We start from the raw sequence: 115,343 nt of genomic DNA, 5'->3' as shown, positions 1-115,343 counted from the left end.
AGGTCCGTTTACCAGCGTAAAGGCAAAAAAACGGACATTCCTTTTCGCTGTGATTTCATTGTTTAACTGACGCACAGAACCGCTGCACAGGTTTCGTGGATTCTTATACTTTGCATCCACATCTTCTATTTCTTCGTTAATCTTTTTAAAATCCTGATATCCAATAACGGCCTCGCCCCTCAGAACCAGCTCCCCCTTGTATGGTATATGAAACGGCAGATTTTTGAATACTCTGGCATTATTTGTGATGACCTCTCCTACTTCACCGCTTCCTCTGGTGACTGCCTTTTGCAGTTTTCCTTCCCTGTAAGTCAGTACAATTGTAAGTCCATCCAGCTTCCAGGAGATTACCGCCTTCTGCCTCCCAAGAAATTCTTTGAGCCGCTCCACATCTTTCGTTTTATCCAGGGAAAGCATAGGACGCTCATGACGCTCTTTCGGCAGCTCGCTTAGCACCTCATACCCCACATGAATGGTAGGACTGGAGGCAAGAGTTGTTCCCAATTCCTGTTCCAGTCCCAAAAGTTCATCATATAATTTATCATATTCGTAATTACTCATAATCTCCGTGTCTTCCTGCTCGTAAGCGCGGCGTGCACGGTTCAGGAGTTCCACCAGCTCCTGCATTCTTTTTTTCTTATCTGCCATATATACTCCCCTGCCTGTCCTTGATTTGTTCATAGAGGCCGTCCAGTTCCCTGTCTGTCAGTTTTCTGTATTCCCCTTCTTTTATTCTTCCCAATTCGATATTCATAATTCTAGTTCTAACCAAATCTTTTACCTGATATCCCAGTGCCTCACACATTCTGCGTATCTGCCGGTTCAGCCCCTGGGTCAATATAATAGAAAAAGTATATTTTCCAAGCTTCTTCACATCGCAAGGTCTTGTTACTGTGTCCAGTATTGGAACCCCTGAAGACATTTTCTCCAGAAAATCTGGTGTTATCGCTTTATCAACCGTCACTTTATACTCTTTTTCATGCTGGTTCCTTGCACGCATCATTTTATTGATGATATCCCCATTATTCGTCATAAGAAGCAGCCCCCTGGAATCTTTATCCAGGCGGCCTGCATAAGTAACTCTGATGGGATAGTTTAAAAAACGTACAATACTGTTACGTTCCCTTCGTTCCTCCGTACAGACAATTCCGGCAGGCTTATTTACTGCCAGCACCACCATTTCATCACCCCGGGACACGCGTTTGTTCCCTACTTTCACGACCTGTCCCGGAGATACTCTCATCCCTGTCATAGCCTGTCTGCCGTCAACTGTCACTTTTCCGCTTTCAATCAGGCGGTCAGCTTCCCGCCGGGAGCATATCCCTGATTCACTTAAAAACTTATTCAGCCTGACAGGCTCCTTTTTTTGCTCAAATTCCCGTTTTATACGATTACTCACTGCTCAATACTCCATTTATATTATTATCTTGAAAAAACGAGTTGCCACTATATAAAAACAAAACATCCGTAATCTGATATGTCTCCATGATGTCCTGAACCGTTCCTGAATAATACCTTGGATCAACCAGAACAATTTCCTGAAAATAAGGTGTCAGAAAAGGTACAAAACAATTGGCATAAGAATCTCTCACTATCAACAGTTTTTTCCGGCTCTCGGCCATTGTCTTAATATCAACCACAGACGTATTTCCACTGAGAAAGACACCATACTTGTCCCGGGTGTGAAGCATTTCCAAGTCGTACAGGGAAGTAGTCTTTTTCTGCTCATCTACATAGTTGACAACAACATCATTGTCTGTGTCCTTTGGGACATAAATAGAAATTTCCTCTTTTACATTCATCTCACATCCGCTTCTTGAAGCCAATGCCCCATTAAAATCTGTTGTGATAGGATAAGATGCATAACCGCTAGAAAAATCTGTTGTGATTCCCAGGATGCCGGCTGCCTCCTCAAAAACATAAAATGCCCCCAGCGATGTCCAGTGAGGATCTGTCTTATAGTATATCCTCTCATTTTTATGCTCATTCAGCGCCTGAACCCCATCTATCCACTGCACAGAATTTCCCAGTTCCTTTTTAAGCTGGGCGATACTCACATTTTGGTCCGCCACCTCAGCCAGAGAAGGGAGGCTGCTGCGGATTACATTTGCTGCATCAGGCACTAAAAGAACACTGACAGGTATATCAGAATAATTTTCAGCAAATTCTTTCATTGCTGTCACGCTGCTTTCCAGCGCCTCACGGTCAGGAACTGCAATATCTTCCAGAAGCTGCCCCTTTTTCCCGATGAATACGCCGTTCTCCTCCCGGCTTCCTCCCAAACGGTTCAGAGTCACCTTCAGCTTCCTCCATCCGCCTCTTCCCAGGAACTGGTCGGACTGATACCTTTCGAATTGCTGCATATAACTCCCTGATATCAAACTACTAAATGTCAGTTTCGGTTTAGGCGCAAGCATTCGGTTTTCTTCTTCAGATTTTTTCTGATTAGGGACCAAAAAATTCCCTATAGTAAACACCAGCAGGCAGATGATAAAAACCTTACCAATAAAACTTTCTACCCACCGCTTTTTTCTATTCTTTCTCATATCTCCACCTAATATCTAAAGTATAAAAACGGATGAAAGGATTCTGTTACCAGATAGGCAATGGAAATTAAAAATATACCAATATATACGACTGCTGCCGCTGCCTTTCTTGCCCGAATATTATTAAAACCACCCGCAATGCGCCGGATTATCCTGTATCCTGCACAGGAAGTCCCCAGTACGGCAGCCAGATACAAAAGCCAATGTGTTGTGACATAGAAAATTGCCTGTTTATCCGCAAATGTACTGGCGCCCGGACCAAACATTGCTCCCAGATAATCCTGAGCATACCTGAGATTTGGACTGAAAAAGAATGTCCACCCAATCAAAACAAGTATCATTGTATAAATATGTCTCACTACTGCCGGAAGCTTCTCCAAAACTCTGCCCCATACAAATCTTTCCAATATAAGCAGAATTCCGTAATACAATCCCCAAATCAAAAAATTCCAGGAAGCGCCGTACCAAAGCCCGATCAGCACCCACATAATCAAAATATTCAGCATTTGCCTTGATTGTCCGCGGCGGCTTCCGCCCAGCGGAATATAAACATATTCTTTGAACCAGGTGCTCAAAGAAATAAACCATCTTCTCCAAAATTCAGTGATACTGGTGGATATGTAAGGATAGTCAAAGTTTTTCCCAAGTTCAAATCCAAACATCTTCCCCAGACCAATTGCCATATCTGAATAGCCGCTGAAATCAAAATAAATACGAAAAGCATAGGAAATACAGCCAACCCATGCGGTGAGCACTGAAAAACTCCCCATCTGCAGTCCCGATATCTGGTCAAAAATCTGTCCTGCCGAGCCCGCCAATATCACCTTTTTCCCCAGGCCAATTATGAAGTATTCAGCCCCCTGTCCAAACTTGCGCATAGACACCTTCCGGCCCTTCAATTGATCTTCAATATCAATATAGCGAACAATGGGACCAGCTATTAACTGAGGAAACATAGAAATGTATAATGCGAGATGCAGAAGATTCTCCTGAGGCTTTACCTGTTTTCTATAGACATCAATGATATAGGATATAGCCTGAAACATATAAAATGAGATTCCAATAGGCAGCGGAAGTTCCCTGTATGGAATATCCCCGGGAAGAACTGCATTCAGACTGTCCAGGAGAAAACCATAATATTTAAAAAATCCCAGCAGGCATACATTTGCTGCCACAGCAAAAATAAGGCTTCTTCTCGCCTTGCGGGGATTCTCCCGCTTCGATTCGATATCCAGTCCGCAGATATAATTCAAAAGAATAGAGAGAAGCATTAATACAACATAAAGCGGCTCTCCCCACGCATAAAAAATCAAACTGGCTGCCAGCATAACAATATTGCGGAACCTTTCCGGAACAATATAGTACAACGCCAATGTAACCGGCAGAAATATAAACAAAAATGTGACACTGCTAAATAACATCTTTTAGCTTCCTCTCACTGTAACATATTTTGTAACTGTTCATGGTTCTGAACAGATACCATATTTTTATAGACTTTTCATAAAAGCATCTTTATAACTTTCTGCCTTAGGAGCTACAGCCATGAACAGATACTTCCCGCGGACAGAAACCTGTGCCTGACTAAGCAACTGCACCTGTTCAGGGGCATAGCCTTCAAAATCGTTTTTCCTGCTCTCAATTCTCTCCTCGGCAGCTTCTTTTACCTGCTGCATCTGTCCGTCATCTTTTACCTTAATCAAAAGTATCTCTTCCGTAGATATGCTGCTTTCTGAAATATACAGCATCACGCCGTCATAATCTGCACTGTTCAGTCCGTAATATCGCTTCAGCCCCTGTACGTCTGCTTTCTTCACATTCTCCATATCCACCGAAGCCTCCACCGCTTTCTCAATCTCCTCAAAGGGTTTTGTACTTCCGCTGGTAAATACCATAAGAAAAGAAATGTAAGCAACCATAGCTGCTAAAATAAGATACTTCAAAACCTCCGCAAGTCCCGGCTTTCTTGTCCTTCCGGCCGGCCTTCTATAGTAACCGCCTCTGGAATCACTGCCTGCACCGGAATCATTTATACCAGAATTTCTATCCATCATAAAGACGCCACCTCCGCCATCCGGTCCATCCAGTGTGGATAGAATGCTGCTTTAAAATGCACACCATCCTCTTCATAATAACGGTCTGACACCAATTCCGTATTATCAATAAAGGCAATCTGCTTTTTGTCGCACAGGGTGCGCAGCGCCTCATTATAATCCTCCAATTTTTCATAAACAAGTTCTTTTTCTATCTTCTGCTCCTGTACCGGGAAAATAGAATTCACAAAAATCTTTGTATCAGGGAGCTCTTTCTGAATTTCCTGGATTAAAGCGTCATATTTCTTAACAAACAAATCCACATCTCCGTCTGTGGCAGCAATATCGCCTGTCCCATAAGCCAGAAAAATCACTTGTGGATTGATTTGCTTCACACTTGCCACCTGTTCACCCAGACTGTCAAGCTCTGCACCTATCTTTGCCACAACGCTGGACGCATTAAGAAGATCATATTTTATAAACGCCTCTGATATTGAATCCCCCATCACCACAGAATCTGCAAATATGGCTTTGTAATTCCTGCTTGTATCTGTCTTAGCATTCTTCTGCTCTTCCTGCGCCTTTTCCGCCAGCTTTTCCATCTTCTCTTCAATCTTCTTTATGTCCGCAGATTCAGCTTCTTTCAGAATCTTCACTCCTTCGGATGTATCCACTTTTTTGCTCGTCAGGGCACTCACAACTTCTGCCATCAAAATACCTGCAAGAAGTATAATAATTGCGGCACAACAATATATGATTAATCGTCGTTTTCTTTTTTTCATCATTCGTTTTTGCAGTCCTTTTTATTTATATCTCTGTATCCGAAGCAAATCGCTGTATGTATAACTTATAATACTTTTTTTATCTATAAAAGTCAATCTTCCAGGGAGATTCAGCTTGTTTGAATTTGATATTGAAATGTAAAGAGAAATTTTATAATTTGATGGCTATTTAGAAGGCACCGGAGCATGATATACTGTATTTCGGAACAACCGATACAGGGTGGCAGCCTCCCGGAACTTCACGGAAGAAGGGAGGCGGTGTATATGGATATATCAGATGCGATATCTTTGATGTTGACATTTGGGATTTTCCTTATTGCGCTGTTTACCTACATAGATAGGAATAATAAGCGAAAATAAAAATGCCTACCCTGTCTAGCACACAGGATAGGCGGCTACGTAAGTAGCTAAAACCCTTTATGAGGCTAACCACTTTGTGGGCGGTTGTTCTCTTTATGTCTACAATATAACATATCTTCTGAAATTATGCAATACTCAGCCCATGTACCAACCGGCTATTGATTAATCGTACTAGTAATATACTGTACTGTTTTACTCACATTTTCTACTGCATCCAAACTATGTTCAATCACACTTGCAACACCATTATTTTGAACATAAGCTTCTCCAAATGTGGCAACAAATGCCTTTCTTAAGTCAGAGCCATAATTTACCTTCAGCATACCATGCTGCTTTATTTCACGGATAATCTCGAAGGGGATACCGGACCCTCCGTGCATAACCAATGGTGCCGGGCTAAGAGGTGCCAGTTTTTTTAGCAGAGGAATGTCAATTCTCGGTTCAATGTCAAGTCCATGTACATTACCAATAGAAACTGCAAGAAGATCACAGCCTGTCCGGGTCACGAAATCATGTACAAGCTCCGGATCCGTTTTACAGTCCGCTTCATTTACGATGTCTTCTTCTTTTCCTTTTAAAGCGCCAAGTTCCGCTTCCACTGGTATTCCGTAAAAATGACAGTAATCCACTACTTTTTTTGTCGCTTCAATATTCTCTTCATAGGAAAGATGAGACGCATCAATCATAATAGATGTAAACCCTGCATCCACACATTTTTTTACATCTTCATAAGATTTACCATGATCCAGATGCAGTGCAATCGGCACATCCGAGTTCTTGATTGCCTCTTTCGTTATTGCAACAATCGTTTCCGGACTGGATAACCTCAGATTATTTGATGATATCTGTATGTAGCCGGGCAGCTTTACTTTATTAAGTCCTTTGGCAATGGCACAGGTCATTTCCAAATTCGTAGTATTAAATGCCGGCAGCAGATACTTATGCTTTTTCCCATATTCCATTAAATCATATCCATTTACAATTTTCATTTTTATATCTCCTCCAAAACCTGTTAATTTTCATTTTTAACCGCAAAGTTCCGAAGGATATCCTTTATCTCCTTAATGCTAGTATAACTAGGCGATAATGATATTCGCACCCATTTTTTTCATTTTCTTTATGATATCTTCTGAAAGTCCCGGGTCTGATATCACCCCATCAAAATCACTTAATTTTGCATAATGGAGAAATTGTGAACATCCAAATTTACTTGAGTCTACTAACAAATAATTCTCCTTTGCGATATTCATTACAGTATTCTTTATTCCAAGTTCCGTTGAATTTCCAATATATACATATCCATCATCACCAACTCCATTTGCACCCAAAAATGCAATATCCACCCTGAATTTGTTCAGTTGTTCTTCCGCCAGAGGTCCGCAGCTGGAAATTGTATTTCTCCGCAAGTCTCCGCCAATCATAATTACAGATACATTCTGGCGGTTCAGCAATTCCGGTGCAAGATTTACCCCTGTGGTTAAAATAGTGTTTCTCTTATCGTTTCCAATATTCTGAGCCATGTAATAAGTTGTTGAACCAGAGTCAAAGAACAACGTCTGTCTATGTTTAATCAAGGATAATGCCTTCATTGCGATTCGTTTCTTCTCGTCCCCCTGGGACCCAATTCTCCGCTCATAAGGGAGTTCTATACTCTGCTGGATATCTGAAAGCATTGCACCGCCATGGGTACGCACTATGTCATACGCAGCAGCCAAATTGTCCAAATCCCGCCTGATTGTCATTTCTGTTACATCAAACATCTTCCTCAGGACACTAATCTCTACCTGACCATCACGTTTTAACAACTCCAGAATTTGTTGTCTTCTTTTATCCTTCAGCATATACATACCCCACTTTATCATTTATTTTATGTACATCATATCATAAAACAAACCGGATTGCAGTCTTGTGTTAATGATTAAAAGTCCGGCCATCAGAAAATCTTTTGGATAGCATTATGTATTCTCAGATACTGTTCATATTTGCGCTGGTATCGTTCTACATTAAGCCGCCTTGGGTCAAAATGATTCCGGGTACTGACCTCCGTTCCTGTTCCAGGGCTTATTTCATGGTTCCCTTTCAGCGCATTTTTTGCCAAAACTGCTGCTCCGTAAGAAACCCCTTCGTTCCCATCCAGCTGAACTATCCGTACATTTAATACATCCGCCATAATCTGCATCCAAACCTTACTATTAGCTCCTCCTCCAGTAACCATCAACTCTTCCAAAGTTTCTGTGGACAGCCCCATTTCCTGAATTAATTGCTTTACAGCAAAGCAAACTCCTTCCATAACCGCAACCGCCAAATCTTCCTTTAAGTCATTCATCTCCAGTCCGATAAAGGCACCCCGCAGAGAGGAATCTGCATAAATGGTCTTATCCCCAGTCAAATGAGGATAAAACAAGAGTTGCTTATTTCCCAGTTCCGAAACATCCACATCTGCCATCAGGCTGTTAAAGTCGCTGATACCGAGAATCTTCCTTACATACCATTCATAGCTCCCTCCAGCAGACTGCACCACTCCCTGAGTCATGCAAATGATATCCTTTCCATCTAAGGAAAACAGGATTTCCTTCCCTTTTGAGTCCGCTTTTTCCTTCCCTCTTGGCAGGATTAAAACTCCCGAAGTACCAATTGACAGTACAGGATAACCATACTGCAAGCTCCCTGTAGATATAGCCGCGGCAGAATTGTCCCCTGTTCCGGCAATTACTTTTACATCCGGCGAAAGTCCAAGTTCTTCTTGTATTTCCTTTCGCAGATTCCCTACGATCTCCTGACTTCCTTTAATCGGCGGATACATTTCCTCTGAAAGTCCGATTAATTTCATCATTGTCTCAGACCAGGAGCAGTCTTCGGTATTATATAGAGAAGATGTGGACGCCTGACAGTAATCCGTACTGTAACACCCCGTTAAGTAATACACCAGATAATCAGGACCGATTAGAAACTTTCCAAGCTTTTTAAATGCCTCCTCTTCATGTTCTTTCAGCCAGAGCAGATTAACCGCAGGGCTTCCTGTAGAAATTATTTTAGAAATTGCTTTGGTATCTTCTTGCTTCAGAGCTGTTTTAAGTTCCGGGAAATATTCTTTTGTCCGAACATCATTCCACATGATAGCCGGCCGTATGGGAATTCCTGAATAATCCAGAAATACTGTGGTATGCATTTGCCCTGACACTCCAATCGCCTTAACATGACTTCGCTCGATACCTGAGAGCAGCTCTGCCATACCTGCTTTCACCGCTTTTACCCATACCTCCGGCCATATTTCCTTCCAGCCGTGTTTTGGCTGAGAATATTGGTATTCCTGTTCACAGCAATTCACCACTATTCCCTCTTCATTAATGACTATTATCTTTGCTGTCGAAGTTCCAATATCTATACCCAAATAATATTCCATTGCGCCTCTCCAAATATAACTGTTTTATTTTCATTTCTCCTATATAAAATCGTGCATTTTGTGATATAGCCTTTTATATCTTTCATATTTTAACTGGTAGTATTCCTTCCATTCTTCTCTGGGTCTGTAGGTCCGCAAAATCTTTACCGTACGTTTCACCCCCTCTTCAAATCTGGAATAATGCCCCATTGCCGTCGCGGCCGCAATCATACACCCCAGTGTTCCAGCCTCTTTATTTTTCAGTGAAACTGTTTTCACCCCAAATACATCAGAGCGGATTTGCATAGTAAGTTCGGAAACCGCTCCACCGCCTGTTATTGTAATTTGCTTCACATCTATATTTAAGAAACCCGCATATTCATAAGCCATCTTCATTTGAAAGGCCAGAGATTCTTTCACCGCCAGATATATTTCTTCGGGCTTTGTGTGAATGGTCAATCCCCATACCATCCCTTTCATGTCGTAATTAATATCCGGGTGGCCTGATGAGCCAAACTGCGGTAATACCAAAAGTCCGGTTTTTAGTTCTGTAGCTTTCCGGTCCATATATGCAAAAAAATCCTCACCTTTTTCCCTGCATCTTCTGTGAATTCCCTCAAAGATGCAGTCCCGGCTCCAATTCATCAGTATTCCACAAGTGGTAATTTCCAGATTTGTCATATAGGTTCCTGGTATCATTCCCGGTATACAAGCCAGGTCTGTTTCCATCATAGAACTGTTTCTTAAGGGCTCGTTCAGCATTAGGTTCAGCACCTCGCAAGTGCCATGTCCGTCCTCTCCGATTCCTGGTGTAACCACTCCTGCCCCCAGTGCCGCACATTCCTGGTCATGTCCCCCTGCAACAACCTGCATCCCCGCAGATAATCCCAGTTCCTCTGCAACCTCAGGAAGTACCCTCCCCACAATCGTCCCTGCACTGACCGGAAGAGACATCTGTTTTTCCGAGATCCCTGCTAACTCCAATAATTTGGAAGACCATACTTTTTTTTCAATATCAAGGGCCATTGTACGGGATGCCGATGAGTAACTGATTTTTCTGTTTCCGGTAAGATAGAACCCGATATAATCCTCGTAGGTAAAAATGTATTTGGCTTTCCTAAGTATATTAGTATGCTTGTTCATCCACAGCAGCTTGGGCAATGAATACATTTCACTTGCAGGGATTCCTGTTATTGCCATGATCTCTTCCTTACCGACTTTTTGCAGAATTTCTTCCACCTCGGGAATCCCCCGCTTATCACCAGTCACCATGGATTTCCCCAGAGCCATCCCATCTCCGTCAACGCAGACAACCGACTCTCCCAGCGTACCTACAGCCAACGCCTCTATAGGCTCATCCAGTTGTTTGGAAACATTCTTTATACACGCTTTCACCCCTGAAAGAACTGTTGCCGGATCTATTTCTCTATAGCCGTCAGTCCCCTCTTCTTTATACCCATGGCTGCAGGCTGCTTTCACATTTCCTTCTAAATCATAAACTACAATTTTACATCCGCTGGTACCAATATCCAATCCTGCAACTGACATGGTTCTCCTCTATCCTTTCAACATTCTCTTCTTCTTAATAATATCAATATAAACTGCGATTAACACAATGATTCCCTTCACAATATTAGATACAAAGGAATTCACATTCAACAGATTCAGGCCATTGCTGATGACTCCTATAATCAGTGCCCCAATCATAGTACCGCCTACTTTTCCCATTCCTCCGGTCATAGATACACCTCCCAGTACGCAGGCTGCGATGGCATCCATTTCTGCTCCCTGCTGTACAGATGGCTGTCCTGAAAACATCCTTGCGGCCAGAACCACCCCTGCAAATCCTGACAGAAACCCAGATAGGGTATACACAATTATCTCAATTTTTACCGTTGGAATTCCAGAAAACTTTGCTGCCTCACGATTCCCGCCCAAAGCATATACATATGTACCAAATTTTGCTCTTGATAAAAGCAGCCATACAATAAGTATCAGCGCAGCCAGATATATAATGGGCAGCGGGACAGGTCCTAAATATCCGGTTCCCAATACGGCAAAATCGTCCCGGGTACAGCGCAGGGGAAGACCGCCGCTGTACAAATATGCAATTCCCCGGCCAATATTCATAGTCGACATTGTTACGATAAATGGGGCCATCCCTGTTTTTGCAATGATCACTCCATTCAGAAACCCAACAAGCACGCCAATCCCCACACAGAGTATAACTGAAACAGGCACCGGCATTCCCTGGTTGATAAAACCAACGCACAGAGTACCTGTCAGGGCTACAACTGCACCAACTGAAAGGTCAATGCCACCTGTAATAATCACCATTGCCATCCCCAGCGTTAAGACAGCATTTGTAGATATCTGCCTGCCTACACTTAACGCATTATCCACACTTAAAAAGACAGGGGACATAATCGCCACAATAACAGAGATTACAATCAATGCGGCTATAATACCAAGATTTTCACTGAAAAATTTCAAAACCGGATTATTTGTTCTTTCAGCTATTTTAACACGATTTTCTTTAGACATTCCTTATTTTCCTCCTGTTGCATGATACATGATTTTCTCTTGATCGAACTCTTCCCGCTGCAGTTCACCGGTAACCTGCCCCTGAGATACTACATAAATCCGGTCACACATATTAATTATTTCTTGTAATTCCGAAGAAATTAAAATCACTGCCATTCCATCCCGTGCCAACTGGTCAATAATTGTATAAATCTCTGATTTTGCTCCAACATCAACACCTCTTGTCGGCTCATCCAGAATTAACACCTTTGGATTTGTGGCCAGCCATTTGGACAACACAATTTTCTGCTGATTCCCCCCTGACAGATTGTTTACCAGCTGTTCCGGTGATGGTGTCTTTATGGAAAAAGCCTTAATGTATCTGTCAATAATTCCATCCCGCTTTTTCCGGTTAATATGAACAAATTTCTTATACTGGTCCTGTACTGTCAAGGTGATATTGTATCCAACTGTATTTTTCAGAACAAGGCCCTGCTTCTTTCTGTCTTCCGGTATCAAGGCTATCCCATGTTCAATGGCATCCTGGACACTTTTAAACTGCACCTTTTTCCCGTCAATAAATATCTCGCCGGAATCAATTGAGGATACTCCGAATATAGCCTGCATAATTTCACTTCTTCCGGCTCCCACCAGTCCTGCAAATCCTACAATTTCTCCCTTCTTAATATGAAAAGATACATTGTCAAACACTCCTTTTTGTGCCAGTTCTTTTACCTCAAAAGCAACCCCGCCAATAGAATGTTCACCTCTGGAATAATATTCTGTAAGATTCCGGCCCACCATCATTTTAATCAGCTCATCTATTGTTGTAGATTTCGTTTCTTTCGTGTCCACATATTTCCCATCTCTCAAAACGGTAATCCGGTCTGTAATTGTAAACAACTCATTTAGCTTGTGAGAAATATAAATAATACTTACTCCCTGTTGTTTTAATTTGTTGATGACCCCAAATAAATACTCTACTTCCCGTTCTGCAAGAGAGGATGTTGGTTCATCCATTACAATAATTTTGGAGTTAAAAGATACCGCCTTAACAATCTCCACTAACTGCTGCTGTGCAATGGTAAGATGATAGACATCTCTTTTTACATCAATATCCAGGCCTAATTGTTTTACCAGTTCTCCTGCTTCCCTAAACATCTTCCTCTTATCCTTAAGCCCCGCTTTGGTCACAGGCTCTCTTCCGAGAAAAATATTTTCCGCAACACTAATATGGGGGACAAGTACAATTTCCTGATGTACAATATTGATTCCATAAGCCTGTGCATCTTTGACAGATTGAATCGCAGCCTCTTTTCCCTCTATCATAATCTGCCCTGCATCTGCCTTATATATCCCGCCTAATACCTTAATTAATGTGGACTTACCTGCCCCATTTTCTCCGAGAAGCGCATGCACCTCTCCTTTTTCCAGCTGCAGATGAACCCCTTCCAGTGCATATACGTTTGCAAATTTTTTCTCTATGCCTTTCATTTCTAAAACATAATTACGCACGTTTTTCCTCACTTCCTATTGAAAAAGAATGGAGGGCAGCTCCCTCCACTCAGCATTTCACCTGTTATGTAGAATTAGAAATATATTAATTTACTGCCATCCATCTACTCCATATTCACTAACATTATCCTTATCAATTTTAAATGTCTCTACTTTAATATCCTTCTCAATCGTTCCTCCGTCCAAAACCTTCAGCATATTATCATATGAAGTCTTAGCAATACCAACTGGTGACTGTGCTGCAGTTACTTGTAATGTTCCATTTTCAATCGCTGATTTTCCGTCCGGTGAACCATCAACCCCATAAATTTTAATACCTTCTAATTTATCCGCCGCCTGCAAAGCTGCAATGATTCCAAGGGCAGTAGGGTCATTAATTCCGTAAAATGCTTCAATGTCCGGATTTGCCTGAATCATATTATCAGCTATCGGCATTGCCTTTTCCAAAGATGCCTGAGCGTCCTGCTGGGCACATATCTCAAATTTGTCAGTCATACCGGCTTCTTCAAGTGCTGCCTTAAACCCTTCGAACCTGTCCACGCAAGCTACCATAGTAGGGGAATCAATGACTGCTATCTTTGCGCCATCCGGGAAATCTTTTATCATTGCCTCACCTACGATATGGCCTGCATTAAAATTATCAGATGCTACATTTGCTGCAACTAAACCTACATCTGTTACCGGATTATCAAGAGCAATTACCGGAATATCTTTGTCTTTCGCTGTCTGCAGTACATTCTTTACACCATCGGAATCCACAGGCAGCAGGAAAATTCCATCTACGCCCTGTGTAATAGCATCTTCAATCTGTGAGATCTGCTTCGCCTGGTCATATTGAGGATCATAAATTACCAGTTCATCACCATTTGCTTCACACGCTTCTTTCAATGCATCTCCAATCGTTGTCATAAATGGGTTATTCAGTGTCGATGTGCAGTACGCAAATTTCTTACCGCTTCCTTCTTTTTCAGTGCCAGCTGAATCTTCCTGCTTTGGTGCCGTCTCTGATTTTTCCTCTTTTGCTCCGCAGCCGGTTAATGCAGCTGTAGAAAATACTAATGACATACTAATTGCAAGTGCGAACCATTTGTTTCTCTTTTTCATGTTATCTCTCCTTTTAAAATTTTAGTTTTTGTTGCTTTATATGTGTTATATTATAACATTATCTAACTTTTTGCAACATTACATAATTGCTAAAAATGGACATCTTCAATTGTGCATTTCTAACAATTACAGCAAGTGAGGTTTTCTTTATATGTATTTTTGTCTGAGTAATCTTAAAAACTCAAACAAAATTACTTTCCAAAATACAGTTGTTTATAAATATTTTATTTTTTTCATACTTTTATTAGCACTCTCCCTAAAAGAGTGCTAACTTTTAGGTTGACTTTTCATTAGCAGTATATTAGAATAATTTTTAGACGGTAAAATGACCACCGTGACAGGTATTATTAATGAAAAGGAGTGTTATACATGGGAACAAAAAGAGGTAATTTATCCATTGACAGCGAGAATATATTTCCAATTATTAAGAAATGGGTATATTCTGACCACGATATCTTTTTCCGTGAGCTTGTATCCAATGGGTGTGATGCAATTACAAAGCTGAAAAAGCTGGATATGATGGGAGAATATGATTTACCGGATGGCTACAAAGCGAAAATTCAAGTGATTCTAAATCCGGAAGAAAAGACTCTGAAGTTTATTGATAATGGTGTCGGAATGACGGCGGAGGAAGTAGAGGAATACATTACACAGATTGCATTTTCTGGCGCTACACAGTTCCTCGAAAAATATAAAGACAAAACAAGTGAAGATGATATGATCGGGCATTTCGGGCTTGGCTTCTATTCTGCATTTATGGTTGCAGACGAGGTACACATAGATTCCTTGTCTTATCAGGAAGGGGCTGTCCCTGTGCATTGGGTAAGCGAAGGCGGTACCGAATATGAAATGCAGGACGGAAACAGGACAGAAGTTGGTACGGAAATCACATTGTATCTGAATGAAAACAGCCTTGAGTTTGCGAATGAGTACAGGGCAAAAGAAGTGCTGGAGAAATACTGCTCTTTCATGCCTGTTGAGATTTTCCTTTCCAAGGCAAATGCAGAGCCTGTTTATGAGACAATTGATGAAGAAGAGGTTCTGGATACGGATGAAGTAGTGGAACATATTACAGAGGAGCCAAAAAAAGGAGAAGACGGTGAACCGGAAGAACCAAAGAAGAAAGTAAAGATTGTAAAACGTCCGGTTTCCATCAGTGATATTCATCCCCTCTGGGCAAAGAATCCAAGCGAATGTACCAAGGAAGAATATTTAGATTTCTACCGCAGGGTATTTATGGATTATAAGGAACCATTGTTCTGGATTCACCTGAATATGGACTATCCATTCAACCTCAAAGGCATTTTGTACTTCCCTAAAATTAATACGGAATATGATTCCATCGATGGAACAATCAAGCTGTATAACAATCAGGTTTTCATCGCAGATAATATTAAAGAGGTAATTCCTGAGTTTCTGATGGTATTAAAGGGAATCATTGACTGCCCTGACCTGCCGCTGAATGTGTCCAGAAGTGCGCTGCAAAATGACGGTTTTGTAAATAAGGTTGCAGACTACATTTCCAAAAAGGTTGCAGATAAACTGAACGGAATGTTTAAGACAGATAAAGAAAACTATGAGAAGTATTGGGATGACATCAGTCCATTCATTAAGTTTGGCTGTCTGAAAGACGAAAAGTTTGGTGAGAAGGTCAAAGGTTCCATCCTTTTCAAGAACTTAGACCACAAATACCTGACATTGGAAGAGTGTATTGAGAAAAACGGTGGTTCTGTCGTAACACCGAAAGAGGAGAAACCTGAGGATACTGCTGAAAACAATGCAGAAAATGAAGTAGAAGAAATTAAAACAAATATCTACTATGTAACCAATGAACAGCAGCAAAGCCAATACATCAATATGTTCAAGGAGCAGGGACAGGATGCAATCCTGCTGACCCACAATATCGATACCTCTTTTATTACTTATCTGGAGCAGCGGAATCCAAAGGTAAGGTTCCAAAGGATTGATGCAGAGGTCCATGATTCTCTGAAAGATGAAGTATCAGAGGAAGAAAAGGAAAATTTCAAAAAGACTTCAGACAGTCTCATTGATATTTTCCGCAAGGAATTAAACAATGATAAGCTGGATGTGAAAGTTGAAAAATTAAAGGATGATAACGTTGCCTCCATGGCAGTTCTCCCAGAGCAGTCCAGACGTATGGAAGAAATGATGAAAATGTATGGAATGGGCGGAATGGATGCAAGTATGTTCGGAAGCCAGGCTACATTAATCCTGAATTCCAACCATCCACTGGTGCAGTTCATCGTAGAACATAAGCGCAGCAAAAGCGTACCGGTTATCTGCAGACAATTGTTCGACTTGGCAATGCTGGCACATAAACCGTTAAGTCCGGCAGAGATGACAGCATTTGTACAGAGAAGCAATGAAATCATGATGCTTCTGACAAAATAAAAATTATAAAATAAAGAAGCCTGGCCCTCTCACAAAAATATTTCTTGTGAGAGGGCCAGGTTATTCATTTAAGATATTTCTATTTCATAGGCAATTTCTTTCTGTGTAAAGAATTTCTGCACCATCTTATCCCACGCCTGTTCCAAAGATTTATCCATGGTGAAAGTTTTTAGTGAAGTTCCGGTCACACACTGGAGCTTACTGCCGTCATACCGGATGTTCAGGTACAATCCCTGTACTTGGTCCATCTGAAAATCCAGATGATTCTGCTCAATAAGGCGTTCTATATTTGCAGGGGCCAGGCTAAACACGAACTTGAAGCTTAAAGGTGTTTTTTTCCCTTTAATCAGTGACAGGCAATAGTCTCTAAGATTTTTCCAGGAAGAATATTCCGAAATGCTCTCCTCTTCCGAAAAAAATGCTTTCTGTATAAAACCGTCTATGGTAAAGGTATTGAAAGTGACAATCTGACCTTCGATGAAGAGAAAGTTATCAAATGTTTCTGATAATAATAAATGTGCCATATAGTCCTTGACACTGGTGAGATGCAGTGAAATCATGTCCATAACCTCCGCGATGAGAATCAACCCAAGTATGTCAGATATTGTACCACATCCAGCTGAACATGCATAGTTCAATCTTGATGATTTTGCCGGACAGAGGTATAATACCTTTATCTGTAAAGAGTTCCGGCAGGAACTGAAAAAAAATAACAAAGGAAGAGGCACATTATTATGACTGATATATTTCACACAGTTAGAGTAGAAACCGAGCAGCAAATAAATGAGGTTGCCCATTTGGCAGAAGCTATCTGGCATGAGCATTTTACCCCCATCATCGGAACCAGCCAGGTAAATTATATGATAGACAAATTTCAGTCCGTACCTGCATTGAAATTACAGTTAAAAGACGGTTATGAATACTATCAGATTTTTGACAGCGGAAATTTCTGCGGGTATTGCGGTGTTCACCCTGAAAATGAAAAGCTCTTCCTAAGCAAACTTTACATAAAAAGAGAATTCCGAGGGCGTCATCTGGCATCAAAGGCCTTTGATTTCTTAACAAATCTCTGTAAAGAGCGGGGTCTTGTTTCTATCTGGCTGACCTGCAATAAAGAGAACCATGGCAGTCTTGCTGTGTACCGTCATCTTGGTTTTAAAACTGTGGATACGCAGGTTGCAGATATTGGTAACGGATATGTAATGGATGATTACATCATGGAATATGCCATACTGCCTGAACATAAATAGTTCAAGTAATATGGCATAAAGCAAAATTCTATGTGCGCTGCTTTATTATCATTCCAAAAAGCAAAGCAATTCCTTATTAAATTTTTTCTGCTGATCATAGAAGAGGAAATGTCCGCAGGATTCAAAAGGAATCAGTTTTGCATCTGGAATACTTTCTTTTTGCGCTGTTGCCAAAGGATAAAGGCACACCAGGTCATTCAGACCATGAAGAATCAGGGTTGGAACACGAATTGTTTTTAAGTCTCTAAAAAGCCCCTCTTCCTCCAGCCAGGTATTAGCAATTGCTGCGGTAGCCCAGCTGGCAGCCTGAAGTCCCATGTCAAAAATCCAGTCTGAAAGAGCAGGCGTCACGTAATTGTGAAAAATCATATTGCCAAAGCCTCTCAGCATATCAGGCCTGTCTGTGTAAGTGTTTTGTATGATATCCAGAACCTCCTGTCTGGATAATCCATAAGGAAAATAAGAACGCTCAATTAAACTGGGTGCCGCGGCTGCAAATAAAGCAAGCTTGGAAACACCAAAAGCCTGATGTCTTGCCATATAGCGCACAGCAATCGCTCCTCCCGTGGAATGTCCCCCCAGAACAAAATTTTTCAGCCCCAGTGCTTCTACTACAGCCCGGACATCATCAGACAGACGGTTATAGTCGTATCCTCTCCATGGTCTGGCGGAGCGTCCAAATCCCCGCATGTCCAGCCCAACACACCGGTAGCCGTATTTGGGCAATTGATTATACTGATATTCAAACAAATTAAGGTTCCCAGGCCATCCATGAAGAAAAAGTATCGTCTTTCTGCCCCGTGGATTGATATCTTCCACATAAATGTACACATCTGGCTCTACGTTGATATAATACCCCATATGTTCCCTTACTTTATAAAATCCTCATTATAGAATATTCAAAGCAAACAAAAAAAATCACCGGACAATTGTCATTGACATCCTTTTGCAGATATCTTAGAATTTGTTCAGTGAATGAGTTACGGAGGCTGATTATGGAAAACAGAATATATTTTGACAACGGAAGTACTTCCTGGCCGAAAGCTCCGGGAGTTGCAGAGGCCATGTCGGAACTTCTGATGAGCGGTGCCTTTAACATCAACAGAGGAAATTACGAAGGAGCTTATGCAGTAGAAAGCTTGGTGCTGGATACACGGGAGCAGTTGGGAAGGCTCTTTCACATGCCTGATTCTAAACATGTAATTTTCACCCCGGGGATTACCTATTCTCTGAATTATTTTATCAAAGGATTTTTGAAATCCAGGGATCATGTAATTGTAACCGGGATGGAACATAATGCAGTGATGCGCCCGCTGAACCAGATGGTACAGGAGGGAATCACTTACGATACCGCACCCACAGATGCAGAGGGGAATGTGAGCCAAGAGGGATTAGAAGCATTGATCAGACCTCATACAAAGGCTGTGATTGTATCCCATGCCTCCAATGTATGCGGGACCATCACGCCTATTCAGGAGATTGGGGATATCTGTAAACGCAGACACCTGCTTTTTGCTGTAGATACAGCCCAGAGTGCAGGTACATTAGATATTGATATGGAAGCCTGGGGCATTGATTTCCTCGCATTTACTGGACATAAGGGACTTCTTGGCCCTCAGGGTATTGGAGGTTTTCTCATATCAGAAGCACTAAAAGAACGGTTAGATCCCTATATATCAGGAGGGACCGGAAGCCAGTCAGATTCTTTTGAAATGCCGGAGAATCTTCCGGACAAGTATGAAAGCGGGACCATGAATCTTCCAGGCATTATCGGACTTCATGCAGCACTCTCACACATAGAAAGACTGGGCCTTGCCCATATCCATGCTAAAAAAATGGATTTAACCCGGCATTTTCTGGAGGGAGTTAAAGAACTTCCCAACGTACGTATTGCGGGCCGTCAAGATCTTCAGAACCGTTTGGCGGTTGTATCACTGGATTTTCTGGCCCTGGATAATGCCATCGCAGCATTTGAGCTGGAACAGCGGTATGGCATTATGACAAGGGTGGGGCTTCACTGCTCTCCTCTTGCGCACAAATCTCTCGGCACATTTCCTCAGGGGACTGTAAGATTTTCCTTCAGTGCAAGTAATACGGCAGAAGAAATTGAACTTTGTATCTCAGGGTTGAAAGCTTTGTTATACTAAAAATCTTGTATAGGTTTTATCAATAACTAACCCTAATCATGGAAAAAATCAATAAGCCGTCCTGCTCCGTTTTATTGTTCTTAATGCCTCGAAATGATATGATAAATATTGTCGATTACTGAACGAAAAAACTAAGGAGGAAAAATTAAGATGGCTGATAATCAGAAGATGTGGGATGAATTGGGGATGAATCTGGAGCTTCACGATCAATTGTGTGAGGTTCTCCCCCAGGCATTTGGGGATGTCTTTTTATCTCAGGAAAACCGTCCGGAGAGTATGGATTACTACAACATGGTGGTAGCAGATATCCATGGTATCCGTCCGGCAGAATTAATTGACCACCAGAAAAAAGGCGGTAAAGTTTTTGGTACATTCTGTGTATTTGTTCCGGACGAAATCATATTTGCAGCAGATGCAATTGCAACAGGACTTTGCGGTGGCTCCCAGTTCTGGGTACCAGGAGGGGAGAAAGTACTTCCAACCAATACATGTCCACTCATCAAGGCATCTGTAGGGGCAAGACTTGACCGCACATGTCCATTTTTCAGAATCGCAGACATGTATATTGGGGAAACAACCTGCGACGGTAAAAAGAAGGCATGGGAAATATTAAGTGAAGATGTTCCGGTTCATGTGATGAATCTTCCGCAGATGAAACGTGCAAAAGATATCAAAGCATGGGCAGAGGAAATCGAGACATTCAAAGATGTGATTGAAGAATTTACCGGAAATAAAGTGACCGGAGAGAAACTTGGGGAAAGCATTCAATTAATCAATAACAAGAGAAAAGCACTGGAAAGATTATATAATTACCGTAAAAATGAGAAGCTCCCGATCAGCGGTACGGACGCACTGGTCATTTCCCAAATTGCATTTTATGATGACCCTGCAAGGTTTACACAAATGACGAATAAATTGTGTGATGAACTGGAACAGCGTGTGCAGGATGGCGTCAGTGTAGTCCCAGAAGGCACAAAACGAATTATGCTGACAGGAACTCCTCTTGCAATTCCGAACTGGAAATTACATAATATTATTGAAACCAGCGGCGCCGCTGTTGTCTGTGAAGAAATGTGTACAGGAACCCGCTATTTCGAAAATCAGGTGGATGAGACGAAAGAGACTGTAGAAGAACAAATCGAGGCACTGGCAGAGAGATACATGAAAATTAACTGTGCCTGTTTTACCCCAAATGAGGGAAGAATTGATGATATTCTCCGGCTTGCAAAGGAATATAAAGTTGATGGCATCATCGATGTAAACCTGAAATTCTGCAACCTTTATGATACTGAAGGATATTTTGTAGAACGGGCAATGAAGGACGCAGGTATTCCGGTTCTTGGAATAGAAACAGATTATACAGACAGTGATGCGCAGCAGCTCCGCACAAGAATCAGTGCGTTTGTGGAAATGTTAAATAACTAAGCGGCGTACTGCAAAAATGATGTAGAGAGGTAAGTATCATATGCAGATTGTACAGCATTATGTATTATTTCCCAATCACGATAACGGCATGCGTCTTTACAAAGAATTAAAGGCTCTGGGGGTTCGGGCAACCATAGCTCCTACCCCCAGAGTTGCAAGTAAATGCTGTGGGATTTCTTTAATGGTTGAAGCGGAGGATATTGATACAATCAATCAGTGCAGCAAGGAACACGGTATTGAAATTCTGAAGATAGCTTCTGTTGAAAGGGATGTAAATCCTCACAGGGATAAATATTGTTAAATGAGGTAAATTATTTTGAATTATGTAGGAATTGATATTGGCTCCACTGCGTCCAAGGTGGTAGCAAGAGGCAAAGATACTTTTCAGTTTGTGCTCCCTACGGGCTGGAGCAGTAAGGAAGCAACAACAATCATAAAGGAAAAACTTTTGGAAAATGGGATTGATGTGCTGTCAGACGAAACAAAGGTCGTAGCCACAGGATATGGACGGGCCGCAGTGGATTTTGCAGATTACACAATCACGGAAATCACCTGCCACGCACGTGGGGGACGGGAACTGGCCGGAGGAGACTGTTCTATTATTGATGTAGGAGGACAGGATACCAAGGTCATTCTACTGTCAAACGGTACGGTGCAGGATTTCCAGATGAATGACAAGTGTTCTGCGGGGACCGGTAAATTCCTTGAAATTATGGCAAACCGGCTTGGAGTTACCTTACAGGAATTATTTGAACTGGCGGAAAAAGGAACGGTGCTTCCAATCAGCTCTCTTTGTACGGTATTTGCAGAATCCGAGGTTATCAACTATATTGGTGAAGGCAGAAACCGGGAAGATATTGCAGCGGGAGTTGTAGATTCCGTGGCAGCAAAGGTGGCTCAGTTAGGCCAGAGAAAAAGGCTTTCCGAAAATTTAATTCTGACAGGTGGTTTAAGCCATAATGAATATTTCACGGAAATACTGTCAAAAAAAGTAGGGCAGAAAGTGGCTTCTGTAGAAAATGGGCGATATGCCGGAGCACTGGGCGCTGCGCTGCTGGCAGAAGAGAAGACAGTTGGAGCTGCCGGGAAAAAGAACTCCTAAAGAAGAGGGAAACCATATCCTAATAGTTAAACACAGTTTCTTTTTTGCGTTTTACTATTAGCGTATGTTTTCCCCTTTTAGATGTTTTCATTAATCTGAATTTCACATTATAACTTGTGAATTAAAATATTGCTCTTGAAAATGTGTTTGTTTTTCAATCTCCTCTTTAGAAAACATTTTACCTTCTGGTGCCACTACCCATTTTTCCTCAATATCTTCATTCCTGTGAATAATTGCAATCACTTTTCCGGTAAATTCTTTAACGGGTTCATTGATACCTAGAATATAGGCATCTTGTTCTTCTCCATCCGGTGCCATAATTCCCTTTATATGGCCATAATTAATTGGATAATACATATCTGGATATTCAGGGTGATATGTTCCCACTGCCCTATCAACAGTTACAGATACAATTTTCCCAATCATAGCATACCTCCACAAATTCTAATCTTCTAACTATACACAGTACAGTGAATTATTTCAGTGCCTCTTTCAGCATCTGATTCACCATTCCAGGATTCGCTTTTCCTTTCATGGCTTTCATTGACTGCCCTACAAGAAATGCAATGGCTTTTTCTTTCCCGCCTTTGTAATCTTCCACTGACTTGGGATTCTCTGCTATTACTTTTTCAATCACTGCTTTCAGGGCACTTTCATCATTTACGGTTTTTAGTCCATTCTCTTCTACATATTTTTCCGGGTCTATATCCTGGGAAAATATTTTTTCAAAGACTTCTTTTGCCACGGAACTGTTAATTGTTCCTGCTTCCGCCAGATTCACCAGTTTTGCAAGGTTTTCAGGAGAGAAACGAATATCCTCCGGCTCCATACTGTTCTCCTTGAGAAGACGGAGTGTCTCCACCATAAGCCAGTTGGATACTTTTTTGGGTTTTCCGCAGATTGCAGTGGCTGCCTCAAAGATATCCGCCATTTTTTTAGATCCTGTAAGAATCTCGGCATCATACTGTGGAATATCAAATTCCTTTTTATAACGTTCCAGCTTCTCAGACCGCAGCTCCGGCTGTCTGGATTTTATCTGGGTAATCCATTCATCACTGATGACAATGGGCACCAAATCCGGTTCTGGAAAATATCTGTAATCCTGTGCATCCTCTTTTGAACGCATAGCATAGGAACTTTCTTTATTGTCATCCCAGCGTCTTGTCTCCTGAATTACTGGTTTTCCTTCCTCCAGCAATTCTATCTGCCGCTCCCGCTCTGCTTCAATTGCTCTTGCTATGGCCTTGAAGGAGTTCAGATTTTTCATTTCTGTTCTCGTTCCTAACGTTTCGCTCCCCGCTTCCCGCACAGACAGGTTCACGTCCGCCCTCATGGAGCCTTCCTGCAGTTTGCAATCTGAGGCTCCCAAATACTGAATTATCAGGCGGAGCTTTTCCAGATAGCTGATAACCTCTTCTGCAGAACACATGTCCGGCTCTGATACGATTTCTACCAGAGGAACCCCGCTTCGGTTATAATCAACCAAAGTGGTATCGTCCCACTCATCATGAACCAGTTTTCCAGCATCTTCTTCCATGTGCATCTCGTGGATACGCACCTTTTTCTTTATTCTGCCGCTCTCTATCTCTACATACCCATCCCTCGCAATGGGCAGATAAAGCTGGGATATCTGATAATTCTGAGGATTATCGGGATAAAAGTAATTCTTACGGTCAAACTTACACGTCTGCGTTATCCTGCAGTTTGCAGCCAGTCCAATCGCCATTGCATATTCCACAACCTGCTTATTCAGCACCGGGAGGGAACCAGGCATCCCAGTACAAACCGGGCAGGTATGGGTATTGGGTGCTCCGCCAAATTCTGTACTGCACCCGCAGAAAATTTTTGTTTTTGTTGCTAACTCTACATGGACTTCCAGCCCAATGACCATCTCGTATTGTCTTGCCATTCCCTTATACCCCCTCTCCTATATTTGCCGGAACTACATACTGCTTGTTTGTGGCACATTCATAGGTGTAAGCAGTGCGGATTAAAGTTTTCTCCTGAAAACTGTTTCCAATGAGCTGCATTCCAATAGGCAAGCCTTTGCTGTCCCTGCCTGCCGGAACAGACATACCGGGCAGCCCTGCCAGATTTACCGCAACTGTATAGATATCTCCCAAATACATTTTCATGGGGTCAGTTAAACTTTTCCCAAGCTCAGGTGCCGTAGCTGGTGCGGCGGGACCAAGAATGACATCATATTTTTCAAACGCCCTGTCAAACGCCTGCTTAATCAATGCCTTAGTCCGCAGTGCTTTCAGGTAATACGCATCATAATAACCGGAACTTAGTACAAACGAGCCCAGCATAATTCTCCGCTTCACCTCCGCTCCAAAGCCTTCCGAACGGGTTTTTTTATACATATTGTGAAGCCCTTCGTAGTCTGGTGTACGATAACCATATTTTACACCGTCAAAACGCTCCAGGTTTGAACTGGCTTCGGCAGAAGCTATGACATAATATGCAGGGATTGCGTACTGTACAAGGCTGAGGTCGAACTCCTCCACCACAGCACCTCTTTCTTCCAGCACTTTGGCAGCTTTCCTGATTGCCTTCCTGATGTCTTCATCTAGTCCTTCTCCCAAATAATCTCTTGGAATACCGATTTTCAATCCTTTTACATTGTCAGTAAGCGCACTGGTAAAGTCATAGTCCTTTCTTTTTACCGAGGTACTGTCTTTCGTATCGTGGGAAGCAATGGTTTCCAGTATTGCCGCGCAGTCTGATACGTCTTTTGCCACAGGCCCAATCTGATCCAGAGATGAACCATATGCTATGAGTCCATAGCGAGATACAGTTCCATATGTGGGTTTCAGCCCGACTACACCGCAGAAAGCGCTGGGCTGCCGGATAGAGCCGCCAGTATCTGACCCCAGCGAATAATAGCATTCTTGGGCTGCTACAGCAGCACAGGAGCCTCCCGAAGAACCGCCTGGCACATGAGCCGTATTGTGGGGATTTTTCGTGGGACCATAATAAGAAGTCTCTGTAGTACTGCCCATGGCAAACTCATCCATATTCGTTTTTCCAATAATGACAGCCCCCGCCTTTTTCAGGTTCAGCACCGCTTCTGCCGTGTATACAGGCTTAAACCCAGACAGAATTTTGGAACTGCATGTGGTAAGCTGTCCCTCAATGCACAGGTTATCCTTCACTGCTGCAGGTACACCCGCCAAAGGCCCGGTGAGTGTCTTGTTATCTATTAGCTTCTGTATTTCCTCTGCCTGCTTTAGTGCCCCCTCCTCGTCCAGAGTTACATAACTGTTTATCTCCGGTTCTACTGCTTTTGCACGCTCAATAACTGCTTTCACGGCATCTAACACAGAAATCTTTTTTTCCTTTATCATTTTTCCCAGCTCAAGGGCTGTGAAGCTTAATATATCCATGTAAATTCCTCCTACGCTATCGTTTTTGGTACTTCAAATCTGTCATCTTTCCTGAGAGGTGCATTTGCCAGAATTTCTTCTTTCTTATCACCATTTGTAACAATATCCTCCCGGAATACATTGTTTACCGGAAATACATGGGACATAGGCTCAATTCCTTCTGTATCAAGCTCATTTAATGTGTCAATATAATCCAGCATCTTTTCCATATCTGTTTTTGCTGCTTCTTTTTCCTCTGCTGGTAATTCCAGCTTAGCAAGAATGCCCACATAATCAATTGTTTCATCTGATATTTTATGTTTCATAGTAACCACCTTCCTTGTCTTCTGATATACAAAAGGGGTGAACTTTTTTGCGCACTTCACCAAAAAAGCCACTCCCCATTGAGTCATACCTTTTAATCATTATTACTTTCCATTAATATCCTTGTTAATATCTGTAAATATCATAATAAGAATCATAATCTTCTGTTTCTATTATCTGGCTGGGAATCAGCATACCGTCTGCATCCTGGGCACATACGGCTGTTCCCGCAGGAAGGACAACGTTGCGGTATACAGAATCCAGGTCATTAGAAGATACCCATCCGGTTTGGTTCAGAAAGTTTAATTCCTCATCTTCATAATCCGTATAAAGAGGAATCCGGTATGAAATACTGGTCCAATCAGATATGGCCTGAAAATCATACACTCCCTCCGGGAAGTCTTCACCTGCAATAACAGTTTCACCTTTTCTGAGCAAAACTTCTTCTGTCAGCGGATTTTCAATGGTTGCCTGCATCCCGCTCTGAGCATTTTCTGTATAGAGACGAAGACGCACATCTCCTGATATTTCGAAGATGGAGCCCTGATAAAGCCTTACATCCCCCCATTCCAGAACTTCATCATATTCTTCCTCATCACCAAAGGACTGCCACATATAAATGGAATTTTCGTAGTCATCTACGGATGCACTTCCCACTCCTTCTTCCAAATAAACTACATATCTGCCTTCCGGGATATGAACACCGGTTTTATATTGTCCCGGTTCCAGTATAATCTCAAAAGTTTCTCCTTCATCCGATAATTCACGTGGCGCATATTCGTAAGGAACATAAGCCTCAGACTCTGTTGTTACCGTCTCATGTTTCTCTTTTGTGTAACTGCCAATAGCACCTAAAACTACCAAAATGATACTAATAATAAAACCCAGGGTGCCAAACCGTCTTTTGCCTCTCTTGGCAGGCACAGGAGTTTTTATTTGCGGAACCCTGACTTTTTCCTCTTTTTTAGGCTTTTGAACCTTCTGCACTTCCTTTTTGTCCTGCAAACTTTCAACTCTTGCACGATTCTTTATTCTTTTTTCCGTAGCGCTGTAGTTCAGACGGTAAGTTTTTTTATCAGTTTTTTTATCTCTTAACCCACAGTCTACGCACCGTCCGTCCGATACCTTACCTCCGCATAAATAACATCTCTTTTTAAACATTGGTCCCTCTCATTCTGCCCGGATGGCTCAATCACTATTTATACTTATTGAAATTGAACATTCATCCATCAATAAGTATGGCTTCTTATGGCTCCAGCCTGCTCAAATCTCTTGGGAATAACGTTGCCTCCCGCACATTATCTTCCCCTATTAACTTCATGGCCAGCCTCTCCAGCCCGATTCCCAGACCTCCGTGAGGCGGCATGCCATGCTTGAATGCACTCAGATACTGCTCCATGCCCTCTTCCGTCATTCCTCTTGTTTCCATCTTCTCCATCAACTTGTTATAATCGTGGATACGCTGGCCTCCCGTTGTAATTTCCATCCCTTGAAACAACAAGTCAAAGCTTAATGTATAAGTTGTATCTTCCGGATCATCCATTGCATAAAATGGACGTTTTTTTGATGGATAGTGGGTGACAAAAACAAAATCTGCATCCCATTCTTCTTTTGCATACTGGCCGATTAACAGTTCTTCCTCCGGCTCTAAATCAAATGGATTTTTAATTTTCCGTCCATATTTTTCAGATACCATTTTTTTAACCTCATCAAATCTCACAGCAGGTATCTCCTCTGCCTTAGGAAGTTCGATTCCAAGAATTTTCAGCTCTCTTGCGTAATCCTTTTGAAGAATTTTCATTGTATACTGGAGGAGTCCGGCTTCCATAGCCATAATATCCTCAAAACCGTCAATGTAACCCATCTCAAAGTCAAGGCTTGTATATTCATTCAAATGACGTTTTGTATTATGCTTCTCGGCCCGGAAAACCGGTGCTGTCTCAAACACCCGGTCAAATACTCCCACCATCATCTGTTTATAAAACTGAGGACTCTGCTGCAGGATTGCGGGTTTATGAAAATAATCCAGCTTGAACACATTCGCTCCGCCCTCCGCACTTTTTGCACCTATTTTCGGGGTATGAATCTCTGTAAAACCTTGTTCATACAAGAAATCCCTAAAGCCCCGGACAATGCCTTCCTGTATTTTAAACTTTGCCCTCTCCCTGATGTTGCGCAGTGAGATGGGACGATAATTCAGCCTTGCTTCCAGAGAAGTATCCAATTTCCATTTTGCAACGGGAAGAGGCAGGGGCTTTGCCGGCTCACTCAAAATCTGTATTTCTTCAATTCTGATTTCAACGCCTCCCGGTGCTTTTTCTGATGCTGCAAAAATTCCTGTTACTTCGACTGTATCAGCTTCCTTCAAATCTTTCAAGTCAAACTTTGAAACACCTTCCTCAAAAACGCACTGTACCAGACCCTCTCTTTTTCTTAGAATGATAAAAGCCACCGTCCCCATATCACGGATAGTATGAATTGCACCATTCACTTTCACACGGTTTCCAGCCACACCCTCTTCAAATAACTGACTTAATTCTAATGTGTCTTTTTGTTTTACTCCTGTTACATACTCCATGTTTTTTCTCCTTTCTGCTCCTTATCCGTGCATCCCGGATCTTAAAAACCAGAGGCTGTACAAAAGTTTCTGTAAACAGGAAAGAATCTTGCCTGCAAGATTCTCCGCCTGGGTTGGGTTGTGATAGCAACACCTTCTTTGCCAACCCAGTGCGATCCTCCGGAGGATTTTTGTATGATAGGAAACTACGTTTCCTATCATACAAAAAGTCCCGGGATGCATTTGCATCCCGGGACGGATTCAACATTCATAATCCGCGGTACCACCCGCATTGAACAAGCTATTCAGCACACTTGCTCCACTCTATGTGTGTAACGTACACAGCACGTACCGGCCTACTAAAATTCGACCTGTCAGCTCCCAAGTGTTCCCTTAATCTTCTCCCCTGTCCGGCGCTCTCAGTCGGTGACGCCTACTTCCTGTCAGTTTCTGAAAATCAGAGTCTTGTTCACAGCCTTTATCTTTTTAACATTTTATTTTGTTAAAACTGGTTACAATCATAGCACATGATTTTTCTCTTTGCAAGGTATTTTTGCAAGATTTCCATGGCAAAATTTCACTTTTATACAATCCTGCCCTATTTATTGCAATTCTTCTCCTATAATTTCCAGCGCCTTTTCCAACTGATTATCCGCTTTTTCGTCATCAGGATTGGCCTCATATTTCACTTCTACATCCGGTGAAACGCCCTTTTTGTGTATGCTTCTCCCGCTGGGCAGAAAATACTCTGCAATCGTTACTTTCAGGCAGGTTCCATCTCCCAGACTCACCAATTGCTGAACGATTCCCTTGCCATAAGTGGTAGTGCCCACAATATCACCCACCTTATAATCCTGAATGGCACCGGAAAATATTTCCGCCGCACTTGCACTGTACTGGTTCACCAACACAGTTAAAGGTTTTGTAAATTCATGGTCTTCCTGATTTTTGTATTCTTCTCTTCCGCCATTTTTATCCTCTGTATATACCACCATTCCTTTGGGAAGCAAGAGCTCCAGCATATCCACAACTGTATCAAGATCTCCTCCGGGATTAGACCTTAAATCAATCACAAGGCCCTTCATTCCCTGGTTCTCAAGGTCAGCCAGCGCAGTCTTAAACTGAGTATAGGTCACCCGGTCAAACTCTGTAATATGAATATAACCAACCTGATCCTCTTTCATTTCATAATTCACAGTCTGCACTTCAATATTCCGCCGGGTTACTGTGCAGGTAATCTGCTTCATATCCTCACCCCTGTACACATGCAGTGTGACCTCGGTTCCCTCTTCGCCTTTGATCCACGATACAATCTGGGTCAAATCCTCATCCCCGATAACATGTTCATCTACCTGATACAAAATATCTTCTGCCTTCAGGCCAGCTTCTTCAGCAGGGGAACCTTCATAGACATTTCCTATAACTACCGCATTTGTCTCTTTATCTTTCAATAATCCTGCACCGATACCGGAATATTCCCCGGAGGTCGTCTCAAGCAGTTCTTTCGTCTGCTCTTCGTTATAATAGACGGTGTATGGATCCCCGAGACCACTGACATATCCGGCATAAATACCGTCCTGCAGCGCCTGTTTATCCATATCCTCCGTATAGAGATAATAATGGTCTATCAGGCTGCCCAGAGATTTTAATTTTTTATCTGTCTTCTGCTGTGTGGTGACCTGGGCAGCGGCAGCACCGTCTCCCAGAATATTCTTTGAAACAACTCCCCACAATCCCAGACCTGCAATGGTAAGCAGTAGCATAACGAGGGCGCCATACAGCGCCCCCCGGATAAAACTTTTTTTATCGTTCATATTTGTTCCAACCTTTGAGATTATTCTCATCAACGTTCAATAAGATATGACTTACCTTATTTTCCCGACAGTAACAGATTTATAAATATCCCTGTGGGTCCACGGCTGCACCATTGATTTCTACCTGGAAATGCAGATGTGCGCCAAAAGAATTTCCTGTATTTCCCACATATCCAATCTGCTGCCCTTTCGCTACCACCTGTCCTTCACTGACACACAGGGCAGAATGGTGCATGTATTTTGTAGTCAGGCCATTGCCGTGATTGATTACAACCCAGTTACCTGCACTGTCACTCCATCCTGCGGTAATGACTGTACCGCCAGCCGCCGCGTATGTAGGTGTACCTTCTGCCGCCGCTAAATCCAGACCTTTATGGAAGGATGCATCAAAATCCCTGTATCCGAATGTACTGGATACGTATCCTCCCGGGCAGGGATTCGTAAACTGGCCGTTTCCGCTGACAACCGGAGTAGAATCCGGTTCCGCATAACTGCCCCCTCCGCCGGAAGCTGACCCATTATTCGCTGCTTGCTGCTGTGCGGCTTGTATTGCCGCCTGCTGCTGAAGCTGCTTCTGACGCTCTGCCTCCGCCTCTTTAACCAGCTTTTCCAGTGTGGCTGCATTATCTCCAATCTGATTTTCCAAATCTGCAATCTGAATCTTCTTACTGTCCAGTAATGACTGTACTTCATCTTGCTTTTTTATCAGTTCATCCTGCAGTCCTGAAAGCTCTGCATATTCCTTTTCCAGTGTGGCTTCTTTCTCTTCTACTTCTTTCACCACATTCTGGAACTCGGTAAGCATATTTCTATCATATGTAGAAATCTGGGAAAAATACTCCGCTTTATTCAAAAAGTCGCTGATGCTCTCACATTCTAGTAAAATTTCAAGGAATTGTGAGTTTCCGTTCTCATACATGAACCGGATACGCTTCTTCATACTTTCATACTGGTTGTTCTCATCTATCTTAGCTTCAACCAGTTCATTTTCTGCCGTCTGGATCTCTGTCTGCTTTTTTTCTAACTTTTCTTTTATAGTATTCATATCCGAGACAATAGTACTTAACTGTGATGCCAGGGAATTCTTCTCCTCTTCAGCAGACTTTTTCTTAGACTCCAGCTCATCCGCCTTTCTCTGCGCTTCTTCAACCGTTGTGGCATTTACATTCAGATTCAGGGCTGTACACAAAACCATTATCAAAACTGCACTTATAATGCTTTTCTTTCGTCTATTCATAAGTGCCACCTATACTTTCAGATGCTTGCGCACAGTGAAGTAACTTCCGATAAAACCGATTCCCACACCAAGCAGCAGCCCTACAGGGAGCAGATACTGATACACCTCTGCCACAGGCAGAAAGTCAATAATATTATTCAAAATCTTGAACTTGGTCAGCACATAATCCACTGCTTTTCCATAAAGCCCATACAGCAAAAGTAACGGTATAACCGCACCCAGAAGTCCCATAATCAGCCCTTCTATGACAAAGGGCGAACGGACCACAAAATCCTTGGCGCCGATATATTTCATAATGGCAATCTCTTCTTTACGGACGGTAATTCCCATCGTAACCGTATTGCTGATCAGGAAGATGGACACTGCAAACAAAATTGCAATAATTGCTACGGAAACATAACCAACCAGCACATTTATACTGGAAAGTGTATTTGCCACCACATCTGACTTATTCACTTTGCGGACTCCATCCAGACTCTTCGCAAACTTAACCAAATCCTGCTGCGTAGCTGCCAGTGACTTACTTCTGGCAGTCAGGCTTGCTCCGTCATTGTCCAGTGTCTTCATATACACTTCATAGTTGTCGGCTCCTGCCAGAGGATTGTCATTTTTAAATCCATCCGCCATATCCGCATTTTCCCCGAAGTAATCATCCTTAAACTTGTCCCACGCCTCATCTGCCGAAACGAAAACCACATCTGAGACATCCTCTCTGCTCTTGAGTTCATTCCCAATATTACTAATCTGGCTCTGGGTAGCATCCTCATCAAAAAAGACTGTAATTGCCACGCCTTCTTCCGCGGACTTCACTATGTACTGAAAATTCAGCAAGATAGAAAAGAACAGTCCAAACAGGAAAATACAAGCTGACATTGTTGCGATAGACGCAAGCGAAAACATCTTGTTTCTCCCAATATTCTTAATACCTTGTTTTCCTACGTATCCTAATGTACTAATTCTCATCGAAATACCTACCTTTTTGTTCATCACTGACGATAACGCCTTGTTTCATCGTTATAACGCGCTCGTTCATCTCATTTACGATTTCCTGGTTGTGAGTAACAACCAGCACTGTTGTCCCTCTCTCATTCGCTTCTTTCAACAGACTCATGATCTCCCATGAGTTGGTTGGATCCAGGTTACCAGTCGGCTCATCGGCCAACAAAATGGCAGGCTCATTCACAATTGCCCTGGCAATTGCAACACGCTGCTGTTCTCCCCCTGACAGCTCCTTTGGAAATGACTTATATTTCTGTGCCAATCCCACAAGGGAAAGTGCCGCAGGCACTTTCTTCTTGAGAACACGAAGTGGTGTCTCAGTTACACGCAGTGCAAAAGCAATATTTTCATAAATATTTCTGTCTTTTAAAAGACGGAAGTCCTGAAAAACAACTCCCAAGCCCCTTCTGTACTTCGCAATATGACGATGTCTCATTCTGTTCAGATTCTGGCCGTTGACAATGATGGTTCCATCTGTCGGTTCCAGCTCCTTCATAATCAGACGAATCAAAGTGGATTTTCCTGAACCGCTGTCCCCTACGATGAACACGAATTCTCCCTGTTCAATCTTTACGGATACACCGTTGAGAGCAGCATTCCTCTTTGAATACTCCTTCGTTACATTCTTTAGTTCAATCATATGCTCCTCCTAATTATTCATACTCCTTAGTATTCTAATGATTCCATATACTTCATGTATTTTACTACCATCAGAGCAATCTTGAATGTAATCGCATCTTCAAAGACACGCAAATCAAGTCCTGTGCTCTTCTGCAGCTTATCCAGCCGGTATACCAGAGTATTTCTGTGAATATATAACTGTCTGGACGTTTCTGATACATTCAGACTATTCTCAAAGAATTTGTTGATAGTCGTCAATGTCTCCTCATCAAAATCGTCCGGAGATTTCCCCTCAAATATCTCCTTAATAAACATCTTGCAAAGTGGAATCGGCAGCTGGTAAATCAAACGTCCGATACCAAGCGTACTGTATGCCACAATGTCTTTCTCGTCAAAGAAAATCTTACCTACATCCAATGCAAGCTTCGCCTCTTTGTAAGACTTGGAAACTTCTTTAATGTCATTTACCACAGTTCCATATGCAATATGGACATGTTCTTCTCCGCATTCTGACTTCAGTATATCCAGCATGTCCCTCGCCATTTTTTCGAGTTCTTTGCTGCCGTCCCGGTCAGAAAGTTCTTTGACTACAATGATATTCTTCTCATCAACGGCCGTAATAAAGTCCTTGGACTTCCCTCCGAGAAGAGTCCTTACATTGTCCAGCGCCACGCTATCTTTTTCATGAGATGTTTCAATAATAAAGATAACACGTTTTAACTCTGTGTCAATATGTAATTTCTTGGCTCTGTTATAAATATCCACCAACAGGAGGTTATCCAGCAGAAGATTTTTGATAAAATTATCTTTATCAAACCTCTCTTTATACGCTACCAGAAGGCTCTGAACCTGGAATGCGGCAATCTTTCCAACCATATAAACTTCTTCATTCTCGCCGCCGGCAAGCAGCACATACTCCAGCTGCTGCTCATCAAATATTTTAAAAAACTGGTATCCCTGAATTACCTGACTGTCAGCAGGAGACTCTACAAAGGACAAGACAGCACTTTCATAACCTTTCATATCATCAAATGTGGTTGCAAGTGCTTTTCCCTCTGTGTCCAGGACACAGAAATCAATTCTTGAAATGCCTTTCAGACCCTCAATTGTGTTTTGCAGTATCTGATTTGAAATCATACTTTATCTCCTCCGCTTCTCAGCTCATTTCCATGTGCATTTTTCACAAACATCTTTTTCAAAAAAATTGAAAATACACATCCACAAATTCTATATTAATGCATAAAGCCAAAAAAATAAAGAGGAAATACTGTTTTTTTATGCATTTCCTCATATATTTTACAAAAAATTCATATTTCCACATTTATACATAGTTCACAAAGACTATTCTACAGGGAAAAATCCTTCTCCCATAACCTCTCTGGCATCACTGACAATAATGAACGCATTCTCATCAATCTTACCAACCAATTCCTTTAAATGAACCAATTCTTTCTTTGTGACAACGCAGAAGAGCAGATAACGGTCTGTCCCTGTGTACATCCCCTTTGCATAAATCCCGGTCAGCCCCCTGTCCACCTTATGCATAATAGCATTCGACACCTCTTCGTACTTGTCAGTAATAATATAGGCAGCTTTTGCGAATTTAATACCTTCAATGATGGCATCCGCTATCCGGTTAACTACTACAATGGTAATAATTGCATAGAGCGCACGTTCTATACCAAACACATAGCCGCCGACAATCACAATGACGGCATCTATCACCATCATAATCCTAGCAACTGAAAATTGACGCAGGTAATTTTGTATGATCGCTCCAACCATGTCCGTACCGCCGGTAGTCGCTTTCGTTAAAAAAACCAGCCCCATACCCAGTCCCTGCAGTGCTCCGCCAAAAATAGCCGCCAGCAGGATATTATTTTCTATGAAGGAAACGGAGGGGATAATCCCCAGCCAGAAAGAGACCATAATAGTGGAAAATAAGGTCTTCCCTATAAAGTTTTTCCCCTTTACCTTCAATGCTGCCAGAAAAACCGGCAAGTTCAATGCAATGTTTGTAAACCACAGAGGAACTCCCCCTGGAACGATTCCTTCCGTAAGGCTTTTAATAATAATAGCCAGTCCTGAAAAACCACCCACAACCAAACTGTTTGGTTCATAAATACATTTAATCGCAAAGGAAACAATACCTGTTCCCACAACGATATATACGTACTTCATATATACCGGTCTTTCCCGATAACCACGCATGGCTTAATTCTCCTTCTTCTGTTTTTCTACCCGGTAACGGAACGCCTTTTTCATAAGAAACCTGCGCACACCGCCTCCGTTCTCCTCATTATAGTTCGCTGCCAGAACATTCCCGCATCCCAGCCAGACTCTGGCATTGAGCAAGGCACTGTTCCTGACAATGAAATCCTCCTGCTGAGGCGACGGCAGTACAGAAAGTATACAGTCTGTTTCAACTCCGTTTACATTGTTGATGACATCCTCTTCTGACTTACCTTCAGGATTTAATATACCATGTCCTGCTATGAAGATTCCCCTGTTGTATTTTCCCATGTCCTGTTCCAGACTGAGCAGTTCTTTTTCGGATGGGGCAATCAGAAATACCTTCTTCCGGTTTCTCCCTAAGTAACGCAGAAACATTCTCAGAAAAACCCTATTTGCCACATCCCGCAATAAGTTCCTGTCCTGTATTTCGGCAGCTTCTAATATCTCCCGCTCTCCCGGAAGTACCATATCAATTTCCTTCGTATTCTCTTTCCATACGGGATCATCTTTTCCCTGCATGAGCATATCCAGCGTGACAATCTCAATCGTATTAATTGATTCACTCTCCATGTACTGCACAACCGCCTGCATGGCCGCTTTTGCTGTGAGACCATCAATCTCCACATCAAAGATATTCATCTTTTCTTTCATCTTCACCACCTATGCTTCTTCTCCCCAGTCGTACAATTGTATCAAAAATCAGCGGATTTTTCAACTCTTTCGCTTTCTTTTTGTAATCAGACCTCCAATTCTTCCTGTTTCCTTGGATGAAAGGGAACGCCATCCCTCTGCCATCACTTTATCCAAAAGCCCCAGTTCCTCTGCAATCTCGTATTTTAGCTTTTCCTCAGGTTCCAGATTCTTTAAATCAATTGGTTTTAATTTTTTTTCAGCCATCTTGATATACCCTCCTTTTTTCTGAGAGTATTGCCGAAAAATCAGGAGGCATACAAAAAAGAAGACAAACATAAAGTGCCGGGGGACCTATGAGAACGGTCATCCCGCCTCTCTTCGAATCCCCCGGCACTTTTACAGTGAACCTTAATTTATGCCTCGTCAGGTATAATAATTGCAGCTATAAAATATGCCAGTATGCCTGTGCCTGTGCATGCTAAAAGAACTAACAGCAGGCGCACCAGCGTTGCATCTATGTTAAAATATTCTCCGATTCCTCCACATACGCCGCATATCATACGGTTGCTTTTTGAACGGTATAACTTTTTCGGTGTCATAATCATTCCTCCTTCCCTTAATTTATAAACCACTTTTTACATATCCTTTGCAAATGAAACCGCTACCCGGCCGATGCCACAATTGATGTCTATATCCTTTCCAGTGCCATTATCGATACTGCGGGTGCTGCCCAGACCTGCATAACTGTCATCTCCCACTACCAGTTCGCCAATTCCGCATTTCAGTTCATAATCATAGTCCTTCTGGCTGGCGTTCAGCACCATCTCTACATCACCTACACCACAGTCCACACTTGCCTCTTCCAGCACGGTTCCTGTCAGTGCTGCTTCACCGGCTCCACATTTTATATCCAGTTCTCCGGCTTCAAACTGTCTCACAACAGCCTGGCCTGCTCCCACGTCAATATCCAGTTCTTCTGCTCTAATATCTTCTATTTCCAGTCTGCCTGCACCTATTTTAAAAGAAGCTTCTTTCAGGCTGCTTCCCTGAGGAATCTGAATAACCAGATAACCAGTATCATTTCTTCCCACTCGTTTCCATATGCTATTGTTCTTCGTTTTAATTGTCAGACCATCTTCATCCGTCTCATAAAACAGGTTTTTTCTTAACTTGGAGCTTATCTGACTTGTATCTACTGTAATAGAATCCCCGTCGTACTGTCTGACTGCTACTTCCAGGTAAGACACTTCTACATGAAGTCCGTCTATATCGGTAAAACTTGATACATCCTCCTCATCTCCCTGAACATAATTATCACTGTCATAATAGTTAAAATCTTCTATAGAATCATCCCAGTCATACGGATTTAGTCTATAATATATTGAGTCTGTTCCATATAGTGTGCGGATTCCTGATATGGTAGCTCCCATCCCTGCTCCCACAATGCAAAATACTATTCCAATGCCTATAAGGCAGGCGCATACAACCCAAAAAACTTTCCATCTTGCTCTCATACTCTACTGCACCGCCTTTCTATGAAACGGCCAGCGGCAGATTGTTATAATTCCCCTGATCATTGCAGGATACATTACAATACAAAGCTTCACAGTTGCTACAGTGGCAATTAACCCCAGTACAAAGATAATCAATCCTGAACCACTGGTAAGAAGAGCAACAGGAAGTGCTGCCAGCAGCTTTGTCAGTCCTGCAATGAAAATAATGAGACCTGCTGCCATCAGGGCTACAGAACCAATTACCAGGCCTGCGAATAATCCAAATGCTGCGCATACAAGTCCTATAACCAGTGCCACACATCCAATCAGAAGTGGCCAGGCAAATGGAATTACGACCAGGGCAATTAAAATGACCAAAATAATCTTCAGCATCCGGCTTGTTCTCGGAGGTATGCTCCCTCTGTGATTGTCTCCATAGGATTGCTGTTGTTCTCCATCATAATAAGTATATCCACTATCCGTCTTTTTATATGCTCTTTCTCTGCGCGCCGGGCTTTCCTTTTTTTCAAATCTGGCATCACTGTAGCCATTTTCAGTAAACTCTCCTTCTTCCCGGCTTCCACTTTTCAAATCTTCCATAATTGTGGCAGCTACTTTTTCCGGGCTTCCCAGCTCACTGATTACCTGTGCTTCATTTTCCTCCCCGGCATCTTCAAAATAATTTTTATAATATTGCAGGGCTTCATCCCTTTCCTCTATTGAAATACGGGAAAGCAGCTTTTCAAGCCTTTCCATGAACTCCTTTTGATTCATACTGCTACACCTCCCTCAAATATCTCATGAATCTTTCTGGAATAATTCTTCCATTCAACTTTATATAGATTCAACTGTGCCATTCCTTTCTCTGTCACCTTATAATATCTCCTGTTCCTTCCATCAAACTGCCTGTCATATACTTCCAGACATTCATCCTTCTGCAGCCGCCTGAGTACAGGATACAGGGTTGATTCCGATACATCAATGACTCTGCGTACATCTTGGGTAATCTTGTAGCCATAAGTGCCTTCCTTATCCCGTGACACAACTGCCAGCACAATTGCGTCCAGCAATGCTGCTCCGGTGTTGAATACCATATTATCACTCCTTTAATATTATTTTCTTTTCTATATTATATTACGTATAATATAATCTGTCAATCATTATTATATATTTTTTTTACAGTAACAATTATTTTCCTTATGCATGTAATGTGTATGCCCCGGAGGGTTTTTATATAATCGGGAACATAGTTTCCGATTATATAAAAAAAAGTGGGTTTAACCCACTTTTTTATGAATTGTTTTATTATTTTAAACGAGAATCGCAAACATCCAGCAAAGCTGATATAAAATAAGATTTCTTAATGGGTTTGAATACAAAGGGAATTGAAGCTCCCAGAGACTTTACCATTTCAATTGTCTCATCATAAGCCAGTGAACTGATTATAATAAGCCCGGCCTTCGGGTAGCGTCTCAATAGCTGCCTGGAGGTTTCGATGCCATCCATTCCCGGCATAATGATATCCATAGTTATAATATCAGGTCTTTCTTTCCCATAGACTTCCAGGGCCTCTTCTCCACTCCGGTAGTGACTGATTACATTAAACTCCGTTCCTGCCAGCAGATTTTCGATTTCATTACGCGCCACAATAGAATCATCAACAATCATAACCCTCTTTTTCATAAGATATCTCTCCTTTTCTCTTAAGTTACCTCTCGGAGCCTACCTGCTTCCAATGATTATTTCGCCTTCACTGCTTCTGTAGATTCTGCCGCAGGAATGCTCTTCATTGACTAAAAGACTGGCATTACCTATCCGGATACGAACAACTGGGAGAAGCTGCCGGCACTGGATTAACCCAATCTGAGTTTTATCGTCTGTTCTTAATTCCTCTAAACGTATGTTTATTTCCTGTTCCCTCTTTTCCAGTGACTCTATTGCCTGCTTCAACTGCTCAAACATCTGCTCCTTATCTTCTCTGTGAGAAGTCTCAAGATAGAGGCTATTTTTCCTTAGCTCAGACACATTATGATGAAGTTGTTTTAATTCCTTCGTCAAAAGTTCCATTTCTTCCACACTTTTAGGGGTGTTGGCAATCGTCAGTTCTGTCATAAGCCTTCGTACTTTAGAACCGATCAGATTGGCATTAATGTTATTTGCAGCCAACAGAGTTCCTCCTATAATAGCACCTACACCAGAGGTCACTACAATATCCTGATCACTTTCTACCTTGGAATTAATAATACTTTCTGCGTATACATTTCCTTTGGCCGTTACAATACAATGCTCTAAATACCGGCATTTTATATGAGAATCGGAAGTCAGTACCCCCCGGCCGTTTCCTGACATGCCGCGGGCAATGCTGATAGGGCCGCCGGCCGTAATCCGGGCACCCTCTACAGAGCCGCGGATATCAACGCTTCCGCTGGCTTTCACTGAAAAACCATTTCTCACATCTCCGCCGATAAAAATGTCACCGTCATAGTTTAGATTTCCCGTGGTGTTGTCAACATTTCCGTTAACTTTCAAGATTGCTTCTATCTGGAATTTCCCGTTTGCAAATGTAACATGTCCTGTCTTTTGAGAAATCAATAATGTGCCGTCTTCATTTAACACAGTATTACGTCCGGCAGGAACAGTAGCTTCTGAACCCTTTTTCTCACATAGATATGGTTTCCCCATTACATTCGTACCATTGACTCCAGGCACTGCATGGGTAATTTCACAAATGACATCTCCTTTTTTTACAGATTGAATGTTATTCTGATGCTTATAATCAACTGAGCCTCTTTCATCTTCTTCAAACTCAAGTTGCAGAACCCTCTCAAAATTTTCCTTGACGAAGCCATCAATTCCATTGATAGCCAATATCCCTTTGGCAACCAAAACGGGCTGGTCGTAAATGTGCTCCCTGACGATTGTCTTGAGAGCATCCTCTAAAATCCCCGTTGTCACCCGGTTTTGCGAAAGAAAGGATATTAAATCCTCTTCACTTATATCTTTCCCATTATGAAAAGGGGGGATGACATAAATCCATGCAGCCATGCCATCCTTTGAAATATAAATCTGAGGCTTTGCAGCTACTGGCTCCGGCTCTTTCACATTGTCTTCCCGCGGGGCATCTGCCATACGTCTAAAAGCATCCGACAAGGATTGAGCTTTTAATGCAAACTGATCACGTTCAATATTTAATATGTCTTCATTAATACGGACAAGACGCGGGTCGTCAGATGGCTCCCATATAGGCGGAAGGGGAGGAATTTGTTCTGCTGACGGAGAAGATCCTTCCTGAGCTGCTGCATCAACTGCTTCATCTCCGGCGGTCTTTTCTGCTGTCTCCTCCAGTGAAACTGCAGAAGAATCCAAGGTTTCTTCCGGTGTATTACGGGAGTTCCTTGAATTTTGAAAAAAGCCGAACAATCCTTTTCTGTTTTTTTCTTTCATAAGTTTTCTCCTCTGAACATAATAAGGTATCTGCGTTTCTTTACTTTATGAACATATTCTATATTTATTATATCGACAGGATTCAGAAGAAATATAGACATTATTAAAATTGATTTCTTGTAACTATTCAAAAGGGCAGAAATATTTGCAAATTGACTGTTCACTTTAATGTACCCTAAAACTCCATCCCAAAACTATGACCTGGAAAATCAATATGCAGGGTACTCCTATTTTAAACAGCGCTTTCTGCGTTTTGTGATGAAAGACCCTCATCCCCAAAAGCGCTCCGGCACCTCCTCCCAGCAGCGCCAGAAGGAGCAAAGTTTTTTCAGGAATCCTCCACCCGCCTTTCCGTGCCCTTCTCTTGTCTTCTCCGTAAACGAAAAAGGTAATAAAATTCATAATCATTATGATGATATATAAATACCGCATTGCTCTTCCTTTCTGTGCCAACTATACCCCGGACTTCGCCGGAATCTGCCCCTATACCTGTATCTCCTCTCCCAAAGTAAAGGAGTAGATAATTTTTTCTTTTACCTTTTTCCCCAGAAGCTGTTCCAATGCCTTTGCATAATAGTCCAGCTGGGCATGATACTTTTCTTTCAGCTCCAGACCCGATTTCACTTTGTCTGTCTTATAATCCAGCACAACAAGTTCGCCGTTTTCCTCGAAATACGCATCAATGATTCCCTGCACCAAGATTATCTCTGTGCTTTCTTCCCCGGGATAAATTTCAGCCGCATCTACTCCAAGCACAAAGGGCTGTTCTTTTTTCAGAAGATTCTTTTGCGCCGCCTGATGCATGCGCCTTCCACCTGTACAATGTAAGAACTTAAGTATGTCCAGAACAGATATACTCTCCGCCATATCTTTCGAGAGCTTTCCCTGAGTTTCCAGCCGGACCGTCTCCTCTTCCAGTGTCTCCTCATTGTATTCCCGGGCAAAATCCAGAAGTTCTAACAGTTTATGATAAGCGCTTCCCCGGGATGCCCCGGTCAGTTTTGTTTCTTCCTTCAAAAATCTGGGCAAAAGCGGTATTACCTCTGGCTCTTCATATAATTCTTCTCCCGCTTCCTCCGACAAATAGGTGTGTTTTTTCAATTCGGATACGGTAAATTTCATCTTCAGTCTTCCTTCCTCTTCATAAGGATAGGAATACTCCAGCTGCTCCTTTAATTTGCTATGAAGCTGAGGATGATAAATGGCATCCGTATTCCAATGCTCCAGCACATCCCTGGCAAGACTCTCCGTCTGAGTTTCCACGCAGTCCGACACAGCCACATTCCAGCAGTCTGCTACATGCACCTGAAAGGGAACTTCCCCCGAGAGCTTTGGAATAACAGGCAAAATCCAGTCCAGATAGGAACGCGCACCTGCCAGCACATAATAAGGTAAAGGAGATCCTTTTTCTCCATGATTTTGTGTCTGGTACTGCTCAAGCACCTCAGCAGCATCAGACAGTTCACCTGTTATAATCAACTTCTCCTTCGCCCGCGTCAATGCCACATATAATACTCTCAGTTCTTCCCCCAGGCTTTCCCGCATAATTTCTTCCTGGATAACCTTTTTCAAAATGGTTGGGATTTTTGTTCTTTTTTCCAAATCAATAGCATCAATGCCCACGCCCCATTTCGGATGGATTACGATACTGCTCTTAACGTCCTGGGTGTTAAACTGTTTTCCCATACCACATACAAATACAATGGGAAATTCCAGTCCCTTACTCTTATGAATTGTCATTATACGGACCGTATCCGACTGCTCATCCGCAATATTCGCTTCTCCATAATCCACATCGTACTTTTTTAACTGTCCGATATATCGTACAAAATTAAACAGTCCTTTATAACTTGTTCCCTCGAACGCAGCCGCCTTTTCCACCAGCATTTCCACATTCGCCGTACGCTGTGCGCCTCCTGGCATTGCCGCAATAAACGTTCCATATCCGGTATCTTCAATGATATGCCATAATAAATCATGAATAGCAGTATAAGGAACCATTTCCCGAAAATGATTCAGAGTCTCCAAAAATTCTTTCAGAACGTCCTGCAAATGCCCTTCATATGACTCTCCAGAAGCATATTCCAGTACTGCCTCATGAAAGGCCATATCCGGATAAGCATTCCGGATAGCTGCAAGCTGTTCTGCCTCCAGCCCCACAAATGGAGAGGTTAAAATAGCCGTCAATGGCAGTTCCTGCATAAAGTTATCCAATATCTTCAAATAATCCAGCAGAACACTTACCTCATAGGTTTCAAAATATCCCTCCCGGCTGCCTGCATATGCAGGAATCCCTTCTTCACCTAATACTGCTGCGAACACATCCGCCCAGCCCTTTATACTTCTGGTTAGAATTACTATATCTCCATATTTAGGGGCACGGTATGCCCCGGATGCCTTGTCCAGCACCCTTCCACTTTGCAGAAGCTCCTTGATGCGGCGTGCCACAGCCCGTGCTTCCATCTCCCGGCGGATTCCCCCCTTCTGCTTTCTCTCTTCCGGTTCTGCATCTGCCGCCTCTTTGATTTCCGGTTCCGAAGTGTCAACCAAAAGGAGCTCCGTCTGGTAAATGCTTTCTCCCGCCCCGTCCGTCTGTGGCTCATAGGATGCACCGGGGCAAAGTGCGGCTTCCTCGTCGTAAAGGATTCCGCCTAACTCTTTTCGCATAATCTGCTCAAAAATAAAATTTACACTGGTTAAAACCTCTTCCCTGCTCCGGAAGTTTTTATGCAGGTCAATTCTCTGCCTGCTGCCCTCCTCCTGGCTGTATGTATCATATTTCTCCATAAACAGTTCAGGCCTGGAGAGACGAAAACGGTAGATACTCTGTTTTACGTCCCCCACCATAAATATATTATTTTCCCCTTTGCTGACCGTAGACACACTGGTTAAAATTGCTTCCTGAATCAGGTTGCTGTCCTGGTATTCATCAATCATGACCTCTACAAACCGCTCTTGATATTCTTTTGCTGCCGGTGATGGAACCAGTCCGTCTTCCCCCTCTTCAGTCAGGATTTGCATTGCAAACTGCTCCATATCACTGAAGTCAATCATATTTTTACTCTGCTTCTTTTCCGAAAATGCGGCTGCGAACTCTTTCACAAGTCCAGTGATAACCCGCATAGTATCCGCAGATTCTTCCATATCAAGGAAAATTTCTTCTGGTTCTTCGTAAAAATACGTTTCTGTAATATCCTTTGCCATCTTCTTAACTTTTTCACGCAGCGCCTTCACCCGTTCTCTTTTAGACCTATCCACCGTTTCGTCTTTCTTCGTGGAGAGCCGCTTCCAGCTAATTCCCTGAATCCTCTGGTACATAGCTTCAAAGTTTTCTGCCTTTAACAGATTGGAAAAAATCAGTTTATCAGATTCCAGCATCTCGCCATACATATAAGGACCGTCCGGCATGTCACATACCCGGAGCCCCTCATCCAAAATATACAGCATATCCTCCGACTTTTGCCTCACCAGTTCTTCTACACGCTCTATGCAGGAAGAGTTTTCAGCCTCCGTTTCGTAGCTTTTTGCACAGCTCTCCAGCCATACATCCGGCTGGGGATAACTTCTGGAATACTCATAAAGCTTTAAGATAACTTCTTCTATTTTCTTATCATTGCGCCCTGTACTGAATTTCTCCACAAACTCCAGAAAGTCTGTCCCGGCGTCTATATAGCGTTCTTCCAGTAATTCGTCCAGGACATCCTGTTTCAGCAGCTTTAATTCCCCTTCCTCTCCAATCCGGAAACCCGGGTCAATATCCAGCACATGAAAATGATCCCGTATTACAGAAAGACAGAAGCTATGTATCGTTGTAATTTGTGCGCTGTGTATCAGAGTAGCCTGCCGCTGCAGGTGGACATTCCCGGGGTGTTCTTCCAATTTCTTTTCAACTGCCTCCCGGATACGTTCCTTCATTTCTGCTGCTGCAGCCTCTGTAAATGTCACAATCAAAAGCTTATCCACATTTACTGGATTATCCTCATCTGTCAACATCTGAATAATCCGCTCTACAAGCACTGCAGTCTTCCCGGAACCGGCTGCCGCCGAAACCAAAATATTACGGTTTCTCAAGTCAATGACCTTCTGCTGTTCACTGGTCCATTTCACGCCCATCGTCCTGCTCCTCTCCCATTTGTTTCATTTTTTCCACAATCTCCTGCCTTCCAAGCTTCTCCATACTTTGATATTCATAGCCCGTAAGCCGGGGATCGAATCCGCAGATATCTCTGTATGCACAGTAATCACACCCCGTCTCAGTTCCCAGCTCATAAGGCTGGGCGGCAGTTTCCCCGCTTAGAATTCTATCCTTTAACGCCTGCTCTTTTCTCTTCGTGTAATCTAGAAGTATTCCAAATTCTTCTGGAGAAAGTACCTTGGAATAACGGCTCAGGCTGCCGTCTTTATTCTTCCCCACGGGTATCAGATTGGAATTTCCGCTCAGATCCCGTTCTAAATGTCTGATAACCGTATCATCCGCGTTCACAAGTCCATCCAGCTTCAGTTCTTTCAGCAGCTTTTCTTCCAAAAGGGATTCATTTTTCTCTTTTTCCACAATTGGGTCTTTCATTCTGTAATAGAAGACCCCTGCCGGAAGTATCTCTTGCTCCGGGTGCTTTTTCCGCTCCATATCCAAAGCCGCATTCAGATACACGGGAAGCTGCATCTGCAGGCCGTGGTAAAATGCAGTAATATCAAAATTCTTGGAGCCGGTCTTGTAATCTGTAACCTTTACATATATTTTATTTTCATCTTCGCAAGTGTCAATTCTGTCAATTTTACCACTGCCGAACTTCATTTCATAACCACTGGGAACAAAATCTCCTTTTTTCAACTGCTCGGTCAGAGCCCACACAGAACGGTGAATCAGCTTTTTAATCCGTGTTATCATATATTCGTTGCGTGCAGTGCTGTAAAGAACTGTATTCCCATAATCTGCAATACTTTCTTCCACACTTTCCTCAATCAATTGACTGCGCAGCTCTTCCTCCATCCCGGTCCATGCTGTCTGACTTGCATCTGCCTTTTTGGAAAAACGTTCCATAGACTGATGAGCAATATTCCCCAGGTCCATAGCCTCAAACTGATACTGCTCCCGGTCTGAAAGGCGCAGCCCATATGTAAGAAAATGGGCGTAAGCACAGGAAGCAAAACGCTCCAGCCGGGTCACACTAAACCGGGAAGCATCCCCATAGATCTGTTCTGCCACCCCTTGCCCCAGCCTGCCCGGCTCTTTTTTGAAAAATGCTGCATCCAGTATCCTATCTACAGAGTTCTTCTTCGCATACCAGGTATAAAGTTCCCTCCATTCTTCTGAAAGTCCCGCTCTTCTGTCACGAAGCCCCTGCACCAGGCAGGCCTCTGCAGTCTTCCATGTCAGCTCTGTCTCAGCCAGGCTTTTCTTATCCTCATCTATGATTTTCAGTGAGGGATAGAGCCTTAGAATATCCTGTATCAAATAGGCAGGGCGCAGGGTTTTTCCTTCCGCCGAAACCTTGGAAAAGGAAAGTGACAGGTATTCTGTAGGCTTCGTCAGATTCATATATAAATAAAACTTTTGTATGTAGGTCTTTTCCTTTGCTCCGGGAGAAAGACTGATTTTCTGTTCCGCAAAGTGCTCCCGGTCCCGCTCAGACAGCAGTCCCCCCTGTCCCAGGTTTCCCGGAAGCAGGGTATCATTTGCCCCAATAAAAAACAGCGCTTTCACATCCTTTAGACGTGTCCGCTCCACATCTCCAATAACCACCTGGTCCAGACTGGGAGGAATCACGCCAACTTTGGCTTCCGTAAGTCCTGCATCCAGCAGCTCACAATATTCTTTTAAAGAAATCCGCTCTTCCCCTAGAAGCTCCACAAACTTGTCAAACAATTCAATGGTAATCCGGTATATCTGTGCATATTCTTTTGCTAATGCCAGCTCCCCCTGCTCCTGAAACTTATTTTCCATCTCTTTTAACCGGACCTGGATCTGCTGCCCGGCTAAAAACTCATACACTGCCGCCGTAACATCCCCTACAGTTTTATTCCGCTGTTTCAGCACGTACACCAGTGAATCTATCTGTTCCACAAAACGGACCCGCAGCCCATTTAAGGCCGCCAGTACGTCTCCATCCATACCGGAAGTACGTCTCACCCATGCCGCCTGCCATTTTTTATATCCCTTCAATCCTAATGCCAGTACATAGTTTTCCATCATATCCACTTCCCGGCGGCTGAATCCGCTCATACCGGTACGCAGAAAGCGAAATACACTTTCATAGGAAAAATTCTGTTCTGCCATAGCAAGAAGGCTCCTCAAATATTCCACAAAGGCATTCAGTAGAATACTTTTTTTATGATCCATGAATACTGGGATTTCATAAATATCACAAGCCTTTTCCATATGTACGGCATAGGTATTCAAATCACCTGCTATGACCGCAATATCCCTGTAGCGTAAACTCTCCGCTCTCACCAGACGCCGGATCTGGGATGCTACATATTCCGCCTCCTGCCTGGGATTTCTTGCCGCATGGACTGTGAGGGCATCCTGCTTCTTTTCGTATTGCTTTTTTGAGTACCGGAACAGCTCAGATTCCAGGAACCCCAATGTCTCATTATTCCGAAAACGGTACACCGGTTTGTGATACAGGCGGACTTCCTCCTCTATCTCAACCCGGCGTTCCCTTGCAATCTGCACCAACCCTGTCACCATTTGTTTACTCAGTGCAAATAACTGGTAAGGGTGCCGGTACATATACGGATCTTCACGTCCATCCATCAGTACCGTGACCATGACTTTCTCACAAGTTTTCATCAGTTCCCCTAAAAGCTTATTCTGAACCGGCGTAAACCCGGTAAATCCATCCAGCACTATCACACTTTTCTGCAAAAGTGCAGACTTAGGCACCGCCTCACTGAGTACATCCAGCAATTCTTCTTTTGTAATATATTTATCAGCAAGGTAGTTTTCAAAACCTTCGTAGACCTTCCTGATATCCTCAAGCTTATAATAAAGATGGCTGTCTTGTCCCAGATCCTCTATAAATTCGTCCAGCTTTTCCGGCCCGATTCCATACTGGGTAAACTCCGAAATCACGGACTTCACCTCACTGATATATCCCTGCTTCTTCAGGTTTCCGCGCAAAACCCTCAGCTCATCCTCATAATCACCTGCAATTTTACGCAGAATTAAGTTTTTTCCCTCATCATCCAGAACTTGTTTCACATCCCCGCCAATCTCTTCAAAAACACGGTGGGCAAGCCTGCCGAAACTTAAAACATCGATATTCATAATCCCATGACGGGGATGCATCACACACAAATCTTTCTGGGTCTGCATCGTAAACTGCTCCGGCACCAAAACAAGATAATTCTTGTCCGGATTCTTCATAGATTCCTCAATAACTTTTTGATATAAATAATAGGATTTCCCTGCACCGGAATTTCCAAAAATAAACTGTAATGACATGCAGAACCTCCTCTAATAAAAATAATAAATAATTATTTTATTGTAACATATTTCTGCAAACCGGTGAGTATTATTGTTTTATTTTTAATTTCAATATATCCTGAGGCGCTATACAATAATCCGATGAATTTTTCCGTCATCCTCCAACAAAACTCTGTTCCCCTGAATCAACCTGTCATCCACAGTAACTGCTTCTGTTGTCAGCCTTCCCTTGCTTCTGCTTTCAACGCTAATCTCGTAGAGAGACCCCCCGTACTTATATTCAATGGAGAACTCTCCGAAACTTGCAGGAGTCGCCGGATCAATAATCAGCTCATTCCCCTCTTTCCGAATACCCAGAAACCAGCTTAACAGCCCCTGATACATCCAGCCTGCGGAACCCGTGTACCAGCTCCAGCCCCCTCTTCCGGTATAGGGCGGGCTGAGGGATATATCCGCTGTCATTACATATGGTTCTTTCTCGTATCTGAGCACATCTTTCCTGTCTTGCGTAACGTGAATAGGGTTCAGTATAGTGAACAGAGTTTGAGCCATCTGATAGTCCTGCTGCATGGATGCGGCAATGGCCAGCCAAGCCGCCGCATGGGTATACTGGCCTCCGTTTTCCCGTATGCCGGGGATATAATTTTTGATATAGCCTGGATTTTTGTTTGTCTTATTAAAGGGCGGCGCCAAAAGCAGGGAAAGGGCTTCCTCCTCCTTTACCAGATAGCGCCATGCCGACTGCATTGCTGTTTTCGCCCTCTCCTCTTTTGCCCCCTTTGATATCACGCTCCAGGACTGGCTGATGGAATCTATTCTGCACTCATCGTTTTCATTTGAACCGAGCTTTGTGCCGTCATCGTAAAAGGCACGGAGATACCACTCTCCATCCCAGGCGTGTTCTTCAATGTTTTGAAGCAGCGCTTCCCGTTTCTCCTCCAGTTCCCTGCCGTAGGCCCCATCGTCTTCCTGATTGCACAAAGGAATGAAGTCACCCAATACGGTATACAAAAACCAGGCTAGCCAGACACTCTCTCCCTTCCCCAGCATTCCCACCTCATTCATACCGTCATTCCAGTCCCCTCCACCCATAAGGGGAAGTCCATGTTCTCCGAAACAGGTCCGGTCGATAGCTTTTTTACAATGATTATAAACATTATCGGAACACTGAGATATCTCAGGGATAAACATAGCCTCCTGCTGTTCTTCCTTAAGCATTGGACCCTTAATGTAAGGTACCGTTTCTTTTAAAATTGTGGCATCTCCGGTGCTTCGGATATAGGCAGCGGTGCAATAAGGCAGCCATAGTAAGTCATCGGTTATTCTCGTTCTTACCCCGGTCCCCATTGGAGGATGCCACCAATGCTGGACATCCCCTTCCTCAAACTGCCTGCTGCAGGCAATTAAAATTTGCCTGCGCAGAAAACTTGAATCTGTAAAGAGAAGGGAAAGGGCATCCTGAAGCTGGTCACGGTACCCATAAGCTCCTCCGCATTGATAAAAGCCTGCCCTCGCCTGAATACGGCAGGACACCGTCTGATAGAGCAGCCAGCCGTTAACCAGGATATCCACTGTCCTGTCCTTCGTTTTTACCTGCACTGTCCCTAATAATCCGTCCCAATAGGCTCTCACCCGGTCAAGCTCCTTATCAGCGGCGGCTGCCTCCCTGTACTTGTCTTTCATTTTGTATATTTCGCCAAAACTGCTGCTCTGCCCCAGCCCAAATAATACCGTCTTACTCTCCTGGGGCTGTATCGCTATGGATACCTGAATTGCTCCGCAAGGATCATAGCATACCCCCGTATTGCAGGACAGCTTGACTTCCGCTCCCCGGGGTTCCCTGATGCTGCCCCTCCTCCCCAAAAACTCCTGTCTGTCGCCGGTATAACCGGCAATTGTTTCACTGGAAAACAGGTAGGAATAGTTGTTTTGAAAATTCATAGTATAAATGTTCTTGGCATATAAACATTCATGCTCATTGTCATAGGTGGTCAGAATATAGGGATTGGTGTGCTCCCTTTGGGTGCCTATAACCCATTCCACATAATAGGTCAGACTTAAATATTTCACTTTATCGGAACGATTCGTCAGCTTAAGGCTCCATAGCTTCAATGACTCATCCAAAGGGGTAAAAACCGTCAGCTCCTGGTCAATGAGTGCTTCCTCATGAAGGAACCTGCTATATCCAAAGCCATGTCTTACCCGGTAAATGCCCCTGTCAGACCTTCCCAGAGACATGGGAGTCATTACCTCACCGGTTATTTCATCCATAATATAGATTGCCTCGGAAGCGCTGTCACTTACCGGGTCGTTGGACCAGGGCGTAAGCTTATTTTCTCTGCTGTTTGTACTCCAGGTAAAGCCCCCGCCCGACTCCGATATCTGGAATCCAAAACTCTTGTTTGAGACAACATTAATCCAGGGTGCAGGCGGTCTGTTATCGCCCTCCAGCAAAATTTCATATTCCCTGCCCTCACAGGTAAATGCCCCGAAGCCATTAAAAAACTCATAATCTTCCGTTTCCTTCTCCTGTGTTGTTGGTGCATATGCTGTGTCCAAAGCCTCTTCCTCCTTAAAACTTAATATTCCTCGAGTAACTCATGCAGATTTTCTTTTCTATTGGTAAAATAAATCCCAGTCTTCTCTGAAAATACAACCCGAGCCACCGTATACAGCAAGTCAATCTCTGCCGGTTTCATCTCATACGTGTGCAGTGTAAAAAAGCTGGGTTTTTCTCTGCCGGAATCATAAATCCGAAGAGAGCTTGTCATATCCCTGATTAATTCATCCACAGCCTGAAGATAACCATGTTTTGAATCAATCAGGATAACCAGATCCACCATAACACGGTTGATTCTCAGATATTCGTAAGCCTTTAATACATCCTTCACAATTCTTTCCTCTCTTATGGACCGTACCATTAAAAGTAATATGGGATTATCGCCGGATATGCCAAACTTCCATAAGAAACTCTGATTCATAAAGTTCCGTCTTATATTTTCATCCGGCCCACGGTAAATGCCCGCAGGATAAAAGACCGGGCTGATTAAATCCTGAAATGCATTCAGCTGGGTTCTGGTAATCTCCAGATACTTTAACTCCAGGTTTGTTTGGAGCCTGAATTTCTCCAGAACATCATCAATACGGTAACTTACATCCAATTCCGCCGCGATTTTTATTGCTTCCTCTTTACTGCTGCACACTCCGGTAATGAAAGAAATGCAGGCAGTTTCACCTGCTTCTATGCACAGCTGTGCCCGCAGACTCATAATAGGATCATTACAAAAACCTGAATTATTGAAAAAAGAAATACTGTTAACTACAGAATCCGGATTTTCCAAGGTATTATTTCTTCCGATAAAGCGTTTTCGATCATTTTCGTATTCTAATTTTTTACACAGCTTCGCTCCTGTCTTTACCATATGCATTACATATGGATTATCAGTCTCCCTTTTCCTCCGCCTTTTTGAAAGGAAGATTTCCTGCTCTTCCAGATACTCACTTTCCAGAAATAACTTATTAAATGCAGGGTGGCTTAACTCTGCCAGATGGGTATCATCTACCACTTCCAGATAGCTGGTAACTTCCAGCTGCTTCTCCTCATTCCCGTGATTGGTAAATATAACCTTGCGTATCTCAAAGTTATGGTCCGCATCCAGGCTGACAATCATGTGTGTTGAAATATCCCCGTCCCTGCGTTTAAATTCCGCCTGGTGAGGGTAGAAGACTACATGGTAATCCTCGGGTGTCCTTCTTGTAGGATGATAAGTGGTACTCCAAAACTTCCCTTGCTTTATATCTTTGATATAGATATAATTGCCTGTATTTGCGTAAATATCCGATTTCCAGCGGTAAAGCATCCGGTCCTTATATTTACTGAGGCCATCCCCATCAGTCGTTATCATCAATGAATATTTGCCATTTGACAGATAATTTACAACCGGCGGATTCACGCCTGCACGATTGACATATCGGTTACTGTAAATGTTTTCCTTAAAAAGGGGCTTTCCGATTTTTATTGTATATCCCTGTTTGGCAATGGAAACCAAGTAGGAGTCGCGTTTCTCTTCCAGCAAGACTTCTGATGTTTTTATCATCATTTCCGCATGAAACCTCTCCCGAAGTATGCCCTCATTCAGATAATTATTAATGGCAGCCAGATTCATCCCCTGATGATGCGCCATGTATGATTTTACAATGCAATAAGGTGTTAGTTCCACAGAATTTGGCACGTTAAAATCAACAGACTCATAAAAACCATAAACTCCGAAAGCGCCTAATTCCTTCAGCTTTTTTAAATTTTGCATACATTCCTCTTCTGCGACATCCAGCGCCAGCATCGTTGCATAAGGAGCAACTACCAGGGAATCCTTACGGACCGGCTGGAGCCTGAGCTTTGGTACACCGAAGGCTTTGTACTGGTAATTGGAGTTTAAATCAAAACGATAATACTGAGATTCTGATATCCCCCAGGGTATTTCTGCCTCCTTTGCATACTTCATATGCTGGAGTACCGCTGCCCTGGAAGTCTCCGCGTAGACGGACCCTTCATATTCCTTAAATACAAGATTTGGCATCAGATATTCAAACATTGTACCGCTCCATGATACGAAGCACGGAATGCCCTTGACAACGGTCAGAGGTCTTCCCAGCTTGTACCAGTGTTTTAACGGCACTTCACCCAAGGCTATGGCAAGAAGACTTGTAAGTGCCGATTCCGATGCCATCAGGTCATAACAGCCGTCATCCAGCGTGTGGGAGGATACATGATATCCAATATGAAACAGCATTCTGTTTTCGTTAAATAAAAATTGGAAATCAACTTCTTCTAAAATACTGTCAATTTTATTACTGAGTGCTTTAATCCGGTCAATCATGCTGTTGGCAAATTTATTGACCTCCAGCCCAGTATGGCTGAGCGCAGGGTACGAAGAAAAGCTCTCTTCCTTCAGTTCCAGAGCCGCAGCCTCATGGACGATACTGTCAATGTGATTCATTAACTGTCTGGTCCAGGGGTAATCTACAGGCGGTTTAAGATCCCTCTCGTTTAAGTTTTCCCAGATATCCGCAAGATCTTCTATCAGGTCACCTATCCGTTGATATTCCTCCCTGAGCCCATCTGCGGCGGGCTTGCCTGTTCTTATCTGTAGTTCCTCATTGCAGTTTTCTACCGCAATCCTAAGCTCAGACAGAAACTTATCGGGGTAAACCGCTTTGTCAATCTGTTCTAAAAGTCCGTTTTTTAAGGCGACTAAATGTCCCAGGAAATTACCGCTGTCTACGGTTGATATATAGGCAGGGTCCAGCACCTCCAGCGTTTGAATATGATACCAGTTATAAAGATGTCCTTTCCATTTCGGCATTTTTTGAACCGTTTCCATCAGGTTTTCCACGGCTTCAACTGTAGAGCTGAGAGTTTCAAACCCCAAATCCCTGGCTGACAGAATTGCCAGAAACTGAAGTCCCACATTGGTGGGCGATGTTTTATCGCTGATCTTTTCAACCACTGAAATCTGGTAATTATCCGGACAGAGCCAGTTATTTTCCTTTGTGGACAGTTCTTTAAAAAACTGCCAGGTTCTGCGTGCAGTATCCAGGAGCAGCTCACTGTCCTGTTTTTTATCCCTCGAATGAAGCTTCTCCTCCGGCCGGCTAATCTGGTATGCAATCTCAAAGGCGAGGCTCCAGACGGCAATTAGGATTGCTGTCAGAACCATTCCTGCCGGGTTCAGATATCCCATAAATAAAATGATAATAAGCACAGCCGCCGGAAGAAGAGAACTCCACATGGTAAGAAAATACCCTTTTCTCGTATTAACAATAGAGGCATCTACCGCTTCTGCCGTATTCCAGTGAAGCAGATTTTTTTTGCTGATAAATATCCGGTACATAGTTCTGACAATTGCATCGGATGCTATATAAGCACGGTAGGGCGTGATGACAAACTCCAGGAATGCTCTTTCCAGCTTCGCAGCAAGTTCCTTTAAGAAACCTTTATAAACAAAGGCCAGCTGCGGCCGGGCGAGTTTCTGGGTAATCACTGTAAACAACAAAATCACCAGGGTAAATATATCATTAAAGAAAATAAAGGGCAGCCAAAGATAATATGCTTTGGGCATCCATGCCAGATTCAGCAATACAAACAGAGTCTTACTCAGGGGCACCAGGCTTCTTCTCATATTGTCAAAGATTTTCCATTTTGACAATGCACCTAACTTTCTTCCGTCCGAGGTCTTCAGAAACAGCCAGGGCAGCAGCTGCCAGTCCCCGCGCAGCCACCGGTGTTCCCTTTTAAGAAAGGATAAAACACTGTTTGGGAAATTATCCATAATCTTGGCTGTGCTGGAAAAAGCCGTCCGTGCATAGCAGCTCTCAAAAAGGTCATGGCTGAGAATCCGGTTTTCAGGTATTTTATTATGAAGCACCTTGTGAAAGGTTTTAATATCATAGATGCCTTTCCCAATATAGATTCCTTCGTCGAAAATATCCTGGTAGCTGTCTGATATTGCGGCTCCATAATGGGCAAGCCCGGATTCTCCTCCGAATATTTTCGTAAACCTGCTGCCGTCCTTATCTACAATATGATTTCTTACCGAAGGCTGAATGATGACATAACCCTCCGTTACTTTCTGACATGCAGTATCCAGAATTGGCCTATTTAAAGGATGATCGATCAGTCCCACCAGTTTTGAGGCGTTGTCACGGAGCAGATTTGTATCTGCATCCAGTGTAATCGCATACCGGAAGGTAGTAAGAAGTTTTTCGTCGCAATAAATAGAAGAAAAGGTGGTATTTTCCTTTCTTGTGCCATTTAAAAGACTATTAAATTCTTCCAGCTTTCCTCTCTTACGCTCCCATCCCATATAACAGTTCTCGGCTTCATTCCATTTCCGGCAGCGGAAGAACAAGGAAAAACGCTGGTGCTCCGACGGGTGGAGCTCATTGAGTTCCTTCATACGTGCAGCAAGAGTGTCTTCAATCACTTTGTCCTTCTCCATGAACTCGTCCGGGGAATCTTCAAAATCAAGGAGCAGCGCAAAGTAAAGGTTAGGCTGCCGGTTTGCCAGATAATGCTTGTGCAGACGTTCTATATACTCCATGCCCTGTTCCTTCGAGGAAACAATAACAGGCATGACCACAAAGGTTCTTGCGTCCGGGCCTATTTCTTCCAGATAGTTCAGGGAAGGAATCTTCTTAACCATAATTCTTTTGGTAAATATAAAATTTGTAATCTCTATAGAAATACCTATCAACAGCGGCATTGCTGCCAAAAGGGTGATGACCTGCCTGCTGGTATTCTGCATCCCTCCCAGGATTTGGAAAGCATAGAACAGGCAGGCACTCAGCCCTGAAATAATAAGGAAAAGAGCAATGAAATAAAGGAGGCCCTTTACGTTCATTCTTTTTTTAATGCTTTTGGGAATCGGTTTTCCTAATGCTTTTGCTTTCAGAATCGGATAACCCTTACCCAAAAGATAGGCTCCTACATGATGAGAACAATGCAGGTCCTCCCTGCCCTGAACTGCCAGCTCCAGGCAGTCCTTCGCTATCTTTTCCTCCATCAGCCGATAGCGGAGCGATAATTTAACAATGACCCCACGGTACATACCCCTGGATTCCACATCCATCTTTGAATAGACACCATCCGGGTCCTGTGATAAAATCTGCTCCAGACAAGAATATTCTTCAAAGAATTTTTCCTCATCCAATTCATTGATATCCCTCAGGCTGACAATTAAGGTCCTGATATTTGTCTCAAGAAATGATTCAATTTTTCCCTCCTCCTGGATTATGCCGGAGGACTTCACCTGTCTTTTCATAGAACCAAAATGATATCCCAGATATCTTTCAATGGCAGCCTCATCAAAAGACATATTTTTCAGAAGATATATTACATGGGCATGGAACGAGTAGTTCCGCCTTAAGTCCTCATCTATTTTGCAAAGCAGTGCTGATATATCGGCTGCTCCCTGCTCATCTGTCAGCTTTTCCTGAAGAAATTTTTCTGCTTTCGACTTTACATCAATTATGTGAAGAATTTCATCTGCAATTACAATGATTTCTTCAAGAAGGCAAAAGCCCAGTACTTCCGGCAAAGCCCAGATTTCCTTGTCTGTAAGCGATATCTTCTGTTGATAAGCTTTCAGCATCAGATCAATATTTTCTTCACTCAGGTGTCCGCCGGAAAGAGCCACCATCCTTTTTGCCACAATATAAATACGGGGAAAGTTACGGTATTCTTTTCCCTTCAGAACCGGTAATACGGCATAGCTGGTTCCCGAGGTACGTACTTTTTTAATTTCCCGGTACAGCATCTGGAAATTGTCAAAGAACCAGCGCGCTGCCGGAATCAGGGAAATGATATCGTTGGATACGGCAGAGATACTGTCTCCTATTTTATTCAGTTTCTTATAGGCTGCCTGATTATAATCATTAAGAACCAAACTATGTCCATTCAGTCTGATCTCACTGTGGCTTTCCGCTAAATCAAGCATCTCCTTTTCCCACTCGCTCGGACCCGGTTTATCTCCTTCTTCCGGGAAACAAGCAGGAAAATGCACTTTTTTCAAAAAGTGGTTAAACCGGTAATACAGCATTAATAGAACAAAACAGAACAATGCAATTAGTATCAAGAAAATAACCAGCAAAAGCGGTGAATTTATATAAAAGTTAATTCTTCCCAACAAGCTCTGCAATTGAAGCTCCTCCTTATTTAAGAAATCATTCAGACATAACAAAATTTTTTATAGATAGTTTGTCTGTTTTCCCATAAAATAGCGCAGTACTATATTATGGCAATTTTTATGTTTTTTATTAATTTCCTGTCATATTTATAAAATTTATATGAACCTTGTACTACAAGGGAGAGAGTATTATCGGCAGCACTTTGCCTTTCACACCCATAGTATTGATTTGCTTACACCGTCCTTCAGACTCACAGCCACCCGCCGCATGCAAAAAAAGAATTGCCACTATACTAATCACTTAGTATAGTGGCAATTTTTTAATGTGAATCTAATATTGGTTTTACTACATCAAGGGGCATCTTTTCTCCAGTCCAGATTTCAAAACTCCGCGCGCCCTGATACATCAGCATATTCTTACCGTTCATAATCTTACAACCATGTGCTTCGGCCGTTTCCAGCAATTTGGATTTCTCCGGATTATAAATAACATCCATAACCGCCAGATCTGCACGAAAAACACTTTCGTCCTTGATCGGGCTCATCCCAACCATCTTTCCCATTCCAACCGGAGTTGCATTTGCCAGAATTGAGCTTTCAAAAATATGCTGCCTCAGCGCTTCTTCTTCCGAAAGTTCAGTTACTGTTACTTTACAGTTCGTCTCACTGTTGATGCGCTCAGCCAGCTTTAACCCGCTTTCAAAGGTTGGATCCTTAATACCAAAGACAGTAATTTCTTTCATCCCGTCCAGAGCTGCCTGGGTACAGATCGAGGAGCTTGCTCCACCAGTTCCGATTAGTGTCATTTTAGCACCTTCAACCACTACCTGGTTTTCACGCAGAGTTTCCATGAAACCAAAACCATCGGTGTTATAACCAATCAGCTTTCCATCCTTATTCAACACGCAGTTGACCGCTCCGCACAGAGCAGCTTCCCGGCTTAATTCATCCAGATATTCGGAAACAACCTGCTTATTTGGCATTGTTACACTGAATCCCAGGGCACCAAGTGCTCTCATACCTTCAATCGCAGCTTTCAGTGTATCCTGAGCCACATCATATGCCAGATACACACAATCCAGTCCCAGTGCTTCAAAGGCAGCATTATGTATCGCAGGTGAGTTACTGTGTGAAATAGGACTCCCCAGTACAGCCAGCATTTTTGTTTTTCCCGTTATTTTACTCATAAATATTCCTCACCTTCTTTATTGTTAATAATAGATTACATTTCTTTTACGGTAAAATCAATAGAAGATCCTGAATATTTTTATGACATTTCAGCTATAAATCAATATCTTGGAATGAAAAGCAGGGATGCTGCCAATAGATTTCTCATCTATTTTGCAGCATCCCTATTCTTACTAAATTCTTTCGTTTATAAAAAGAGCATCAACGAAGCAGACTTTCCTGCTACCAATTAATTGTAACTACTGGCTTAATTAAATCTCTCGGCTTATCCTTCATAAGCATTAATGCTTCTTCCACTTTGTCAAATCCTTCAAACCGATGAGTAATGAGTCTGCTTGGATCAATACGGCCTGCCATTACCATAGCCGCCAATTTTTCCATACGCAGTCTTCCCCCTGGCATCAAACCACCGGCAATTGTCTTGTGGCCCATACCAACGCCCCATTCAGCACGTGGAATCTTAACAAATTCGCCCTCACCAAGATAGTTGATATTACCAATCACACCACCTGGTTTCAGCATTTTAATTGCCTCATCAAAGGTATCACAGTCGCCGCCGGCAATAATCACCCGGTCCACACCCTTGCCATTGGTCTTATCCATAACCTGTTCAAGAATGCTGCCATCCTTATAATTAATAATATCAGTAGCACCATACTCTTTCGCAATTTCAATGCAATTGGGGCGGGAGCCAACAGCATAGATATCTGCCGCGCCTCTCAGAACTGCTCCGCGTACTCCCATCAAACCTACAGGGCCAATACCGATGACACAAACCTTATCACCGTATTGTACATTTGCCAGCTCTGAACCGTGCAGACCGGTAGGTACCATGTCACTTAACATAGCAGCTGTCTCCGGGGCCAGTCCCTCGGGCAGCAGTGCAAGATTGCCATCTGCGTCATTTACATGGATAAATTCGCCAAATACACCATCTTTTACATTTGAAAACTTCCAACCTCCCAGCATGCCGCCGGAATGCATAGAAAAACCTGCCTGTGCCTCAAGTGAATTCCAGTCAGGAGTAATCGCCGGCATAATCACTTTATCACCTGGTTTAAAATCCTTCACCAGATTACCAACCTCTACAACTTCACCAACACCTTCGTGTCCTAAGATTAAGTTGTGCCGGTCTCCTACAGCACCTTCCCAAACAGTATGTACATCAGATGTACAAGGTGCCAGCGCTATAGGGCGCAAAATTGCATCCATAGGTCCACAAGCAGGTCTCTCTTTTTCAATCCAACCTGTATTCCCAATCCCTAACATTGCAAATGCTTTCATAGCTACCTCCTTCTTTCTGAATAATAGTGGTTAAATTGTTATTTTTTTAACAATATCTTGTTGATTTAGAGTTTATCATACACTTACAAAATAGTCAACTCTCTAAGAGAATAAAATATCTGCTGGGGTTGACTTTTCCTTATGTGTCTGCTACGATGGCAATAGTTTACAAAGACAGGAGATGAAAAAATGAAGATGTTTTCTTGCTAATTTTATTCGTAAATGCATACCAAAACAAGCCGGCAAAGAAATTTGTCTCTTTTTGTTATGCATCAGCAGGAAAGTTCATTCATTTTCTTCTTTGACATACCATCCGTATTTGAAAGCAGTGATTTTACCCTTACAAGCAAGTAAAATCCTAATGCTGGCAGTAAAAATTTTATGTCTGTTGAACAACTAACGTTCAATAAGATATGTTTCATCTTTGCTCCAGCATAAATGCTTTCGGAATCATTTTATATCAGGGTATAGAATCAAGAAGCTGCAGGAATTGACTTTTCTGCAGCTTCTTTTATATTCTAAACAAAATTGGAGGTATGTCTTATGTCAAGAATTCAAGTATCAAATTTAACCTTTGCTTATGACAGTAGTTACGATAATATATTTGAAAATGTATCTTTCCAGATCGATACTGACTGGAAATTAGGTTTTATCGGAAGGAACGGGCGCGGTAAGACCACATTTTTAAATCTTCTGCTTGGAAAATATGATTACAGCGGAACCATCTCAGCCAGTGTTGACTTTGATTATTTTCCTTATATTGTTGAAAATATGGATGATATGACTTTATCCATTGTGGAATCTATAAATCCATCAGCAGAAAGCTGGCAGATATTCAGAGAATTAAACCTGCTGGATGCAGACCCGGAAATTCTCTACCGGCCTTTTTCTACCCTCAGCAACGGAGAACGCACGAAGGTTTTACTGGCAGCACTGTTCCTAAAAGAGAATGCATTTTTGCTCATCGATGAACCCACCAACCATCTGGATAGCCAGGCCCGGGAAAAAGTTGCCCAGTATTTGAATTCCAAGAAAGGATTTATACTGGTTTCCCATGACCGCGTTTTTTTAGACCGCTGTATTAACCATGTACTTTCCATAAATAAAACTAATATTGAAGTACAAAAAGGAAACTTTTCATCCTGGTATGCAAACAAAGAGGCGCAGGATAGACTGGAACTGGAACAAAATGCCCGGCTCATGCAGGATATCCGCCGTTTGGAAGACTCAGCCAGACAAAGCAGCAGATGGTCAGAGAAAATTGAAAAAACGAAAACAGGAACCAGAGTTGGCGGACTGCGTCCTGACAGAGGATACATCGGCCATCAGGCAGCCAAGATGATGAAACGCTCTAAGTCCATACAAAACCGGCAGCAGAATGCTATTTCAGAGAAAGAAAAATTGCTGAAAAATATAGATACGGCCGATGATTTGAAGCTGAATCCCCTTGCCTACCATACAGATGTACTGCTGTCTATGGAGAACGTCAGTATTTCCTATGGGGATACGGATGTGTGCCATAATATCAGTTTTTCAATACGCCGGGGAAGCCGTACCTGCCTGAAAGGAAAAAACGGCTGCGGAAAGACCAGTCTGATTAAATTAATTCTGGGGGAACCCATTTCCTATACCGGCAGTTTCCAACTAGGCTCTGGGATAAAAATATCCTATATTTCCCAGGATACCTCCTGGCTCAGAGGGGGGCTTACCGAGTTTGCGCGGTCAAACCAGTTGGATGAAAGCATTTTCAAGGCACTATTAAGAAAACTAGGTTTTGATAGAATTCAGTTTGAGAAAAACATGGAACATTTCAGTGAAGGACAGAAGAAAAAGGTTCTTCTTGCAAAAAGCTTATGCGAACCGGCACATTTATTTATCTGGGATGAACCACTGAATTTTATTGATGTCCTCTCACGTATGCAAATAGAAGACTTGCTTATGGAATATGAACCGACAATGCTGTTTGTCGAGCATGATGAAGCATTTCAGAGGAAAGTATCTACACAAATCATAGATTTTGGGGAAGGATTCGGGGACTAAACTCCCCTGAATCTCTCCCGTCTATATCTCTTTAAGTGCAAGCTCCGTAAGAATAGACTGAATTCCTCCAAAGTCTAATTTTAATTCTCCATTATATATTCTGACAGGGACCAGCCTGTCATTCCATTTACATACTCTGTTTTAAAATAGCCTTAACATCCTGCTCTGTAAGCACTTTATACCCACCGTTCAGGATAAACGTGGCTTTTGCAATACCCGGAATCATCTCCTGGGTCACTCCAAGTTCTGACAGATTCATGGCAACACCAATTTCCTTCATATAGTCTTTCATTCTATCCAGACCTTCCTCAGCCACCTCTCTCACCGTCTTTCCTTCCGGATTCACCTTCCACACATTCATCGCAAATCTTCTGAATTTCTGTAATCCATCCTGCATAATGTAACGGTAATATGGCAGGGATACGGCTGATAGTGTCATCCCGTGGGTGGCATCGGTATACGCTCCCACAGCCTGCCCAATCATATGCACCATCCAGTCTGTAGATTTCCCTTTTGCCACCAGTGTATTCAATGCCCAGGTTGCAGTCCACATGATGTTGCTCCGCGCCTCATAATCATTGGGATTACTTACTGCAATCCTTGTGCTGTGAATCAATGATTGTAGCAATCCTTCCATAATATAGTCAGAAGTATTATCGTCCCCGCCCGAAAAATACTGTTCCAAAATATGGCTCATAATATCAAAGAAACCTGCAGTCATCTGATACTTGGGAAGTGTATAGGTAAACTTTGGATTTAGTATTGCAAATTTAGGGAAAACATTTTCTCCAAAGACATGTCCAATTTTTAATTTAGATTCCGGATTGGTGATAACTGCTCCTCCGTTCATTTCCGAACCGGTTCCTACCATAGTAAGAACCACCCCCACCGGGATTATCTGATTGTCTACATCCTCCATGCGGAGATAGTATTTCTCCCATGGGTCCTCTTCGCAATATGCGGAAACAGAAACGGCTTTTGCATAATCTGCTGTAGAACCTCCTCCTACAGCAAGAATCAGATTCACGTCATTTGACCTTGCAATTTTGCATCCTTCATACAGTTTTTCTACTGTAGGGTTTGGCATTACGCCCGGATCTTCAAACACATTCTTGCCATTTGCTCTCAAAATTTCTATGACCTGGTCATAAATGCCATTTTTTTTAATGGAGCCTCCCCCATAGGCAAGCATAACGTTCTTTCCATACTTTGGAAGCTCCTCATTTAAATAGTCCAATGAATTTTCGCCAAAATACAATTTTGTTGGGTTTGAATAACTAAAATTTCCTAACATGTTCTTAACCTCCTATTATAATGTTTACTTTAAGTTAACAATAAAAAATCCTCTAGTTTATCAAATAGTATCTTATTTAATTATATTCCTTAGTCAAAAGCATATAAAATACTTATATTTAATATTTAATTATGCTTGAAAGGCATTATTCTTTGTGATAAATTATACAAAACTAAATCATATATAAAAGGAAGGAAAAACTCATGAATATAAGAGTGTTACGTTATTTTCTATCGGTTGCCAGAGAGGAAAATATCTCAAATGCTGCGAAAACCCTTCATGTGACACAGCCAACGCTTTCGCGTCAGCTCATGGAATTGGAAGCAGATTTGGGAGTAAAGCTGTTTTTACGCAGCAGCGGGAATAGATCCATTACATTAACCGAAGAGGGAATGCTGCTCCGCAAACGGGCAGAAGAAATATTAGACTTGGTAGAAAAGACAGAATTGGAGCTTGCAGCGCCGGGAGAGCGCATCAGCGGCAACATACACATCGGCAGTGGCGAAACCCCTGTAATCGGCCTGCTGTCTAAGGAAATCAAACACATCCGTGATGAGCATCCCAATATACACTTTCACTTTTTCAGCGGAAATGCAGATAGCGTAACGGAGCGGCTGGACAACGGCCTGATTGATTTTGGTGTTTTAGCCGAGTCGCCTAACATTGCAAAATATGACTCAATTGCTCTGCCCGCCGCTGATACTTGGGGGCTTCTCATGCGTAAAGATCATCCTCTGTCCAAGAAGGATTTCATTCAGGCCGGCGATTTAACTAATATTCCTCTTATCAACTCAAGTCAGCGAATGACCAGCCATGCTTTTTCAAAATGGCTCAAAGATGACTACGAAAAATTAAACCTTGTAGCCACTTACACACTCCTTTATAACGCATCACTTTTGGTAAAAGACAATATCGGCTGTGCTCTGTGCCTGGATAAGATTATCAGCACCCCGGAAGACAGTGAGCTTTGTTTCCGGCCCCTGAAGCCAAAGCTAGAAGCCCGTTGGTATATCGTATGGAAAAAATATCAGGTCTTTTCAAAGGCAGCAGATATTTTTTTAAAGAGACTGCAGGAGAAATTTGCCGGATAGTTTAAGACCAAAAATGATGCCTTATAGGCATAAAATAATATTTAATATAAGTATTTTATATAATAATGTGAGTTCCATATAATAAAAGCATAGGAAATAGCACCTTGCTGTTGCCTAACATCGAAAAGTGAGGACAAATACCATGGAGTTAAAAGATTTTTTAGATCATCTGAATCGCGGACTTCCAGTCATTGGAGGCTCAGAAGTTCATCTTTTTATGCATAAGGTAAGTAATGAGGCTATGCGGCTTACGGCAGAATTAAATAACACTTATCATACACCGGAAGAAATCCGCAGCTTGATGTCAGAGCTGATTGGAAAACCTGTGGATGAGTCCTTCGCAATGTTTCCCCCTTTTAATACAGACTGCGGTAAAAATATCAACATAGGCAAAAATGTATTTATCAATGCGGGATGCAAGTTCCAGGACCAGGGAGGTATTACCATTGGTGACGGCTCCTTGATTGGACACAATGTGGTCATGGCTACGCTCAATCATGACCTTGCACCCGAAAAAAGAGGTACTATGCACCCGGCACCCATTATAGTTGGAGAAAATGTATGGGTTGGTTCTAATGCAACTATTCTGGCTGGTGTAACCATTGGAGACGGAGCCATCGTTGCCGCGGGCGCGGTAGTGACAAAGGATGTTCCGGCCAACACCATTGTGGGCGGTGTCCCAGCCAAATTCATTAAAGAAGTGGATAGCGGTAAGGAATTGGAAAAAACTCTTTAAGCTGGAAAAGAACAGATAAGAAAAATGAAGATTATTTCACTATTTTGTTTGATATCAGACATAACATCGTGAATGCTACAAAACTTTCCAATTTTAAACACTTTTCACCCATTTTCTGCATTAACCATTGAGTTTTCTAACAAACTCACTCATAGCCTCAGAAATTTAATCTGCTGAGGACAGATACTCTCACAGCTCTGACAGCCGATGCAGGCTCCGGGCTGTTTTTCAGAAGGGAGTGCCATTAGTGTCATCGGTGCAATAAATCCGTCTCCAGTAAAAGAATGCTTTCATCTGGACGAAGCTCCTTTAACTTTTCGGTGTTTTCCGCTGACAGAGCTGACAGCTTTCCGCCACGCAATGGCTCCTAAACCAAGGGCAGATAGTTTATGTCTTGAAACTCTTTATAAATCATATATTCATCCTCTTTATGTTTAACATGACGGTTAAAAGTCATCATACACGAATATAAACCAGCACAAATTGTTTTAACAGTTTTACAATGTTCATGCGAAGAAACTCATAATTTTATTTTTGAAATGTTACTTCAACGCTGCCGCTTCCAAGAGCATCCTGAAGTCCGGTGATATCTTCAATGTATCCAACCGGAACGTAGCTGTAAGAGTTTGAGAATGTGGTATAAAACAGCACCAGATTGTTGCCCGACCAAAGATACATATCTCCGGCGTTAATTGCCGCAGGGGTTTCCGTCACCGCGGAGGGTAAATCAAAGGTCAGCTCAGCCACCTTTTCCTGGGACGCATAATCATTCATCTCTAAGGTAAAGGGCATTTCTTGGAAAATCGCCTGTGCTGATTCATTGTCATACATAATTGCCGTAAAGTTCTTGTTGCCAACCTGAATGTTTACAGTTGACATAGTATCATCTTCTTGAAATTCCTCCGGCGCTTGCGATTCTGCCGGATCGGAAGAAGGGGTTGGAGTCGGTGGAGGAGTAGAGGACGTTTCACCGGTACTCACAGAAGACTCAGACGGGGAGGAATTACCCGAACAGCCAGCCAAAGCAATCACACATATTATAGAGATTAGCATAGATATTTTTTTTATTTTCATTTAAACACTCCTTTCCGGTTAAAGTGCCCTTCCTAATTCGCAGGCTTCCTGAAGGGCAGGATTCCCCTCAATATCTCCTGCATCTTTCAGGTTTTTCACCAGACATTCATTAGTTATTCCTAGTTTAATCATCATTCTGCCTCCTCCGTTAATTATTATATGTTGAAACAAATCCAATATCAAATACTTATAAAGAATACTCTCCTATAGTTTTCAGGAATACTAAGAAAAGCTATTATAAGCTGAAGCTAGCCGAAACTCGTTTCTACCCCCTCTGACTATAGTTATTTCGTTGTCAAGACAAATTAATATGTTGTATTTTTATGGAAAAAGATTATAGCTTATGGTATAAGTATAATAGATTCAAAATAAAAACAATTCTACTTATAAAAGAACGGGGAATATCAGAGAATTTCCTGGTAAAGTATATATTTTTAAAATGATAAGGAGATGAATTTATATGAAAAATAAGTTTAATAAAATAGTGGTTTTGGAACAGATTGTAATAACAAAAGAAGGCATGGAACAATTAAAGAATTATTGTAATGAGCTTATAATTTATTATAATACTCCAGCTGATGAAAATGAATATATAAAAAGAATTGGTGATGCCGACTGCATTTTAGTATCATACCCGGCCAGAATCACAAGGGAAATTATTGAAAGCAGCCCTAATTTAAAATACATAGGCATGGGTTGTTCCTTATATGATGAAAAGTATTCAAATATTGATTTACAGGCCTGCAGAGATAATAATGTAGTAGTTTTACCATTAAAAGACTATGGGGATGAAGGCACTATTGAATATGTTGTAGCTGAATTATTAAATTTATTACACGGATTAAAAGGCAACAGATGGAAAGAAAAAGTATATGAATTAAACAGCTTAAAAGTAGGAATCATTGGGCTTGGCACAATAGGAAGAATGACGGCCAGAGCTTTAAAATGTTTTGGTGCAGATATATATTATTATAGCAGAACCAGAAAGCCTGAACTTGAAAAAGAAAATATAAAATACCTTCCATTAAATGAATTGTTACAGAAGTCAGATGCAATTGCAATTAGTGTAAATAGAGATTCTTTAGTAATGGATAAACAGTCTTTTCAAGAGTTTGGAAATGGCAAAATCATAATTAACACTTCCCTTGGCACTTGTTATGATATCGAAGCTTTAGAAGAATGGATAAAGGATAAAAGCAATTATTATATTTGTGATAATTCAAGTACGACTGAAAAAACAAAACATATTATAAACAATGACAATGTAATCCATAATAATTTGCATGCAGGCCATTCCATGCAGACAGATATGCGGGCTGCTGAGCAAACAATAAATAATATAAAAAAATACTTAAATGGAGATGTATAAAATATATGGATGAGATTGTTGGTATGAAGATTTAGCCAGGTAGTTTAACAGCATTGAACAAGTACTATTCATGCTCATAATGTATTTACGTTATCATATGTTTATTGTAAAACCTGCGCCAATTTCACATATGGGAATACGGCGATTTATTTCCGCTTTAACTTTAAAAGAAACACAATGGCATGGATACAGATCACTAATATTGTTTTCAGCAAAGTATTGAATAGTACTTTTTAATCTTGTATCAACATCAAATAGATGAGATTTTTACTTATACAAGTGGGAGTTCTTGAATAGGACAAAGTACAAATCCCATTTACTATTTCTTCCGTTAAATTGGAGCCTATATATTCTTCAAATTGAATTACTGAAACAGCATCCATGGATTTTTGAGTTTGACAAACTTTCTATTGTGACAAACTCTGCTGAGGTCAATAAAGCACTTGAAAATAGATCCCACAAAAAGCAATTATCATGCGGCCATCAAATATTTGATATGATTGATGTTTCAAAGTTTAGAGCTGGTTTGAATATTGACAAATGCAAACAGTTTATTTTTTGGTCTAATATAGGTTTTACCAATCAAATACTGGATGATATTAGAAATTCACAAAGCTCAAGCCTGGATGATAAACATATCATTGCAGCACTTGACGAATACTTTGGCGAACTTAGGAAAATTTTCTATATATCAAGTAATGAATAGGGAGAATGAGATGAGTAAAGTGCATGAACCAATAATTGTGAAGTTTCCTTTGAGGGGAGAATGGCTTTCTCCCAACACTCCGGGAACAAAAGTTCCCAGCCATGGCACAGATCGCTTCGGAACAAGATATGCTTATGATTTTATACAAGTGGATTGGGACAGAAAGGGCTGGCCCGCCTATCGTGTCAGTTTGCCCCAATATCTACTTTTTGGGGTTCCCTTAAATGAATATTATTGTTGGGGCCAAAAGATATATGCACCTTGCAGCGGGACCGTTATTCAAGCACAAGATTGTTATGAAGAACGAACGCGGACGAACTTGCTTTCAGATATGTTTAACTCTTATAAAAATGCTCACTATTTTGCCCCGGGTAAAGATGATGTACAATCAGTCGCCGGAAACTATATCATTATAGAATGCGGCAGCAATGTATATGCGGCGCTGGTCCATCTTCAGACAGGGTCTGTCCATGTATCAGTTGGCCAGAGTGTAAAAAAGGGTGAAATTATTGGCAGAGTAGGCCATTCAGGCAATTCTTTTGGTCCTCACCTGCATTTTCAGCTTATGGATAGCAGCGACATATCTACTGCAAACGAATTACCTTGTGCTTTTGAACAATATGAAGTATTCCAGAACGGTGAGTGGCAAAAAGTAGTTAATGGTATTCCCACAAATAAGGATAGAATAAGATTTGGTTCCTGCCCCATCTGAATATCTGGTTAAGCAGAGTAATGAAAAACCTTTGCCGCCTTCAAAAACTTATGAAGGCAAGGGCAAAGGTTAAATTTCAGATAATGTATTTAATTTGGTCTCTAGTCAAACATGGAGAGTACAGCTTTCTTAGGTTTTGCTCCCATATCTTTTTTAGTTACCTGGCCATCTTTGAATACAATAAATGTAGGAATACTCATAACCCCGTATTTTTGAGCAATTTCCATCTCTTCATCAATATTCAGCTTGCATACCTTGGCATCTGTCTTTTCCTTTGAAATCTCTTCTACGATTGGAGACATTGTTTTACATGGTCCACACCAGTCCGCATAGAAGTCAACCAGTACCGGCTTATCTGACTGCATAACCTCCTGCTCAAAATTTTGTGCTGTAAGTTTAATTACTGACATTTTTGTTTCCTCCTTTTATTTATATTTAGAAATTATCTTTTTCAATTATAATTAAGTATAACACAATTTCCAGATTCTTCTGTGACAAAATCACAAAACAAGCTTTACTATACTTTACCCAGATTTGCGGCATCTAATACTTCAATACGTCCACGGGTAAGCTTCACATGTCCATCTATCTGAAATTGTTTTAAAAGTCTGGTTACGACTTCCCTCGCGGTTCCTATATCTCTCGCCAGAACATCGTGGGTAATCGCCAGAATATCTGAGCCAGCCAGTGCTCTATGTTCCAAAATCGTATCTGCCAGCCTGGATGCAACGTTGGAAAATACATATTGGTTAAACAGCCACATGATGTCTGAGAATTTTTCAGATATCATTTCCAAAGTATAATCCTTTACTTTTGTATTTTGGTCACTAATGTCCTTATACAGCACTTTTGGTATGGTATAGATGATTGAATCCTCTTCTATCTCCATATCCAGCTCAATATCCAGTCCTTTCATCATGCAGGCGGCGCTTAAAATACTTACATCTCCCTCCAGCAGCCTGAACAGGGTTATTTCTCCGCCCCCGGGAGAAGTCACGAATACTCTTGCCTGTCCGGACTTAATAATCTGCACACCGGCACACTCCCTGCCTCCATAATGAAGTACATTTCCCTTTTCATATGAACTTTTTACCACTCCCTGTGCAAGGGTATTCTGTTCATTTCGCGTTAAATCCTCCCAAAAAGGAAGCGTCTGTTTTAACAATTCTTTCATGAATAATCGTCCACCTACATTTTCTTAATTTCAGAACCTTTCCGGGGTACCGCAATGTTTACAATTGTCCTAATAAGATTTTAACATAATTTCCCTGACTTCTCAATCAGTATGCCTATATTTCTCATGTGACTATTCAGCAGGGGGTACTGTTCAGACCGTGCCGTGCACTCCGCTGCACGGCATCGGAGCCATTAAAGCAACGGCTTCAGGGCACCAGCCCCTCGCCGCAGGCGGCTTAAATGTGCTGGATGTCGTTACAGTGCGCACCCCCCGGGTGTGAACTGTAGCTTTTTCATGTATCTACTGCTCGTAAGCCGCCACAATTTCACGCACTTTTTCTGTTACATAGGTGCTTCCACCCTTCCCTTTTACATCTTCTACCATTCCTGTTATGACAATAGGTTTTGCAATATCTTCTGTAGTTTCGCAGACAAACCAGCCCCGCTCCACGCCATCTGCATCGTCCTGAGTCTCTTTAATTTCCGCTGTTCCGGTCTTGCCCAGCATAAGAACACCGTCAATTTTTGCCTTGGCTCCGGTCCCCGATGGGTTTTCGATAACCTGTATTAAATCATTTTTAACCAGCTCTGCTGCCTCCAGGGAAATAACCTGCTGCTTCCAGATCTCTCCTTTCGCATTTTCCTGGTAGAGGATTGTGGGCTGAATCATATTCCCTTCGTTTACAAACATTGTATACATGGATATCATATGCAGAGGGTTTACGAGAAGCTGTCCCTGCCCATATCCAGTATCAGCCAGCTGTATATCGGAATCAATTTTGCCGTCATCATCATACGTGGAGTTTGAAAGACTGAGCTCAAAAGGTATCTCCTCATCAAACCCCAGTACTTCGAAGTTCTCAATCATCGTGTCGGCGCCAATCTCCAGTGCTGCCCTTGCAAAATAAATATTATCTGAATAAACAAGTGCATTTTCCAGATTTACTTCTGCGCCGTAATCTGTCAATGTAGTTACATAATAATCTCCCCAGCTTCCATCTTTCTGCCATTTCAGGCCAACATATCCCATATTTAAGTCCGGCTGGATTTTTCCTGTGTCCACACCAATTGCAGCAGTAATTGCTTTAAATGTGGAGCCTGGAACCCAGGAGGTATTAAAACGGTTCATCAGCGGCTTGTTTTCATCCTCATTTAGCTCATTCCAACGTCTGTTGGACATTCCCATAATAAATTCATTAGGGTCATAAGACGGAGTACTTACTAATGCCAGAACTTCTCCAGTCTTCGGATTCATGGCTGCCGCAGTGCCCGGGTCTGAAGCAAATTGCTCATAGGCTTTCTTCTGCATTTCTGCATCCACGGTCACCTTTACATCCTTTCCGTCCTGAGCCGGTTTAAAAGCTACAGTCTCAATCACTGCACCTTCTGCATCTACAACATCAATACTGCTGCCGTCACTGGCTCTAAGTTCCTCCTCAAAAGCCCTCTCCAGCCCTGATTTGCCTATGACACTGTTTTCATGATATCCTTTGTCTTTCAATTCTTCCAGTTCTTCCGCCGTTACAGCTTGTATATACCCTGTCAGTTGGCCCGCTGCAGCGCCCAAAGGATATACCCGCTCCTCTTTATCCTGAATTAAAATGCCGGAAACCTTCAGCAGCTCCGTCTCCGATGCAATATCTGCTTTTGAAATTTTCTTCAGGGGAACAAAGGAGTCTTCCTGTACATAAGAGGCACTCAATTTCTGATTAATTTCATCTTCTGTCATATCCAGTATTTCACCAATTTTGCGGATAGCTTCCTCTTTATTATCCCCTAGTTTCCCAGGTACAATTCCTACCTCTGAGACTGTTCCCTGACCTGCAAGCATTTGCCCGTTTCTGTCTATAATAGAACCCCGGGTTGCAGTTTTTGTATTAATCTGAACTTTATAATCGTCCTTCAGGAACGGGAAAATCAAAGTGGAATCCCAGGCAATAAAATAAGAATTATCTTCTTTTATTAGCTGCATTTTATTATCAAATGTCACTTCATCTGCGGAAGTGTCCATTACAGTAGAATAAGACACCGCTGCTTGTTTTTTACCATCTTTATACTCAGGCTCCCCTTTCAGGGCAATCTTGATATTCCGGGCAGCTATCCCTTCATAAATATTCTGATTCCTGCTGATAAAGTCTTCCTCTGACACATTTTCTCTTGTCTCTTTACTCAGCAGCCCATACATCTCTTCGTATTTCCCTTTATTTAAGAGTGCAAAATACTTCTCCGCAGTTTTCTGGGGCGTGGATTTTATCCCAAGCATCTTCCAGGCCAGAATCCCACCTGCTGCGGCCAGTAAAATAACTACGGCTGCTGCAGCAATAACAGGCCCTTTCCTTCTTCCCTGTACCTTATTTCTTCTCTTCTCCTTGTATTCTTTTCTTGTCGCCAAATCAATCCCCGCCTTTCTAAAATAGAACCTGGTTGCCGTACCCGAAACTGCAAAAGCCGATAATGATTGTCTCCAACATCACCGGCTTTTTCCTGCAAACTCATATTTTCCGAATCTTTTTAACCCATACTTATTAAACTGATAATGTTTAATATGGCATACTTATTGAACTACTAACGTTCAATAAGGTATGCTTGTTAAACTACTAATATTCAATAAGCATCTGCCTCATCAATGGCTTTGCCAATGTCCCGGCGCATATATTTATTTTCAAACTGCACCCACTCTGCCGCAGCATAAGCATTCGCTCTGGCTTCTTTCAAATCCTTACCTTTAGCTGTAATACCCAGCACACGGCCTCCGTTTGTTACAATCCTGTCTCCGTCAAATCTGGTCCCTGCATGGAAACAATAATATCCTTCATATTTCTGAAACTCATCTAACCCGGTAATCTCAAATCCTTTCTCATATTTCACAGGGTACCCTTCGGAAGCAAGTACCACGCAGACTGCCGCATTGTCTTCAAACTGCAGATCAACCTGGTCCAAAGTCCCGTCTATACAAGCCTCAACTACCTCAATCAAATCATTTTTCATACGGGGCAGTACAACCTGTGCCTCTGGGTCGCCAAAGCGTGCATTATATTCCAGAACCTTGGGGCCTTCCTCTGTAAGCATCAGCCCAAAGAAAATAACACCCTTGAACGCTCTTCCCTCGGCAGCCATTGCATCCACTGTGGCCTGATAAATATACTGATTACAGAATTCTTCCACCTCTTTCGTGTAAAAAGGACTTGGGGAAAATGTTCCCATACCGCCTGTATTCAAACCTGTGTCCCCATCTCCCGCACGCTTGTGGTCCTGGGCAGAGGTCATGGTCTTGATTGTCTTGCCATCCACAAAGGAAAGTACAGACACTTCCCTTCCTGTCATAAATTCTTCAACTACCATTTCATTCCCTGCGGAACCGAATTTCTTATCCAGCATGATATCCTTCACGCCTTCTTTCGCTTCCTCCAGTGTACTGCAAATCAACACTCCTTTTCCAAGTGCCAGTCCGTCGGCCTTTAAAACAAGGGGAAACCTTGCAGTTTCCAGATAATCCAGGGCTTTATCTGCATCCGTAAAATTTTCATAGCCTGCTGTAGGTATCTTGTATTTCTTCATCAAGTTCTTGGAAAATGCCTTGGAGCCTTCCAGGATCGCCGCGTTTTTGCGAGGACCGAATGTACGGATTCCCGCTCTTTCCATCTCGTCCACAAGACCGCCTACCAGGGGATCATCCATACCTACAATTACAAGATCAATCAATGTCTCTCTGGCAAAAGCAACCAGTTTATCAAATTCCATAGCACTAATATCTACACACTGGGCATATTCTGAAATCCCTGCATTTCCCGGTGCACAATATATCTTCTCTACCTTGCTGCTCTTTGCCGCGCTTTCCGCAATTGCATGTTCCCTGCCGCCGCTGCCTACAATCAATACCTTCATAACTCCCACCTCATTTTTAATGGGTGCGGTTAGTCCTCCGCCTTATCCCAAGATAACTGTTCTTCCATCTGTCACTGTAACCTTACCACGCGCAATCAAATCGATGGCTGCGGGAAGTATTTCCCATTCTGCCTGCTTCATCACCCTTTGCTGCAGAACGTCAGGGGTATCCCCCTGCTTAATTTCTACCGCCTTCTGTAATAGAATGGGACCTGTATCCGTCCCTTCATCCACAAAGTGAACCGTTGCACCGGTTACTTTTACTCCCCGTTCCAGGGCTGCTTCATGGACACCCAGCCCGTAATATCCCTTCCCGCAGAACGCCGGAATTAGTGACGGGTGTATATTTATGATACGGTTTCTGTATTTTTCTATCATGATGGCTGGAATTACAACCAAAAATCCAGCCAGTACAATCAAATCCGGCCTGCAGGCATCCACTGCCTCTAAAAGCTTCCGGTTAAACACCTCTCTGGATTCATAGTCTTTTGGAGAAATGCAGAAATTCGCAATTCCGTTTTCCCCGGCACGTTCCAGTGCACGTACATTTTTGTTGTTGCTGATAACACCTGTAATTTCCGTATTTGAAATTGTACCATCCTTTATGCCGTCAATAATAGCCTGCAGATTGGTCCCGCCTCCGGAAACCAGAACAACGATCCTTAGCATAAGGTAACTCCTTTTTCTCCTGCTTCTATCTGTCCTACCACATACGCCGTCTCACCGGCAGCGTTCACTGCTTCCATTGTCCTGTCCACATCGGCTTTATCTACTGCAAGAATCATCCCCAGGCCCATGTTAAAGGTATTATACATTACCTTTTCCTCAATATCACCATCCACAGACAGCATGTTGAAAACCGGAGGTATGGGATAACTGTCCTTGCGGATAACCGCATGAGTACCCTCTTTTAACATACGGGGTATATTCTCATAAAACCCGCCGCCTGTAATATGGCTGCACGCCTTTATTACAACACCTGCTTCCTTTACACCGCGCAGAGCCTTCACATAAATCTTTGTAGGTGCTAAAAGTGTCTCTCCCAGCGTAGCCTGAAGGCTGTCGTAATATGTATCCAATGCCTCCCTCTTCATGCTGAACACATTTCTCACCAGAGAGAAACCGTTGCTGTGCACGCCCGATGATGCCATACCAATCAGCACATCTCCTGGTTTCAAATCTTTTCCTGTAATCAAGTCCTTTTCGTCTACAACTCCTACTGCAAACCCTGCAAGGTCATACTCCTCTATAGGATAAAATCCAGGCATCTCCGCTGTTTCTCCGCCTATCAATGCGGCACCAGCCTGTTTACATCCTTCTGCCACACCGCTGACAATTGCAGCAATCTTTTCAGGTTCATTCCTGCCGCATGCAATGTAATCCAGGAAAAATAACGGTTCTCCGCCTGCACATGCAATATCATTCACACACATTGCAACACAATCAATCCCGATTGTATCATGCTTGTCCAAGAGAAATGCCAGCTTTAATTTGGTGCCTACACCATCTGTACCAGATACCAGCGTGGGCTTTTCCATATCTTTGAACTTCTCCATAGAAAATGCGCCTGAAAATCCACCCAGATTTGTCAGAACTTCCGGCCTCATTGTCTCCTGCACATGCTTTTTCATCAACTCTACTGATTTGTAGCCTGCTTCGATATCAACACCTGCGTTTTTATAATCCATATAATTTCTCCATTCTATGTGATAGAAAATTTCGTATCTGTTCAGTAAATGCACAGTCCTGTACTGAACAGTTACAAATTTTCTACATATTCAGATAAGCTTCGTATCCTATTTCTTCCAGTTTTGCAGCTTTTCCCTGAACTGTCTCTTTCATTTCCACAGAATATGCCTTCAGCTTGTCTAAAAGTTCTGCATCTGACACAGCCAGAATCTTGGCTGCCAGAATCGCCGCATTCATTCCGCCGTCAATTGCAACCGTAGCCACCGGAATTCCGGGAGGCATCTGTACAATAGAAAACAATGCATCTTCTCCAGCCAGATTCTTCCCTGACATCGGAACTCCTACAACAGGCATGGGAAACAGTGCCGCGCACATTCCCGGCAGATGTGCAGCCATACCTGCCCCTGCAATGATTACTTTGATTCCCTTACCCTCGGCTGCCTTTGCCCACTCAAAAAACACATCTGGCTCACGGTGTGCGGAGATAATTGTCATCTCATAATCGACTCCCAGCTTTTCCAGCATACTTGCTGCTTTACTCATAACCTTTAAGTCAGAGTCGCTTCCCATTACTATTCCTACTTTTGGCATATCCTGTCTCCTTCCAAGTATACGTTTTCTTTCTATGGAAGTTCTTTTCGCTAAGCTCGACAATACACACCACAAGGGTGAACTTTCTCACTAGACTCGTGGAAAACCTCGTCAAGTGTTCAATGTTTCGCTAAGCTCAAAGAACGGCCTACGTGCTAAGCTCGAAAGAACCTCGCTAATCACTATCGGCCAGTGGCTCATTAAGGGCTTCTGTTCCTTTAAGCGCAAACCTTCCGTCTTTCAATAGTATAATCTTTTTGCCTTCTTTTGTCACTACACTTATTTCTTCTAACTCTTCATAAGGTATGGTTATATCTGTATGGCAATGGAAGTATGCTTTGGCAGTATCCTCTCTCCTGAGGGCAGATACAGTATTTTCTTTTGCTACGATTTCTTTTCCATTCTGGTTATAGGTGCGGACATCCTCGCTCCAGCTATAACAGGTATCGCCAACGGCAAAGTGAGGTCCCATCTTCTCCGCAATCAGAATGGGCATTTTATCTTCGATTCCATACTTTTTCGCCACCACATAAGCTGTCGTGTTTGTTCCGATTGCAAACTCTCCCAAAGGCAGAGTTTTGTGGTTGTGGAGTATATTTTCATAGATATATTTTTTATTGTCCTCTTCATTCTCGAAGTTGGTACATGTATAATCTGTAATCATTCCATCCTGAAAGTCAATTTTCAGGTTTTTATATTGGAGCTCATAGAGATACACTTTGCTGACATGAAGTGTGCCCTGTGTACCTTCCAATACCGGTGATGTAAACACTTCACCAACCGGGATATTTACGTCAGCAACGCAGTTTTCAAAAATAGTTTCCTTTTCCGGATTTTCCAAGTGATGTAACTGTACCTTCAAATCCGTCTGATTTCCGTCCTTTCCGAGAATGTGCACATATTCTCCCTGGTCCAGAACGTCAATCATGGTCTGCTGCACTTTTTCATAAAGCTTATAATCCAGGGTGTTAATGCGAATCACTTCATCAAAAATTTCCGGATATTCACTGCCAATCTCCGGCACCGGATAGGCAACAATCGTAAAGCCTCTTTCTTCCCCTTTGATATACTGGTTCGTAATCTGCCCGGACCTGCTGTCATAAAGCAGAGACAGGGAGCGCTGTGCTTCTGTATAGGACGCCGCCTCTGGCTTTACATCCGGAGAAAACGGCTTTTCTCCAAAAATCTCTATCACTGCCGGGCCCGCAAATTGTGCTGCCAGCTCTTTATTTTTTTCATATACATTCTTTAAAACATCCAGCTTACGCTCAATGTAACGTTTATCCATAAACAATGCCTGGTCTGACCTGTGGTCATATTCATATTGCTTATTTGGAATAGCCCCGTAATATCCGACTTTTATCTGTTCTTTCTTTGTAATAACACTAGACGCCGCCCTGAATATAACAGGCTTTAGTCCCATTTTTTCAAAATTCTCTATGGCAAGTTTTATCACCTTTTCAAATCCAAGACAATAACGTATATTTACAACAGACTTCTTTGATAAGTCCTTTCCGGTGTTGATGAAGCCTATCCGGTAGCCTTCTGTATATACGTCCGCCATCTTCCGAATGGTTTCTTCAGGCAGGCTTCTCAGGTGCCTGGCTGTACCCAGTTCATTTTGTGTAATGTACTCTCCAAAACGGTAGAGATATCTGTCGTCATCCAAATCCATACCTGTAATAATATCCGCCGCAAAAGTATACTCCGGATTTACCTGTTCCTCAATTCTGGCTTCTAAAAAGACGTCACAATAGTCGCTGGCATACCAATACACAATATTCTTGAGGGCTTTGTACTCAGGTGTTTCTTCCGCTTCAAAACAGTTATAGATTTCAATGAACAGCTCACCTAAAATAGTGAGATAATCCACCCGGTTCTCAAATGCATAGGGAATGCCTCCTCTCACCTCTGCATAAAGCAGACCCAGAAGCTGCCCGTATTCCTGTCCCAGCATTTTTACTGCATAAGAAGGATTTGCGTAACTGGTCGCATACTGCACCCCTAAAATATCTGCATACAGGGCTTGGTTCAGCTCCTGCATCTCTTCCATGGTAAATGTTTCCCATTCGCCGCCCTCTACTTTTCCGCGCATAGTCTCAAGCAGAAGTAAGAATTCTGCTGTTTTCCGGAAAAATGGACAAAAGGCTGCGCCTACAGCCTCTTCTGCAGCAATCAGCCTTATTCTTTCTATTGCAAGCTCATGTCTTTCCCTGCATTGTTCATTTTTCTCTGTCTGCCATTCCTTCCATCCCATTTACAAAAGCCCTCCTAAAAATATCAATATTAAACCCAACAGAATCACAATATTACCTGCCAGTCCCGCTTTACAGGTAATGTAACGCTTTTCTCTCTCCCGCATTCCTTTTATAGAAGCCCGGATTCCAATCACTGCCAATACAATAGAGAGGATTCCAACACCTCCCACAAGTCCGAAAGTATTTCCACGCATAACAAATGCAATCAGAATACAGGTAAGAAGGATCGCAAACGAAATCGCCGCGTAGACACAGGAATATATCCCCATACGGGAATGCTTTAACTTTGCCTGTCCGTACTTCCGGGATCCTTTTTTCTGTACCTTGTCCCTTTGCCTGCTCTTAGCGTCTCTTTTTTCCGTACCCATAATGTCTTCTCCTTATCCTATTGCAAATTAAGAACAAAATATACCCCAGCACTCCTCCCAGTGTGTTCAGCAGAAGATCATCTACATCAAAACTGCCTACCCTTGTAAGTATCTGGAATGTTTCCACACATAAGCTCAGGCCAAAACTGTAAAACAAGGTCATAAAAAAACCTCTGCTCCTGCTTGCCATAGAAATAAAGAACCCATAGGGCATAAATATTAAAATATTACCGAACAAATTAGTAAATACCGCGAAGGCCCCTAATTCTTCCCGGTATTCAATGAATCGTTTTATCTCTTTAAAAAGTACTAAATTATACCGGTATTCTCTCGAAATATCGGTTCTTCCATACCAGTCTGAAAAAATCAGAAAATACAGGAGAAAGAACATGTAGAGGACAAACAGAACTCTCCCCAGGATACGAAATCTTTTTACTTGTTTCTGATTCAAAATTTTTTACCCCTTATTTAAAACGTAATCTCATTTTTATGTTTCAGCAGGCGTGCCCCGTTGACTACTGTAATAATCCCTGCTGTTATCCCTGTCACAATCATGATAATTCCCAGGGCAATACTGCCGGCCCCCGCTGTCTGCATGGTTTTATACGCTCTTTCCATATTATTATTACCTCCTGATTTAATGAAGTTCTTTTCCCCCAAGGGTACCGTCCTTGCTAAGCAACCAAAATACGATTGCTAACCAACGACATGTCGCTAAGCTCGTGGGATACCTCGCCAATCACTATCGGCCTACGCCATATTGTTCGTAGTATGCATCAATTGCTCCCTTTAGTACATCGTCAATTATGATTTTTCCTTTGTAAGGTTTATTGTGCAGATGTTCTACAACCTCTGCCATCGTAACAATTGCGGTTGTCTCCAGGCCATAAGTCTCCTGTATTTCATCCAGTGCACTCTTGCTTCCCTGGCCCCGCTCCATGCGGTCAACGGAAACTACAAGTCCCACAGGAGACACCTCTCCCTGTGCCTTAATAATCGGCAGTGTCTCTGAGATGGAAGTTCCCGCTGTAGTTACATCCTCAATAATAACAATCCTGTCACCGTCCTGAATCGGGCTTCCCAAAAGGATTCCTGTGTCCCCATGGTCTTTTACTTCTTTTCTATTAGAGCAGTATCTGATATCTTTTCCATAGAATTCACTGATTGCCATGGTAGCAGCCACTGTAAGAGGAATTCCTTTATAGGCAGGTCCGAATAAAACATCAAAATCAAATCCGAATTTCTGCTCAATTGCCTTTGCATAGTATTCTCCCAGCTTTCTAAGCTGGGTGCCTGTACGATAGAACCCCGTATTTACAAAAAACGGAGTGTTTCTCCCACTTTTTGTAACGAAGTCTCCAAATTTCAAAACTTCACAGTCAATCATAAATTCAATAAACTCTTGTTTATATTGTTCCATAAACATCCTCCCTTAATGCGTACTTATTTGTATCTGTTCAGAACCGTAACCAGATACGCCGCAAGCCCATGAAAATCGCCTTTGGCGATGGGGCTTGCTATTACATGTTCAATGTTTTTACAGGTCCTGTGCAGTAAATGCACAGTCCTGTACTGAACAGCTACACTTATTTTACTATTCCAACCATATCTCTGATATTTTCAAAATGATACTTTTCCATATATTTCTCAATTCCGTCTGCAATTTCCACGGTAGCCGCAGGGTTATAGAAATTCGCTGTTCCCACCGATACTGCTGTTGCTCCGGCTAAAATAAATTCAATGGCATCTTCATATGTGGAAATTCCTCCCATTCCTATAACGGGAAGTTTCACTGCATTTGCGACCTGATAAACCATGCGCACAGCAATGGGTTTTATTGCGGGGCCCGATACACCCCCTGTTTTATTTGCCAGCGCAAATGCCTGTCTGTGAATATCAATCTTCATACCTGTCAGCGTATTAATCAGAGACAATACATCTGCCCCGCCTGCCTCCGCAGCCTTGGCTGTTTCTGTAATATCCGTTACATTGGGACTCAGCTTCATAATTACTGGCTGCTTGGCATACCGCTTTATTTCTTTTGTAATGGCCTCTGCTGCTTTTGGATTCTGTCCAAATGCAATGCCGCCCTCCTTTACATTTGGGCAGGAGATATTGATTTCCAGCATATCCACCGGCTCATCTGCCAGGCGCTCTACAACCTCACAATAATCCTCCGTGGATTTTCCGCATACATTCACGATAATCCGGGTGTCAAACTGTTTTAAAAATGGAATGTCACGCTGACAGAACACCTCCATTCCCGGATTCTGAAGTCCTATGGCATTCATCATCCCGCCATAAGTCTCTGCAATTCTGGGGGTAGGGTTTCCTGTCCATGGCACATTTGCCACTCCTTTTGTCACTACTGCACCCAATCGGTTTAAGTCTACAAACTCACTATATTCCTCCCCGGAGCCAAATGTACCTGAGGCCGTCATCACCGGATTTTTCAATTCAACGCCGGCCAGATTCACTGTTGTATTCATTAAATTTCCACCTCCGTAGATAAAAATACGGGACCGTCCTTGCAGACACGCTTATTATGCACATGGCTGTGCCCGTCCACTTCTTTGGACTGGCATACACATGCGAGACAGGCGCCGATTCCGCATGCCATCTTCTCCTCCATGGATACATAGCATACAATCTTCTTTTCTTCCGCATACCGCTTGATGGCCCGCAGCATAGGGGATGGCCCGCAGGCATATATGATATCCGCAGATAATTCATTTGCAGCAATAGCATCCATCACATTTCCTTTGGTTCCGGCACTGCCGTCCTCCGTGGCAATAAAAAGACTGCCCTGCTGCTCAAACTCCTCTTTCAAAAACTGGCCGTCCCGGTACCCCATAACCAGCGTCTTCTCTCCATCCAATTGCTTTGCCAGCTCCAGCATCGGTGGCACACCGATTCCGCCGCCAATCAGCATTGCCCGGCTGCCATTTGCCGTATCTAATGGAAAACCGTTTCCCAATGGCCCTAATATATCTATAGTATCCCCGGCCTTCATCCGGGAAAATTGCTCTGTTCCTGTCCCGGCACCTGTCACCCGGTACACAACACGAATTTGTCCTTTTTGACTCTCTGCTTCACATAAACTAATAGGACGGGGAAGCAGCTTGCTTCCATCCTTTGTATACATAGAAATAAACTGTCCCGGTACTGCCCCGGCAGCAATCTTCTCTGTCTGAATCCACATACTGTAGATATCCGGAGCAATACACTCCTGAGACAGGATAACAGCAGATTCCTTTCCTTTGTTAGACATAATCCTCTCCTCCTGCACTTATCTTTCTGCCAGAGCCCGGCTTATATCCGTAACCATATCCTCCACGGCTGCTCTGGAAGCCTCGCCGAAGTTCTCCGCTCCATATCTGGCATAAGCCTCCTGCTTATACGCCGCAATGATACCTCTGGAAGAGTTTACAATTGCTCCCAGACCATCCTCATTAAAGAAGTGTACCAGGTCCTTTCCCTGACCGCCCTGGGCACCATAACCTGGAACCAGGATATAAGACTTAGGCATTACTCTCCTGAGTGTCTTTCCCATCTCAGGATATGTAGCCCCTACTACAGCACCTACATAGCTGTAATCATCTCCCATACACTGCTCACCCCATTGGGCAACCTTCTCACCTACTAACTCATAAAGGGGTCTTCCGTCAACCAATTGGTCCTGAAACTCCCCGCTGGAAGGATTAGAAGTCTTCACCAGAATAAACAATCCCTTCTTCTCTTCTCTGCACACATCCAAAAACGGATTCACACCATCGGAGCCAAGATATGGATTAATTGTCATAAAATCCTCATCAAAAGGAGCATATTCCTTACTGCCTACCTTTACTTTACCCAAATGTGCCACTGCATAAGCGGCTGACGTAGAACCAATGTCTCCGCGCTTCACATCTCCAATCACAACCAGACCCTTTTCCTTACAATAATCCACCGTCTTTTTAAAGGCTGCCAGTCCAGGCACACCGAACTGCTCATACATGGCAATCTGCGGTTTCACAGCAGGAATCAAATCATAAGTCTTGTCCACAATCTCTTTATTAAACTGCCAGATAGCCTCTGCAGCTCCCTCCAAAGTCTCACCGAACTCTCCAAAAGCCTTCTTCTGGACATGCTCCGGGATATACCCCATCATAGGGTCCAATCCAACAACAATGGGAGCGTTTGTTTTTTTAATCTTTTCTATCAATTTTTGAATCATAAAAGCCTCCTGAATTATCTGAATATTCTGAAAACGGCCCGCAAAAGGGTCAGTCCCTTTTCAAAAGGGTCAGTCCCCAAAAATAATGTTCCCGTTTACTATTGTATACCGCACTTCCCCTTTTACCGGGTATCCGTCGAAAGGTGTGTTTTTGCCTTTGGACAGAAATGTATTTTTATCAATTTTGTATTCTGGGACAGGATCAAAAATGACCAGATCTGCTATTTTCCCGGGTGATACGGATCCTTTGTCTTCCAGCCCCAGGATTCTGGCCGGATGATAGCTCATCTTTTCCGCCATCTGCATGGGGGTGAGCACACCTTTCTCCACCAATCCGGTATAAGTCAGACATGCAGATGTCTCCAGTCCAACAATTCCAAAAGCAGCTTTTTCCATAGGAACATTTTTTTCCTCCACGGAATGAGGCGCATGGTCGGTAGCTATAACGTCTATAATGCCGTTCTTCAGCCCTTCTCTTAGCGCCTCCACATCTTCTGGGGAACGCAGCGGCGGGTTCATCTTATACCGTCCATTATTTTCTGCGATATCTTCATCAGATAAAATAAAATGATGAGGGCATACTTCTCCTGTAACCGGGAGTCCGGCCTTCTTGGCAGCCTCAATCATCTTTACGCTGTCTGCGGTAGAGCAGTGGCACAAATGCAGGCGGACTCCTGTCTCTTTTGCCAACAGGATATCTCTTGCCGCAATTACATCCTCCACACTGTTGGTGATGCCTTTTACTCCAAGTTCTTCGGCCTTTCTGCCGGCATTCATCACTCCGCCTTCTACCATAGTGATATCCTCACAATGTGCAAAGACGGAGATGCCACACTCTTTTGCTATCCGCATGGCCTTTCTGTACAGGGAAGCATTCATCAATGACTTGCCGTCCTCACTTATCCCATGACACCCGGCTTCTGCCATCCCCTGTATATCTGCCAGTTCTTCTCCGGCTTCCCCTTTTGTAATGGCGCCAAGCTGAATCACATGTACCGGGCATTCTGTTTCTGCCCTTCTGTGCAATTCCTCTACCATTTCTTTTGTATCTGTAACAGGCTTCGTGTTCGGCATGGCACACATGGTCGTAACTCCTCCGCGTGCAGCCGCTCTGCCTCCTGTCTCCAGGGTTTCTTTATAAGCGAATCCAGGATCACGCAAATGTACATGCATATCTATAAATCCCGGCATAACATAACAGCCGGAGGCATCGATTACCCTTCCGCCAGCTGCAGAAAGATTCTTTTCTACTTTCTGTATCCTGTTATCCTCCACCAGAACATCACAAATGCCGTCCAGCCCCGTTAAGGGGTCCAAAACATGTCCATTTTGAATCAATAATTTCATATGGTCTTGTCCTTCCTCTAAATAAAGCATTATATATTTCATTTATAATACCACAAACAGCATCAGTAATACAATCTAGAATCTCTTTTCACCGTTTTCCTGCATATACCGGATAATATCTTTCACCTGCACCAGCTTCCGTACATCTTTCATAGGAATTTCCGCATCAAATCTTTCTTCAAATGCACAAATCAGATTTGCCACATCCATAGAATTCAAGGCCAGATCCTTTACGAAATCTGTGTCCATAGTCAGTCTCTCCACTCCGGTTACCTCTCTGATTATATCTTCCACTAACCGAAACATTCCTTCCTCTGTCATACAATCACTTCTCTCCTTCGAACCTTCTGCATAGAAGTCTTTTTGAACTCTGATTCCGACAATTTTACAGACTGAATTCTTTTATACACAGGCAGCCTGCTATTGAGTGCATCTATATCCTCCTGAATACTTTCCAGTATTTTATATTTATCCGTTTCCTCTGTTTTTTCCGAATCCATACAGACCAGCGCAGAGAGCTTCACCTCATCCAGGGCACTGCCGGTACTTGCTCCATATACCATAACTTCCTTTACAAGAGGTATTTTCTGAATATATGCTTCCAGTTCCTCAGGCACTACCTTTTTCCCATTATTAAATACGATAAGATTCTTCTTTCTTCCGCATATATAAAGGAATCCCTTCCTGTCTATATATCCGATATCTCCTGTATGAAACCAGTCCTTAGTAAAGCTTTCTTCTGTTGCTCCAGGATTTTTGTAATATTCTTTGAATACACTGGGGCCTCTGACTAAAAGCTCTCCTCCGCTCACCTTTACCTCAATTCCAGGAAGAAGACGGCCCACGGAATTAAGCCTTTTCTGTCCCCGGATACTGCCGCTGATTAATGGACTGCACTCTGTAAGCCCATACCCCTGCAGTACATCCAGTCCATATGCAGTAAATTCTTCTGCTGCCTTCTCATTCAGATGCGCACCTCCACAGCATATGGTTTTCAGCCGGCTTCCCAGTATTTCCTTCATCCCGTTTTCCAACACCGGCTTTTTAAATAATATACTTTTTTTGTACCTCTCCACAGCCTGTTCTGTCTGCTGGCGGATACCTATTTTTTCCTGAATGCGGTGTATTTCTTTCAGCATGTTTTCCATAACAAGAGGCACCGCCATAACAGTATCCGGACTGTACAGCTTTAAATCACGGAACAAGGTTTTCAAATTCCCGTTTATACAGAGATTCTGCCCATGAGTAAGTGTATTTAGAACGCCGCACCCCAGGGAATATGCATGGTAAAGGGGGAGGGGATTAAACATTCTTCCCTCCAGTTCTACAGAAGCCTGGGAGCAGCAGGCATTATACATCATATTATAATGGCTGAGAACCACTGCTTTGGATACACTGGTAGTCCCGGATGTATATATAATGGCAAGAGGGGTGTCGGCCTGCGGAGGAGCGCAGAAATCAAAATTCTGTATTCCTTTCTCTTCCAGTTCCTTTCTGCCCTGTGCAATCATTTGCCCCAGCTCTGTGTCCAGGGAAAGGACGCTGCCCCTCTCCCATTCTTCAAATGCAGGCAGAAATTCCTTCTGAACCATCACACAGGAAACATCTGCAAATTCTGTCAGAGTGATAATCTCCTCTTCGGGCTGTTCAATATCAATGGGAACTCCAACGGAACCAATACATCCGGAGGCACAAAAAGCAACAATCCATTCATAAGAATTCTCTCCCACAATCCCAATATGTTTTCCTGCCATTTTCTTCTGAAACATCCCATACGCCGCGCCCTGTACATCCTTCACAAATTCCCTGTATGTTACATCTCTTCTGAGTCCCGCTCTGTCAAATACAGTAATCGCAGGACTGTCCGCGTAAAGATCTTTCACTTCTTCCAGGCACTCTGGTAATGTTGAGTAAAGTTTTATATGTTTATAAATGTTCTTCTGCTCCATTTTTTAACTTCTTCCTCTATTTTCATCATAAGTCCACTGTAGGTCTATGCAAATATCATCACAATGATCCAGTACCTTTAGAAAGTGCTCTACAAGACTGCCGTCAAACTGAGTATTCTTCCCTTCCTCCAACTGCCGCACTGCTTCTTCAAAAGACAATTTTTTTCTGTAGTGCCTGTCGGACATCATGGCGTCAAAAGCATCGGCTATTGTTATCATTCTTGCCTCAAGAGGGATTTCCTCACCTTTAAGCCCTCTTGGATACCCGGTGCCGTCATAGCGCTCATGATGAGCCAGAACAATGTCTCCCATATTATTGAACATATCCATACAGGAAAGAATATCTGCGCCTATTTCCGGATGCCTTTTTATTTCTGCAAATTCTTCCTCATTCAGCCGATCCGGTTTGCTCAGAACTGCATCTGGAATCCCGATTTTCCCCACATCATGCAGAAGACCTGCCACCCGTACCCGGTTAATAAACTGCTGGTCACTGCTTACACTTTTGGCAAGCTCCACTGCATAGCAGGAAACCCGGTCAGAATGGCCCCTTGTATATAAATCCTTGGCATCCACCAGGAGGCGGAGCGCCTCCACCGTCTGCATATAACTATTTATCAGGCGCTGATTCATACCAGACAAACGCTTATTATTGGTATCCAGAAGGGTTTTAAGCAGTGTATTATGCAGCGCAGTCGAAACCTGTTCTGCATATACGGACAGCAGAGCCTCCAGTGTGATATCCGGAGCTTTTTTTACTCTTACTCCCAGCACTCCCAGAATGCTGTTCTGCTTTCCTGACAAAGGTACAAGCAGAATATCCTCCTGATAGCTCATTTTCTGATTATCCATACTCTTCACAATACTGAAGCCGTTTTCTTTTTCAAATATAGAAAAGGGCTTATCAAAATATCCGGCTCCTCTGTATATGTCTGGAAGCAAATCAGAAGATCTTACATCCATAAGCATATAATCTGGCTTCACCCAGACAAATCCATCCTCAGTCTCTGACAGTACCTGTAATTCCTCAAGTATTTCATTCAGGCACTGTTCAACCGACAACATCTGATTCAGATGGGATGTGGATTCCAGAATACTCGACAGTCCCCCCTGATACTGGTAAATTGTATGTATATGCCGGATGGATTTCACACAGCTTTCCACAAGAAGCTCCAGCTGGTCAAGCCGGTTGCTCTTTTCACAGTATCCCTGTATTTCCAGCTCTCTGATTGTATTCAGAGGCGGAGCCAGTTCTTTGTGTCCGGTCAGCAAAATGACATAAATCTTTGTATCAAATTTTCTCAGCCGTGCAACGACCTCATCTCCGCAGATAGGTGACATAATAAAATCCAATATCAGAATATCATAATGCCCGGCGCTAAGCTGTTCCAGCGCTTCAATAGGATCGTCCTGAGTCACCACCTCATAACCTTTTGTACGGAAATTAGCCTCTAAGGCATCCAGGATGTTTCTGTCATCATCCAATATGAACATCTTAAAACCGTTTTTTTCTTTTCCAGCTCTGTTCTTCCGCATCTCTTTTGTCCTCTTCCTCCATTGGGAGCTCAACATAAAAGGAGGCGCCGCCTTCTTCGTTATTCTCCCCCCAAATCCTTCCTCCAAATCTTGCCCGTATAATTTCTGCCGAGCTGTATAGTCCCAACCCTGTTCCTTTTGTCCCTTTAGTGGTGCACATAGAACGGAAAAGCTTCTCCTGTATATCACGGGATATTCCTCCGCCCTGATCCTTCACCACAATATAAACACTGCTCCTTTCCCTGTAAGCTTTCATTACAATGCCGCCGCCTTTGCCTTCCATTGCATCACAGGCGTTATCCAGCAAATTATTTATTACCTGTACCATATTATTTACATCTCCGCAAAGCGTTGTACCTTCCGGAAGCTCATTGAGAATCTTCAGCCCGCACCCGTTCTTAATCAGCTTGGTCCTGAGAAACATCTCCACTCTTTTAAACACCTCATCAATGGTAAACTCTCCTTCCGATGGGATGCTCAGGTTGGCCGCCATTCCTTTCACTGTTGTAATGATATCGGACATATAGGCACATCCTTCTTTTATCCGTAAAAGCCACCCCTGCATCTCCTGCGCAATTTCCCGGTGGTCCTCAACAGTGACCTCCTCATCTCCCACACTTTCTTCGTACTCTCTTACCAGGTCTTCCAGCAATGTGACACCTCCTGATATTGCCATAATCGGCGTCTTCAGGTTATGGGAAATGCTGCCTATCATCTGCCCCAGAGAAATCAGTCTCTCCCGCTCCATGGCCCGGCTCAGGTTCTGCTGCTTTTTCTGCATTTCCTCCTTCAGCTTTGTCACATCCCGGAACATTACCAGAACGCCTGCCATACTGTGTCTTACAAATATAGGAGTCAGCTCAACAGAATAGTATATTTTTCCATCTTCACACAGAATAGCCTGTTCATAAGAAATTACGTTCACAGACTGCTTGCAGACATCGAAAAAATTCAGCAGATTATAAATTACATCTTTTTTCCGCTCCTCCAGCTCTTCCACCACTTTGTGAAGGTAACTGTCTATTCTCATTTTATAATGCTTCCCAAAGATTTCATCAAATGCGTTATTGGAATATACAATGCACCGGTCCGATGAAAGAAGCATATATCCTTCTGAAATATTATCCACCATACTTTCAAGTGCTATGGGTTTAATATTTAAAAAGTTCAGATAGTAAACTGCAACCCCATGAGTAAAAATAGTTACAAGAAAGGCCAGGGGAGTAGCAGATATGGGAAGTTTTATAATTTTCAGGGTAGCCAGAAGATTTGTAATAAGCGGAACAAGCAGCCCGCCCGTAAACAGGCTTACCTGCCCCCATATTCTTCTGGTTTTACTTACAGTCCCATATCGGAACATAATTATCAGTACAGCAACAGAATTTATATAATACTGCAGCCCGGAAATAAGAAACAGGGGACCAAACTGTACTTCCGATGCATAGATAGAGAACCTCCTGTAAAATAAGTGGTGCAGCGGATTTGTAAACACAACCAGCGATGACAGAACCGGCAGTATATACAGCAGCCAGTAATACCAGGGCACCTGAACCAAATTTTGGGTGACTACCAGAGACATCAGCAAGATAGTCACAATCAGCAGTGCCGAGCATGCACATGTAATTGCATCCAGAACCTGAAGGGTTGTTCTGTTTTCAGTATAATCCATTCCTATAACTGCCAGCAGCCATATCAGCAGAAAGGCTGCTGAGGAAAGATAAAGCTTCTGTGCCTTTGACAGCCTGCCCTTCAGCACACAGCTGACAATAAAATATGCCAGTATGGCAACAGAAATATCCAGCACATGTCCTATTATCATCACTCCTGTTCTTCTCTCCTCTCTTCCAAAAAGCATTGGCTCAGTCTGGCTATATCTGCCTGAGGCCACCAGAAATCCAGCGATGCCAGTTTGTCCATAGTCCTTTTGGCACTAATTCTGATCGGAGCATCCTGTTCCTTTTCAGAAAACCAGGTCTGCATCAACGCCTGAATGTATGGAGAATCTGACTGTGAGCTTTGCTCCTGCAGAGCACGTTCGAATGTCTGAACGTCCACCTTCTTCACAGCTGCACAGGCCTCCGCCAGTCTGCCTATTTCCACCTCATGGGGACTGTAGATGTGATACGCAGCGTTTGTGGTATTACTCAGCCTTATTACAGCTTCTGCAGCCAGGTTCACCGGAGTAACTTCCAAACTCCGGACATACAGCACCTCTGGAAGCATTCCCAGTTCCAGTATCCCCTTTATGAGGCGGTAATACGCATTAGATTCCGGATGTCTCTGAAAAATTCCTTTATAAGAATCCCCAACCAGCCGTCCAATCCGGAATATATTGGCGCAAACCCCTTCTTTCACAGCATCATCTACCAGCTTTTCTGCCAGTATCTTGCTTTTAACATAAGGATTATCCCACCAGTTCTGTCCGATATTCAAGTCCTCTTCCTCAAATACCATTTTCCTTTCAGTATTATGGAGCCTGTCTCCCGCAACACTGACTGTCGAAATATGCATCAGAGCCGCTTTGGATGCTTTTACAAAACGCAGGATTTCCCGGGTTCCTTCTACATTCGTCTGGTAAAGCTCTGATTCCGGAGCATAGTGCCTGACATCTGCCGCACAGTGGAACACTCTGGTTACTTTCTGTGTCATTTCTGTATACACGGCTGGTCCGGCCTGGAACTGCTCTTGTGTAAGCTCGCCTAGAATAATATGAAGCCTGGACCGGTATTTCTCATAATAACCCTCTCCAAAATAGAAATCCATGCTTTCCTTCAGGCGCCCGGCTTCCTTACGGATAAGGCAATAGATTTCTTCATTTCCATATTCCAGCAGCTTCTTCAGTATATAGCTGCCCAGATACCCCGTTGCCCCCGTCAGAAATACAGCTCCGGTCCTGCACGGCTTCTCCTCCTGAATTGTCAGCTTTTCCGGGAGTTCAGGCTGTTCTGGTTCGATTTTCTCCCCTTCTGCCACCGAAGCACCCTGCAGAGGTTTAATGCCCAATATGCCCTCCTGCTCTTTTAATGTAGGGTAATGATAAAAATCATTAATATTAAACGTATATTGTTTCTGGCGGTACTGGTTCAAAAGAACAATAGCCATAAGAGAAGTCCCTCCCTGTTCAAAAAAAGAAACCTCCCTCAGAGGCTCCCTTCCCAGTACCTCTTTCCATAACTCTCCAATTGTATCCGCCTCGCCCTGTGTACTTTCGTTCCCCGCCGCCGTCACCGCGAGCTTCTTCATATCCGTCTTGCCGCTGACTGTCCGGGGAAGCTCCTCCAGGATTAAAATTTCCGACGGCAGCATATACTCCGGCAGCTTTTTTTTCATATAAGCTCTTAAAGCTTCTTCGCTGTACTCTGGGGTCTTCACCACTGCCCCTCTCAAAAATGAGGGGATTTCGTTCTTCATAACCGGAACAACAGCAGCTTCTTTCACCAGCCCGGATGCAAGCATAACTTCTGCAATCTCCAAAGGCTCTATTCTGTGCCCATTTAACTTTATTTGTGTATCTACACGGCCCAGACACTGCCAGTTTCCGTCTGCCCGGAGTCTTCCCAAATCTCCGGTTTTATACATTTTTTCTCCCTTGAAATAACAGTCAGGCAGGAAAACCTCATCTGTAAGCTCCTTCTGATTTGTATATCCCCGGGACAAACATTCTCCTGCAATATATATTTCTCCCACTGCGGTAGGCGGCACTTGCCGGCCCTCCTTATCCAGCAGATAATACCGGCAGTTCCCAATGGGCTTTCCGATATGTATACTCTTTTCCTCCGTAATATCTCCCTGGCAGTTATGTACGGATGTTTCTGTAGGGCCATAAATATTAAATATTCTTGCATCAGTCAGGCTGTTCAGTCTATCTTTCAGCTCCATGCTCCAGGATTCACCCAGCAGGATAATCCGGTGTATCTGGCGAAGGGCCTGCCTGAATGCTTCATCTCCCAGGCACATCTGAATCCGGGATGGCGTCAGCTGCAGAATCGTAACCTTGTCTCTTTGGATTCGCTCCGCCATCTTCCAGGGCAATACCATTTCTTCCTCATCTGCTATACTGATACCATATCCTTTTCCAAGTGACAAAATCGTCTCTGTAGTGAATACATCGAATACACAATTTGACGCACATAATATAATTTCCTTTGTGCTTCCCAGCAGGGGTTCCAGGTGGTCAGAAAGGTTTGACAAAGACTTGTGGAGCATCACCACCCCTTTCGGGTTCCCTGTAGTTCCGGAGGTGTAAATGACATTCGCTGCATCCTCTGGACCATGTCCGTTTACCACCTGCACAGAACCGTCCCCGTGTTCCCCGCTCCATATCATCTCCTCGCAGGACAGGCCGCCCAGAACCAGTTCCTGCTGCCCATAAAGTACCAGCCTGACTTCCGCCTGCTGCAGCATATAAAGAATCCGTTCGCTTGGGAGTTCCGGGTCCACCGGAACATACGCGGCACCCGCTTTTAAAATTCCAAACATAAAAACAGGAAGAATTCCTGTACGCCTGGTCAAAAATGCCACCTTATCTCCCTGCTCCACCCCCGCATTTTGCAGGGCTGCCGCAAGAGCATCCGATTTTACCTTCAGCTCCCCGAATGTATAACTATCATTTTCTCCCCATTGCACCGCTATTCTCTCAGGCTCTGAAAAGGCATAATAATCTGCTGCCTGATCTACGGTTGTTCCGTCATAAGGTGTACGCAGATGCCTGGGCTTTTCCAGAAGCCGGATTCTGTCGGCAGCATCAAGCATGGCAATGTCGTGAATCCGGATAGCTGAACCAGACAACACCTGCTGCAGTCCCTGCAGATAACACCTGCTGTAAAATGCAATGGTCACCTCATCAAACAGGCTTCCGGCATACTCAAACTGGAAATAATATCTGCCGTTTTTGCAGGTCACCTCCAGATTTAAGTCCATTTTTACTGCATGGGTATCACTGGGTACATAATTCAGTTCTGCGTTTCCAATTGAAACTTTGTCGCTTTTGAGAGGTGTCATCGTAAACATTACACTGAACAGCGGATTTTTCGCTCTGTTTCGCTCAACTCCTGCCATCTTGGCAAGTTCCTCCAGAGTAATTTCCTGATTATCCAGCATCGCCATTACAGTGTTTTTCACAGATTCCAGATATTGCGCAAAGGTGTCCTCTGGATCCGCCTGCATAAAAACCGGCAGGGTATTTACAAATACTCCTGTCATCTCCTCCATGTGCTGCCGGTGCCGTCCCGAAAAAGGAGTTCCAATCACGACTTCTTTTTTCCCGGAATATCTGCTCAGCAGGATACCATAAACGGACAGCAGCAGTACAAACACCGTTACATGCTCTTCTCCGCACACTCTCTGAAGCTCTCCTTCGAGAGAAGAAGGCAGTTCAAAGGAGTACCTGGCGCCTCTGCCTTCAAATACGGTTGGCCGGGGCCTGTCAAGCGGAAATTCTGATTCCGGCAGGGAATCCGGCAGATTCTTTTCCCAAAATTCTTTGCTGGAATTTCCCGTTCCTTCCATCCTCTCACTGAGCCACCATGCATAGTCTGTATAATCAAATTCCGGCAGGGAAACAAGCAGGCCCTGATAATACCGGTTCAGTCTGTCCAGTAAAATCTGGCTGCTGAGGCCGTCGGAAATGATATGATGCATATCCAGAAGTACACCGGCTTTATCTTCAGGCAGCTTCAACACAGCTACTCTGATAAGGGGGCCTTCCTCCAGATTGAATGGCTGTACAAAACGCTCCATTGCTTCTTTTACATTGCTGCACTCCATGTACTGCATATGAAACTCCGGCTCAGAACTTATCTTTGCTGTCACTCTGCCGTTTTCAATATGAAACGTCGTACGCAGTACGGAATCCTCTTGTATCATTTGATCCACTGCATTCTCCAGGCGTGAAAAGTCCAGACTTTCACTAAGTAAAAAGGCCGTTGGCATATTATAGCTGATTTTTGTCTCATCCAGTTGGTGCATAACATAAAAGCCTGCCTGGGAGGGAGTCACAGGATACCAGTCCCGGACTGCCGCTTTCCTGATACACGCTCCTCTAAGCTGCCCCTGTACTTCTCTGCCGCGGATAAGATTTCCAAGCCGTCTTAATGTGGAGCCTGCGTAAAATTCCTGCACAGAAATTGTGCGGGAAAACTGTTTTTCTACCTCTACCAGCATAAGAACTGCGTTCAGGGAATCCCCTCCCGACAAAAAATAATCGGAATTAACTCCCAGTTCTTCTCTTCCTAATACCTTTTTCCAAATGTGAAGAAGCTGCTGCTCCACCTCATCTGCCGGCTTCTCCTGTATATCAGGCAAAACAGGCCTGGGCATTGCCTGGAAATCGATTTTCCCGTTGCCGGTGAGAGGAAAATCCTTCACCCGCATAAGTACACCGGGAAGAAGATAACGAGGAAGGTAATTGGCTGCAAATGTGAGTATTTCCCTTTCCTCCACGTCCCCGCTGCCTACATAATAAGCAATCAGCTGTTCTTCCCACACAGTAACAGCAGAAACATCTACTCCAGGGTGGCGCATCAGTACTGATTCAATCTCTGAAAGTTCAATTCTATGTCCAAGCAGCTTTATCTGGCTGTCTTTCCTTCCCAGATAGAAGATTCTTCCATCCTCAGACCATTTTCCATAATCCCCTGTACGGTACATTCTGCCTCCATCTGAGAAGGGATCCGGGAGAAAACACTCTTCTGTCAGTTCTTTCCTGTTGTGATATCCTCTTGCCAGACATGTCCCGCTGATATAAATTTCTCCCGCAGAACCAGGCGGCAGGGGATTCAGGAATTCATCCAGAATATACATCCTGCAGTTATACAAAGGCCGGCCTATACTAACTGGTTCCCTTCCATTCACCGCAGCATGACTTACAGCCACAGTAGCCTCCGAAGGTCCATACTGATTATAAAGCGTTCCCCCGGTATGCTCACTAAGCTTTTTATACAATTCGGGAGGCAGACTTTCCCCGCCGCAGATAATCGTTTCTAAATGCCAGAGCGACTCACAAAACCCCGGTTCTTTTAAATATGCAGATAGCCGGGATGGAGTCAGCGCCAGAAAGCCCGCGTCAAAGCTCTGGATCAGCTGTCCGATTTTCTGCGGATGGTTCATTTCATCCTCAGCAGCAAATACAATCGTCCTTCCATCCAAGAGCGCAATCACACTTTCCAGCAAAAAAGCATCAAATCCCACATTACAAATAGACAGTACTGCTCCCTTTGGATATAATGGGTGCATCGAAACTGCCAGATTCAGAACGCTATGCTGCTCCACTTCCACCCCTTTCGGAGTTCCTGTACTTCCAGAGGTATAAACCAGATATGCCAGATCATCCGGACCTGCTGCCCTGCACTTTATATCCTCTTCCGGTTCGGCCAGTTCATCAAATGAGACAAAAGAAGTACTGCCTGTATATATTTCTTCCCTGCTGTCACAAATACACAGAACTGCACCGCTGTCATTCAGTATTTCCTCTTTCCGCTGAAGTGGAAGCCCGGTATCAATAAACAGCCAGCTATTTCCCGAAAATATGATTCCCCAGAGAGCTATAAAAATCTTTTCTGACCGCTCCAAATGAATGGCAACCGTACCCTGCTCTCTGTTCATTTTTCTGGTAATCCGGCGGGCTGCATTTTCTCCGGCTTCACCAAGCTGCTTGTATGATATCCGCCTTCCCCTGAATATAACTGCTGTCCTGTCCGGGTGCAGCTCCACTGTCTCTTTCAGCTTTTTTGCAATCCCCTCATCTTTCTCATACCAGGCATCCGTCTGATTGAAATCATAGATAACCTTTTCTTCCATCTCCTCACTTAAAATAGAAAGGCTGTGTATGGGAGTATCAGGATTCTGCAGAGCTTCCTTTAAAATGCGGCACAGGCTTTCGTGCAGCCTGTCAATTTCCTCTCCGGAAAAAATCTGAGTCAGATAATCATAATCTACCATAAACTGATTTTCTTTATCTCTGCTGCTCAAGTGAATACACAGCGACTCACATTGATAACCGCTGTACAGCCAGCGTCCCTCCAGAGAAACCCGGGCTCCTCTCAGGTGGTCAAGTTTACCGTTTTGATAGGAAAGCACAATATCAAACAACCCTTGGGGCAGGTGTTTTTCATTTGTGCTGGCTATTTTTTTAATAAATTCATAGGGAATTCTCTGATGATACAATAGAGCAAACCAGTCCCGCTGAAGCTTTTCATTAAACTGATTCAAACTAATAGAAATATCAAACTCATTTACAAAAGGAAGCGTATTTACAAACATGCCGCCCGTCTGTTTTTCTTTAAAATTAAGTCTGTTCATTGTAGGGACTCCAATACAGAATCTGGCCTGCCCCTTCACACGCCTCAGATAAATAGCCAGTCCTATATAAAACACAGCAAAGGGAGAAACCCCTGCTTTTTCGCAGAATCCTCCCATCAGACGGTTCAGACGGTTAGACAGCCGGTATGACTTTCGAAGGCCCACCGGACTTACTACCGCGCACTGGTGTTCTTTTGCTGCACCCGGCGAAATCCCCCAAAGTGCCTCATTCCAATACTTTTTATCCTTTTCAAAAGCTTTGGACTTCAAATATTTTTGTTCCTTCAGAATGTGTTCTTCATAGGAGGGTGTAACCGTACAGTCCGGTGCGTTATTTTGAAGTAATTGAAAATAATTATGTATAATATGATTTGTTAATAATCCATGAGACCAGGCATCTGCAGCAATATGATGCACTCTGGTTAAAATTCCTCCGCTGTCCTCAGATGTTTTAAAAACCAGCATCTGGCAAAGAGGAGCGTCACACAAGGTAAAGTGTTCTCTGGCAACAGACTGAAACCAGTTTCCCACCCCCTGCTCATTTGTCTCTGTAAAATCGAAAATTGCTGTTCTGGCAGGTATTTCGCCGGACACATACTGACAGGGGACTCCATCCCTTACAGTAATCCTTGTCCTGAGTGACGGAAATGCCTGATAAGAAAGTTCAATGCAGGTCTGAAGATATTCCAGATTCAGATTTCCTTCTATCCTTAATGCTGTACATATATTATTAATTGGGAGTCCCGGATGCGCCATTTCCAAATTCCAGATGTTCATCTGGCTGCAGGATAATGGCAGGTATTCCATATCTGTCACTTTATCTTCTGTGTACATTCCATTCTCCTTCCTGTCCGCTCTGGAGTATCCTATTTTCTATTTCCAGATACATGTATTATTATACTTTTTTGTACGTCCGTGGTCAATCTACTAAATCATGACACATACTAAATTATAACAGGTATAAAAAGGCATTCCTCAAATTTTATAAAGTTGATTCGTACTCACTATACATGAAACTTTTTATGCATTTCTTCTCTGAACTCTTTTCCTTTAAATATAACCAGAGCCGCCAAAAATAAGAAGCATATGACTACACATACTACGGAAATAATGGGCAGCTTTATTACACCCGTCAGCAGTAATATCAAAGGCAGTATAGCCCCATATCCTCCTGCCATGACAAAATAAATCATATATTCCCTGGCCGTATGTCTCTGGACCTTTGTAATAATCCACATAGAAAGCAGTATACTCATACAGACAATGGGGAGTACAAAATCTACCGACCATCCATGCCAGCCGGTAAAAACATCCCATAAAATACACCCCACCGACACAATAATCAACTGCCACATGGCATTTTTCATCAAGTTATACCGTTTTATAAATCCAATCCAGGAAGCCAGCCACATACTGCCTATTCCTGCTGCAGTAAACAGGGGCCACTGTATCTCAGGATGAAAGGTGAAATCCGCCGCCACAAAAGCCACTATTGCTGCCAAACATAAAAAAGAATAGAAACGGAACACCTTGATTTCCAGCTCCCCCGGCACATCCGGTTCGGGATATTCAGGCTGGACCTGCTCCACATTGATTCCCTGTTCCTTTAAAATCCGGTAGAAATTCCGCTGAATATTTATCGTATCATATCTGGAGGTAAATCCCAGTGAAAGCTTGTCCCCAAAGGAGCACACACAAAGCTCCATCTTAGGGGTACTGGTGAAAACTCCAAACCGGTCAATATATGGGACATATTCCTGAGGCATATGGACTGCACTCATATTAGAAAGGATAGCCGTCACATCCTTTTCTGCATAACGTGCCCCTGCTTTGATGCACAGATTCTTTAGCTCCAGCGGTGCAAGCCGGAGAATGGGGTGCATCTCCAGTGCAATCAGTTCATTCATATGCTTAGCAATCTGCTCCGTTGTCAGTTCCTTTTCAAAATATGCCTTCACATGGCCCAGCACCTTTTCAAAGTCCCCTCCATCTCTGCCGAAATGATATCCGGGTTCAATCCAATTAAAGAAATTCAGCATAGAGTCTGAAGGAAAAAACTTTCTAAGGTTTACAGGTATCATAAGCACAACAGGGTGCTTCTCCTGCTGCTTTGTCATCTCCCGGTGGATTGCCATGAGATATATGGTTGTCAGAAATACCGTCATAGAAACTCCCAGCTCTCTGGAACGCGCAATTAAATCCTTCACGGAAAGCACCGCCTCATTCACCTGAAGCATTCCCACTTCTTTACGGGGTTTCTTCAACTGGAAAGCTCTTGGCTTCTTTTCCTTTTTCTTCTTCACTTCCGAATAATATTTAGAAAAGCTGTCATTTTCCTGGTCCTGAACCGTCACATTTTCATCCAGCAGCGGCACGTCCGGCAAGCCCTCTTCTTTATGGCTGATATATAAATAGTTTTTCACCAGCTCCCGCAGAAATTCTGTAGCTCCCGTTCCGTCAGTCAAAGCGTGGAATACTTCAAAATTAATCCGTTTCCCATAATAGGTCACTTCAAATAAGAGGGACTTTTTGTCTCTTATATACAGGTTGCTGCAAGGCTCCTTATATTCCTTTCTTACCACCGGCCTAAGCTGACTTTTCTCCAGATAATGCCAGAATAACCCTTTCCTCATAACCGACAAAAACACAGGATAAGTCACCAGCGTTTTCTCCAGAGCGTCCTGCAGCTTTCCCTGGCTCACCTCTTCCTTCAAAACACAATAAAACCGGAATACCCGGGTATCCTTTTTATTGCTTGTAGCCGAAAATAATTTTGCCGCATTATCCAGTTTTCTCCAATATGCCCTCTTCTGCTGCACGCCTTATCCCTCCCCCGTCAGTTTATTCCCTAAGAAACGGTTCATATAATCAAAACTCTCTTTCACATAAAAATGCTTAATCCCCAACGCAAAGTAACCATGCAGTGCCTCTGGTATCCTTATGACCTCTACATAATTTCCTGCTTCCTTCAATCTCTTTCCATACGCTTCCCCTTCATCTCTGAGCGGGTCAAATTCCGCCGTAAGAATCAGTGTATCCGGCTGATTTGACAAATCTTCTGCAAGTATAGGGGCAAAATATGGATTTTGTTTATCCTCCTCGCTGCCTGCATACAGTTCTACGTAGTCCCGCATCTTTCCTGCCGTCAGCAAATAATCCGTACCATTCTCCCGTACCGATTCAAAAGGAGAATTCTCTGAATAATCATTATAAACAGCAGGATAAATCAAAATCTGCCGTCTGGGCATAAACTCTCCTCTGTCCCGTGCCATCAAAGACAAGGCAGCAGCCAGATTTCCCCCCGCACTGTCTCCAATCAACGTAATATCCTCAGGATTCACGTTCAGAATAAACCGGTTCGTAAAGATTGCCTTTGCCGCCGCATAGCAGTCCTCCAGGCCGATGGGGAACTTATTTTCCGGTGCCAGCCTGTAATCCACTGAGACCACGACCTGTTCCGTAGCATTTGCAAGACGGGCACAGATACGCTCATAATTGTCCACACTTTCCGTTACCCAGCCACCGCCGTGAATAAAAAGCATCACCTTGTGCAGATTCGGTCCGGTGTTCTCAAAGGCCCTCTCATGGGGAAAAAAGATCCTTGTGGGTACTTCAAATTCCCCGTTATAAATCTTGTAATCTATCTTTTTATAAAAAATTTTCATGGGATCCAGCCTCTTCAAATCCGCCAGATTCCGGGAAGCTTCCACTTCAATTCCATCAAAAGAAAGAGCCTTTAAAATCCTTCTTGCCGTTTGACTCATAGCCATTTAAATCCCCCCACTTCTGCTAATCCGGAAACCATTTCCTATGATAACTCGAAGGCTCCGGTATACAATTGGTAGTATCTGCCTTGTTTCTCAATCAGTTCTTCGTGACTTCCCCGCTCAATAATCTGTCCAAGCTCCAATACCATAATCACATCCGAATTCCGGACCGTAGAAAGCCTGTGCGCAATTACAAATACAGTTCTCCCCTTCATCAGGGCATCCATACCTCTTTGCACAATAGTTTCTGTTCTTGTATCAATGGAGGAGGTTGCTTCGTCCAGTATCATTACTGGAGGGTCTGCTACTGCTGCCCGGGCGATAGATATCAACTGGCGCTGTCCCTGAGACAGGCCGCTTCCGTCTCCTGATAAAACGGTGTCATATCCCTCTGGCAGCATACGGATAAATCCGTCTGCATTGGCGCGTCTTGCGGCAGCAATACATTCTTCATCTGCAGCATCCAGCTTTCCGTATCTCAGGTTTTCCATGACTGTACCAGTAAACAAATTAACGTCTTGTAGCACCATTCCGATGGAACGGCGGAGATCTTCTTTCTTAATCTTATTAATGTTGATACCATCGTAACGGATTTTTCCGTCCGCAATATCATAGAAACGGTTAAGCAGGTTTGTTATGGTTGTTTTTCCTGCTCCCGTCGCGCCTACAAATGCCACCTTTTGTCCGGGCTTTGCATATAAAGTAATGTTATGGAGTACTACTTTATTTTCCTCATAACCAAAATCCACATCATATATCCGTACTTCGCCCTTCAGCTCAGTATAAGTCAGAGTGCCGTCCTCGTGGGGATGTTTCCATGCCCACATTCCAGTGCGCTCCGGTGCTTCCGTCAGCACATTGTCTTTATATTCGGCATTCACCAGTGTTACGTAACCATCGTCCGTTTCACTTTCTTCGTCAATAAGCTGGAGAATACGTTTCGCTCCTGCCAATGCCATAACAATAGCACTTAACTGCTGTGAAACCTGACCCAGGGGCTGGATGAAGCCTCTGGACAGCTGCAGAAAGGACGCGATCATTCCAAGAGTAATCACATTCACGCCTGTAAAGCTAATATTTGTCACTTTGACGATTCCCAGAATTCCCCCCGCAACTGCAATCAGGACATACAGTACATATCCCAGGTTATTCATAACCGGCATCAGAATGTTTGCATAGGTATTCGCCTGAGCAGCTTCCCTGAATAGTTTCTCATTTTTTTCATTGAACATTTCTTTTGCCTTTTCTTCATGGCAAAACACTTTTACAACCTTCTGGCCATTAATCATCTCTTCGATATAGCCATTCACATCACCAATAGACTCCTGCTGCCTGATAAAATATATTCCGCTGTTTCCGGCAATCCTTTTTACCACCTGGAGAATAATTACTACAAATACCAGGACAAATAAAGTCAGCCATAAACTAATGGAAAGCATGGCAAACAAAACAGCGACTACAGTTATAACAGATGAAAAAAGCTGCGGTACACTTTGAGACATCATCTGACGCAGTGTATCGGTATCATTGGTATAATGGCTCATCACATCACCGTGAGAATGTGTATCAAAATATTTTACCGGAAGTGTCTGCATATGGGAAAACATTTCGTCTCTGATGTCCTTCAATATTCTCTGGGATATCACGGCCATCATCCTGTTGTAGAAAAGGGTGGCAAGCACACCGATGATATACACGCCGCCCAATATAATAATTACACGGAGCAGTCCGCTGAAATCGGGTACAGCCTGCACCAAAAGCGGAGTAATATAATCATCAATCAATACCTGTAAAAACAAGGATGCAAGCACACCTGTCCCTGCACTTATGAAAATACAGAGCAAAACAAAAAGGAATCTCGTCTTATACTGTTTCAGATAGGAAAGGAGACGTTTCAATGTCTGCACATCTAACTGCTGTTGTTTCTTATTCATCCTCATTGCCCCCCTTCTGCTGGGATTCATAAACTTCCCGGTAAATCACATTATTTTTCAGGAGCTCTTTGTGGGTACCAAAGCCATCTATTTTCCCGTCATCAAGTACGATAATCTTATCCGCATCCTCCACGGAAGAAATTCTCTGGGCAATGATAATCTTTGTAGTCTCCGGGATTTCCTCCCGGAATGCCTTTCGAATCATAGAATCCGTCCTTGTATCTACAGCACTGGTAGAATCATCCAAAATCAAAATCTTAGGCCTTTTCAGAAGTGCCCTTGCAATACAAAGACGCTGCTTCTGACCTCCTGATACATTAGCACCTCCCTGCTCAATGTGGGTATCATACCCATCTGGGAAACTTTGGACAAAATCATCAGCCTGAGCCAGCTGACAGACGCGTATCAGCTCTTCATCCGATGCCTGGGCATTTCCCCAGCGAAGGTTCTCTTTGATGGTACCAGAGAACAGTTCATTCTTCTGCAGCACCATCGCAACCTGATTGCGCAGTACCTCAATTTCATAATCGCGGACGTCCACACCACCCACTCTCAGAGTACCAGCCGTCACATCATAAAGCCTTGGTATAAGCTGCACCAATGTAGATTTAGAAGATCCAGTTCCTCCTATAATACCAATGGTTTCACCGGAAGCAATTTTCAGATTTACTCCGGTCAGACATTTCTTGTTCGCTTTTTTCGAATAACAGAAGGAAACGTTCTCATACTCGACAGAACCATCCTTCACTTCTTTTACAGTATGCTCCCCATTTTTTAAATCACTTTCCTCTACAAGAATTTCCGTAATTCTCTCCGCAGAGGCTTTGGATATGATAAGCATAACAAAAACCATAGAAAGCATCATCAGACTCATCAATATCTGCATAGCATACGTAATCAGACTCATCAGTTCTCCGGTACTTAATCCTGCTGCTGGATTTCCCCCGCTGGCAACAATTGCTCTTGCCCCAAACCAGGAGAAAATGAGCATACAGACATACATGCAAAGCTGCATTAACGGCATATTAAAAGCAATCATTTTCTCCGCTTTAGAGAAATCTTTGTAGATTGTTCCGGAAATATCCTGAAACTTCTCATTTTCATAGTCTTCCCTGACAAAAGACTTCACAACACGGATACCCCGTACGTTTTCCTGAACGATGTGATTCAGCTTATCATAGGTCTTGAACACCTTTTTGAAAATAGGGTGTACCCTCCCTATAATCATATACAGTCCGACTCCAAGAACCGGGATGCAAATCAAGAATACCATAGATAATCCCGCATCTACCCTAAATGCACAAACCAAAGAAAAAAGCAGCATTACCGGCGCACGCATAGCCATGCGTATCATCATCTGATAGGCATTCTGTACGTTCGTCACATCCGTTGTCAATCTCGTTACAATACTGGATGTAGAAAACCTGTCTATATTAGAAAACGAAAATTTCTGTACATTGTAATACATATCCTTTCTCAGGTTTTTTGCCAGCCCTGCCGATGCATAGGCAGCAGTTTTGCCCGCAGCCGCCCCTAAAAACAAAGAGATAAAAGCTGCAAGTAAAAGAAAAGCCCCTATCTTCCATATATATATCATATCACCTTTATCAATTCCGAAATCAATCAACCTTGCCATCAACAGCGGAATAATGACTTCCAAAATGACCTCTAATGAGACTAATATAGGGGTCAGAATGGAATCTCTTTTGTATTCTCTTACACTTTTCGCCAATGTCTTTATCATATCAAATCCCTCCCAGCGCTAAATTACCAGACATCAAACAATATTAGGAAGGTCTGCTATTTCATATTCAGTAAATCCGCAAGCAGCCTGTTTTCATAAAAATACTCTTCTGTTACCCCGCATTCTCCCAATTCCCGGGGATTTGCCACGCCCTTCTTCCCGTCCGCATGATAATCCGAACCGCCGGACATAATTTCCACTTTATCTCCATAGCTCTCACGGATATATCTCTCCGCCTCTTCATTGCTCATCCTTCCCTCATAACTGGTTTTGTCATAAGTATAGCATGCCTCAATTCCATCCATCCCGGCTTCTATAAGCTCTTCTATATATTCTTCCCTGGACATACTGTGTCCGTTTACCTCAACTTGTTCAGCAATCAACAGCGGGTGTGCCAGTATGGCAATCCCCCCTGCCCGGTGGACTTCCCGGATCACCTCTTTTGGATCTGGTTTTTGGCGCTGTATCCGGTACCTTTCCGTATTCCTTATCATGAGCTTTGCATCGCTCCAGCTCTTTGAAAATCCCTTCCGCGCCAGCAATTCAAATATCATTTTTTTCGAAACATACTCTTCCTCTACCGGATGTCCCCAATTATCAAGCACTTCCTCCCAGGTAATCTCTATTCCATCTTCCTGCAGATATGAAACCAGCTTTCGATATCCGACAATTCGGGATTCCGAGACTGTCCGTTCCATCGCTTTAAACCACAAATGTGACCAGTCACATCCCAGACAGACCACATGTACATCCTCCACTTCTGTCTCACAGGAAACTTCCATTCCAGGCAGCAGCTTTACATTGACAGAACCCCCATACTCCCTGAGATTTATCTTTTCTCCATTTTCTTCTGTCCAGAATTCCTCTGGCACAATATCATGGTCGGTTATGGCAAGAATCCTGACTCCTCTCAGGGCCGCCCGGGAAATAACTTCCTTCGGGGTATCTGCCCCGTCTGAGCGCGTAGTATGCGTGTGAAGGTCGCAAGCATAGACTGACTGTATCATATGTCTCCTCCTTTTTCTTCTCAAATGCCTCCGTGGAAAAAGCAGGGATTTACACCCCCGCCCGTCACCTCTCCCTGTATTCTTTCGGACTCATCCCATACTTTTCTTTAAACTTTCTATAGAAATAACTTGTGTTATCATAGCCAACTGATTCTATAATATCGGAAACAGGCAAAGTACTGCTGGTCAGCAGATAAGAGGCCTGACTCATGCGCCTTACCTGAAGAAGTTCCTTATAAGTTCTGCCTGTCCTCTTCTTAATCTCACGGCTCAGCCAATATACATCGTATCCCAGCATTTCTGCCAGTTCTGACAGGCTGCCATTTTTATAGTGTTCTTCCACATAGCTTAAAACAGCTCCGGTCAAATCTTTATCAAACTGGCTGCTGCCAGTTTCCATCTTATCCATGTAGTTTAACAGCTGCAATAGCAAGAGTCCCATGGTAACCTGGTTCATACGGCGCTTATTAGACAAATCATAAAAAATAGTCCATACCATGTTCTCCACAAGATTCTGGATTGGAAGTACATCTGCCACATGAAAATACAGGTAGGGAGTCGTTTCGTTCTTTCCGCACAGAGTACCTACCAGAAATTCCTTCAGCATATTCTCTTCCGCCCCCATCATAGAAAATGCCACATTAAAAAATTCCGGCAGAATAATAAAATTTACCGCAATATCCTCTTCCTGCGCCGGAAGAATCTCCTGCACCACATTCTGGTTCAGAAACAGTAAATCTCCCTCTTCCAGGACAACTTTATTCCCATCTAAAATATGAGTTGTTGAGCCGCAGCACATATAAATCACTTCTACATAATTGTGCCGGTGTTTTGGAAAATGCACAAAACGGGTATGAGGCCGGACTTGAATCAACTTGCCTTTTTTAAGCAGTTTTTCACAATCTACAATCCATTCTTTCTTTTCGGTGTAGATGTGCTGGTCAATCCCATCTCTCCCGTCCAATATCCTGCGTTCTTCCTCTGTGATTACAGACAGCTCTTTTAATAATCCTAAGTCCATATACTCACCTGTTTTCGTTCTACTTTTCTATCCCTCGATTTCTTTTGCCAGTTCCATATATTCTGCTGCGCTTCTGCTGCTTTTCTTATAAGCCATAACCGGCGCATTATTATCCTGTGCCCATTCAATACCACTATCCACACGGACGTATGTATCAAAAACCTTTACGCCGTCCAATTGTTTCAGTGTTTCCAGAGTCTGCTTAAAATAACTCTTCCGGGTATCCACTTTGGTAATTACAATTCCGCCCATCCTTAAGTCCGGGGCAATCTGTTTCACCTGTTCCAGAAATTCAAACATGTTCCCAAGCCCGAATAACCCCCAGGGGGTGGATTCCACTGGTATAATCACTTCATCAGAAGCGCACAAAATATTCATAACCCATCCGCCTAAAGTAGGAGGCGCGTCAATAAGAATATAGTCGTAAATACCTGCTTCCCTGATCTTTTCCAGACATTTCTTCAAAATATATTCTCTCTGCCATTTTGTAAACAATTCGTATTCGATGGAACTCATTAAAGTGGAAGAAGGAATCAAATCAAGCCCCTCGTAGGGAGAATGGATAATATATCCCGTCAGGTCCTCCTGCTTTTTGACTCCTTCGTATAAGTTTTTTTCTCCCCTGGCAAATTCCAGGACCTGCTCTTCATCAAAAAAAGACAATGATAGGTTCAGCTGCATATCCCCGTCAATCAGGAGTACCTTCCTGCCAAGCTGCACCAGTCCGTACCCTACATTAGAGCAGGTCGTAGACTTTCCGCTTCCGCCTTTGTTATTTGCAAAGCATATTACTTTTGTTTTTTTCATTTTTGCCTCCGTGCCTGACTATATTTTATCCCGCTTCCTCCTGTATCCCAGTATATCACGGTTCACTGTCCGGTAAAATTCCGTTTTCATCTCTTCGTAGCCCATTTGAGGCCTTTCCATCAGCCACATTGCCTTTGTAATAGCAGCCTCCAGTGTCATATCATAGGTCTCAAGCAGATCCAGATCCTGCTTTACTTTTTTCCCCACTTCATACACCATCATATCGCTGCCTTCCTTCACAACCTGGGTGGCCATAATCGCCAGTTTCCCCTGGTCTCTGCAATTTTTCATAACCTCATAGAACTTATGAACCAGATACTCCGGAACACCGCCCACACCATAGCTTTCAATCACAACACATTGATATTTCCCAAACAGATAGGTCAGAATTTCCGGGTCCAGTCCCGGTATCAGTTTCAGCACATAAATACTGCTGCTCATTTTGTGAAAGAACTGTACCTCCTGGGTATATTCCTCCGCGGGTATATAACGCAGTATTTCCTGCTCTCTGATGACTGCCGGATAAGGAAAATTAATGCTGGAAAATGCATTGTAACTCTTTGCCCGTTCCTTTTTTGCCCGGGTTCCCACGATTACTTTTCCATCAAATACAATATGGACGCCATTGGAATCCTCATCGGCAGCATAGATAAAACTATCCAGCAGATTTGTCCTGGCATCCGTATTTTCATCATTAATCGGCTTTTGCGCTCCTGTTATCACAACGGGTTTTCCCGGGTTCTGTATCATATAAGACAAAGCCGCAGCAGTGTAAGACAGCGTATCAGTTCCGTGGCAGACTACGAACCCATCATACTTCTTATAGTTTTCTTCAACCGCATGGCTGATCATACTCCAGTGACGCGGCATCACATTGGTGCTGTCCATATTACAAACCTGCAGAGTGTGCACATCACATACCTTCTGGACCTCCGGAATGTACCGAACCAGTTCTTCTGTAGTAATAGCGGGTGTCAAACCGTCTTCCGTACGTTTGCATGCAATTGTCCCGCCGGTTCCTATCATTAAAATTCGCTTTTTCATGTCTCCCCCAGATTTATTTACCACTCCAGGGAAGCCGGTTCCTTGCCGAAATTCTTTTCCACCAGAGTGCAATATTCTTCATAAACCGGAACCCCCTTAAATTCCGTTCCGAGAGAATCCCTGATTCCCTTGTAGTACCAGCCAATAGCTGCTTTACTGTTCATACGGAATCTTTTCCACAATTCTTCTCCCAAAATAGGGTAGTCCCTATCAATATCCCTCATATTTGACAGTTTATCCGCCAGGGCTATCATTTTCACTTCCATCGGAGCCTCTCGCAAATGCTGGATTGTGGCTCCTTTTCTTTCTTCCCATGTTTTGGATTTGTCTTCACTTTCCTGTGCAACCAAAGATGCTACATGCTTTCCGAACTTTTCTTCCAGCATTTCCTTCGTCACATCTGCACAATCTTCAATAGTATCGTGAAGAAGCGCTGCACATATGACCTCCTCATCCTTTGTCATCGTTCTCACGATATCCGCAACCTCCATAGGGTGAACGATATAAGGTCTTTTTGTCCCTTTCCTGAATTGCCCCTCATGTGCTTTTGATGCAAATTCTATTGCTTCATCAATCATTTTTCCGGCTCCTCCTCCATCCCTTCCCGTAACTCAGTTTCTGTCATTCTCTTTTGTATCCCGCCTGCCGGCATGAAACTTAACAGTAAAAAATAAAGACCTTTCAAAAATCCTTGATTTATAAAGAAATCATATCATAAGCAACCTGGAATCACAACAAAAAACAGTAACTGAGGGTGTACAGATTCCTATTCTGTTACAGTTCACAGGCGACCTGTAAACTGTAACCTTATTCTTCAAACATACTCCTTGAAGTACTAATGTTCAATAAGGTATACTTATTGGACTACTAATGTTCAATAAGATATAATATCAGGAGAATATTTGAAAAGAGGTTTTTATATATGGATAAGAAATGTGTGCTGATAACTGGTGCATCCAAAGGTATTGGAAGAGCCTGTGCATTTACTTTTGCCCGTGCAGGTTATCATGTATTTATAAATTGCAGGAATTCCGTAAAGGAACTGGAGCAGGTTCAGGAACAGATTTTGTCAGAAGGCGGTTCTTGCCAGGCACTTCCCGGCGATATGGGTAATTCCGGCGATGTGTCCCGTATTTTTCAGCAGATTGAAGCCTCTGCTAAAGGGCTGGATGTTCTGGTAAACAATGCCGGAATGGCTTACATCGGACTGCTCACAGATATGAGCGATTCTGACTGGGAGAGGATACTCCACACAAATCTCTCCTCCGTCTTCTATTGCTCCCGCGCCGCAATCCCTTATATGGTTTCTCAAAAGTCTGGGAAAATCATTAGTATTTCTTCCATGTGGGGAACCTGCGGTGCTTCCTGCGAAGCTGCCTATTCCGCAACGAAAGCCGGAGTCAACGGTCTCACAAAGGCATTGGCAAAAGAACTGGCGCCGTCCAATGTCCAGGTGAACGCCATTGCCTGCGGTGTCATTGATACCGGCATGAATGCCCAATTATCCGAACAGGAACGTCACACACTGATGGATGAGGTTCCTGCCGGACGGTTCGGCTCTCCCATGGAGGTTGCCGACTTGGTTCTTGACCTTTCCGAAAGCCATGCCTACCTGACGGGACAAATTATTGGATTAGATGGAGGGTTCCTATAATTTTTTTGACTGTTAGACAGTACAGGAACCCAGAATCTTCATTTTGTTCAATTCTTTGTAGGCAAATACAATTGCAATCGCTGCTGCCGCGGCGTCTGCTATAGGACCTGCATACATAACTCCATCAATTCCCATAAACAACGGGAAAATTAAAATCAGCGGAAGTAAAAACAGAACCTGCCTTGTCAGCGACATTACAATCCCCAGTCTTGCCTTTCCGATGGACGTGAAAAATCCGGAGGACATTGGCTGAATACCATTTATAAAGGTCATGAACATAAATATCCGTAAGTATCTCTCTGCAAAATGAAAGTATTCTTCACTTCCCGTTCCAAATATACTCACAATCTGACGGGGGAATATCTGGAAACACAGGAAGAAAATTGTGGCGACTGCGGTACACAGAATCGCCGCTTTTTTATATGTCTCCCTGACCCTGCCGTAATTTCCTGCCCCATAATTGAATCCCCATATGGGCTGGCATCCCTGGGAAATTCCGATGCAGATAGCCATGAATACGCTGATGACTTTAGAAATCACCCCTGCACATGCAAGAGGAATATCACTTCCGTACATAGAAGATGCTCCATAATGGCGGAGAGTATTATTCATCCCAATCTGTACTACGGCCATAGCAATCTGATTGATACATGCTGCCATTCCCAGAGCGATGATATTTTTCAGATACACAGCCTTTGGGCGCAGTGATGCTGCACTCAGATGCATTTTTCTGAATTTTACAAAGTATAACACAACAAGAAATCCCGATACAGCCTGCCCTATGACAGTGGCAATTGCCCCTCCTTTAATTCCCCAGTGAAATCCAAAGATAAAGATGGGGTCCAGTATTGTATTAAGTACCGCACCTGTCAGCATACACACCATAGAGTATATGGGACTTCTGTCTGCTCTGATTATATGGTTGCCTCCGGTTGTCAGTACAAAAAAAGGAATTCCCAATGCTGTAATTGACGTGTAATCTACGGCATACGGAAGAACCTCCTCCGTAGTCCCGAAAGCGTGTAAAATGGGCTGTAAAAAAACGAGTACTACAGCAGCAATTATCAGTCCGCTTATCATAAGCCATGCCAGACCTGTCCCCGCTATCTCGCAAGCCCTCTCATTCTTTCCTGCCCCTGTTTCAAGATTATAATTCGTAGCACTCCCGATTCCCAGCAGAAGTGCCACCGCTGTTGCTATAATCGTAACCGGAAAGGCAACGTTGGTCGCAGCGTTTCCCAACATTCCAACACCCTGTCCGATGAATATCTGATCCACAATATTATACAAAGAACCTACCAGCATACTAATTACTGCCGGTACTGCAAACTTTCCAATTAATTTCCCCACCGGCTCTGTAGCCAGCGGATTACTTACTTCTCTCATTTTGTGCCTTTCAAATCTTACCGTATATTTCCTTAGTGACATAACCTTTTACAAAAATGCCTTCCGCAACATACTCTTCCTCTAAGAGCTGTCCATACTTGCGGATAAGCTGAATTTTTCCTGCATCACTGAAGGGATAAAGCCTTTCTATATAAATCTGCTCTCTGCGTATAATTTCCAGAAGCACTTCCTTTAACTCTTCCAGCCCTTGTCCGGTCTTCGCCGATGACAAAATAGAATAGTCCGCCTGAAAGTCCCGGAAACTGCCGTCTCCCTCCAGCCTGTCCTGCTTATTAAACAAAGTAATAACCGGCTTTCCTTCCACGCCCAACTGCCGCAGTGTTTCATAGACTACATACATCTGAGTGTCCATCTGCGGATTCGAAGCATCCACGACGTGAATGATAATATCAGCATACCGTGCTTCCTCAAGAGTACTTTTAAACGCCTCAATCAAGTGATGGGGCAGTTTTCTGATAAATCCTACCGTATCCGTCAGCAGAATTTCCTGCTTCCCGTCCAGCTCCAATGCCCGGGTGGTTGTATCCAATGTAGAAAACAGCATTGCATCTTCCAGGATTCCCGCACCTGTCAGTGCGTTCTCAATACTGCTCTTCCCTGCCGAGGTATAACCGACCAGCGCAGCCACCTTCAAATGCGAACTCTTCCTCTGAGTCCGGATAAGTGTCCGGTGCTGCTCCACCTCTTTTAATTCTCCCTTTAATCTGCTGATTCTTTCCCGGATCAGACGACGGTCCATCTCCAGCTTTTTCTCTCCGGGTCCTCTTGTGCCGATTCCTCCGCCTAAACGCGACAGAGAATCCCGCAATCCTACCAAACGGGCTGCACGATATTTCAACTGTGCCAGTTCTACCTGTATTTTCCCTTCACTGCTGAGTGCACGGGCAGCAAAAATATCCAGGATCAAAAGAGTTCTGTCAATCACCTTACACTCCAGTTCCCGTTCCAGGTTGTGAAGCTGTATGGAAGAAAGTTCATCATCACATACAATGCCGCTTGCCTCCGTCTCCCACAGCAATTCCTTTATCTCCAGCAGTTTTCCTTTTCCCACATAAGTCACAGGATGAATTGCCTCCCTGTTCTGTATCACCCGGCCTGCCACTCCCGCTTTCGCAGTTTCCACAAGCTCAGCCAGCTCATCCAGAGACTCTTCCGTCTTCTCATTCTCATTCAGTTGTACACCGACAAGAATCATACATTCCTTTTGTTCTTCCATTTCATATACAGACATGCATCACCTCAAAAAAAGGGACTGACCCTTTTGCTTTCCTTTTTCAGAATATTCTTATTTTATAATTTATATATACAATTTATCTTTACCCGCTAATTTTATATTATAAAACTTTTTTCAGGATATTTCACCATTTTTATTGACTAAAAATCACTGTGACATTTCATATCTTCTTAAACATTAGTAGTTCAAGAAGTATGCCTTCTTGCAAATATTTACGGAGTCTGCTAAAAAATCTCTTAAATCAATATTCCCCGGGCACTTTCTCACAAGTGTATTATACTCCCGTCTGATGAAATCAACAAGAATAAGATAAATCATAACAAGAAATTGACAAACTGTCAGTTAATATTGTACACTATCATTAGTAGAGGAAAATATATAGTGAATTCCTCTATGAATTTATTATACAAGGTGATAGTATGCGAGATGTAAAAGAGCCGGAAGTCCGCAAGGCTGAAATTATGGAAGCGGCGTTGCGCCTGTTTATTGAAAAAGGGTATTTGAAAACAACAACACAGGATATTATTGATGAAGTTAAAATATCCCGCGGCCTGTTGTATTATCATTTCAAAGACAAAGAGGACATACTTTATTGTTTGGTAGAGCGGTATTCAGAACCAATGTTACAGCGGTTATTTGAGATTACTTATAGTGAAAAATCCGCGATAGAAAAGATTCGGTTTTTTATTGAAGCCACTTTAATCCCCCCAGATTCAATTACTACTAACACGATTGCATTGCAAAAAACCGTGGATCTGGAGCAAAACCGCTACGTTATGGATCGTTTTGCCCATAAAGTTTCCAGTAAAATAACAACCTATTTTACCCATATCATTGAGCAGGGAATTGCAGAGGGGGTATTTCATGTATCCTATCCACTGGAAACAGCTTCTTTTTTGATGAGGGGTTACGTCTTTGTTTCTATTGATTTAAGTGCTTTGTCCAATGACGAAAAGAAAAACTATGTTGTGGCGTACAAAAACTTATTAGAATGCGTATTAGGCGCAAAAACAACTATTTTTACCAGCTAAGAAAGCCAATGGCATTTTCCATTGGTTATTCTTAGCTCACCAACCGACAAACTGTCAGTAATGGAGAATTTATTTATGTCTATCTTGGAAATTAAAAACTTTACAAAAATCTATAACGGCAAAAAGAAAGCAGTTGACAGCTTGACTTTTTCTATTGAGGCAGGCGATATTTTCGGATTCATTGGGGCAAAAGGAACCGGGAAAACAACAACACTCAAAGCAGCAGCAGGCATCCATGATTTTGATGAAGGTGAAATCAGCATCGGCGGTCATTCCATCAAGAGAGACCCCATAGCCTGTAAATCCATGCTTGCATATATTCCGGATAATCCTGATTTATATGAGCATTTAACAGGTTATCAATATATTAACTTTATTGCAGATCTATATAATATTCCAACTTCCCAGCGAACACAGGCTATTAAAAAATATAGCGATTTATTTGAAATTTATTGAAACAGGTAATGCAGGAATGTGTATCAAATGGCGCTGCAATTTTCTTTTCCACTCACGTTCTTGATGTTGCTGAAAAACTTTGCAACAAAGTTGCCATTATTAAAGCTGGCAGTAAACTTGACTTTACACGCTTTTGGCTACTTTCTGGCTGTGTTTGCCCTTGTGGCACGCCTAAGTATGAATCCATTCCAAATATTGAGTATGCTGCTTATTCCTATAGCCTACTCAGTATTCACTGCTGTACTTGGGGCATCCTCAATAAAAAATATCCCAATTACGCATGGGAAAATGAGATGTTGGTCGTAAAACAAAGTTTCCCTGTCATTGTATCAAATATAATCAGCATAGCGGCAGTTGCTCTGCCTGTTTTGCTTCATTGGACCCTGTCCTTTCCGCTTATGCCCGCATTATGGGGTGTAGCAGCGGCAGCTATTACCGCAGCAAGCATTATGTATCAAAAAACCTGTAAATCAAAATTCATATAAATAAAAAAGGAGAGATAACATGAGAAACCGTTTTGTAAAAGATATAATTGCGGAGAAGATCGGGATTAAGATACTAAATGGAAGCTATCCACCGGGAAGCAAACTCCCTTCTATCCGGGAGGTGGCAGGGCGGGAAAACCTTAGCACAACTACGGTACAACGAACTTTTTATGAGTTAGAGAGACGAGGGTTAATTTATAAAAACCAGACATCAGGCTATTTTGTTATCCATAACCGGCAGCTGCTCATTCAGCTAAAAATGGAAGAATGTAATCACCTGACCCGCAGCCTATATACATCTCTTGAAAAGTTGGGATATTCGGAGCAGGAAGTTACATCCCTGTTAGAAAAACACATCCCCGCCGAAGATCGGCAGAATTGAGATGGACTATTATTACTTTAACCGGATGATAAAGACCGGAATGGGCGGATCATTTTTTCTATTATGAAAGCTGTTCACAATTACCAGCCAACGTTTTGAGTCTAATTCTTTCAAATATGAGAGTATTGCTTCTTTTTCCTCGTATCCTGAATCTTGCCCGCTGTAGATGCACAGGCTCATTACTCCGTCAATTTTCAGCAATTTCATGCCTTCCTGTATGGCTTCCAGGCTGCTCGCCGGCTGGGTGGATATCCGGTGATCTCCGCCTGGCAGATATCCAAAATTAAAAACGATGGCAGATACGCTTTCCTTTACGTACTCTCCCATCTTTTCATGCCCATCCTGTATCAGGCGGACCTGGGATTCAAAGCCCAGCTTTCTTATCCGTTCCTTTGTGCACTCTATTGCCTGGGGCTGTATATCAAATGCATACACCTGCCCGCTTTCCCCGGTCATTCTGCATAAAAACTCTGTGTCGTTTCCATTCCCGGCAGTGGCGTCCACACAGATATCACCAGATTCTATATACATTTCAAGGAAACGGTGACAATATTCTGTAATCTGATAGCTGTATTTCATCCTTCTCTCCTGTTCCGCTGCCTTTTCTTTCAGGCAGCCCTATCTGAGATGTCCGGCTTTTTAAAAACACCTATCTGGTGCTTAAAAAAGCCGCTTCTTTCTGTGCTTCCTTATCATCAGGATAAGTGCTGATATACTCGGCTATTTTTTCCTTAGCACTCTTCCAGTCTAACAGCCTTTCATAACACACAATTTCATTAAATTTCATTTCCTGAACAGTACCTGCATCCTTCTGTCCGTCCGTATCCCCGTTTTCTCCGTCTGCCAGAGCAAGGCCCTGGGAAAAGGCATCCAAGGCACCCTGATAATCTTCCAGATGCATAGAACAGACTCCAAGCAAATTGTAGAGTACGGGTGTGGCTTCTCCATTATTAGCCAGCACCTGCTGGAAAGCCTCTTTGGCTGACTGATAGTCCTGCTGCTCATAATAAGCCATTCCCAATCCCCTGTACGCCTCTGCTGTGTCCTTTTTCTTCTCCAGCGCCTTCTCAAAGGAACCGACAGCCTCCGTATACTGCTGTTCCTCCAATTGTTTCGTTCCTTCTTTTATCTCGTTTTGGCATCCTGT

Annotated in this window: 95 protein-coding genes and 1 pseudogene (2 of these 96 running past the window's edge); 17 read left to right on the top strand and 79 right to left on the bottom strand. The window is 43.1% G+C overall.

What is annotated here, in order from left to right:
* The 6 genes from ligA to A8805_RS04930 form a co-directional block, all read right to left on the bottom strand.
* Positions 1 to 648, bottom strand: the beginning of a protein-coding gene (gene ligA, locus A8805_RS04955; protein ID WP_109709095.1) for an NAD-dependent DNA ligase LigA. Its footprint begins 1,308 nt before the window's first position; only the first 648 of its 1,956 coding nucleotides appear in the window; the start codon lies at positions 646 to 648; its stop codon lies off the left edge, out of view.
* Positions 638 to 1,399: a pseudouridine synthase gene (locus A8805_RS04950; RefSeq protein ID WP_109709094.1), complete on the bottom strand. Its 762-nt coding sequence runs from the start codon at positions 1,397 to 1,399 to the stop codon at positions 638 to 640. Before A8805_RS04950 ends, ligA begins: the two co-directional genes overlap by 11 nt.
* The gene (locus tag A8805_RS04945) at positions 1,392 to 2,546 is read right to left on the bottom strand and encodes a DHHW family protein (protein WP_109709093.1); all 1,155 of its coding nucleotides are present in this window, start codon (positions 2,544 to 2,546) and stop codon (positions 1,392 to 1,394) included. The genes A8805_RS04950 and A8805_RS04945 overlap by 8 nt, the downstream gene beginning before the upstream one ends.
* An 8-nt stretch (positions 2,547 to 2,554) precedes the next feature.
* Entirely contained in the window at positions 2,555 to 3,967 is a 1,413-nt protein-coding gene (locus A8805_RS04940; RefSeq protein WP_109709092.1) for an MBOAT family O-acyltransferase, read from the bottom strand.
* Positions 3,968 to 4,033: 66 nt separating this feature from the next.
* A complete protein-coding gene (locus A8805_RS04935) occupies positions 4,034 to 4,597 on the bottom strand; it encodes a DUF4358 domain-containing protein (protein WP_242992275.1) in 564 nt (187 codons plus the stop codon).
* A complete protein-coding gene (locus tag A8805_RS04930; RefSeq protein ID WP_109709091.1) occupies positions 4,594 to 5,361 on the bottom strand; it encodes a GDSL-type esterase/lipase family protein in 768 nt (255 codons plus the stop codon). The genes A8805_RS04935 and A8805_RS04930 overlap by 4 nt, the downstream gene beginning before the upstream one ends.
* 183 nt (positions 5,362 to 5,544) lie before the next feature.
* Between A8805_RS04930 and A8805_RS22820 the strand changes: the two genes are divergently transcribed.
* Positions 5,545 to 5,718 (top strand): putative holin-like toxin, encoded by a 174-nt coding sequence (locus A8805_RS22820; protein WP_330405731.1) that lies wholly within the window; start codon positions 5,545 to 5,547, stop codon positions 5,716 to 5,718.
* Positions 5,719 to 5,873: 155 nt separating this feature from the next.
* On the opposite strand, the gene A8805_RS04925 is transcribed toward A8805_RS22820, so the two are convergent.
* From A8805_RS04925 to A8805_RS04895, 7 genes are all read right to left on the bottom strand, one after another.
* Positions 5,874 to 6,707: a class II aldolase gene (locus tag A8805_RS04925; RefSeq protein WP_109709090.1), complete on the bottom strand. Its 834-nt coding sequence runs from the start codon at positions 6,705 to 6,707 to the stop codon at positions 5,874 to 5,876.
* A gap of 87 nt (positions 6,708 to 6,794) precedes the next feature.
* On the bottom strand, positions 6,795 to 7,580 hold the full coding sequence (locus A8805_RS04920) for a DeoR/GlpR family DNA-binding transcription regulator (protein ID WP_109709089.1): 786 nt from the start codon (positions 7,578 to 7,580) through the stop codon (positions 6,795 to 6,797).
* Between the two features lie 71 nt (positions 7,581 to 7,651).
* Positions 7,652 to 9,121: a xylulokinase gene (xylB, locus tag A8805_RS04915; protein WP_109709088.1), complete on the bottom strand. Its 1,470-nt coding sequence runs from the start codon at positions 9,119 to 9,121 to the stop codon at positions 7,652 to 7,654.
* 39 nt (positions 9,122 to 9,160) lie between these two features.
* Positions 9,161 to 10,648 carry an FGGY-family carbohydrate kinase gene (locus A8805_RS04910; RefSeq protein ID WP_109709087.1) on the bottom strand — a complete coding sequence of 496 codons (1,488 nt, stop codon included), beginning with the start codon at positions 10,646 to 10,648 and terminating at the stop codon, positions 9,161 to 9,163.
* 9 nt (positions 10,649 to 10,657) lie between these two features.
* Positions 10,658 to 11,644, bottom strand: coding sequence for an ABC transporter permease (locus tag A8805_RS04905; protein WP_109709086.1), 987 nt, complete (start codon positions 11,642 to 11,644; stop codon positions 10,658 to 10,660).
* A 3-nt stretch (positions 11,645 to 11,647) separates the two neighbouring features.
* The gene (locus A8805_RS04900; RefSeq protein ID WP_330405730.1) at positions 11,648 to 13,117 is read right to left on the bottom strand and encodes a sugar ABC transporter ATP-binding protein; all 1,470 of its coding nucleotides are present in this window, start codon (positions 13,115 to 13,117) and stop codon (positions 11,648 to 11,650) included.
* Between the two features lie 111 nt (positions 13,118 to 13,228).
* Positions 13,229 to 14,242: a sugar ABC transporter substrate-binding protein gene (locus A8805_RS04895; RefSeq protein ID WP_109709084.1), complete on the bottom strand. Its 1,014-nt coding sequence runs from the start codon at positions 14,240 to 14,242 to the stop codon at positions 13,229 to 13,231.
* A 369-nt stretch (positions 14,243 to 14,611) separates the two neighbouring features.
* On the opposite strand from A8805_RS04895, the gene htpG reads away from it, so the two are divergent.
* Complete coding sequence (gene htpG / locus A8805_RS04890) at positions 14,612 to 16,654, top strand: molecular chaperone HtpG (RefSeq protein ID WP_109709083.1); 2,043 nt, start codon at positions 14,612 to 14,614, stop codon at positions 16,652 to 16,654.
* Between the two features lie 68 nt (positions 16,655 to 16,722).
* Here htpG and A8805_RS04885 read toward each other — a convergent pair whose 3' ends face one another.
* Positions 16,723 to 17,214, bottom strand: a complete 492-nt coding sequence (locus A8805_RS04885) for a DUF5721 family protein (protein ID WP_109709082.1) — start codon at positions 17,212 to 17,214, stop codon at positions 16,723 to 16,725.
* A gap of 174 nt (positions 17,215 to 17,388) precedes the next feature.
* On the opposite strand from A8805_RS04885, the gene A8805_RS04880 reads away from it, so the two are divergent.
* Positions 17,389 to 17,904: a GNAT family N-acetyltransferase gene (locus tag A8805_RS04880; RefSeq protein WP_109709081.1), complete on the top strand. Its 516-nt coding sequence runs from the start codon at positions 17,389 to 17,391 to the stop codon at positions 17,902 to 17,904.
* A gap of 48 nt (positions 17,905 to 17,952) precedes the next feature.
* Here A8805_RS04880 and A8805_RS04875 read toward each other — a convergent pair whose 3' ends face one another.
* Positions 17,953 to 18,765: an alpha/beta fold hydrolase gene (locus tag A8805_RS04875; RefSeq protein WP_109709080.1), complete on the bottom strand. Its 813-nt coding sequence runs from the start codon at positions 18,763 to 18,765 to the stop codon at positions 17,953 to 17,955.
* A gap of 134 nt (positions 18,766 to 18,899) precedes the next feature.
* On the opposite strand from A8805_RS04875, the gene A8805_RS04870 reads away from it, so the two are divergent.
* From A8805_RS04870 to A8805_RS04855, 4 genes are all read left to right on the top strand, one after another.
* Positions 18,900 to 20,051: an aminotransferase class V-fold PLP-dependent enzyme gene (locus A8805_RS04870; RefSeq protein ID WP_109709079.1), complete on the top strand. Its 1,152-nt coding sequence runs from the start codon at positions 18,900 to 18,902 to the stop codon at positions 20,049 to 20,051.
* A 150-nt stretch (positions 20,052 to 20,201) separates the two neighbouring features.
* Entirely contained in the window at positions 20,202 to 21,476 is a 1,275-nt protein-coding gene (locus A8805_RS04865; protein WP_109709078.1) for a double-cubane-cluster-containing anaerobic reductase, read from the top strand.
* 40 nt (positions 21,477 to 21,516) lie between these two features.
* Complete coding sequence (locus tag A8805_RS04860) at positions 21,517 to 21,777, top strand: DUF3343 domain-containing protein (RefSeq protein ID WP_109709077.1); 261 nt, start codon at positions 21,517 to 21,519, stop codon at positions 21,775 to 21,777.
* A gap of 15 nt (positions 21,778 to 21,792) precedes the next feature.
* Positions 21,793 to 22,578, top strand: a complete 786-nt coding sequence (locus A8805_RS04855; protein WP_109709076.1) for an acyl-CoA dehydratase activase — start codon at positions 21,793 to 21,795, stop codon at positions 22,576 to 22,578.
* Between the two features lie 102 nt (positions 22,579 to 22,680).
* Here A8805_RS04855 and A8805_RS04850 read toward each other — a convergent pair whose 3' ends face one another.
* The 27 genes from A8805_RS04850 to A8805_RS04720 form a co-directional block, all read right to left on the bottom strand.
* Positions 22,681 to 23,004, bottom strand: coding sequence for an inorganic pyrophosphatase (locus tag A8805_RS04850; RefSeq protein WP_109709075.1), 324 nt, complete (start codon positions 23,002 to 23,004; stop codon positions 22,681 to 22,683).
* A 49-nt stretch (positions 23,005 to 23,053) separates the two neighbouring features.
* Complete coding sequence (gatB, locus tag A8805_RS04845) at positions 23,054 to 24,487, bottom strand: Asp-tRNA(Asn)/Glu-tRNA(Gln) amidotransferase subunit GatB (RefSeq protein WP_109709074.1); 1,434 nt, start codon at positions 24,485 to 24,487, stop codon at positions 23,054 to 23,056.
* Between the two features lie 4 nt (positions 24,488 to 24,491).
* Complete coding sequence (gene gatA, locus A8805_RS04840) at positions 24,492 to 25,967, bottom strand: Asp-tRNA(Asn)/Glu-tRNA(Gln) amidotransferase subunit GatA (RefSeq protein ID WP_109709073.1); 1,476 nt, start codon at positions 25,965 to 25,967, stop codon at positions 24,492 to 24,494.
* Between the two features lie 11 nt (positions 25,968 to 25,978).
* Positions 25,979 to 26,272: an Asp-tRNA(Asn)/Glu-tRNA(Gln) amidotransferase subunit GatC gene (gatC, locus tag A8805_RS04835; RefSeq protein ID WP_109709266.1), complete on the bottom strand. Its 294-nt coding sequence runs from the start codon at positions 26,270 to 26,272 to the stop codon at positions 25,979 to 25,981.
* A gap of 124 nt (positions 26,273 to 26,396) precedes the next feature.
* On the bottom strand, positions 26,397 to 27,431 hold the full coding sequence (locus tag A8805_RS04830; protein ID WP_109709071.1) for a hypothetical protein: 1,035 nt from the start codon (positions 27,429 to 27,431) through the stop codon (positions 26,397 to 26,399).
* A gap of 85 nt (positions 27,432 to 27,516) precedes the next feature.
* Positions 27,517 to 28,848, bottom strand: coding sequence for an aspartate--tRNA(Asn) ligase (gene aspS / locus A8805_RS04825; RefSeq protein ID WP_109709070.1), 1,332 nt, complete (start codon positions 28,846 to 28,848; stop codon positions 27,517 to 27,519).
* A 581-nt stretch (positions 28,849 to 29,429) separates the two neighbouring features.
* Complete coding sequence (locus A8805_RS04820; RefSeq protein WP_109709069.1) at positions 29,430 to 30,641, bottom strand: S41 family peptidase; 1,212 nt, start codon at positions 30,639 to 30,641, stop codon at positions 29,430 to 29,432.
* A 79-nt stretch (positions 30,642 to 30,720) separates the two neighbouring features.
* Complete coding sequence (locus A8805_RS04815; protein ID WP_109709068.1) at positions 30,721 to 31,878, bottom strand: murein hydrolase activator EnvC family protein; 1,158 nt, start codon at positions 31,876 to 31,878, stop codon at positions 30,721 to 30,723.
* A 9-nt stretch (positions 31,879 to 31,887) separates the two neighbouring features.
* Positions 31,888 to 32,841 carry a permease-like cell division protein FtsX gene (gene ftsX / locus A8805_RS04810; protein ID WP_109709067.1) on the bottom strand — a complete coding sequence of 318 codons (954 nt, stop codon included), beginning with the start codon at positions 32,839 to 32,841 and terminating at the stop codon, positions 31,888 to 31,890.
* A complete protein-coding gene (gene ftsE, locus A8805_RS04805) occupies positions 32,831 to 33,517 on the bottom strand; it encodes a cell division ATP-binding protein FtsE (protein WP_109709066.1) in 687 nt (228 codons plus the stop codon). Before ftsE ends, ftsX begins: the two co-directional genes overlap by 11 nt.
* A 26-nt stretch (positions 33,518 to 33,543) precedes the next feature.
* Positions 33,544 to 34,635: a PucR family transcriptional regulator gene (locus A8805_RS04800; protein WP_109709064.1), complete on the bottom strand. Its 1,092-nt coding sequence runs from the start codon at positions 34,633 to 34,635 to the stop codon at positions 33,544 to 33,546.
* 204 nt (positions 34,636 to 34,839) lie between these two features.
* Positions 34,840 to 35,709: a YitT family protein gene (locus tag A8805_RS04795; protein WP_109709063.1), complete on the bottom strand. Its 870-nt coding sequence runs from the start codon at positions 35,707 to 35,709 to the stop codon at positions 34,840 to 34,842.
* A 3-nt stretch (positions 35,710 to 35,712) separates the two neighbouring features.
* A complete protein-coding gene (locus A8805_RS04790) occupies positions 35,713 to 36,384 on the bottom strand; it encodes a WecB/TagA/CpsF family glycosyltransferase (protein WP_109709061.1) in 672 nt (223 codons plus the stop codon).
* A gap of 60 nt (positions 36,385 to 36,444) precedes the next feature.
* Positions 36,445 to 36,630 carry a small, acid-soluble spore protein, alpha/beta type gene (locus tag A8805_RS04785; protein ID WP_109709060.1) on the bottom strand — a complete coding sequence of 62 codons (186 nt, stop codon included), beginning with the start codon at positions 36,628 to 36,630 and terminating at the stop codon, positions 36,445 to 36,447.
* Positions 36,631 to 36,779: 149 nt separating this feature from the next.
* Positions 36,780 to 36,965, bottom strand: coding sequence for a PspC domain-containing protein (locus tag A8805_RS04780; RefSeq protein ID WP_109709059.1), 186 nt, complete (start codon positions 36,963 to 36,965; stop codon positions 36,780 to 36,782).
* Between the two features lie 36 nt (positions 36,966 to 37,001).
* Positions 37,002 to 37,880, bottom strand: a complete 879-nt coding sequence (locus tag A8805_RS04775; protein WP_109709058.1) for a DUF4097 family beta strand repeat-containing protein — start codon at positions 37,878 to 37,880, stop codon at positions 37,002 to 37,004.
* Positions 37,881 to 37,883: 3 nt separating this feature from the next.
* Entirely contained in the window at positions 37,884 to 38,633 is a 750-nt protein-coding gene (locus A8805_RS04770) for a DUF1700 domain-containing protein (protein ID WP_109709057.1), read from the bottom strand.
* Positions 38,630 to 38,953, bottom strand: coding sequence for a PadR family transcriptional regulator (locus A8805_RS04765; protein WP_109709056.1), 324 nt, complete (start codon positions 38,951 to 38,953; stop codon positions 38,630 to 38,632). The genes A8805_RS04770 and A8805_RS04765 overlap by 4 nt, the downstream gene beginning before the upstream one ends.
* A gap of 211 nt (positions 38,954 to 39,164) precedes the next feature.
* Complete coding sequence (locus A8805_RS04760; RefSeq protein ID WP_109709055.1) at positions 39,165 to 39,542, bottom strand: response regulator transcription factor; 378 nt, start codon at positions 39,540 to 39,542, stop codon at positions 39,165 to 39,167.
* A gap of 39 nt (positions 39,543 to 39,581) precedes the next feature.
* Complete coding sequence (locus A8805_RS04755) at positions 39,582 to 41,303, bottom strand: DUF342 domain-containing protein (protein ID WP_109709054.1); 1,722 nt, start codon at positions 41,301 to 41,303, stop codon at positions 39,582 to 39,584.
* 165 nt (positions 41,304 to 41,468) lie between these two features.
* Positions 41,469 to 41,705, bottom strand: a complete 237-nt coding sequence (locus A8805_RS04750; protein WP_330405728.1) for a DUF1294 domain-containing protein — start codon at positions 41,703 to 41,705, stop codon at positions 41,469 to 41,471.
* Between the two features lie 81 nt (positions 41,706 to 41,786).
* A complete protein-coding gene (gene addA / locus A8805_RS04745; protein ID WP_109709052.1) occupies positions 41,787 to 45,416 on the bottom strand; it encodes a helicase-exonuclease AddAB subunit AddA in 3,630 nt (1,209 codons plus the stop codon).
* A complete protein-coding gene (addB, locus tag A8805_RS04740) occupies positions 45,394 to 48,750 on the bottom strand; it encodes a helicase-exonuclease AddAB subunit AddB (protein ID WP_109709051.1) in 3,357 nt (1,118 codons plus the stop codon). The genes addA and addB overlap by 23 nt, the downstream gene beginning before the upstream one ends.
* Before the next feature lie 108 nt (positions 48,751 to 48,858).
* The gene (locus A8805_RS04735; RefSeq protein ID WP_109709050.1) at positions 48,859 to 51,291 is read right to left on the bottom strand and encodes a GH36-type glycosyl hydrolase domain-containing protein; all 2,433 of its coding nucleotides are present in this window, start codon (positions 51,289 to 51,291) and stop codon (positions 48,859 to 48,861) included.
* Positions 51,292 to 51,311: 20 nt separating this feature from the next.
* Positions 51,312 to 57,428 carry a glucoamylase family protein gene (locus A8805_RS04730; protein WP_109709049.1) on the bottom strand — a complete coding sequence of 2,039 codons (6,117 nt, stop codon included), beginning with the start codon at positions 57,426 to 57,428 and terminating at the stop codon, positions 51,312 to 51,314.
* A gap of 308 nt (positions 57,429 to 57,736) precedes the next feature.
* Positions 57,737 to 58,603, bottom strand: coding sequence for a shikimate dehydrogenase (locus A8805_RS04725; RefSeq protein ID WP_109709048.1), 867 nt, complete (start codon positions 58,601 to 58,603; stop codon positions 57,737 to 57,739).
* 223 nt (positions 58,604 to 58,826) lie between these two features.
* Positions 58,827 to 59,888, bottom strand: a complete 1,062-nt coding sequence (locus tag A8805_RS04720; protein WP_109709047.1) for an NAD(P)-dependent alcohol dehydrogenase — start codon at positions 59,886 to 59,888, stop codon at positions 58,827 to 58,829.
* A 543-nt stretch (positions 59,889 to 60,431) separates the two neighbouring features.
* Here A8805_RS04720 and A8805_RS04715 point away from each other — a divergent pair.
* A complete protein-coding gene (locus A8805_RS04715; RefSeq protein ID WP_109709046.1) occupies positions 60,432 to 61,928 on the top strand; it encodes an Lsa family ABC-F type ribosomal protection protein in 1,497 nt (498 codons plus the stop codon).
* Positions 61,929 to 62,055: 127 nt separating this feature from the next.
* On the opposite strand, the gene A8805_RS04710 is transcribed toward A8805_RS04715, so the two are convergent.
* Positions 62,056 to 63,222 carry an iron-containing alcohol dehydrogenase gene (locus A8805_RS04710; RefSeq protein ID WP_109709045.1) on the bottom strand — a complete coding sequence of 389 codons (1,167 nt, stop codon included), beginning with the start codon at positions 63,220 to 63,222 and terminating at the stop codon, positions 62,056 to 62,058.
* Between the two features lie 203 nt (positions 63,223 to 63,425).
* On the opposite strand from A8805_RS04710, the gene A8805_RS04705 reads away from it, so the two are divergent.
* Both A8805_RS04705 and A8805_RS04700 read left to right on the top strand, forming a co-directional pair.
* Positions 63,426 to 64,313, top strand: coding sequence for a LysR family transcriptional regulator (locus A8805_RS04705; protein WP_109709044.1), 888 nt, complete (start codon positions 63,426 to 63,428; stop codon positions 64,311 to 64,313).
* A gap of 142 nt (positions 64,314 to 64,455) precedes the next feature.
* The gene (locus tag A8805_RS04700) at positions 64,456 to 65,049 is read left to right on the top strand and encodes a sugar O-acetyltransferase (protein ID WP_109709043.1); all 594 of its coding nucleotides are present in this window, start codon (positions 64,456 to 64,458) and stop codon (positions 65,047 to 65,049) included.
* Between the two features lie 149 nt (positions 65,050 to 65,198).
* Here the strand turns inward: A8805_RS04700 and A8805_RS22915 are convergent, their stop codons facing one another.
* Both A8805_RS22915 and A8805_RS04690 read right to left on the bottom strand, forming a co-directional pair.
* Positions 65,199 to 65,294, bottom strand: coding sequence for a 4Fe-4S binding protein (locus A8805_RS22915; RefSeq protein ID WP_334294044.1), 96 nt, complete (start codon positions 65,292 to 65,294; stop codon positions 65,199 to 65,201).
* A 283-nt stretch (positions 65,295 to 65,577) separates the two neighbouring features.
* Positions 65,578 to 66,123 carry a cyclophilin-like fold protein gene (locus tag A8805_RS04690; RefSeq protein ID WP_109709042.1) on the bottom strand — a complete coding sequence of 182 codons (546 nt, stop codon included), beginning with the start codon at positions 66,121 to 66,123 and terminating at the stop codon, positions 65,578 to 65,580.
* 460 nt (positions 66,124 to 66,583) lie between these two features.
* Here A8805_RS04690 and A8805_RS04685 point away from each other — a divergent pair, with 460 nt between their 5' ends.
* From A8805_RS04685 to A8805_RS04675, 3 genes are all read left to right on the top strand, one after another.
* Positions 66,584 to 67,492 (top strand): NAD(P)-dependent oxidoreductase, encoded by a 909-nt coding sequence (locus A8805_RS04685; protein ID WP_109709041.1) that lies wholly within the window; start codon positions 66,584 to 66,586, stop codon positions 67,490 to 67,492.
* Positions 67,493 to 67,781: 289 nt separating this feature from the next.
* Positions 67,782 to 68,198 (top strand): hypothetical protein, encoded by a 417-nt coding sequence (locus A8805_RS04680; RefSeq protein ID WP_109709040.1) that lies wholly within the window; start codon positions 67,782 to 67,784, stop codon positions 68,196 to 68,198.
* Between the two features lie 10 nt (positions 68,199 to 68,208).
* Positions 68,209 to 68,910 carry a M23 family metallopeptidase gene (locus A8805_RS04675; protein WP_109709039.1) on the top strand — a complete coding sequence of 234 codons (702 nt, stop codon included), beginning with the start codon at positions 68,209 to 68,211 and terminating at the stop codon, positions 68,908 to 68,910.
* A gap of 101 nt (positions 68,911 to 69,011) precedes the next feature.
* Here A8805_RS04675 and trxA read toward each other — a convergent pair whose 3' ends face one another.
* The 30 genes from trxA to A8805_RS04530 form a co-directional block, all read right to left on the bottom strand.
* Positions 69,012 to 69,320, bottom strand: a complete 309-nt coding sequence (gene trxA, locus A8805_RS04670; RefSeq protein WP_109709038.1) for a thioredoxin — start codon at positions 69,318 to 69,320, stop codon at positions 69,012 to 69,014.
* A 107-nt stretch (positions 69,321 to 69,427) separates the two neighbouring features.
* Complete coding sequence (locus A8805_RS04665; RefSeq protein WP_109709037.1) at positions 69,428 to 70,084, bottom strand: Crp/Fnr family transcriptional regulator; 657 nt, start codon at positions 70,082 to 70,084, stop codon at positions 69,428 to 69,430.
* A gap of 303 nt (positions 70,085 to 70,387) precedes the next feature.
* Positions 70,388 to 72,478, bottom strand: a complete 2,091-nt coding sequence (locus tag A8805_RS04660; RefSeq protein WP_242992274.1) for a penicillin-binding transpeptidase domain-containing protein — start codon at positions 72,476 to 72,478, stop codon at positions 70,388 to 70,390.
* A gap of 212 nt (positions 72,479 to 72,690) precedes the next feature.
* Positions 72,691 to 73,971, bottom strand: coding sequence for a phosphoribosylamine--glycine ligase (purD, locus tag A8805_RS04655; RefSeq protein WP_109709036.1), 1,281 nt, complete (start codon positions 73,969 to 73,971; stop codon positions 72,691 to 72,693).
* A 42-nt stretch (positions 73,972 to 74,013) separates the two neighbouring features.
* Positions 74,014 to 74,640, bottom strand: coding sequence for a phosphoribosylglycinamide formyltransferase (gene purN / locus A8805_RS04650; protein ID WP_109709035.1), 627 nt, complete (start codon positions 74,638 to 74,640; stop codon positions 74,014 to 74,016).
* A complete protein-coding gene (gene purM / locus A8805_RS04645) occupies positions 74,634 to 75,659 on the bottom strand; it encodes a phosphoribosylformylglycinamidine cyclo-ligase (protein WP_109709034.1) in 1,026 nt (341 codons plus the stop codon). The genes purN and purM overlap by 7 nt, the downstream gene beginning before the upstream one ends.
* 82 nt (positions 75,660 to 75,741) lie before the next feature.
* Entirely contained in the window at positions 75,742 to 76,251 is a 510-nt protein-coding gene (purE, locus tag A8805_RS04640) for a 5-(carboxyamino)imidazole ribonucleotide mutase (RefSeq protein WP_109709033.1), read from the bottom strand.
* Between the two features lie 175 nt (positions 76,252 to 76,426).
* A complete protein-coding gene (locus tag A8805_RS04635) occupies positions 76,427 to 78,508 on the bottom strand; it encodes an aminopeptidase (protein WP_109709032.1) in 2,082 nt (693 codons plus the stop codon).
* Entirely contained in the window at positions 78,509 to 78,877 is a 369-nt protein-coding gene (locus A8805_RS04630; protein ID WP_109709031.1) for a DUF6142 family protein, read from the bottom strand.
* Positions 78,852 to 79,268 (bottom strand): VanZ family protein, encoded by a 417-nt coding sequence (locus tag A8805_RS04625; protein ID WP_420319466.1) that lies wholly within the window; start codon positions 79,266 to 79,268, stop codon positions 78,852 to 78,854. The genes A8805_RS04630 and A8805_RS04625 overlap by 26 nt, the downstream gene beginning before the upstream one ends.
* Before the next feature lie 77 nt (positions 79,269 to 79,345).
* Entirely contained in the window at positions 79,346 to 79,495 is a 150-nt protein-coding gene (locus A8805_RS22025) for a hypothetical protein (RefSeq protein WP_181392736.1), read from the bottom strand.
* A 124-nt stretch (positions 79,496 to 79,619) separates the two neighbouring features.
* A complete protein-coding gene (gene pyrE, locus A8805_RS04620; protein WP_109709029.1) occupies positions 79,620 to 80,297 on the bottom strand; it encodes an orotate phosphoribosyltransferase in 678 nt (225 codons plus the stop codon).
* A 166-nt stretch (positions 80,298 to 80,463) separates the two neighbouring features.
* On the bottom strand, positions 80,464 to 81,366 hold the full coding sequence (locus A8805_RS04615) for a dihydroorotate dehydrogenase (protein WP_109709028.1): 903 nt from the start codon (positions 81,364 to 81,366) through the stop codon (positions 80,464 to 80,466).
* Positions 81,366 to 82,148 (bottom strand): dihydroorotate dehydrogenase electron transfer subunit, encoded by a 783-nt coding sequence (locus A8805_RS04610; protein ID WP_109709027.1) that lies wholly within the window; start codon positions 82,146 to 82,148, stop codon positions 81,366 to 81,368. Before A8805_RS04610 ends, A8805_RS04615 begins: the two co-directional genes overlap by 1 nt.
* Before the next feature lie 18 nt (positions 82,149 to 82,166).
* Positions 82,167 to 83,093: an orotidine-5'-phosphate decarboxylase gene (gene pyrF / locus A8805_RS04605; protein ID WP_109709026.1), complete on the bottom strand. Its 927-nt coding sequence runs from the start codon at positions 83,091 to 83,093 to the stop codon at positions 82,167 to 82,169.
* Positions 83,094 to 83,162: 69 nt separating this feature from the next.
* Positions 83,163 to 84,440, bottom strand: a complete 1,278-nt coding sequence (locus A8805_RS04600) for a dihydroorotase (protein WP_109709264.1) — start codon at positions 84,438 to 84,440, stop codon at positions 83,163 to 83,165.
* Positions 84,441 to 84,515: 75 nt separating this feature from the next.
* Entirely contained in the window at positions 84,516 to 84,761 is a 246-nt protein-coding gene (locus A8805_RS04595; RefSeq protein ID WP_242992273.1) for an acyl carrier protein, read from the bottom strand.
* Positions 84,758 to 86,389 carry an AMP-binding protein gene (locus A8805_RS04590; protein WP_109709025.1) on the bottom strand — a complete coding sequence of 544 codons (1,632 nt, stop codon included), beginning with the start codon at positions 86,387 to 86,389 and terminating at the stop codon, positions 84,758 to 84,760. The genes A8805_RS04595 and A8805_RS04590 overlap by 4 nt, the downstream gene beginning before the upstream one ends.
* A gap of 3 nt (positions 86,390 to 86,392) precedes the next feature.
* Positions 86,393 to 87,925: an HD domain-containing response regulator gene (locus A8805_RS04585; protein ID WP_109709024.1), complete on the bottom strand. Its 1,533-nt coding sequence runs from the start codon at positions 87,923 to 87,925 to the stop codon at positions 86,393 to 86,395.
* Entirely contained in the window at positions 87,885 to 89,744 is a 1,860-nt protein-coding gene (locus A8805_RS04580; RefSeq protein ID WP_242992290.1) for a histidine kinase N-terminal 7TM domain-containing protein, read from the bottom strand. The genes A8805_RS04585 and A8805_RS04580 overlap by 41 nt, the downstream gene beginning before the upstream one ends.
* Positions 89,744 to 97,057, bottom strand: a complete 7,314-nt coding sequence (locus A8805_RS04575) for a non-ribosomal peptide synthetase (RefSeq protein WP_109709022.1) — start codon at positions 97,055 to 97,057, stop codon at positions 89,744 to 89,746. The genes A8805_RS04580 and A8805_RS04575 overlap by 1 nt, the downstream gene beginning before the upstream one ends.
* 170 nt (positions 97,058 to 97,227) lie before the next feature.
* Positions 97,228 to 99,042 carry a DUF6320 domain-containing protein gene (locus A8805_RS04570; RefSeq protein ID WP_109709021.1) on the bottom strand — a complete coding sequence of 605 codons (1,815 nt, stop codon included), beginning with the start codon at positions 99,040 to 99,042 and terminating at the stop codon, positions 97,228 to 97,230.
* 3 nt (positions 99,043 to 99,045) lie between these two features.
* A complete protein-coding gene (locus tag A8805_RS04565) occupies positions 99,046 to 99,993 on the bottom strand; it encodes an alpha/beta hydrolase (RefSeq protein WP_109709020.1) in 948 nt (315 codons plus the stop codon).
* A gap of 38 nt (positions 99,994 to 100,031) precedes the next feature.
* Positions 100,032 to 101,930: an ABC transporter ATP-binding protein gene (locus A8805_RS04560; RefSeq protein ID WP_420319464.1), complete on the bottom strand. Its 1,899-nt coding sequence runs from the start codon at positions 101,928 to 101,930 to the stop codon at positions 100,032 to 100,034.
* Positions 101,917 to 103,668 (bottom strand): ABC transporter ATP-binding protein, encoded by a 1,752-nt coding sequence (locus A8805_RS04555; protein WP_109709018.1) that lies wholly within the window; start codon positions 103,666 to 103,668, stop codon positions 101,917 to 101,919. The genes A8805_RS04560 and A8805_RS04555 overlap by 14 nt, the downstream gene beginning before the upstream one ends.
* A 56-nt stretch (positions 103,669 to 103,724) precedes the next feature.
* Entirely contained in the window at positions 103,725 to 104,675 is a 951-nt protein-coding gene (locus A8805_RS04550; protein WP_109709017.1) for a PHP domain-containing protein, read from the bottom strand.
* 64 nt (positions 104,676 to 104,739) lie between these two features.
* Positions 104,740 to 105,696 carry an AraC family transcriptional regulator gene (locus tag A8805_RS04545; protein WP_109709016.1) on the bottom strand — a complete coding sequence of 319 codons (957 nt, stop codon included), beginning with the start codon at positions 105,694 to 105,696 and terminating at the stop codon, positions 104,740 to 104,742.
* A gap of 27 nt (positions 105,697 to 105,723) precedes the next feature.
* Positions 105,724 to 106,503 carry a ParA family protein gene (locus A8805_RS04540; RefSeq protein ID WP_109709015.1) on the bottom strand — a complete coding sequence of 260 codons (780 nt, stop codon included), beginning with the start codon at positions 106,501 to 106,503 and terminating at the stop codon, positions 105,724 to 105,726.
* An 18-nt stretch (positions 106,504 to 106,521) separates the two neighbouring features.
* The gene (locus A8805_RS04535; protein WP_109709014.1) at positions 106,522 to 107,547 is read right to left on the bottom strand and encodes an asparaginase; all 1,026 of its coding nucleotides are present in this window, start codon (positions 107,545 to 107,547) and stop codon (positions 106,522 to 106,524) included.
* Positions 107,548 to 107,564: 17 nt separating this feature from the next.
* Complete coding sequence (locus tag A8805_RS04530) at positions 107,565 to 108,125, bottom strand: HD domain-containing protein (protein ID WP_109709013.1); 561 nt, start codon at positions 108,123 to 108,125, stop codon at positions 107,565 to 107,567.
* Positions 108,126 to 108,469: 344 nt separating this feature from the next.
* Between A8805_RS04530 and ymfI the strand changes: the two genes are divergently transcribed.
* A complete protein-coding gene (ymfI, locus tag A8805_RS04525; RefSeq protein WP_109709012.1) occupies positions 108,470 to 109,201 on the top strand; it encodes an elongation factor P 5-aminopentanone reductase in 732 nt (243 codons plus the stop codon).
* A 12-nt stretch (positions 109,202 to 109,213) separates the two neighbouring features.
* Here ymfI and A8805_RS04520 read toward each other — a convergent pair whose 3' ends face one another.
* Together A8805_RS04520 and hflX are read right to left on the bottom strand one after the other, a co-directional pair.
* Positions 109,214 to 110,587: an MATE family efflux transporter gene (locus tag A8805_RS04520; protein WP_109709262.1), complete on the bottom strand. Its 1,374-nt coding sequence runs from the start codon at positions 110,585 to 110,587 to the stop codon at positions 109,214 to 109,216.
* A gap of 10 nt (positions 110,588 to 110,597) precedes the next feature.
* A complete protein-coding gene (gene hflX / locus A8805_RS04515) occupies positions 110,598 to 111,839 on the bottom strand; it encodes a GTPase HflX (RefSeq protein WP_109709011.1) in 1,242 nt (413 codons plus the stop codon).
* Positions 111,840 to 112,261: 422 nt separating this feature from the next.
* On the opposite strand from hflX, the gene A8805_RS04510 reads away from it, so the two are divergent.
* The 3 genes and pseudogenes from A8805_RS04510 to A8805_RS04500 all read left to right on the top strand — a co-directional run bounded on the left by A8805_RS04510 (position 112,262) and on the right by A8805_RS04500 (position 114,196).
* Positions 112,262 to 112,873 carry a TetR/AcrR family transcriptional regulator gene (locus tag A8805_RS04510; RefSeq protein WP_109709010.1) on the top strand — a complete coding sequence of 204 codons (612 nt, stop codon included), beginning with the start codon at positions 112,262 to 112,264 and terminating at the stop codon, positions 112,871 to 112,873.
* Positions 112,874 to 112,954: 81 nt separating this feature from the next.
* Positions 112,955 to 113,439, top strand: a pseudogene (locus A8805_RS22460) (ATP-binding cassette domain-containing protein); the annotation flags it as partial.
* A 394-nt stretch (positions 113,440 to 113,833) separates the two neighbouring features.
* The gene (locus A8805_RS04500) at positions 113,834 to 114,196 is read left to right on the top strand and encodes a GntR family transcriptional regulator (protein ID WP_109709009.1); all 363 of its coding nucleotides are present in this window, start codon (positions 113,834 to 113,836) and stop codon (positions 114,194 to 114,196) included.
* Between the two features lie 12 nt (positions 114,197 to 114,208).
* Here the strand turns inward: A8805_RS04500 and A8805_RS04495 are convergent, their stop codons facing one another.
* Positions 114,209 to 114,775 (bottom strand): tRNA (mnm(5)s(2)U34)-methyltransferase, encoded by a 567-nt coding sequence (locus tag A8805_RS04495; protein ID WP_109709008.1) that lies wholly within the window; start codon positions 114,773 to 114,775, stop codon positions 114,209 to 114,211.
* A 70-nt stretch (positions 114,776 to 114,845) separates the two neighbouring features.
* Positions 114,846 to 115,343 carry the 3' portion of a tetratricopeptide repeat protein gene (locus A8805_RS04490; protein ID WP_242992272.1) on the bottom strand. It continues 45 nt past the right edge of the window, so only the last 498 of its 543 coding nucleotides appear in the window; its start codon lies off the right edge, out of view; it ends in the stop codon at positions 114,846 to 114,848.

This window comes from Faecalicatena contorta, assembly GCF_003149105.1.
Classification (GTDB): domain Bacteria; phylum Bacillota; class Clostridia; order Lachnospirales; family Lachnospiraceae; genus Muricomes; species Muricomes contortus_C.
This window is presented reverse-complemented; position numbering and strand designations above follow the sequence as displayed.

What these genes read in the sequence shown, in the direction of transcription:
- A8805_RS04945 (WP_109709093.1), bottom strand. Translation starts at nt 2,546, where the DNA reads ATGAGAAAGAATAGAAAAAAGCGGTGGGTAGAAAGTTTTATTGGTAAG.
- A8805_RS04940 (WP_109709092.1), bottom strand. Translation starts at nt 3,967, where the DNA reads ATGTTATTTAGCAGTGTCACATTTTTGTTTATATTTCTGCCGGTTACA.
- A8805_RS04935 (WP_242992275.1), bottom strand. Translation starts at nt 4,597, where the DNA reads ATGATGGATAGAAATTCTGGTATAAATGATTCCGGTGCAGGCAGTGAT.
- A8805_RS04930 (WP_109709091.1), bottom strand. Translation starts at nt 5,361, where the DNA reads ATGATGAAAAAAAGAAAACGACGATTAATCATATATTGTTGTGCCGCA.
- A8805_RS22820 (WP_330405731.1), top strand. Translation starts at nt 5,545, where the DNA reads ATGATATACTGTATTTCGGAACAACCGATACAGGGTGGCAGCCTCCCG.
- A8805_RS04925 (WP_109709090.1), bottom strand. Translation starts at nt 6,707, where the DNA reads ATGAAAATTGTAAATGGATATGATTTAATGGAATATGGGAAAAAGCAT.
- A8805_RS04920 (WP_109709089.1), bottom strand. Translation starts at nt 7,580, where the DNA reads ATGATAAAGTGGGGTATGTATATGCTGAAGGATAAAAGAAGACAACAA.
- xylB (WP_109709088.1), bottom strand. Translation starts at nt 9,121, where the DNA reads ATGGAATATTATTTGGGTATAGATATTGGAACTTCGACAGCAAAGATA.
- A8805_RS04910 (WP_109709087.1), bottom strand. Translation starts at nt 10,648, where the DNA reads ATGTCAGTTGCAGGATTGGATATTGGTACCAGCGGATGTAAAATTGTA.
- A8805_RS04905 (WP_109709086.1), bottom strand. Translation starts at nt 11,644, where the DNA reads ATGTCTAAAGAAAATCGTGTTAAAATAGCTGAAAGAACAAATAATCCG.
- A8805_RS04900 (WP_330405730.1), bottom strand. Translation starts at nt 13,117, where the DNA reads ATGAAAGGCATAGAGAAAAAATTTGCAAACGTATATGCACTGGAAGGG.
- A8805_RS04895 (WP_109709084.1), bottom strand. Translation starts at nt 14,242, where the DNA reads ATGAAAAAGAGAAACAAATGGTTCGCACTTGCAATTAGTATGTCATTA.
- htpG (WP_109709083.1), top strand. Translation starts at nt 14,612, where the DNA reads ATGGGAACAAAAAGAGGTAATTTATCCATTGACAGCGAGAATATATTT.
- A8805_RS04885 (WP_109709082.1), bottom strand. Translation starts at nt 17,214, where the DNA reads ATGATTTCACTGCATCTCACCAGTGTCAAGGACTATATGGCACATTTA.
- A8805_RS04880 (WP_109709081.1), top strand. Translation starts at nt 17,389, where the DNA reads ATGACTGATATATTTCACACAGTTAGAGTAGAAACCGAGCAGCAAATA.
- A8805_RS04875 (WP_109709080.1), bottom strand. Translation starts at nt 18,765, where the DNA reads ATGGGGTATTATATCAACGTAGAGCCAGATGTGTACATTTATGTGGAA.
- A8805_RS04870 (WP_109709079.1), top strand. Translation starts at nt 18,900, where the DNA reads ATGGAAAACAGAATATATTTTGACAACGGAAGTACTTCCTGGCCGAAA.
- A8805_RS04865 (WP_109709078.1), top strand. Translation starts at nt 20,202, where the DNA reads ATGGCTGATAATCAGAAGATGTGGGATGAATTGGGGATGAATCTGGAG.
- A8805_RS04860 (WP_109709077.1), top strand. Translation starts at nt 21,517, where the DNA reads ATGCAGATTGTACAGCATTATGTATTATTTCCCAATCACGATAACGGC.
- A8805_RS04850 (WP_109709075.1), bottom strand. Translation starts at nt 23,004, where the DNA reads ATGATTGGGAAAATTGTATCTGTAACTGTTGATAGGGCAGTGGGAACA.
- gatB (WP_109709074.1), bottom strand. Translation starts at nt 24,487, where the DNA reads ATGGCAAGACAATACGAGATGGTCATTGGGCTGGAAGTCCATGTAGAG.
- gatA (WP_109709073.1), bottom strand. Translation starts at nt 25,967, where the DNA reads ATGGATATATTAAGCTTCACAGCCCTTGAGCTGGGAAAAATGATAAAG.
- gatC (WP_109709266.1), bottom strand. Translation starts at nt 26,272, where the DNA reads ATGAAACATAAAATATCAGATGAAACAATTGATTATGTGGGCATTCTT.
- A8805_RS04830 (WP_109709071.1), bottom strand. Translation starts at nt 27,431, where the DNA reads ATGTTTAAAAAGAGATGTTATTTATGCGGAGGTAAGGTATCGGACGGA.
- aspS (WP_109709070.1), bottom strand. Translation starts at nt 28,848, where the DNA reads ATGGAGTATGTAACAGGAGTAAAACAAAAAGACACATTAGAATTAAGT.
- A8805_RS04820 (WP_109709069.1), bottom strand. Translation starts at nt 30,641, where the DNA reads ATGAACGATAAAAAAAGTTTTATCCGGGGGGCGCTGTATGGCGCCCTC.
- A8805_RS04815 (WP_109709068.1), bottom strand. Translation starts at nt 31,878, where the DNA reads ATGAATAGACGAAAGAAAAGCATTATAAGTGCAGTTTTGATAATGGTT.
- ftsX (WP_109709067.1), bottom strand. Translation starts at nt 32,841, where the DNA reads ATGAGAATTAGTACATTAGGATACGTAGGAAAACAAGGTATTAAGAAT.
- ftsE (WP_109709066.1), bottom strand. Translation starts at nt 33,517, where the DNA reads ATGATTGAACTAAAGAATGTAACGAAGGAGTATTCAAAGAGGAATGCT.
- A8805_RS04800 (WP_109709064.1), bottom strand. Translation starts at nt 34,635, where the DNA reads ATGATTTCAAATCAGATACTGCAAAACACAATTGAGGGTCTGAAAGGC.
- A8805_RS04795 (WP_109709063.1), bottom strand. Translation starts at nt 35,709, where the DNA reads ATGCGTGGTTATCGGGAAAGACCGGTATATATGAAGTACGTATATATC.
- A8805_RS04790 (WP_109709061.1), bottom strand. Translation starts at nt 36,384, where the DNA reads ATGAAAGAAAAGATGAATATCTTTGATGTGGAGATTGATGGTCTCACA.
- A8805_RS04785 (WP_109709060.1), bottom strand. Translation starts at nt 36,630, where the DNA reads ATGGCTGAAAAAAAATTAAAACCAATTGATTTAAAGAATCTGGAACCT.
- A8805_RS04780 (WP_109709059.1), bottom strand. Translation starts at nt 36,965, where the DNA reads ATGACACCGAAAAAGTTATACCGTTCAAAAAGCAACCGTATGATATGC.
- A8805_RS04775 (WP_109709058.1), bottom strand. Translation starts at nt 37,880, where the DNA reads ATGAGAGCAAGATGGAAAGTTTTTTGGGTTGTATGCGCCTGCCTTATA.
- A8805_RS04770 (WP_109709057.1), bottom strand. Translation starts at nt 38,633, where the DNA reads ATGAATCAAAAGGAGTTCATGGAAAGGCTTGAAAAGCTGCTTTCCCGT.
- A8805_RS04765 (WP_109709056.1), bottom strand. Translation starts at nt 38,953, where the DNA reads ATGGTATTCAACACCGGAGCAGCATTGCTGGACGCAATTGTGCTGGCA.
- A8805_RS04760 (WP_109709055.1), bottom strand. Translation starts at nt 39,542, where the DNA reads ATGAAAAAGAGGGTTATGATTGTTGATGATTCTATTGTGGCGCGTAAT.
- A8805_RS04755 (WP_109709054.1), bottom strand. Translation starts at nt 41,303, where the DNA reads ATGAAAGAAAAAAACAGAAAAGGATTGTTCGGCTTTTTTCAAAATTCA.
- A8805_RS04750 (WP_330405728.1), bottom strand. Translation starts at nt 41,705, where the DNA reads ATGAATTTTATTACCTTTTTCGTTTACGGAGAAGACAAGAGAAGGGCA.
- addA (WP_109709052.1), bottom strand. Translation starts at nt 45,416, where the DNA reads ATGGGCGTGAAATGGACCAGTGAACAGCAGAAGGTCATTGACTTGAGA.
- addB (WP_109709051.1), bottom strand. Translation starts at nt 48,750, where the DNA reads ATGTCATTACAGTTTATTTTTGGAAATTCCGGTGCAGGGAAATCCTAT.
- A8805_RS04725 (WP_109709048.1), bottom strand. Translation starts at nt 58,603, where the DNA reads ATGAGTAAAATAACGGGAAAAACAAAAATGCTGGCTGTACTGGGGAGT.
- A8805_RS04720 (WP_109709047.1), bottom strand. Translation starts at nt 59,888, where the DNA reads ATGAAAGCATTTGCAATGTTAGGGATTGGGAATACAGGTTGGATTGAA.
- A8805_RS04715 (WP_109709046.1), top strand. Translation starts at nt 60,432, where the DNA reads ATGTCAAGAATTCAAGTATCAAATTTAACCTTTGCTTATGACAGTAGT.
- A8805_RS04710 (WP_109709045.1), bottom strand. Translation starts at nt 63,222, where the DNA reads ATGTTAGGAAATTTTAGTTATTCAAACCCAACAAAATTGTATTTTGGC.
- A8805_RS04705 (WP_109709044.1), top strand. Translation starts at nt 63,426, where the DNA reads ATGAATATAAGAGTGTTACGTTATTTTCTATCGGTTGCCAGAGAGGAA.
- A8805_RS04700 (WP_109709043.1), top strand. Translation starts at nt 64,456, where the DNA reads ATGGAGTTAAAAGATTTTTTAGATCATCTGAATCGCGGACTTCCAGTC.
- A8805_RS22915 (WP_334294044.1), bottom strand. Translation starts at nt 65,294, where the DNA reads ATGGCACTCCCTTCTGAAAAACAGCCCGGAGCCTGCATCGGCTGTCAG.
- A8805_RS04690 (WP_109709042.1), bottom strand. Translation starts at nt 66,123, where the DNA reads ATGAAAATAAAAAAAATATCTATGCTAATCTCTATAATATGTGTGATT.
- A8805_RS04685 (WP_109709041.1), top strand. Translation starts at nt 66,584, where the DNA reads ATGAAAAATAAGTTTAATAAAATAGTGGTTTTGGAACAGATTGTAATA.
- A8805_RS04675 (WP_109709039.1), top strand. Translation starts at nt 68,209, where the DNA reads ATGAGTAAAGTGCATGAACCAATAATTGTGAAGTTTCCTTTGAGGGGA.
- trxA (WP_109709038.1), bottom strand. Translation starts at nt 69,320, where the DNA reads ATGTCAGTAATTAAACTTACAGCACAAAATTTTGAGCAGGAGGTTATG.
- A8805_RS04665 (WP_109709037.1), bottom strand. Translation starts at nt 70,084, where the DNA reads ATGAAAGAATTGTTAAAACAGACGCTTCCTTTTTGGGAGGATTTAACG.
- purD (WP_109709036.1), bottom strand. Translation starts at nt 73,971, where the DNA reads ATGAAGGTATTGATTGTAGGCAGCGGCGGCAGGGAACATGCAATTGCG.
- purN (WP_109709035.1), bottom strand. Translation starts at nt 74,640, where the DNA reads ATGCTAAGGATCGTTGTTCTGGTTTCCGGAGGCGGGACCAATCTGCAG.
- purM (WP_109709034.1), bottom strand. Translation starts at nt 75,659, where the DNA reads ATGGATTATAAAAACGCAGGTGTTGATATCGAAGCAGGCTACAAATCA.
- purE (WP_109709033.1), bottom strand. Translation starts at nt 76,251, where the DNA reads ATGCCAAAAGTAGGAATAGTAATGGGAAGCGACTCTGACTTAAAGGTT.
- A8805_RS04635 (WP_109709032.1), bottom strand. Translation starts at nt 78,508, where the DNA reads ATGGGATGGAAGGAATGGCAGACAGAGAAAAATGAACAATGCAGGGAA.
- A8805_RS04630 (WP_109709031.1), bottom strand. Translation starts at nt 78,877, where the DNA reads ATGGGTACGGAAAAAAGAGACGCTAAGAGCAGGCAAAGGGACAAGGTA.
- A8805_RS04625 (WP_420319466.1), bottom strand. Translation starts at nt 79,268, where the DNA reads ATGTTCTTTCTCCTGTATTTTCTGATTTTTTCAGACTGGTATGGAAGA.
- A8805_RS22025 (WP_181392736.1), bottom strand. Translation starts at nt 79,495, where the DNA reads ATGGAAAGAGCGTATAAAACCATGCAGACAGCGGGGGCCGGCAGTATT.
- pyrE (WP_109709029.1), bottom strand. Translation starts at nt 80,297, where the DNA reads ATGGAACAATATAAACAAGAGTTTATTGAATTTATGATTGACTGTGAA.
- A8805_RS04615 (WP_109709028.1), bottom strand. Translation starts at nt 81,366, where the DNA reads ATGAATACAACAGTGAATCTGGCCGGCGTTGAATTGAAAAATCCGGTG.
- A8805_RS04610 (WP_109709027.1), bottom strand. Translation starts at nt 82,148, where the DNA reads ATGTCTAACAAAGGAAAGGAATCTGCTGTTATCCTGTCTCAGGAGTGT.
- pyrF (WP_109709026.1), bottom strand. Translation starts at nt 83,093, where the DNA reads ATGATTCAAAAATTGATAGAAAAGATTAAAAAAACAAACGCTCCCATT.
- A8805_RS04600 (WP_109709264.1), bottom strand. Translation starts at nt 84,440, where the DNA reads ATGAAATTATTGATTCAAAATGGACATGTTTTGGACCCCTTAACGGGG.
- A8805_RS04595 (WP_242992273.1), bottom strand. Translation starts at nt 84,761, where the DNA reads ATGACAGAGGAAGGAATGTTTCGGTTAGTGGAAGATATAATCAGAGAG.
- A8805_RS04590 (WP_109709025.1), bottom strand. Translation starts at nt 86,389, where the DNA reads ATGGAGCAGAAGAACATTTATAAACATATAAAACTTTACTCAACATTA.
- A8805_RS04585 (WP_109709024.1), bottom strand. Translation starts at nt 87,925, where the DNA reads ATGCGGAAGAACAGAGCTGGAAAAGAAAAAAACGGTTTTAAGATGTTC.
- A8805_RS04580 (WP_242992290.1), bottom strand. Translation starts at nt 89,744, where the DNA reads ATGATAATAGGACATGTGCTGGATATTTCTGTTGCCATACTGGCATAT.
- A8805_RS04575 (WP_109709022.1), bottom strand. Translation starts at nt 97,057, where the DNA reads ATGTACACAGAAGATAAAGTGACAGATATGGAATACCTGCCATTATCC.
- A8805_RS04565 (WP_109709020.1), bottom strand. Translation starts at nt 99,993, where the DNA reads ATGGCTATGAGTCAAACGGCAAGAAGGATTTTAAAGGCTCTTTCTTTT.
- A8805_RS04560 (WP_420319464.1), bottom strand. Translation starts at nt 101,930, where the DNA reads ATGAGGATGAATAAGAAACAACAGCAGTTAGATGTGCAGACATTGAAA.
- A8805_RS04555 (WP_109709018.1), bottom strand. Translation starts at nt 103,668, where the DNA reads ATGATAAAGACATTGGCGAAAAGTGTAAGAGAATACAAAAGAGATTCC.
- A8805_RS04550 (WP_109709017.1), bottom strand. Translation starts at nt 104,675, where the DNA reads ATGATACAGTCAGTCTATGCTTGCGACCTTCACACGCATACTACGCGC.
- A8805_RS04545 (WP_109709016.1), bottom strand. Translation starts at nt 105,696, where the DNA reads ATGGACTTAGGATTATTAAAAGAGCTGTCTGTAATCACAGAGGAAGAA.
- A8805_RS04540 (WP_109709015.1), bottom strand. Translation starts at nt 106,503, where the DNA reads ATGAAAAAAACAAAAGTAATATGCTTTGCAAATAACAAAGGCGGAAGC.
- A8805_RS04535 (WP_109709014.1), bottom strand. Translation starts at nt 107,547, where the DNA reads ATGAAAAAGCGAATTTTAATGATAGGAACCGGCGGGACAATTGCATGC.
- A8805_RS04530 (WP_109709013.1), bottom strand. Translation starts at nt 108,125, where the DNA reads ATGATTGATGAAGCAATAGAATTTGCATCAAAAGCACATGAGGGGCAA.
- ymfI (WP_109709012.1), top strand. Translation starts at nt 108,470, where the DNA reads ATGGATAAGAAATGTGTGCTGATAACTGGTGCATCCAAAGGTATTGGA.
- A8805_RS04520 (WP_109709262.1), bottom strand. Translation starts at nt 110,587, where the DNA reads ATGAGAGAAGTAAGTAATCCGCTGGCTACAGAGCCGGTGGGGAAATTA.
- hflX (WP_109709011.1), bottom strand. Translation starts at nt 111,839, where the DNA reads ATGTCTGTATATGAAATGGAAGAACAAAAGGAATGTATGATTCTTGTC.
- A8805_RS04510 (WP_109709010.1), top strand. Translation starts at nt 112,262, where the DNA reads ATGCGAGATGTAAAAGAGCCGGAAGTCCGCAAGGCTGAAATTATGGAA.
- A8805_RS04500 (WP_109709009.1), top strand. Translation starts at nt 113,834, where the DNA reads ATGAGAAACCGTTTTGTAAAAGATATAATTGCGGAGAAGATCGGGATT.
- A8805_RS04495 (WP_109709008.1), bottom strand. Translation starts at nt 114,775, where the DNA reads ATGAAATACAGCTATCAGATTACAGAATATTGTCACCGTTTCCTTGAA.